General features: G+C 68.2%; 95 protein-coding genes and 1 tRNA gene (1 of these 96 running past the window's edge). 52 read left to right on the plus strand and 44 right to left on the minus strand.

Annotated elements, in window-relative coordinates; all coding sequences use genetic code 11:
- The first annotated feature begins 193 nt into the window (after positions 1 to 193).
- Positions 194 to 595, plus strand: a complete 402-nt coding sequence (locus FV560_RS09990; protein ID WP_159621396.1) for a DUF4351 domain-containing protein — start codon at positions 194 to 196, stop codon at positions 593 to 595.
- A gap of 9 nt (positions 596 to 604) precedes the next feature.
- On the opposite strand, the gene FV560_RS09995 is transcribed toward FV560_RS09990, so the two are convergent.
- Genes FV560_RS09995 through FV560_RS10015 form a run of 5 tightly spaced genes read right to left on the minus strand, consistent with a single transcriptional unit; the run spans position 605 to position 5,373 of the window.
- Positions 605 to 1,393 carry an SDR family NAD(P)-dependent oxidoreductase gene (locus FV560_RS09995; RefSeq protein WP_159621397.1) on the minus strand — a complete coding sequence of 263 codons (789 nt, stop codon included), beginning with the start codon at positions 1,391 to 1,393 and terminating at the stop codon, positions 605 to 607.
- A gap of 26 nt (positions 1,394 to 1,419) precedes the next feature.
- The gene (locus FV560_RS10000) at positions 1,420 to 2,652 is read right to left on the minus strand and encodes an alanine racemase (protein ID WP_159621398.1); all 1,233 of its coding nucleotides are present in this window, start codon (positions 2,650 to 2,652) and stop codon (positions 1,420 to 1,422) included.
- A complete protein-coding gene (locus tag FV560_RS10005) occupies positions 2,652 to 3,029 on the minus strand; it encodes a RidA family protein (RefSeq protein ID WP_159621399.1) in 378 nt (125 codons plus the stop codon). Before FV560_RS10005 ends, FV560_RS10000 begins: the two co-directional genes overlap by 1 nt.
- A gap of 35 nt (positions 3,030 to 3,064) precedes the next feature.
- Positions 3,065 to 4,618 (minus strand): N-acyl-D-amino-acid deacylase family protein, encoded by a 1,554-nt coding sequence (locus FV560_RS10010; protein ID WP_159621400.1) that lies wholly within the window; start codon positions 4,616 to 4,618, stop codon positions 3,065 to 3,067.
- A complete protein-coding gene (locus FV560_RS10015; protein WP_159621401.1) occupies positions 4,615 to 5,373 on the minus strand; it encodes an IclR family transcriptional regulator in 759 nt (252 codons plus the stop codon). Before FV560_RS10015 ends, FV560_RS10010 begins: the two co-directional genes overlap by 4 nt.
- 113 nt (positions 5,374 to 5,486) lie before the next feature.
- Here FV560_RS10015 and FV560_RS20535 point away from each other — a divergent pair, with 113 nt between their 5' ends.
- The 11 genes from FV560_RS20535 (at position 5,487) to FV560_RS10070 (ending at position 20,319) form a co-directional block, all read left to right on the plus strand.
- Positions 5,487 to 5,954 carry a lactonase family protein gene (locus FV560_RS20535; RefSeq protein ID WP_159621402.1) on the plus strand — a complete coding sequence of 156 codons (468 nt, stop codon included), beginning with the start codon at positions 5,487 to 5,489 and terminating at the stop codon, positions 5,952 to 5,954.
- Between the two features lie 40 nt (positions 5,955 to 5,994).
- Entirely contained in the window at positions 5,995 to 6,501 is a 507-nt protein-coding gene (locus tag FV560_RS20540; protein ID WP_159621403.1) for a beta-propeller fold lactonase family protein, read from the plus strand.
- Between the two features lie 56 nt (positions 6,502 to 6,557).
- A complete protein-coding gene (locus tag FV560_RS10030) occupies positions 6,558 to 7,373 on the plus strand; it encodes a ThuA domain-containing protein (protein WP_159621404.1) in 816 nt (271 codons plus the stop codon).
- Positions 7,370 to 8,452 (plus strand): Gfo/Idh/MocA family protein, encoded by a 1,083-nt coding sequence (locus FV560_RS10035; protein ID WP_159621405.1) that lies wholly within the window; start codon positions 7,370 to 7,372, stop codon positions 8,450 to 8,452. The genes FV560_RS10030 and FV560_RS10035 overlap by 4 nt, the downstream gene beginning before the upstream one ends.
- Before the next feature lie 235 nt (positions 8,453 to 8,687).
- On the plus strand, positions 8,688 to 9,764 hold the full coding sequence (locus tag FV560_RS10040) for a LacI family DNA-binding transcriptional regulator (protein WP_235020048.1): 1,077 nt from the start codon (positions 8,688 to 8,690) through the stop codon (positions 9,762 to 9,764).
- A gap of 60 nt (positions 9,765 to 9,824) precedes the next feature.
- Positions 9,825 to 11,198 carry an ABC transporter substrate-binding protein gene (locus tag FV560_RS10045; protein ID WP_159621406.1) on the plus strand — a complete coding sequence of 458 codons (1,374 nt, stop codon included), beginning with the start codon at positions 9,825 to 9,827 and terminating at the stop codon, positions 11,196 to 11,198.
- 76 nt (positions 11,199 to 11,274) lie between these two features.
- Complete coding sequence (locus FV560_RS10050) at positions 11,275 to 12,219, plus strand: carbohydrate ABC transporter permease (RefSeq protein WP_159621407.1); 945 nt, start codon at positions 11,275 to 11,277, stop codon at positions 12,217 to 12,219.
- Entirely contained in the window at positions 12,216 to 13,121 is a 906-nt protein-coding gene (locus FV560_RS10055; RefSeq protein WP_159621408.1) for a carbohydrate ABC transporter permease, read from the plus strand. Before FV560_RS10050 ends, FV560_RS10055 begins: the two co-directional genes overlap by 4 nt.
- A 68-nt stretch (positions 13,122 to 13,189) precedes the next feature.
- Positions 13,190 to 15,304, plus strand: a complete 2,115-nt coding sequence (locus FV560_RS10060) for a beta-galactosidase (RefSeq protein WP_235020049.1) — start codon at positions 13,190 to 13,192, stop codon at positions 15,302 to 15,304.
- A 638-nt stretch (positions 15,305 to 15,942) separates the two neighbouring features.
- Positions 15,943 to 19,131, plus strand: coding sequence for a right-handed parallel beta-helix repeat-containing protein (locus FV560_RS10065; protein ID WP_159621409.1), 3,189 nt, complete (start codon positions 15,943 to 15,945; stop codon positions 19,129 to 19,131).
- Positions 19,132 to 19,293: 162 nt separating this feature from the next.
- Positions 19,294 to 20,319, plus strand: a complete 1,026-nt coding sequence (locus FV560_RS10070; protein WP_159621410.1) for an Rpn family recombination-promoting nuclease/putative transposase — start codon at positions 19,294 to 19,296, stop codon at positions 20,317 to 20,319.
- Between the two features lie 155 nt (positions 20,320 to 20,474).
- Here the strand turns inward: FV560_RS10070 and FV560_RS10075 are convergent, their stop codons facing one another.
- The 13 genes from FV560_RS10075 to FV560_RS10135 form a co-directional block, all read right to left on the minus strand.
- Positions 20,475 to 21,239, minus strand: a complete 765-nt coding sequence (locus FV560_RS10075) for an SDR family oxidoreductase (protein WP_159621411.1) — start codon at positions 21,237 to 21,239, stop codon at positions 20,475 to 20,477.
- A complete protein-coding gene (locus tag FV560_RS10080) occupies positions 21,236 to 22,261 on the minus strand; it encodes a zinc-dependent alcohol dehydrogenase (RefSeq protein WP_200837601.1) in 1,026 nt (341 codons plus the stop codon). The genes FV560_RS10075 and FV560_RS10080 overlap by 4 nt, the downstream gene beginning before the upstream one ends.
- Positions 22,258 to 23,373 (minus strand): glycoside hydrolase family 88 protein, encoded by a 1,116-nt coding sequence (locus FV560_RS10085; RefSeq protein WP_159621412.1) that lies wholly within the window; start codon positions 23,371 to 23,373, stop codon positions 22,258 to 22,260. Before FV560_RS10085 ends, FV560_RS10080 begins: the two co-directional genes overlap by 4 nt.
- A gap of 8 nt (positions 23,374 to 23,381) precedes the next feature.
- Entirely contained in the window at positions 23,382 to 24,080 is a 699-nt protein-coding gene (locus FV560_RS10090) for an SDR family oxidoreductase (RefSeq protein ID WP_159621413.1), read from the minus strand.
- Positions 24,081 to 24,094: 14 nt separating this feature from the next.
- Positions 24,095 to 24,760, minus strand: a complete 666-nt coding sequence (locus FV560_RS10095; RefSeq protein ID WP_200837602.1) for an RraA family protein — start codon at positions 24,758 to 24,760, stop codon at positions 24,095 to 24,097.
- A gap of 106 nt (positions 24,761 to 24,866) precedes the next feature.
- Complete coding sequence (locus FV560_RS10100) at positions 24,867 to 25,712, minus strand: AraC family transcriptional regulator (RefSeq protein ID WP_159621415.1); 846 nt, start codon at positions 25,710 to 25,712, stop codon at positions 24,867 to 24,869.
- Entirely contained in the window at positions 25,709 to 27,937 is a 2,229-nt protein-coding gene (locus FV560_RS10105; protein WP_159621416.1) for an ABC transporter ATP-binding protein, read from the minus strand. Before FV560_RS10105 ends, FV560_RS10100 begins: the two co-directional genes overlap by 4 nt.
- Positions 27,938 to 27,941: 4 nt before the next feature.
- On the minus strand, positions 27,942 to 29,114 hold the full coding sequence (locus tag FV560_RS10110; RefSeq protein WP_159621417.1) for an ABC transporter permease: 1,173 nt from the start codon (positions 29,112 to 29,114) through the stop codon (positions 27,942 to 27,944).
- Complete coding sequence (locus FV560_RS10115) at positions 29,111 to 30,103, minus strand: ABC transporter permease (protein ID WP_159621418.1); 993 nt, start codon at positions 30,101 to 30,103, stop codon at positions 29,111 to 29,113. The genes FV560_RS10110 and FV560_RS10115 overlap by 4 nt, the downstream gene beginning before the upstream one ends.
- Positions 30,104 to 30,195: 92 nt before the next feature.
- Positions 30,196 to 32,208: an ABC transporter substrate-binding protein gene (locus FV560_RS10120; protein ID WP_159621419.1), complete on the minus strand. Its 2,013-nt coding sequence runs from the start codon at positions 32,206 to 32,208 to the stop codon at positions 30,196 to 30,198.
- Positions 32,209 to 32,452: 244 nt separating this feature from the next.
- Positions 32,453 to 33,034 (minus strand): DapH/DapD/GlmU-related protein, encoded by a 582-nt coding sequence (locus tag FV560_RS20610; protein WP_159621420.1) that lies wholly within the window; start codon positions 33,032 to 33,034, stop codon positions 32,453 to 32,455.
- Positions 33,031 to 34,257: a hypothetical protein gene (locus FV560_RS10130; RefSeq protein WP_200837603.1), complete on the minus strand. Its 1,227-nt coding sequence runs from the start codon at positions 34,255 to 34,257 to the stop codon at positions 33,031 to 33,033. Before FV560_RS10130 ends, FV560_RS20610 begins: the two co-directional genes overlap by 4 nt.
- 319 nt (positions 34,258 to 34,576) lie before the next feature.
- Complete coding sequence (locus FV560_RS10135) at positions 34,577 to 36,562, minus strand: heparinase II/III domain-containing protein (RefSeq protein WP_159621421.1); 1,986 nt, start codon at positions 36,560 to 36,562, stop codon at positions 34,577 to 34,579.
- A 268-nt stretch (positions 36,563 to 36,830) separates the two neighbouring features.
- On the opposite strand from FV560_RS10135, the gene FV560_RS10140 reads away from it, so the two are divergent.
- Positions 36,831 to 37,826, plus strand: coding sequence for an Rpn family recombination-promoting nuclease/putative transposase (locus FV560_RS10140; protein ID WP_159621422.1), 996 nt, complete (start codon positions 36,831 to 36,833; stop codon positions 37,824 to 37,826).
- 138 nt (positions 37,827 to 37,964) lie between these two features.
- Here the strand turns inward: FV560_RS10140 and FV560_RS10145 are convergent, their stop codons facing one another.
- Entirely contained in the window at positions 37,965 to 38,762 is a 798-nt protein-coding gene (locus FV560_RS10145) for a DUF4352 domain-containing protein (protein WP_159621423.1), read from the minus strand.
- A gap of 154 nt (positions 38,763 to 38,916) precedes the next feature.
- Here FV560_RS10145 and FV560_RS10150 point away from each other — a divergent pair, with 154 nt between their 5' ends.
- Both FV560_RS10150 and FV560_RS10155 read left to right on the plus strand, forming a co-directional pair.
- Positions 38,917 to 40,134, plus strand: coding sequence for a sensor histidine kinase (locus tag FV560_RS10150; protein WP_159621424.1), 1,218 nt, complete (start codon positions 38,917 to 38,919; stop codon positions 40,132 to 40,134).
- 160 nt (positions 40,135 to 40,294) lie between these two features.
- Positions 40,295 to 40,960, plus strand: coding sequence for a response regulator (locus FV560_RS10155; protein ID WP_159621425.1), 666 nt, complete (start codon positions 40,295 to 40,297; stop codon positions 40,958 to 40,960).
- Between the two features lie 95 nt (positions 40,961 to 41,055).
- Here the strand turns inward: FV560_RS10155 and FV560_RS10160 are convergent, their stop codons facing one another.
- The 3 genes from FV560_RS10160 to FV560_RS10170 form a co-directional block, all read right to left on the minus strand.
- Entirely contained in the window at positions 41,056 to 41,634 is a 579-nt protein-coding gene (locus tag FV560_RS10160) for an isochorismatase family protein (protein ID WP_159621426.1), read from the minus strand.
- A 202-nt stretch (positions 41,635 to 41,836) separates the two neighbouring features.
- The gene (locus tag FV560_RS10165) at positions 41,837 to 43,597 is read right to left on the minus strand and encodes an alpha/beta hydrolase (protein ID WP_159621427.1); all 1,761 of its coding nucleotides are present in this window, start codon (positions 43,595 to 43,597) and stop codon (positions 41,837 to 41,839) included.
- Positions 43,594 to 44,052 carry a hypothetical protein gene (locus FV560_RS10170; protein WP_159621428.1) on the minus strand — a complete coding sequence of 153 codons (459 nt, stop codon included), beginning with the start codon at positions 44,050 to 44,052 and terminating at the stop codon, positions 43,594 to 43,596. Before FV560_RS10170 ends, FV560_RS10165 begins: the two co-directional genes overlap by 4 nt.
- A 116-nt stretch (positions 44,053 to 44,168) precedes the next feature.
- On the opposite strand from FV560_RS10170, the gene FV560_RS10175 reads away from it, so the two are divergent.
- From FV560_RS10175 to FV560_RS10190, 4 genes are read left to right on the plus strand one after another with little or no spacing between them, the layout of a single operon-like run.
- Positions 44,169 to 45,359 carry an aminotransferase class I/II-fold pyridoxal phosphate-dependent enzyme gene (locus tag FV560_RS10175; RefSeq protein ID WP_159621429.1) on the plus strand — a complete coding sequence of 397 codons (1,191 nt, stop codon included), beginning with the start codon at positions 44,169 to 44,171 and terminating at the stop codon, positions 45,357 to 45,359.
- Between the two features lie 20 nt (positions 45,360 to 45,379).
- The gene (locus FV560_RS10180; protein WP_159621430.1) at positions 45,380 to 46,150 is read left to right on the plus strand and encodes an SDR family NAD(P)-dependent oxidoreductase; all 771 of its coding nucleotides are present in this window, start codon (positions 45,380 to 45,382) and stop codon (positions 46,148 to 46,150) included.
- Positions 46,150 to 47,121, plus strand: coding sequence for a dihydropteroate synthase (gene folP, locus FV560_RS10185; protein ID WP_159621431.1), 972 nt, complete (start codon positions 46,150 to 46,152; stop codon positions 47,119 to 47,121). Before FV560_RS10180 ends, folP begins: the two co-directional genes overlap by 1 nt.
- A gap of 8 nt (positions 47,122 to 47,129) precedes the next feature.
- Positions 47,130 to 47,837, plus strand: coding sequence for a pyrimidine reductase family protein (locus tag FV560_RS10190; protein WP_159621432.1), 708 nt, complete (start codon positions 47,130 to 47,132; stop codon positions 47,835 to 47,837).
- Positions 47,838 to 47,959: 122 nt separating this feature from the next.
- Here the strand turns inward: FV560_RS10190 and FV560_RS10195 are convergent, their stop codons facing one another.
- Both FV560_RS10195 and FV560_RS10200 read right to left on the minus strand, forming a co-directional pair.
- Positions 47,960 to 48,952 carry a hypothetical protein gene (locus tag FV560_RS10195; protein WP_159621433.1) on the minus strand — a complete coding sequence of 331 codons (993 nt, stop codon included), beginning with the start codon at positions 48,950 to 48,952 and terminating at the stop codon, positions 47,960 to 47,962.
- The gene (locus tag FV560_RS10200; RefSeq protein WP_159621434.1) at positions 48,949 to 49,602 is read right to left on the minus strand and encodes a Pr6Pr family membrane protein; all 654 of its coding nucleotides are present in this window, start codon (positions 49,600 to 49,602) and stop codon (positions 48,949 to 48,951) included. The genes FV560_RS10195 and FV560_RS10200 overlap by 4 nt, the downstream gene beginning before the upstream one ends.
- A gap of 212 nt (positions 49,603 to 49,814) precedes the next feature.
- Here FV560_RS10200 and FV560_RS10205 point away from each other — a divergent pair, with 212 nt between their 5' ends.
- The 8 genes from FV560_RS10205 to FV560_RS10240 all read left to right on the plus strand — a co-directional run bounded on the left by FV560_RS10205 (position 49,815) and on the right by FV560_RS10240 (position 58,054).
- Positions 49,815 to 50,063 carry a type II toxin-antitoxin system VapB family antitoxin gene (locus tag FV560_RS10205; RefSeq protein WP_159621435.1) on the plus strand — a complete coding sequence of 83 codons (249 nt, stop codon included), beginning with the start codon at positions 49,815 to 49,817 and terminating at the stop codon, positions 50,061 to 50,063.
- Positions 50,060 to 50,449 carry a type II toxin-antitoxin system VapC family toxin gene (locus FV560_RS10210; RefSeq protein WP_235020050.1) on the plus strand — a complete coding sequence of 130 codons (390 nt, stop codon included), beginning with the start codon at positions 50,060 to 50,062 and terminating at the stop codon, positions 50,447 to 50,449. The genes FV560_RS10205 and FV560_RS10210 overlap by 4 nt, the downstream gene beginning before the upstream one ends.
- A 134-nt stretch (positions 50,450 to 50,583) precedes the next feature.
- Entirely contained in the window at positions 50,584 to 52,380 is a 1,797-nt protein-coding gene (gene metG / locus FV560_RS10215) for a methionine--tRNA ligase (protein WP_159621436.1), read from the plus strand.
- On the plus strand, positions 52,370 to 53,278 hold the full coding sequence (locus tag FV560_RS10220; protein WP_159621437.1) for a TatD family hydrolase: 909 nt from the start codon (positions 52,370 to 52,372) through the stop codon (positions 53,276 to 53,278). Before metG ends, FV560_RS10220 begins: the two co-directional genes overlap by 11 nt.
- 142 nt (positions 53,279 to 53,420) lie before the next feature.
- Entirely contained in the window at positions 53,421 to 54,509 is a 1,089-nt protein-coding gene (locus FV560_RS10225) for an aggregation-promoting factor C-terminal-like domain-containing protein (protein WP_159621438.1), read from the plus strand.
- 216 nt (positions 54,510 to 54,725) lie between these two features.
- The gene (locus tag FV560_RS20550) at positions 54,726 to 55,988 is read left to right on the plus strand and encodes a resuscitation-promoting factor (protein WP_275401898.1); all 1,263 of its coding nucleotides are present in this window, start codon (positions 54,726 to 54,728) and stop codon (positions 55,986 to 55,988) included.
- A gap of 195 nt (positions 55,989 to 56,183) precedes the next feature.
- Positions 56,184 to 57,071, plus strand: coding sequence for a 16S rRNA (adenine(1518)-N(6)/adenine(1519)-N(6))-dimethyltransferase RsmA (gene rsmA / locus FV560_RS10235; RefSeq protein ID WP_159621439.1), 888 nt, complete (start codon positions 56,184 to 56,186; stop codon positions 57,069 to 57,071).
- Positions 57,068 to 58,054: a 4-(cytidine 5'-diphospho)-2-C-methyl-D-erythritol kinase gene (locus FV560_RS10240; protein WP_235020051.1), complete on the plus strand. Its 987-nt coding sequence runs from the start codon at positions 57,068 to 57,070 to the stop codon at positions 58,052 to 58,054. Before rsmA ends, FV560_RS10240 begins: the two co-directional genes overlap by 4 nt.
- Before the next feature lie 11 nt (positions 58,055 to 58,065).
- Here the strand turns inward: FV560_RS10240 and FV560_RS10245 are convergent, their stop codons facing one another.
- On the minus strand, positions 58,066 to 59,481 hold the full coding sequence (locus FV560_RS10245) for a hypothetical protein (RefSeq protein ID WP_159621440.1): 1,416 nt from the start codon (positions 59,479 to 59,481) through the stop codon (positions 58,066 to 58,068).
- Positions 59,474 to 61,282 (minus strand): ABC-F family ATP-binding cassette domain-containing protein, encoded by a 1,809-nt coding sequence (locus FV560_RS10250; RefSeq protein WP_159621441.1) that lies wholly within the window; start codon positions 61,280 to 61,282, stop codon positions 59,474 to 59,476. The genes FV560_RS10245 and FV560_RS10250 overlap by 8 nt, the downstream gene beginning before the upstream one ends.
- A 75-nt stretch (positions 61,283 to 61,357) precedes the next feature.
- Between FV560_RS10250 and FV560_RS10255 the strand changes: the two genes are divergently transcribed.
- Positions 61,358 to 62,071: an alpha/beta fold hydrolase gene (locus tag FV560_RS10255; RefSeq protein WP_235020052.1), complete on the plus strand. Its 714-nt coding sequence runs from the start codon at positions 61,358 to 61,360 to the stop codon at positions 62,069 to 62,071.
- Here FV560_RS10255 and FV560_RS10260 read toward each other — a convergent pair.
- The gene (locus FV560_RS10260; protein ID WP_159621442.1) at positions 62,052 to 62,546 is read right to left on the minus strand and encodes a MarR family winged helix-turn-helix transcriptional regulator; all 495 of its coding nucleotides are present in this window, start codon (positions 62,544 to 62,546) and stop codon (positions 62,052 to 62,054) included. The genes FV560_RS10255 and FV560_RS10260 overlap by 20 nt on opposite strands.
- A 143-nt stretch (positions 62,547 to 62,689) precedes the next feature.
- Positions 62,690 to 63,337: a TetR/AcrR family transcriptional regulator gene (locus FV560_RS10265; RefSeq protein WP_159621566.1), complete on the minus strand. Its 648-nt coding sequence runs from the start codon at positions 63,335 to 63,337 to the stop codon at positions 62,690 to 62,692.
- A 198-nt stretch (positions 63,338 to 63,535) separates the two neighbouring features.
- On the opposite strand from FV560_RS10265, the gene FV560_RS10270 reads away from it, so the two are divergent.
- From FV560_RS10270 to FV560_RS10320, 11 genes are all read left to right on the plus strand, one after another.
- Positions 63,536 to 63,607, plus strand: a tRNA-Gln gene (locus FV560_RS10270).
- Positions 63,608 to 63,750: 143 nt separating this feature from the next.
- Complete coding sequence (glmU, locus tag FV560_RS10275) at positions 63,751 to 65,313, plus strand: bifunctional UDP-N-acetylglucosamine diphosphorylase/glucosamine-1-phosphate N-acetyltransferase GlmU (protein WP_159621443.1); 1,563 nt, start codon at positions 63,751 to 63,753, stop codon at positions 65,311 to 65,313.
- A 29-nt stretch (positions 65,314 to 65,342) separates the two neighbouring features.
- Positions 65,343 to 66,323, plus strand: a complete 981-nt coding sequence (locus FV560_RS10280) for a ribose-phosphate diphosphokinase (protein WP_159621444.1) — start codon at positions 65,343 to 65,345, stop codon at positions 66,321 to 66,323.
- 228 nt (positions 66,324 to 66,551) lie between these two features.
- Positions 66,552 to 67,187 (plus strand): 50S ribosomal protein L25/general stress protein Ctc, encoded by a 636-nt coding sequence (locus FV560_RS10285; RefSeq protein WP_159621445.1) that lies wholly within the window; start codon positions 66,552 to 66,554, stop codon positions 67,185 to 67,187.
- 30 nt (positions 67,188 to 67,217) lie between these two features.
- Positions 67,218 to 67,826 carry an aminoacyl-tRNA hydrolase gene (pth, locus tag FV560_RS10290; RefSeq protein WP_159621446.1) on the plus strand — a complete coding sequence of 203 codons (609 nt, stop codon included), beginning with the start codon at positions 67,218 to 67,220 and terminating at the stop codon, positions 67,824 to 67,826.
- A 94-nt stretch (positions 67,827 to 67,920) separates the two neighbouring features.
- Entirely contained in the window at positions 67,921 to 68,289 is a 369-nt protein-coding gene (locus FV560_RS10295; RefSeq protein ID WP_159621447.1) for a YciI family protein, read from the plus strand.
- Between the two features lie 20 nt (positions 68,290 to 68,309).
- On the plus strand, positions 68,310 to 69,512 hold the full coding sequence (locus FV560_RS10300) for an RNA polymerase sigma factor (RefSeq protein WP_235020053.1): 1,203 nt from the start codon (positions 68,310 to 68,312) through the stop codon (positions 69,510 to 69,512).
- Positions 69,513 to 69,639: 127 nt separating this feature from the next.
- Positions 69,640 to 73,311 carry a transcription-repair coupling factor gene (gene mfd / locus FV560_RS10305; RefSeq protein WP_159621448.1) on the plus strand — a complete coding sequence of 1,224 codons (3,672 nt, stop codon included), beginning with the start codon at positions 69,640 to 69,642 and terminating at the stop codon, positions 73,309 to 73,311.
- A gap of 457 nt (positions 73,312 to 73,768) precedes the next feature.
- Positions 73,769 to 76,750 (plus strand): LPXTG cell wall anchor domain-containing protein, encoded by a 2,982-nt coding sequence (locus FV560_RS10310; protein ID WP_159621449.1) that lies wholly within the window; start codon positions 73,769 to 73,771, stop codon positions 76,748 to 76,750.
- Positions 76,751 to 76,830: 80 nt separating this feature from the next.
- Positions 76,831 to 78,267 (plus strand): SpaH/EbpB family LPXTG-anchored major pilin, encoded by a 1,437-nt coding sequence (locus FV560_RS10315; protein WP_159621450.1) that lies wholly within the window; start codon positions 76,831 to 76,833, stop codon positions 78,265 to 78,267.
- Between the two features lie 106 nt (positions 78,268 to 78,373).
- Complete coding sequence (locus FV560_RS10320) at positions 78,374 to 79,336, plus strand: class C sortase (protein WP_235020054.1); 963 nt, start codon at positions 78,374 to 78,376, stop codon at positions 79,334 to 79,336.
- A gap of 2 nt (positions 79,337 to 79,338) precedes the next feature.
- Here the strand turns inward: FV560_RS10320 and FV560_RS10325 are convergent, their stop codons facing one another.
- The 3 genes from FV560_RS10325 to FV560_RS10335 form a co-directional block, all read right to left on the minus strand.
- Complete coding sequence (locus FV560_RS10325; RefSeq protein ID WP_159621451.1) at positions 79,339 to 80,997, minus strand: ABC transporter permease; 1,659 nt, start codon at positions 80,995 to 80,997, stop codon at positions 79,339 to 79,341.
- The gene (locus FV560_RS10330) at positions 80,994 to 81,983 is read right to left on the minus strand and encodes an ABC transporter ATP-binding protein (protein ID WP_159621452.1); all 990 of its coding nucleotides are present in this window, start codon (positions 81,981 to 81,983) and stop codon (positions 80,994 to 80,996) included. Before FV560_RS10330 ends, FV560_RS10325 begins: the two co-directional genes overlap by 4 nt.
- Before the next feature lie 185 nt (positions 81,984 to 82,168).
- Entirely contained in the window at positions 82,169 to 82,873 is a 705-nt protein-coding gene (locus tag FV560_RS10335; RefSeq protein WP_159621453.1) for a TetR/AcrR family transcriptional regulator, read from the minus strand.
- A 509-nt stretch (positions 82,874 to 83,382) separates the two neighbouring features.
- Here FV560_RS10335 and FV560_RS10340 point away from each other — a divergent pair.
- Entirely contained in the window at positions 83,383 to 84,312 is a 930-nt protein-coding gene (locus FV560_RS10340) for a DUF559 domain-containing protein (RefSeq protein WP_159621454.1), read from the plus strand.
- Positions 84,313 to 84,561: 249 nt separating this feature from the next.
- Here the strand turns inward: FV560_RS10340 and FV560_RS10345 are convergent, their stop codons facing one another.
- The 7 genes from FV560_RS10345 to FV560_RS10375 all read right to left on the minus strand — a co-directional run bounded on the left by FV560_RS10345 (position 84,562) and on the right by FV560_RS10375 (position 92,598).
- Positions 84,562 to 85,866, minus strand: a complete 1,305-nt coding sequence (locus tag FV560_RS10345; RefSeq protein ID WP_159621455.1) for a cysteine desulfurase family protein — start codon at positions 85,864 to 85,866, stop codon at positions 84,562 to 84,564.
- An 18-nt stretch (positions 85,867 to 85,884) separates the two neighbouring features.
- Complete coding sequence (gene nadC, locus FV560_RS10350) at positions 85,885 to 86,751, minus strand: carboxylating nicotinate-nucleotide diphosphorylase (RefSeq protein ID WP_159621456.1); 867 nt, start codon at positions 86,749 to 86,751, stop codon at positions 85,885 to 85,887.
- Positions 86,748 to 88,319 carry an L-aspartate oxidase gene (locus tag FV560_RS10355; RefSeq protein WP_338049700.1) on the minus strand — a complete coding sequence of 524 codons (1,572 nt, stop codon included), beginning with the start codon at positions 88,317 to 88,319 and terminating at the stop codon, positions 86,748 to 86,750. The genes nadC and FV560_RS10355 overlap by 4 nt, the downstream gene beginning before the upstream one ends.
- Entirely contained in the window at positions 88,319 to 89,602 is a 1,284-nt protein-coding gene (nadA, locus tag FV560_RS10360) for a quinolinate synthase NadA (protein ID WP_159621457.1), read from the minus strand. Before nadA ends, FV560_RS10355 begins: the two co-directional genes overlap by 1 nt.
- Entirely contained in the window at positions 89,599 to 90,429 is an 831-nt protein-coding gene (locus FV560_RS10365; protein ID WP_159621458.1) for an NUDIX hydrolase, read from the minus strand. Before FV560_RS10365 ends, nadA begins: the two co-directional genes overlap by 4 nt.
- A 196-nt stretch (positions 90,430 to 90,625) precedes the next feature.
- Positions 90,626 to 91,339 (minus strand): response regulator, encoded by a 714-nt coding sequence (locus FV560_RS10370; RefSeq protein ID WP_235020055.1) that lies wholly within the window; start codon positions 91,337 to 91,339, stop codon positions 90,626 to 90,628.
- Complete coding sequence (locus FV560_RS10375; RefSeq protein ID WP_159621459.1) at positions 91,327 to 92,598, minus strand: sensor histidine kinase; 1,272 nt, start codon at positions 92,596 to 92,598, stop codon at positions 91,327 to 91,329. Before FV560_RS10375 ends, FV560_RS10370 begins: the two co-directional genes overlap by 13 nt.
- 119 nt (positions 92,599 to 92,717) lie before the next feature.
- On the opposite strand from FV560_RS10375, the gene FV560_RS10380 reads away from it, so the two are divergent.
- The 7 genes from FV560_RS10380 (at position 92,718) to FV560_RS10410 (ending at position 98,870) form a co-directional block, all read left to right on the plus strand.
- Positions 92,718 to 93,683, plus strand: coding sequence for a CPBP family intramembrane glutamic endopeptidase (locus FV560_RS10380; RefSeq protein ID WP_159621460.1), 966 nt, complete (start codon positions 92,718 to 92,720; stop codon positions 93,681 to 93,683).
- An 89-nt stretch (positions 93,684 to 93,772) separates the two neighbouring features.
- Entirely contained in the window at positions 93,773 to 94,327 is a 555-nt protein-coding gene (locus FV560_RS10385) for a hypothetical protein (protein ID WP_159621461.1), read from the plus strand.
- Positions 94,324 to 95,055, plus strand: a complete 732-nt coding sequence (locus FV560_RS10390; protein ID WP_159621462.1) for a MazG nucleotide pyrophosphohydrolase domain-containing protein — start codon at positions 94,324 to 94,326, stop codon at positions 95,053 to 95,055. The genes FV560_RS10385 and FV560_RS10390 overlap by 4 nt, the downstream gene beginning before the upstream one ends.
- An 89-nt stretch (positions 95,056 to 95,144) precedes the next feature.
- Entirely contained in the window at positions 95,145 to 96,434 is a 1,290-nt protein-coding gene (gene eno, locus FV560_RS10395) for a phosphopyruvate hydratase (RefSeq protein WP_159621463.1), read from the plus strand.
- A gap of 220 nt (positions 96,435 to 96,654) precedes the next feature.
- Complete coding sequence (locus FV560_RS20555) at positions 96,655 to 97,332, plus strand: FtsB family cell division protein (RefSeq protein ID WP_275401899.1); 678 nt, start codon at positions 96,655 to 96,657, stop codon at positions 97,330 to 97,332.
- A gap of 13 nt (positions 97,333 to 97,345) precedes the next feature.
- Entirely contained in the window at positions 97,346 to 97,840 is a 495-nt protein-coding gene (locus FV560_RS10405) for a DUF501 domain-containing protein (protein ID WP_159621465.1), read from the plus strand.
- Positions 97,841 to 97,922: 82 nt separating this feature from the next.
- Positions 97,923 to 98,870, plus strand: a complete 948-nt coding sequence (locus FV560_RS10410; protein WP_159621466.1) for a Ppx/GppA phosphatase family protein — start codon at positions 97,923 to 97,925, stop codon at positions 98,868 to 98,870.
- A gap of 52 nt (positions 98,871 to 98,922) precedes the next feature.
- Here FV560_RS10410 and FV560_RS10415 read toward each other — a convergent pair whose 3' ends face one another.
- Positions 98,923 to 99,288: a VOC family protein gene (locus tag FV560_RS10415; protein ID WP_159621467.1), complete on the minus strand. Its 366-nt coding sequence runs from the start codon at positions 99,286 to 99,288 to the stop codon at positions 98,923 to 98,925.
- A gap of 155 nt (positions 99,289 to 99,443) precedes the next feature.
- Here FV560_RS10415 and FV560_RS10420 point away from each other — a divergent pair, with 155 nt between their 5' ends.
- Positions 99,444 to 100,568 (plus strand): GuaB3 family IMP dehydrogenase-related protein, encoded by a 1,125-nt coding sequence (locus FV560_RS10420; protein ID WP_159621468.1) that lies wholly within the window; start codon positions 99,444 to 99,446, stop codon positions 100,566 to 100,568.
- Positions 100,569 to 100,726: 158 nt separating this feature from the next.
- On the opposite strand, the gene FV560_RS10425 is transcribed toward FV560_RS10420, so the two are convergent.
- Positions 100,727 to 101,122 carry a DUF1304 domain-containing protein gene (locus FV560_RS10425; protein ID WP_159621469.1) on the minus strand — a complete coding sequence of 132 codons (396 nt, stop codon included), beginning with the start codon at positions 101,120 to 101,122 and terminating at the stop codon, positions 100,727 to 100,729.
- A 92-nt stretch (positions 101,123 to 101,214) separates the two neighbouring features.
- Here FV560_RS10425 and FV560_RS10430 point away from each other — a divergent pair, with 92 nt between their 5' ends.
- Positions 101,215 to 102,606: a class II fumarate hydratase gene (locus FV560_RS10430; RefSeq protein ID WP_159621470.1), complete on the plus strand. Its 1,392-nt coding sequence runs from the start codon at positions 101,215 to 101,217 to the stop codon at positions 102,604 to 102,606.
- Positions 102,607 to 102,709: 103 nt separating this feature from the next.
- Here the strand turns inward: FV560_RS10430 and pepN are convergent, their stop codons facing one another.
- Positions 102,710 to 105,250: an aminopeptidase N gene (gene pepN / locus FV560_RS10435; RefSeq protein WP_159621471.1), complete on the minus strand. Its 2,541-nt coding sequence runs from the start codon at positions 105,248 to 105,250 to the stop codon at positions 102,710 to 102,712.
- Between the two features lie 202 nt (positions 105,251 to 105,452).
- On the opposite strand from pepN, the gene FV560_RS10440 reads away from it, so the two are divergent.
- Positions 105,453 to 107,168 (plus strand): HNH endonuclease, encoded by a 1,716-nt coding sequence (locus tag FV560_RS10440; RefSeq protein WP_159621472.1) that lies wholly within the window; start codon positions 105,453 to 105,455, stop codon positions 107,166 to 107,168.
- 99 nt (positions 107,169 to 107,267) lie between these two features.
- On the opposite strand, the gene FV560_RS10445 is transcribed toward FV560_RS10440, so the two are convergent.
- From FV560_RS10445 to pta, 3 genes are all read right to left on the minus strand, one after another.
- A complete protein-coding gene (locus FV560_RS10445) occupies positions 107,268 to 107,765 on the minus strand; it encodes a GNAT family N-acetyltransferase (RefSeq protein WP_200837604.1) in 498 nt (165 codons plus the stop codon).
- Positions 107,766 to 107,869: 104 nt separating this feature from the next.
- Positions 107,870 to 109,099 (minus strand): acetate kinase, encoded by a 1,230-nt coding sequence (locus FV560_RS10450; RefSeq protein WP_159621473.1) that lies wholly within the window; start codon positions 109,097 to 109,099, stop codon positions 107,870 to 107,872.
- Between the two features lie 8 nt (positions 109,100 to 109,107).
- On the minus strand, positions 109,108 to 111,174 hold the full coding sequence (gene pta / locus FV560_RS10455) for a phosphate acetyltransferase (RefSeq protein ID WP_159621474.1): 2,067 nt from the start codon (positions 111,172 to 111,174) through the stop codon (positions 109,108 to 109,110).
- A gap of 132 nt (positions 111,175 to 111,306) precedes the next feature.
- On the opposite strand from pta, the gene FV560_RS10460 reads away from it, so the two are divergent.
- Together FV560_RS10460 and FV560_RS10465 are read left to right on the plus strand one after the other, a co-directional pair.
- Entirely contained in the window at positions 111,307 to 112,107 is an 801-nt protein-coding gene (locus FV560_RS10460; RefSeq protein WP_159621475.1) for an SURF1 family protein, read from the plus strand.
- A gap of 332 nt (positions 112,108 to 112,439) precedes the next feature.
- Positions 112,440 to 115,343: the 5' portion of an HNH endonuclease gene (locus tag FV560_RS10465; RefSeq protein ID WP_159621476.1), read on the plus strand. Its footprint extends 549 nt past the window's final position; the window shows 2,904 of its 3,453 coding nt (coding positions 1–2,904); the start codon lies at positions 112,440 to 112,442; the stop codon falls past the right edge of the window.

The raw sequence follows: 115,343 nt of genomic DNA on the forward strand, positions 1-115,343 counted from the left end.
CCCGCCCAAGCCCTCAACCAACTCCTCACTGTCGCAACGACCACTTGACATTGGGGGCAAGATTTCGACACTCAAGCCACCCTCGTCGCGGGTGGTTGCGCATTCGCGTCGGTGAGACGCGGTCCCGATGACTGGTTGTCCACAGCCTCTGAGGTGAGTCCGGGTCACTCCTCGCCAGCAGCACCTGGCAGAGGTGCTGGACGAGTTCACTGCCGACGTGCTGGACCTGGTTCGCCGAGCCCAGGCGGATCAGACGTTCGCAATTGTCATGAAGTACGCCTACCAGGTCAGTGACACAGAACGAGACGAGTTGAAGTCGTTCTTCGATCAGCTCGGGCCGGAAGCACAGGAGGCTTATATGTCCACCACACTCGAACGAGGCGTCGCGCAGGGCCGGGCCGAAGGACGTTCCGAAGGGCGGGCCGAAGGACGTTCCGAAGGGGTCGCGCGTACGTTGACCCGTCTGCTGGTCAAGCGATTCGGCCCCCTAACCCCCGAGCAGACCGCGCGGATCCAGGCCGCGGCACCCGATCGGCTTGACGCCTGGGTCGACCGCTTCACCGACGCCACCAGCATCGACGACGTCCTCCGCTGACCCGAAACCTCAGTTCTCGCCGGAGAGGACGTCGGCAGCGAGTAGGTTGTTCCCTGCGGTCAGCCCGCCGTCGATCATGAGGGTGGTTCCGGTGATCCAGGATGCGTCCTCGGAGCTGAGGAAGGCTGCGGCGTTGGCAATGTCTTCGGGGGTGCCGAGGCGGCCGGCCGGGTACCAGCGGGTGACGCGGTCGATGATGCCGGGGTCTCTGCGGCGTCGTTCGTCCCAGGCGCCGGGGGTGATGACGGTGCCGACGCCGAGGCCGAAGGCGCGGATCCCGTCGCGGCCGTAGCGCACGGCGGTGCTGCGGGTGAGGGAGTTGAGGCCCGACTTCGCGGCGCTGTAGGCGGCGTTGCCGTAGTACTGGTAGGCGTTGACGGAGGAGATGTTGCAGACGACCCCGTGGCCTCGTTCGCGCATGGTGGGCAGGGCGGCCCTGGTGCACAGGTAGGGGGCGCGCAGGGCGATGGCGACCTGTTCGTCCCATCGGTCGGGCGTGGTCTCATGCAGGTCCTCGTCGTAGGCGTAGGCCGCGTTGTTGATGAGCACATCGACGCCGCGCGTCCGGTCGTTGATCTCGGCGAAGAGAGCATCGACGGCGGTTTCGTCGGTGATGTCGGCGGTGTGGGTGTGCACAGCCACACCGTGCTTCACGAGCCCTGCGGCCACGTCCGCGAGTCCGTCGGGGCGGACGTCGACGAGTTCGAGGGCGGCGCCGTCGGCGGCGAATCGGCGCGCCATCGCCGATCCGATGCCTCCGGCGGCACCGGTGATGAGGACGACTGGTGTCGTGGCCATGGTGGTCCTTGTGGTCGGTGAGCGGGTCAGAAGATGGTGCGCACGGAGCTGCGAACGCGGTACTGGTCGTCGATGACCGGGATGGCTCGCCATCGGTCGAGGGTGGTGCACGGGTGGGAGATACCGAGTTGGACGAGATCACCGACGCGCAGGTGGCTGGTCTCGACGATGGTGTGCTGGTCGTTGAAGGTGCGGATACGTGCGGCACCATCGGGGATGGGTTCGGTGTGTCCGTCGCGGAAGCGGGCCCGCAGCGGCGGCATCCCGGCGTCGGAGGAGATGTCCCGGCGGCCGGCGTCCAGGATGGCCAGGCCCGCCTCGGGGGTGGAGAGCACGCGAGCCCAGACCTCCAGCGCGGGTTGCAGACCGTCAGGGCCGCCGAGCGGGGTGGCATCGGCGTAGAGGCCGTGATCGTGAATCAGGTAGCAGCCGGAGCGCAGCACGACCTCGGTACCCGGAACACCCGTGAGCTCCTCGGCGACGAGGTCGAAGTACATACTGCCGCCGGCGGTCAGGATCGCCCCGGGCGAGAGCAGACCCTGGTCGAGCAGGTCCACGGCGAGGGTGCGCATCCGCGTCAGGAACGCTCGGGCGGCAGCCTCGGTCGCGTCCGTCCGTGAACTACCGACCACACCCTCGAAACCCGCGACCCCAGCCAGCCGCAGCCCCGCGGTCCCGGCGATCGCTTCGGCGACTGCGATACCGGTATCGTGGTCTCGTAGGCCCGCCCGTCCGTCCGGCTCGCCTACCTCCACGAGCACCGGAAGCGGTCGCGTGGCGCCTGCCACGATCTGGCCCATCTGATCGACCGCGTCCGTGCTGTCGGCGAAGACCAGCACCTCGAGCCCGGCATCGGCTGCCATCCGCTCGACCAACCAGCACAACCCCACGGGGTCGAGGCATTCGTTGGCGATCATCACCCGCGTCGCGCCCATGGTGATCATGGCCCGGGCCTGCCAGGCGGTCGCCGCCGTCATGCCCCAGGCGCCGCCGGCGAGCTGCCGGCCGATGAGTTCGGGCGACATGGTGGTCTTGCCGTGCGGGGCGAGCGCTACGCCGTGACGGGAGCAGAAGTCGCTCATCACCCGTTGGTTGTGCTCGAGCGCGTCCTCATGGAGCACCGCCAGTGGGGTGGAGAAGTCGGTGAGTGCATGCCAGCCCTGATCCCCGATCGAGTCGGCGCGCACGCCCTCTCCGGACGGCGGGAAGCTCTTGTGCGTCCAGTCGATCGCCCAGTCGCCGGTCGATCCGATCGTCATCAGTGGGACCTGGCGGCGACCACGTCGATCTCGACCAGGATGTTCATCAGGGTCGAACCGACGGTGGTGCGCACCGGGCGGGTACCGGTGAAGCGCCGTCCGTAGACCTCGTTGAACGCGGCGAAGTGCTCGTGCAGGTGCTCCAGGTGCACGGTGACCTTCACGACATCGGCGAGCGTGAGACCGGCGGCGGCCAGGGCGCGTTCGACGTTGTCGATGACCGCATCGGTCTGCGCTTCGATGCCCTCGGGGACGTCCCCGGTGGCCGGATCCATCGGGCCGAATCCGGCCGTCCACACGGTGTCGCCATGGCTGGCCACGTGCGAGTACGGGCCGGCTGGGGTGGGCAGGTCGTCGCTGATGATGAACTCAGGCATGCTCGTTTTCTCCTTGGTGATTCATCGGGTGGTGGTCAGTAGTCCCAGGTCAAGGCTCGGCCCGGGAGCGTGGCGGTCAGGTTGCCTTCGTGGAGGACTTGCTCTCCGCCCACCCACACGTCCTCGATGCCCTCGCTGAGCAGGGTCGGTTCGGCGTAGGTTGCCCGGTCGGTGACCCGGCTGGGGTCGATGAGTAGTACGTCCGCCGTCGCGCCCTCACGCAGAATGCCGCGGTTGCCCAGTCCGAACCGTTCAGCGGGGCGGGCGGCGAGGTGCTCCGCGGCCTGCGCCCAGGTCCAATCGCCGAGCTCGCGCACGTGGTGGCCGAGGAAGCGCGAGAACGTGCCCCGCGCACGGGGGTGCGGGTGCCCGCCGACGAAGATGCCATCCGAACCGCCGAGCTGACCGTCGTGCCGCAGCAGGGCACGCATATCGGCCTCGCTGTTCGTGGGCGGCTGCTCGAACACCGCCGTGACCGCACCTCCAGTGGCTCGCAGCAACTCGATGGCAAACGAGTCCAGCTCGCTGCCGGCCCGCTCGGCCGCTGCCCTCAGCGTGAGCCCTTCCGCGACCTCGAAGCCCGGGGCGTGGGCGATCGTGGCTTTGTCGAAAGCTGCGTAGTCCGAGGCTTCCCAGTGCCGCCGCACGTCGCCCGCGGTACCGGGTGAACTGAGCGCGTCTACCAGGTCGCCAGGGGCCAGTGCGAGCAACTCCGGGGGTAGCAGGGGGATCGTCAGCAGCGAGAAGCCGCGCAGGTAGGGGTAGGAGTCGAAGGTCAGATCGACGCCGTCATCAGCGGCATCGTCCAGCAGGCGGGTGAGGAGACTGGCCGGGCCGTGCAGATGGGAGACGTGCACGGCCACGCCACTGGCGGCAGCGATCTGGTGCACCTCGCCCAGGCCGACGACAGACTCGTCCTCGTACCCGCGCATGTGTGTCACATACGGTCGCCCGGCCTCGGCCAGCAGTCCCCCGATCTGGGACAGCTCGTCGACGTCCGCGTACAGGCCGGGCACGTAGTGCAGCCCAGTCGACAGACCCACGGCGCCGTCGGCGAGACCCTGCGCCACCAACTCCAACAGGCCGTGCCGTTGAGACCGATCCAGCTCGGGCGACAGCCCGGCCACCTGGTAGCGCAGCGTTCCGTGCGGGAGCAGGTGAGCGGTGTTCACTCGCACTGAACCGGTCAGTGACCGGCGCAGCTCTGCCCACGTGACGCCGTCGGACCACGCCTGGGGGAGCCGGCCGTTGATCCCGGCGAAGTACGACGCCGACCACGCGGCCGCTGAGTCGTGCGCGGGACCGTAAGAGACGCCGTCCTGCCCCGTGACGATCGTGGTGACTCCCTGGCGCAGCAGCGCCAGCTGCACCTCAGGGGCGAACACCTGCCCGTCGGCATGGGAGTGGGCGTCGATGAACCCCGGCATGATGAGCCGTCCGGTGGCGTCCACCTCCACCTCGCCCGGGCGCTGCGGGAGCGTCCCGATCCCGGTGACGGCGGCTCCTTCTATCCGTAGGTCCGCAAGCCTGGGTGGGGCGCCGGTGCCGTCGACGATCGTGCCCCCGCGCAGAATGATCGGTGCGGTCATCGCGGCGTCCCCACGATCTCCTGGATCTCGGCCACCGCGTTCACGAGTGAGTCCAGCGAGGTCCGGTAGGTCAGTGCGCTCACGCTGACGGCGCCCGAGGGAAGGGTGGGCGAGCCGAGCCAGACCGGAACCGCGAGGCAGCTGATCCCGGTCTCGTTCTCCTCGGCCTCGGTGGCATAGCCGCGCTTGCGGATCTGGGCGAGCTCGGCGGCGAACCGGTCCGGATCGGTGATCGTGCGGGGCGTGCGGGAGACCAGCTCGGCCTTGCGCGCCCAGGCGCGGACGCCATCATCACTGGTGAGGGCGAAGGAGAGCAGCAACTTCCCGCAGGCTGTGCTGTGCACCGGGTTGCGGCCGCCGATCGTCGAGGTGAGCCGGACGCTGCCCTCGGCGGGGTCGACCTTCGCGCGGTAGACGATGGAGGAACCATCGAGCACGGCGTAGTGCACCGTCTCGCCGAACCGGTGCGCCAAGGACTGCAGTGCCGGCTGGATCCTCAGGTATTCCGGGCGTTCCTCGTGGTTGGCGAACGCGAGCCGGATGAACTCATCCCCGAGGAGGTAGGAGCCTCGCTCGTCCTGCCGGGCGAATCCCATCTTGCGCAACGACGCCAGGGCCCGGTGGATGGTCGGTTTCGATCCGCCGACGGCCTGGCTCAGCTCGTCCAGGCTCGCCCCATTGCTGCGCTGGGCGAGTTCGCGCAGCACCGTCAGCACGCGTTCCGCGCCTACGACGCGCGGACCGTCGTCCGTCATCGGGCCTCCTGGTGACCGCCGCGAATGCTCTGTCCCGACGACTCTACGGTATTCTGTTTGTTTGAAGCAACGATCAATAGTTTGAATCTTCTGACCAATGATGGACGGGATGTATGGAACTGCTGGTGGGAAGCGCCGCGCTTCATGACGGGATCGTGGGAGAAGGGATTGCCACGGTGGCAGTCGCGGACGGGGATATCGTCGACGTCACGCCGGTCGAGAGGGCGTCTGGGAGCGATCAGTCGGCGGGTGCGATGTACCTGGCCTACGACGCGCAGCGTCAGGTGGCCTACAGCGTTCTCGGATCGACGCTGACAGCATGGCAACGAGCCGGCGACGGGTGGCGACGACTGGCAACTCAGCCGACCGGCGGTGAGGTGGCCTGCCATCTCAGCCTGCACCCGAGCGGGCGGTTTGTCCTGGTCGCGAACTACGAAGGTGGGAACGTCAGCGTGTTCCCGTTGCGGGCGGACGGCACCCCCGAACGGGCCTCGCATACGGAGCGGCTGGTAGGCAGCGGCCCATGCAGTCCTCGGCAGGACGCCGCGCACCCGCACATGATCACCACCGCCGGGACCTGAGGGTGATGTCTACGTCGTTGAGCTGGGTGGGGATCAGATCGTGCGGTACGAGCTGACGGCTGCGGGAGGCTTGGTCCGGCGCGGTGAGCTCAGGGTTCCTCCCGGGACCGGGCCGCGGCACATGGTCGCCCGCGGTTCCCGCGCCTACGTCGTCGGAGAACTTGCCGCGACGTTGATTCCGGTCGATCTGGCGACCGGCGCGGTGGGTGAGCCGGTGTCCACGCGACCGCCTGGCGAGGCGGGGGAGTGCTACCCCTCGGCTGTGGTGCTCGATCCGCAGGGGCGGTACTGCTACGTGCTCAACCGGGGTCCGAACACCATCGCGACCTTCGACATCACTGGGAAGCCACGACTGGTGGAGACCACTCCCAGTGGTGGGGACTACCCATGGGACGCCGTGATCTCGGATGGGTTCCTGTATGTCGCGAACCAGCGATCGGGAACGCTTGCGAGTTTCAGCCTGGACGCGCTTACGGGTATGCCGGATCCCGTCACGACTGCCTCGATTCGGTACTCGATCTGTATCGCGCCGGGGTCGGTGACATGAACAGTTCAGGCGCTCACTGGTCATGGTGGCAGCCTTCACCCTGATAGGTTGATTCGATGCGCGAATCAACTTCCTCGAGTCCGCTGAACGTCACCGTGTGGGGCGAGAACTTGCACGAGTTCCACGACGCCGAGCACATGACTGCTCTCTACCCGGACGGCATGCACACCACGATCGCCGATGCGATTTCTTCGCTCCTGGGCGAGCAGGTCAACGTGCGCACAGCGACCCTTGACCAACCCGAGCATGGCCTCACCGACGAGGTGCTGGACACCACGGATGTGCTCACGTGGTGGGGCCACATGGGTCATGACAAGGTCGATGACGCCGTGGTGCGCAAGGTGCACGATCGCGTGCTCGCCGGGATGGGCCTGCTGGTCCTCCACTCGGCGCACTTCTCCAAGATCTTCAAGTCGCTGATGGGGACCACCTGCTCGCTCCAGTGGCGGGACAGCAACGACACCGAGCTGGTCTGGACAGTGAAGCCCGACCACCCGATTGCCGACGGCGTCCCGCACCCGATCCGGATCGAGGGTCAGGAGATGTATGGGGAGCTGTTCGACATTCCCGAGCCGGACGAGCTGGTCTTCATCTCCTCCTTCACCGGTGGCGAGGTGTTCCGATCCGGCTGCACCTGGCGCCGTGGCAAGGGCAAGGTCTTCTACTTCTCCCCGGGCGACCAGGGCTATCCCGTCTATCACCACCCCGACGTGCAGCGCGTCATCGCCAACGGAGTGCTGTGGGCGGCACCCTCGCCGCGGGCGACGTTCGAGCGGCCCGATGTGGTGAGCCAGCCCGCGCCGCGATTCAGCGCGGATGACTTTGCGCGCGTTGCTCCGGGTATGCAGGCAGGGCAGGAGGGTCGCCGATGAGTCAGGTGACGGCGAACGCACCACTGCGCGCCGGCGTGGTCGGCCTCGGTTGGGCCGGGCAGCAGCACATGGCTGGGTATGACGCGCTCGGCGGCGTGGAGCTGGTTGGCCTGGCTGGCATGGAAGAGCACCTGCTCGCCGAACTCGGGAGCCGCTACGACGTCCCAGGTCGGTACACCAGCCTGGAGGCGATGCTCGCCGAGGCGAACCTCGACGTGCTGAGCATCGCCACACCCACCGCCCTGCACGCGCCGATGGCGATCGCCGCGCTGGGCGCCGGGGTGCACGTGCTGTGCGAGAAGCCGATGGCGCCCACTGCTGCCGACGCCGAGCGGATGGCCGAGGCGGCGCAGGCCGCGGACCGGGCGCTGGAGATCACCTTCAACAAGCGCCACCGCGCGCCGGCACGAACGCTGCACAGGTTGGTGGCCGACGGTGTGCTCGGCCGGGTCTATTACGCCAAGGCCGGCTGGGTGCGGCGCAAGGGCATCCCCGGGCTGGGTACGTGGTTCACCCGCAAGGAGTCCGCCGGTGGCGGGCCGATGATGGACATCGGGATCCACGCACTCGACCTGGCGCTGCACGTGCTCGGTGAACCGGGTGTGCGGACTGTTTCAGCCTCGACCTACGCCGAGTTCGGTCCGCGCGGCCTGGGTGGTGGCAGCTATGGCGTGGGCGCCCGGACTGCCGGGGACACCGCGGTTTACGAGGTGGAGGACTTGGGCACAGCCCTGCTCCGCCTGGACAACGACGCCACCCTGATGCTCGAGGCCAGCTGGGCGCAGTTCGTCGACCACGACCGGTTCTACCTGGAGCTGTTCGGCACCGAGGGTGGTGCGCGGATCGAGGTCGAGGGCCCCGACGCCCCGCAGATCCACGTGACCACCGATGTGGACGGGATTCCCGCGAATCTCGTCCCGGACATGCTCCCCGACGCCGGGCATGAGGCCAACGTGGCCGACTTCGTCGAGCTGGTACGCGGTGGGTCTGGCTCGCACGGTGAGGTGGGGCTGCTGCGCACCCACGTGATCGATGCGTGCTATGCCTCGGCCGATCAGGGGCGCGAAGTCACCCTGTAGTGGCCCGGCCCGGCCCGGCCCGGCCCGGACCATCGCCCAGTCCGCCCGTCGCCCCGGTCCGCCCGTCGTCGAGTCGGGCTGACGCCCTCTTGTCGGAATCAAACGTCGATTCGGCTGGTCAGGCCAGCCAGATCGACGTTTGATTCCGGGGAGTGGGGCGGGTGAACAGCCAATTCGACGTTTGATTCCGGTGGGGGGTTGACGGGGCGCGCCACACGATGTTGACTACGTAGTCATGACCAAGATGACTGCGCAGTCAACGAGGGGCGATGATGCCACCGGCAGCGCACCGCGACCTGTCATGACCGACGTCGCCCAGCGCGCAGGGGTCTCCCAGAAGACCGTCTCCCGCGTGGTGCGCGGCGAGGCGAACGTGAGCAACGCCGTCCGGGAGCGTGTGAACGCTGCCATCGCCGAGCTGGGCTTCCGGCCCAACGCCGCAGCCCGCGCCTTGGTCAGCAAGCGCAGCAACGCCGTCGGGATCCTTACCCCTGCTACGCCCCTGTATGGGCCCTCGGCGGAGTTGCTGGGCCTGGAGCGCGCCGCCGGCCGCGCCGGTCTGGCCGTGCTGATCGCCTCCGCCGAAGGTGGGGACGCCCAGACGGTCACTGCCGCGATCCGCCGGCTCGTCGACAGCGGCGTGGACGGCCTGCTCATGGGCAGCCTGCTCACCTCCGACGGCGTGGACGAGACCGAGCTGCACGGCAAGCCGGCCGTCGTCGTCGGCGATCCGCCCGAGGGGATGCATCTGCCCGCAGCCGTCACCGATCAGAAAGCAGGAGCGCGTGCGGCGATCGAGCACCTGCTCACACTCGGCCACCGGACTGTGCACCACCTCGCCGGTCCAGCCGCCTGGCACTCCGCCGCCGCCCGCACCGAAGCCTGGCAGCAGGCGCTCCGATCGGCGGGCCGTCCGCTCACGACGCCCGCGATGGGCGACTGGACGTCCCGCTCCGGCTACGAGCTCGGCCGCCGGCTCGCCGCCGATCCTGACGTCACTGCCGTGTTCGTCGGCAACGATCAGATGGCGATCGGACTGCTGCGCGCGCTGGCAGAAGCGGGCCGCCGGGTGCCCGAGGACGTCTCGGTGGTCGGCTTCGATGACATCCCCGACGCCGAATACCTCCCCGTCCCACTGACCACCGTGAAACAGGACTTCCAAGAGCTGGCCGACCGCGCCGTCGAGATGTTCACCTCCCTGGTGGACGAAGGCGCCACCAACCACGCCGACCACCATGACGATCGCCTGATCGTCACCCCCGAGCTCGTCGTCCGGCGGAGCACCGCCCCGCCGCCGGCGCCTGGTCGCTGAGGCGACCACCCAGGCCCATCCGGGCCGACCACCCCTGATGTCTACGAGGAAGTAGCACTCATGAAACCGCACCCCTTCCGCCGAACCGCAGCCCCGGTGGTGGCTTCCCTGAGCGCCCTGGCGCTCGTGGCCTGCACCGGCGGGTCCGAGGACGGCTCCGACTCCGGCAACGGTGGCGGCGAGACCGAGGCGATCACCGCCGAACAGTTCGAAGAGGCGATGAGCACTCCCACCGAACTCACCTTCTGGTCCTGGGTGCCCGACATCCAGAACCAGGTGGACATGTTCGAAGAGGCCTACCCCGAGATCGATGTCGACTACGTCAACGTCGGTCAGGGCGCCGAGCACTACCAGCAGATGCGCACAGCGATCCAGGCCGGTTCGGGTGCCCCCGACGTAGCCCAGGTGGAGTACCAGCACCTGGCCTCCTTCCGCCTTGGCGGCGACCTGCTCGACCTCACCCCGTACCTGCAGGAGGACCTCTCCGCCGCCTACCCGGACTGGGTGTGGAGTCAGGTGTCGGCCGACAGCGGCCTGTGGGGCATCCCGCAGGACACCGGCCCGCTCGGCAGCCTCTACCGCACCGACCTGTTCGCCGACGCCGGCATCGAGGTGCCCACCACCTGGGACGAGTTCGCGCAGGCCGCCGCCGACTACCGCGAGGCGATGCCGGACAGCTACCTCACGAACATGCCCGGCAACGATCCGGGCCAGTTCGTCGGGCTGCTCTGGCAGGCCGGGGCCCGCCCCTTCGCTTTCGACGGCGCAGAGACCGTGACCATCGACCTCGACTCTCCCGAGGTGCTTCAGGTGGTCGAGTACTGGCAGGGTCTGATCGCCGACGACCTGGTCTCGGTCGATCCGGACTTCAACGACCAGTGGTACCAGGCGCTCGCCAACGGCAAATACGCCAGTTGGCAGGTGGCCGCCTGGGGGCCGGTGTTCCTGCAGGGAACCGCCGGCAACACCAGTGGCCTGTGGGCCGCCTCCACGCTGCCGCAGTGGGAGGAAGGCCAGAACATCTCCGGCAACTGGGGTGGGTCCACCGACGCGGTCCTCTCCTCGACCGACAACCCGATCGCGGCGACCGAACTGGCCCGGTGGATCAACGTCGACGAAGAGCCCGCCACAGCTTTCGCCGAGGAACAGTTCCTGTTCCCGCCATCGCTCAGCATCCTCGAGTCCGAGGAGTTCCTCGCCGAGGAATCCGAGTTCTACGGCGGCCAGCAGGTGAACGCCACCTTCGCGGAGATCTCCGAGACGGTGCCCACCGATGACTTCGGGTGGCTGCCGTTCATGGACTTCGCCTACTCCGCCTACAACGAGACTCTCGGCAGCGCTATCGCCGACCGGGGTGATCTCGTGGCCGGGCTGCAGGCGTGGGAGGCCGAGCTGGTCGAGTACGCCGAGTCCCAGGGCTTCACGGTCGAGTGAGCGCGGTGGTGGGCGGCCGGTTGCCGGCCGCCCACCGCAGCTCCCGCCCCGGTCACCCATGCCCAAGGAGACGACGATGACCTCCACCGCACCCCCTGCCCCGGCCCAGCCACGTCCGCAGCGCACCGCGAACACGCTCAGTACGCTCCGCCGTCGGGAAGCCCGCGCCGGCTACCTGTTCGTGCTGCCCTTCATGATCGTGTTCGTCGCGATGCTGATCGTGCCGCTCGGCTACTCCGGCTACCTGTCGGTGTTCCGCGAGCAGCTCATCGGCGGAACCTCGTTCGTGGGCCTGGAGAACTATGCTCGCGCCCTCAGCGATGCCACCTTCACCGGCGGCGTGGCCCGGATGGCGTTGTTCCTGGTGATGCAGGTACCGATCATGCTCGGCCTGGCGCTGTTGTTCGCGCTGGTGCTGGACTCGGGTCGCTTGCGACTGCAGAAGTTCGTGCGCCTGGCGATCTTCATCCCCTACGCCGTTCCCGGTGTGATCTCGGCGCTCATGTGGGGGTATCTCTACGGTCCCGACTTCGGCCCTTTCGCCCAACTCGGCGAGGCGACCGGGCTCGGCAGCCCGGACTTCCTCTCCGCCGACTTCATGTTGTTCTCGATCATGAACATCGTCACCTGGGGGTTCATCGGCTACAACATGATCATCATGTACTCGGCACTGCGGTCGATCCCCACCGAGATCTACGAGGCGGCGCGGGTCGACGGTGCCGGTGAGGTGCGCATCGCCACCGCCATCAAGATCCCGGCACTGCGCCCGGCACTGGTGCTGACCACCATCTTCTCGGTGATCGGAACCTTCCAGCTGTTCAACGAACCGAACATCCTACGCACCATCGCCCCGAATGTGATCGGCAACGGCTACACCCCGAACCTGTACGCCTACAACCTGGCCTTCGTGGGCCAGGAGGTGAACTACGCGGCCGCGATCGCCTTCCTGCTCGGCTTCGTGATCATGGTCGTCTCCTACATCTTCCAGCTCACCACCTCCCGGAAGGAGGCCACCCGATGACGGCGACCGCTTCCACATCCTCGACGCCCACCTCGCGTGGTCGTCGCCCCGGCGCGAAGGCCCGGCCGAGCATGCTGCTCACCGTGGTGATGCTCGCCGTCGTGGCCTACTTCCTGCTCCCGCTGTGGTGGCTCTCGGTGGCCTCCACCAAGTCCAACGCCGACCTGTTCTCCTCCTTCGGGCTGTGGTTCGCCGACTCTTTCAGTCTGCTCGGCAACCTCGGCGACGTGTTCACCTTCCAGAACGGGATCTTTCTCGCCTGGGCCCGTAACACCGTCGTCTACGCCGGAGTCAGCGCCCTCGGTGCCGCCGTGCTCGCCACCGCAGCCGGATATGCGTTCGCCACGTTGCGATTCAAGGGCAGCACCGCACTGTTCGCGATCATCCTCGGCTCGATCATGGTGCCCCTGACGGCGCTCGCGATCCCCACCTACCTGCTGTTCGCCAAGGTGGGACTGACCGATACCCCGTGGGCGGTGATCCTGCCGTCGTTGGTGAGCCCGTTCGGGGTGTATTTGATGCGGGTGTATGCCGATGGGGCTGTCCCGCCCTCCTTGCAGGAGGCCGCGAGGGTTGACGGCGCAGGTGAGTTGCGCATCTTCGTCACCATCGTCTCGCGGTTGCTGGCGCCGGGATTCGTGACCGTGCTGCTGTTCGCACTCGTGAGTACCTGGAACAACTACTTCCTGCCGCTGATCATGCTCAACAGCCCCGAGTGGTACCCGCTCACCGTGGGCCTGGCGCAGTGGCAGTCCACGTCGCAGGCAGGCTCGGGATCGCAGGCGTTGTTCTCGATGGTGATCACGGGTTCGCTGGTCTCCATCGTGCCGCTGGTGATCGCGTTCCTGTTCCTGCAGCGGTACTGGCAGTCCGGCCTGGGGACCGGTGGTGTGAAGCAGTAGCTACCCGTTCGCGCCGTCCGGCCACCCGCACGCACAACCCAGCACACACCTGCCGAAGGAGTTCTTCCTTGTCTGACCTGCCCGCCACCGACGTCAACGACCGCGTGCGTTTCGGTGCTGCCTACTACGTCGAGTACCACCCCACCGACGGCGACCGCGACCTGGAGCGTGACCTGGACCTGATGGCCGAGGCCGGCTTCAGCGTGATCCGGGTGGGGGAGTCCACCTGGTCCACCTGGGAGCCGGAGGACGGCCGTTTCGAGCTCGACTGGCTCCAGCCGGTGCTCGACGGTGCGCAGGCGCGGGGGATCGACGTCATCCTCGGCACCCCCACCTATGCGGTGCCGCCGTGGCTGGCGCGCACGTACCCGGAGATCGCGGGGGAGCGGCGCACCGGTCAGCGCAATCACTGGGGCGCGCGGCAGGAGATGGATCTGACGCACGCCGCGTACAAGTTCTACAGCGAACGGGTGATCCGGGCCGTCGTCGGGCGCTATGCCGACCACCCGGCCGTGATCGGCTTCCAGGTGGACAACGAACCCGGCCTACAGCTGCTGCACAACGAGAACGTCTTCCAGGCGTTCGTGGACCACCTGCGGCATCAGTATGGCGATGTGGAGACGCTGAACCGCGAGTGGGGGCTGACCTACTGGTCGCACCGGCTCAGCACGTGGGCGGATCTGTGGCGGCCCGACGGCAACGCGCAGCCGCAGTACGACCTCGCGTGGCGCCGCTTCCAGACGCAGCTGGTCACCGACTTCATCGCCTGGCAGGCCGGCATCGTTCGCGAGATCGCTCCCGAGGGCAAGTTCGTGACGACCTGTATCGCCTACTCCCGCCCGGGTGTGGACGACCCGGAGCTGACGTGGGCACTGGACGTGACGGCGGGAAACCCGTACTACACGATGCAGGACGGATTGGCCCTGCCGTCGCCGGAGAACGTGCCGCAGGGGTGGACGACCACAGGCACCTGGACGATCTTCCACAGCGCCGACCGGATGTACTCCTCCAAGCAGGCGCCGTTCCTGGTGACCGAGACGAATGCTGGCGCCATCGGGGGACCGGCCACGAATGTGCCCGCCTTCGACGGGCAGTGGCGGCAGGTCGCCTGGGCGATGATCGCTCGCGGTGCGCGGATGATCGAGTACTGGCACTGGCACACGTTGCACTACGGCACCGAGACCTACTGGATCGGGGTGCTGCCGCATGACCAGCAGCCGGGCCGAGTGTATGAGCAGTTGGCCGTGCTCGGTGGTGAGATCAAGACGGCTGAGGCTCACCTGCATGGACTGGTGCCGGATGCCGAGGTGGGACTGTTGTGGTCGAACGAGTCCAAGCGTGGCCTGATGGGGCAGCCCTCGTTGGCTCAGCCGGATGGCTCGGGTGACGCCGGCAGTTACGAGCGGATTGTCGGTGCCTTCTACCGCGGGGCGTTCGAGGCCGGCGCGCCCGTGCGGATTGTGCACGACGGGCAGCTGGCGGCGCGCGAGCCGGGGGAGGTGGCTGGTGAACTGCCGGTGTTGCTGGTGCCGGCGCTGTATGTCGCTACTGATGAGCTGCTCGACTGGCTGCGGGCCTATGCCGAGGCAGGGGGGCACCTGGTGCTTGGCCCGCGCACTGGCTATGCCGATGCTGAGGCGAGGGCCCGGTTGGAAGCCAAGCCCGGGCGCCTCGCCGAGCTGGCAGGCGTGGACTACCAGGAGTTCTCGAACCTCTCTGTGCCGGTGCCTGTGCGGGGGAGTGGGCTGGAGGTTCCCGAGGGTGCCGCCGCGACGGCCTGGGCGGACTACCTGCGGGTGTCCGGCAGTGTTGAGGTGCTGGTCGAGTACGACCACCCGGCTTTGGGCGCCTACCCGGCGGTGACGACTGCGTCCGCGGGAGCGGGGCGGGTGACGACGGTGGGGACCGTGCCGGACCCAGCGCTCGCGGCTGCCGTGCTGCGGTGGGTGGCGCCAGGTGAGGGCGATGCCTGGCGCGGGTTCACGGGTGGCTCAGTCACGGTGACCTCGGCGACCAACGGTGAGGGCCGCCGTCTGCGGGTGGTCCACAACTGGTCGTGGGAACCGGCGGAGGTCACGCTGCCGGCTGCCGTCACGGATCTGCTGGGTGACGGCATCAGTCTCGCCGCGGGCGAGAGGCTCGACCTGGGGCCGTGGGACGTGCGGGTGCTGCTGGAGGACTGAGGCACGGCATCGCCCTCACATCAGAAATCCCTCGTCGATCTGGCTGGACAAGTGTCCAGCCAGATCGACGAGGGATTCTGTGAATGGGGTGGACCGGCCTGTGTCAGCGTCATACGGATCTGTTGTTCAGTACCCGGTCGGTGTAGGCGATGCTGCGGAATGCGCCTTGTCAGGAGGGCCGCGCTCGGTGGCCACGTGAGAGATTCCTGGCAGCGGTCGCCGTCCGTCTGATCCACAGCGATCGTGAGAATCGCTCAGGCCTCTGATGGCGTGAACCGCAGTAGCAGAGCAGTGCAGATTATCGATCTACCCCGACGCGATCGGAATCCAGCGATTACGATAAAAGATCGCCGCTGGGGCCATTGATACTTGGGACCCATTCCAGTGCACTGGAGTGAAGGCGTGCTTCCGCTTGGTGTGCGTCGATCTGTCGTCGATCATGGATCGGGGTATCAATGATGATGTCCATGCGCTCTCGGAGGAGCAGTACTCGTCAGGAAGGTGGTGAGCGAGGCATCTCCGACGGGCCTTTCGGTGCACGACGTGCGATCAGGCGACTGGTCGTTGCCGCAGTGGCGTCCGCGTTGGCCGTGCCCGCCGCTGTCGCTGGAGCGACAAGCGCAACAGGCGATGAGGCATTGGCGACTGCTGGAGCCATCGAGATCGTCCGTGACGATGTCGTGGTGGCAAGCTATCCGACGATTCAAGATGCCGTCGACGCAGCCCAAGCCGGTGATGTCGTTCAACTCTCCGAAGGCACCTACTTCGAGAACGTGGTGATCGATGAGGTTCACGGCACGGCCAACGACCCGATCGTGATCCAGGCAGCACCAGGCGAGGAGGTCATCGTCAACGGAGCCGACCCGCGGCTGCTCGAACCGAACGACCTCTGGGAGCACCACGGTGACGGTGTCTACTCGGTCGACGTTCCGTGGACTGGCGATGCCGACAAGAGCCTGGTCAGCTGGGTGACTCGCGACTCCGACACGCTGCTTGCCGCGCACTACGACTTGGACATCTTCGACGAGGGGCCGCGAGGGGAGGACAAGAGCCATCGAGACGGCTCGACCCTGTGGGTCTCCTTGGACGGAGGGCAGGACCCCGGGGACGTGCCGATCAGCGTGGGAACGTCCGACGGGGTATTCCGGGTCGAGAACAGCACCCACATCGCGATCAGTGGACTGACGATCCGTGGCGGTGGCTTCGCCGGCATCTACCTCAAGGGCGACGGGTACCAGCACGTCACCATCGACGACATCGACGTCAGGAACGTCTTCCGGGGAGTCAGCACCGACGACGAGCAGGACGCCGGCACTCATGTGGAGGTTCGCGACAGTTCCATCACCAACGCCTGGCCCTCCGACTGGCTCTGGGACGGCTACTACGACTCCGGCTCATCCTCCGATGAACTGCTCGCTCCCATGCGCGCCCACGCGATCGTGATGAAGGCCTCCGACTCCTCGGTCCACGGCAACGTCCTCGACGGTGGTTGGGACGGGATGCAGGTGCAAGGCCACGATATCCAGGTCTACGGCAACTCGGTCAGCAACATGAAGGACGACGGAATCGAACTAGAGAGCAACAACTCGGCCCGAATCGAAGTCTTCGAGAACACGTTCTGGGACACCTACGTCGGGTTCAGCATCGTCTCAGACTCACCCGGCCCCATCTACATCTACCGAAATACGTTCTCCACCAACAAACTCAGTTACTTCAAGCCCCGTGAAGGTCAGGACTGGCGCTACGGCTACTCGATCAAGAACGGTCGCGACTGGGGTGCAGGTGCCGAGAACGTCCGGGTCTACCAGAACTCGTTCTTCGATATGCGAATGTCGCTCTTCGATACGCAGCGTGCCTACGAGTGGTCGAACTTCGAGTACTACAACAACGTCTTCTACACGGTGGGTGAGCGCGATGAGGTCGGCACGCGCGAGCGCGCGCAGTTCACCAACACCGAACTGGCCGCAGACGGGAACAACTGGAACGGCAACCTGTACTACAGCGAACGCTCCCCGGTACTGTTCAATGACTGGGACGGCGAAGGCTCCTGCTCGACGATCCATGAATGTCGCCTGCTCAGTCCAGCGTTCGAATCGCTGGGAATCCAGGCCGATCCCATGTTCGAAGATCTCGACACCACTCCGGGTGCCTACAACGAGCTCCGGACCATGCCCGGCAGTCCGGTTCGCGATGCCGGCACGACGACCCCGCAGGACAATGGCTGGCCCGACACGGTGACCGTCGCGGACGGCTCACCCGACATCGGGCGGTACGAGCTCGCGAGCCCCCCGCCGACCGGGGCTGCGCCTCCTGCGCCGGATGGGCTGGAGGTCGATGAGGTCACTCCCTACCGCGTCACGCTAGATTGGGAAGGGGGCCCAGGGGAGGACATCCGCGGCTACAACGTGTACCGATCGACCGATGCCTCGTTCACCCCCGCTGCCGGGAACAGGATCGCGACCTGGGTGCCGGAGTCGACGTACCCCGACCGTGACGGTCTCGTCGCTGAGTCCACCTACACCTATGTGGTCTCGGCCGTCAGTGACGAGGGCGTGGAGAGCTACTCGAGCCCTGTTTCGGCCCAGGTCCCGGAGGACGTCGTCCCACCTGCGACGCCGGGCGCACTGCTCGGGGCGTGGCAACCAGATGGCAGCATCGTTCTCGACTGGGCTGACAGCCCGGAGGAGGATTTCGCTGAGTACCGGATCTACCGGTCATCCTCGGAGGAGTTCACTGGGGCGGGCACTGAGCAGATCGCCACCGTGGATGCCGTCAGCCACCTCACTGACGATCAGCCATTGAGCTCGTCGGTGCATACGTACTGGGTCACGGCGGCCGACCAGGTTGGACTCGAGTCTGACCCTGTCCGGCTCCGGCTCGGCACCTCGCCCAGCGAGTACTCAGAGGTACTGCTGCTCGTGCAGAACACGACGCTCTCGGCAGCAGACGCCGAGCATGTCGCCAGGTTGCGAGCCCTGGGCGCAAAGGTGACGATCCTCGACCACAACGGCCTGACAGGCGACGAGGCTGATGGCTACGACCTGCTGGTTATATCTCCGACGGTCTACGTCAGCAGGATCACCGATCGGTTCAACGATGCCGACGTTCCCGTGGTGCTCTCCGACTACGGCCTGCTGGACGAGATGGCATTCACCACAATAAGCGGTGTCAATCAGGAGCGAGGGACCTCGATGACTGTCGACTCGCAGGCCGGGGATCTCGCTGCCGGGTTGGCGGGCTCAGTCGACGTGACTGTGCGGCCCACGTCGCTCGGCAGCGGAGAGCCGCTGCCAGGGGCGCAGGTGGCAGCCACGTTCGCCGATGGGACATCTGGACAGTTCGCATACGAGACGGGCGTTCCGCTCGCGGACGGGGTGCCTGCGCCGGAGCGACGGGCGTTCACATTCCTCATGGATCGTACGGCGCAGGTAGTGACCTCCGATGGGTGGGCACTCTTCGACGCAGCAGTCCGGTGGGCAGGTGAGCTACCCGTGGCGCCGGAGCCGCCTGTGGAACCCGCCGGCCCGGCGACGGACGTGCCGCGCGAGGGGCGTCTGTTCGCCAATCCCGCCGACGCCCGGGACGGCGACTTCACACTGACGATGTCGATCCCACACGGGCAGAACGCCCACACGGTGCGGCTCTTCGAGAACGGTGAACTGATCGCCGGTCGAGAGCTTGTGGATGACACCCCGTGGTCGCAGCGGGCCTCGTTCCCGGTAACTGGCCGCGAGAACGGGCGCTACACCTACACCTGCGAGCTGGAGAACCAGCACGGCGTGCGCGAGTGCCGTGACTGGGACGTGCGCGTCACGTCCGCCGGGTAGGTGATCGGCATGGACGGCCGCTGACGGGGGTCTCGGTGGAATCCGGCAGTGCGATGTCTATCCATGGGCCTTGGGCGGGGTGAGATGTGTCCGATGTCGGTCTATCCACAGCCCCCTCGGGTTGTCCGGCAGGGTTGGGGTGGCCAGATCTACGGTGCACGAATGGCGAACAGAAGTGAGCATCCCAACCCGCATGATGCGATGTTCCGGGCAGTCGTGCAGGAGCCGGTGCATGCGGCCTCGGTACTGGCTGCGGCCCTGCCTGAGCAGGTCACCGGTCGGTTGGACCTAGACGCGTTGCGGCTGGAACCGGGCAGCTTCGTGGACGAGGACATGCGGGAACGGCACACCGACTTGTTGTTCAGCACCCGCCTCAACGGCAACCCCGCACTGGTGTATGTCCTGGTCGAACATCAGTCCAGTCCGGACCAGTGGATGGCGTTTCGGATGCTGGACTACGTCACCCGCATCTGGCGGCGCCACCTCGACCAGAGATGCAACTCAAGTCGTGGCTGGTCGCCGGCGCTGCTGCCACCGGTGGTGCCGGTGGTGATCTACCGGGGCACGCGGCGGTGGAATGCACCGACCAGTCTGGACGGGCTGTATGAACCCGTCCTCGAGGAAGTGTTGGGTGATCTCTTGCCGCGGCTTCGGTATGTGTTGCACGACCTGACCGGGGTGGACGTGCGGGATTTGCTAGCGGCGCCGTTGACCCCGGCGGCCCGGGTGGCGTTCGCGATGCTGTGCTACGCCCCGCGTCAGCAGCGCCTGGACCGGGTGCTGGCGGACTTCACCCCGGATGTGCTGGAGCTGATAAGAACCCGGGCGGATCGGATGTTCGCAACTATTATGGGGTACGCCTACCAGGTCAGCGATACCCCACCGGCGCTGGTGCGCCGGTTCTTCGAAGACCTGGGATCACACGCACAGGAGGCCTACATGTCCACCACGCTCGAACGAGGCATCGCAGAAGGGCGTGCCGAAGGCGCCGCCAAGGGCCGAGCCGAAGGTCGCGCCGAAGGTCGCGCCGAAGGAGTCGCGGAAACCCTCGCCCGTCTCCTGGTCAAGCGGTTCGGACCCCTCACCCCCGAGCAGACCACCAAGATCGAGTCCGCGACCCCCGACCAACTCGACACCTGGGTCGACCGGGTCTTCGACGCCACCAGCATTGAGGGCGTCCTCAACTGACTCGCTCATGGGCGAGGTCGTCACCGCACGATAAGGGCGGGCAAGCCTACAGCGGTGCTCTCGGCGGAATGTTCCTGGTCACGGCGGTGCCTGCACCGGTCATGAGCGTCAGCATCGCGTGTGGGGTGATGCTGACGCAGTTGCCCGCACCGTCTTCAGCGCCCCAGCCAGCCGCCATCGACCGGCAGCACCGTCCCGTGCACATAGTCCGACGCCGCGGAGGCGAGGAACACCGCAGTCCCGCCGATATCGCCGCCCTGACCCCACCGGCCCGCCGGGATCCGCTCCAAGATCGCTCGACTCCGGTCCGGATCGTCCTGCAATGGCTGGGTGTTGTCTGTGGCGATATAGCCGGGTGCGATCGCATTCACGTTCACCCCGTGCGGCGCCCACTCGTTCGCCAGCGCCTTGGTCAGACCGGCAAGCCCGGACTTGGACGCGGTATAGCTCGGCACGTTCAGCCCGCCCTGGAAGCTGAGCAGGGAGGCGGTGAAGATGATCTTCCCCCGGCCTGCATCGACCATCTGGGCACCGAACGCCTGGGCGAGGTGGAACTGGCTGGTGAGGTTGACTTCGAGCACCTCGTCCCACATCTGCTCGCTGTGCTCGAGGCTGGGCGCCCGGCCGATCATTCCCGCGTTGTTCACCAGGATGTCCACTGGGCCGTCGCCCTGGACCTGCTCGACGAAGCCACCGACCGAGGCCCGGTCGGCGAGATCCACCTGGACGGCGGTGAAGGTCCGCCCGAGCGAGCGGACAGACGCACCGACCGCTCCGCCGTCGGGCTCCATCTGGGCTGAAGCGCCGACAATGTCGGCCCCCGACCCGGCCAGGGCCTCGACGATCGCGCGACCGATGCCGCGGCGGGCGCCGGTGACGACCGCCCGCTGACCGGTCAGGTCGAACAAGTTCGTACTCATCCCTCTCCTCGGCAGTCCACCAGGACCTTCATCGCTCCGCCGGCAGCCAGCGCCTCGAACGCCTGTGGTGCACGCGCCAGCGGGATCACCTGACTGATCAACGGGCGCACCGGGACTGAGCCGTCGGCGATCAGCGCGACCGCCTCCGCCATGTCTTCGCGGCGATACAACCGTGCGCCGACCAGGGTCAACTCGCGCCAGAAGAACCGGTGCAGGTTCACTGGCTTCGGCTGCGGATGGATGGCCACGAGGCCCAGTCGCCCGCGCACGGCGAGCACGTCCACAGCGGTGTTGATGCCGGCGTCAGCACCGGAGACCTCGAAGGCCACGGCCGCTCCCGCACCTGCGGTCGCTGCTTCCACCCGGCTCACCACGTCCTCTGCTGTGGGGTCGATGACGTCGAGGGCAAGGCTCTCCGCGACTGCCCGGCGACCGCCGTCGACCTCCACCACCAGCACCCGCGCGCCCCGGGTGCGGGCGACCATGGCGATCAGTAGCCCGACAGGGCCGCCGCCGACGACCACCACGTACTCACCGGCCGCCACTTCTGCCCGCGTGACGTCGTGCACGGCGACCGCCGTGGGTTCCACCAGGGCGGCGGCATCGAGCGGCAGGTCATCGGGAAGGGGAACGAGTAGCTCTGCGGGCACGATCCAGCTCGACTGCATCGCCCCTTCGGCGTCGACGCCCAGGAAGTTCATCCGGTGGCACACGTGATCGTGCCCTGCGGTGCAGGCTGGGCAGGTGCCGCACCGGTCCGTGGGCATGACCGTCGCGGGCTGCCCGACCGCCCAGGACACGCCGGCGCCCACTGCGACGATCCGCCCGGCAGTCTCGTGACCGATCACGGCAGGCGGGTTCACGCGGGCATCCATCGACCCGTGCACGACATGCAGATCGGTGCCGCAGATGCCGGTGTAGGCGATGTCGAGACGTACCTGTCCCGGACCGGGAACTGGGGGAGTGCGCGGCGCCGTGGACACCACGCCGTCACCTTCGTATACGGCGGCGAGCGCGCTCACAGTTCTCCCATCTCGGTGCTCGGGTGCACAGCAGTCACGCCACGTCGGTGTGCTTCGGCCAGCGCCAGGATCAACGGCCCGAAGCTGTGCGGTTCGTCGGTGTGCGGGCGCTTCAGCCGGACGTAGGCCGCGGGTGTGCCCTTCTCCTCTCCTTCGCCTGGGCACAGGCACCCGGGGCAGGATCCGTCGGTGGAGTAGTCCGGGTTGACCCCGTACCGCACCACACCGTGCAAACCGCGCTCGAACGGCTCCGCGAAGGTGGCCTCGTCGAGGATCCCCAACCGCATCCCGACTCCCATGCCGTAGACGACGAGCGCCGAGCCGGACGTCTCTTCGTAGGCCGTCGGATCGGGGATCTCCTGACGCCACAGCCCGTGCTCGGACTGGTGCGGCAGCAAAGCATGGGAGAGAGCGACGAACCGGTCCACCAGTCCCTCATGGTGCTCACTGCGCGTGGGGTGGAACTCGAGCAACTCGGTCAACGCCACGTACCCCCACCCGTTTCCCCGGCTCCAGTGATCGGTGGAGCGCACGCCAGGTCCCACGAAGTTCTTGCACTGGTGCAGCAGCCCGTTCGACGCGTCGAGGAACTCGTCGTACTGTGCGATGGTCTGGTGCACCGCCTCGTCGAGGTAGTTCTGCTCGCCGAGCGCCCGACCGGCGTGGACGAGGAACATCGACGTCGCCATGGCAGCGTCGATCCAGATCCGTTGCCGTGCGGGTTCGCGCGGCATCACGACGATGCCCTGCTCGTCACGCGGAGCGCGCATCATCTCCTCGGCGTAGTCGCGCACCAGCTCGCGCCGGTCCGCCATCCGCCCCGTCGCCACGAGAAACGCCTGCGGGATCCCGCCGATCCGGTACGAGGGAAAGTTGTACCGGGGATGGTCGACCTCGTCCGGGAAGCGACGCAGGATCGTTTCCACCCGCTCCCAGAGTGCGGCGTCGTCGGTGGCATCGGCCACGCGGGCGAGCCCATGGATCGCGAGCAGTCCGTAGTAGTGCTTCACCTCGGCGATCGACTCGTAGTGGTCGTACAGGCCGACGGCGAGCTCGGCCGGGGAGTGGGAGGTCACCAGATCTGTGGTCGAGGTGGGGTTCGGGGCTGTCACAGTGCGCCTCACGGGTAGAAGGGGGCGAGCTCGATCGAGCCGACCTGCACGCCGGGGCCGGCGCTGAGCACGAACATCAGGGCGTCGGTCACCTCCTCGGCGGACAGGAGCTTCGAGCGGTCGATGGGGCGGTCTCCCCAGAAGCCGGTGTCCGCGCCGCCCGGGGAGATGGCGCTGACGCGGATCCGCTGCTCCTTGGCCTGCATCGCGAAGGCGCGTGTGAACATCTCCAGTGCCGCCTTGGCCGTGCAGTAGAGCGGAGCCACCGGATTCGGGTTCAGGCCTGCCACCGAACTCACGTTCACGATCTGCGGCGCCTCGCCGGCGGTGAGCAAACCGACGGCGTGCTTGGAGCACAGGAACGCCGTCGTGACGTTGGCGTTCCACACCGCCTGATAGTCCTCCAGCGACGTCTCGGCGACCGGCCCGGGGATGGAGAGCCCGGCCACGTTGACCAGGGCATCCACCCGTCCGAACCGTTCCCCGACGGCGGAGAACAGGTCCCGTACCTGGTCCTCATCCGTGAGGTCAGCGGCCCGGGCGAGAACCCGGTCCTGGTCGAGCAGGGCGGCCGCAGCGTCCAACTTCTCCTGAGACCGGGAGGTGAGCGCCAGCTGCGCTCCCTGACCGGCCAACCGGGTCGCAAGAGCGGCACCGATCCCACCACCGGCGCCGGTGACGACGACGACACGTTCGTTCATGTCCATGAGCTCTTCCCTTCTCAGAAGTAGCCGCCGCGCGCGACGACCTCCCCGGGGGATGCGCCCCCGGAGACCATGTCCTTGATCTCAACCTCGCTCCGGGCGATCTGCTCCGCCTCGACCAGAACGTCCTGGGCGAGGTCGCCGGGCACGACGATCACGCCGTCGACATCCGCGAAGATCAGATCACCGGGCCGCACATGCACGCCGCCGATCTCGATCGGCTCTTGCCACCCCGTGATGGCGAACCGACCCATCATCCCGTTCGAGGTGCGGTAGCGGCCGAACACCGGGAAGTCCTGCGCGAGAACCTTGTCCGTATCGCGGATCCCACCGTCGATGACGGCGCCCCGGCATCCCTGCCGCATGGCGGCCATGGTCATCACCTCGCCCCACTGCGCCGACTCCTCGTCGCCGTCGGTCGCCCACACGCAGACCGTTCCGGGTGTGATCGCTTCCAGCATGGCGGCGCGTTCGGGCATGTCGTTGTGACCGTCGCGGCTCGGGCGACCGGCGATGGTGAACGCGAATCCGGCCACCCGCATGGTCTCCCGCAGCGGGACGATCGAGTGCGGGAGCGTCTGGTCGATGAGCCCCTTCGATCGGAGCACATCGTTGACCATCGCCGTGGTCACCTGCTCGTACCGTGTGCAGAGCTCGGTCGCGGTGTCCGCGGTCGCTGTCACGTGACTCTCCTGTCGTGATGGCACTGGTGCCGGTGTGGCCTTCATGCTTCCCCCTCCTGGGTCTGCCGGACCATGACCGGCATCTCGATCTTTTGCACGGATCGCTTCATCGCTTCGTGTACTCGGATGGGTTCGTACCGGTGACCTTCTTGAAGAGCCGGCTGAAGTAGTAGATGTCGGAGAAGCCCGTGCGCATGGCGGCCTCGGTGACGTTGCATTCCCCGCTGAGCAGCAGTTCCTTGGCACGGCTGATCTTGATCTTGTGGTGGTACTCCTTGACCGTCAGCCCGGTGAACTCTTTGAACAGAGCCCGGAAGTGAGACGGACTGAGCCCTGCCTGATCAGCGAGGGCGCCCACCGAGTAGGTCTGGTCGAAGTGCCGGCGCATCATCGCGATGATGCGCACGATCTTCTGCGAGTGCGGGCTGTACAGGTGAGGCTGTGTCTGTTCCCGGATCAGCGCATACAGGGCTGACATCACCAGCGCGCGGCAACGCACCCGGTAGCCGGGCTTCTGGTCCGCCCAGGCGACGTGCAGTTCCGGAAAGATCGCTGCGATCGAGTCGGTGAAGGCACCTCGCCAGTGATGGTTCATCGCGGCGATCTGTGCATCGATGTCACCGTGCAGGGCCACAGCATCGAAGCCGATGCCGATGAAGCTCCACGGGTCCTCGGGCACGCTGGCGCCGGTATGTGCGAGCCCCTTCGGGAAGAGCATGATGTCGCCCTGGCGTACCCGGTAGCGGCGACCGTCGAACTCGTAGTCGGCGGAGCCCTCCAGGGCGTAGACGAGAATGTGCGAGATCGGGTCCACATAGTTCCGGGCGGGCGTGTGCCAGCTCGGGATCCGGTCCCTCCGGGTCACGAAGTGGATGTCGGAGACGACGAAGTCGTAGAAGTCGGAGTAGATGTCGTCGGTGACCCGCCGGGGATCCGGTGCGAGCATCGTCATCGGTCTGCCTCCTGAGTTCCGGCGATCCCGGTCAGCTCGAGTTCGGAGTGCCGCAGGCACGCGGTCCGGTGCCTGCCGAAGTCGTCCTGGCCGTCGACCACGTCGGCCGTCGGCACCAGCGCAGGTGGGGCCCCGTCACACAGGCCGGCGACGGCGTGGCGACAGCGGGTGTGGAAGAAGCACCCGGCCGGGCGGTCGATCGGGTCGGGGAGATCGTCGGAGAGCCGGATGCGGCGGCCCTCGCCGCGGCGCGCAGGATCGGCGATCGGGACGGCGGAGAGCAGGGCCTCGGTGTAGGGGTGCTGTGGGTCGTCGAAGACCTGCTGGGTGTCGGCGACCTCCACCACCTTCCCGAGGTACATGACGGCCACCCGATCGCAGACGGACTGCACGACCGACAAGTCGTGGGAGATGAAGAGATAGGTGAGGTCCAGCTCGTCCTGCAGGTCCTGCAGCAGGTTGAGGATCTGCGCCCGGACGGAGACGTCGAGCGCGGAGACTGCTTCGTCGGCGACGACGAGCTTCGGCTCGAGGATCAGCGCGCGCGCGATGTTTACCCGCTGGCGCTGGCCTCCGGAGAAGGCGTGCGGGTAGCGGTCCATGTAGTCCGGTGACAACCCCACACGCCGCAGCATCTGAGCGACGCGATCCTGCAGTTCCGAGCCGGTGGCCACGCGATGGGTCACGAGTGGCTCACCGATGATCTGCCCCAGCGTCATCCGGGGATTGAGCGAGGAGAACGGGTCCTGGAAGATCATCCGTACCTCACGCTGGTGAGATCGCAGGTCCCCGCCGTGCAGTCCAGCCAGGTCGACGGCGTCGTCGGAGCCGCTGTAGAGGATCTGCCCCTCGGTAGGGTCCTCGGCCCGTACGATGCACCGGCCGAGCGTCGTCTTCCCGCATCCCGACTCGCCGACCAAGCCGAGCGTCTCGCCAGGGCGGATGCTGAGGGACACGCCGTCGAGGGCATGCACGTCGGCGCGGTGGCGGTTGAGGAAGCCCGAACGCACGGGGAAACGCATGGAGACCTCGCGCACTTCCAGTAGCGGCGCGGACTCCGTCAGATTGTTCCCCGTGGCACTGGTGACGTTCTCCGCATGGGCGCGCTCCGCCGTCGTGGGGGTGGCTTCCCGGCGGAGGGTGGGAAGCCCCAGCTCGACCTCGGATCCGAGCGCCTCGGGGTCCCACCGGTGACACTCGATCAGGCTGGCGCCGTCATCAAGGGTGCGTGGCGCCGTCACCTCGCACAGGCCGGCCACGGCCACATCGCACCGTGGGTGGAAGCTGCAGCCGGTCGGCCGGTGCGCGCCGTGGGGGACGGTGCCGCGGATCGTGCTCAGGCGTCCGGCGCTGCGCCGAGTGTGTCCCAGGGTCGGGATGGAGCCCATCAATGCGCGCGTGTAGGGGTGGCGCGGATTCTCGAAGATCTCCTCCACGGTCCCCTGTTCGACCACGCGTCCCAGGTACATCACAGCCACCTCATCAGCGATCTCCGCCACGACGCCCAGGTCGTGGGTGATGAACAGCACCGACATCCCGGTCTCGTCCTGGAGCTCACGGAACAGGTCGAGGATGCGGGCCTGGATGGTGACGTCGAGCGCCGTGGTCGGCTCGTCCGCGATGAGCAGCGTGGGATCGCCGGCGAGCGCCATCGCGATCATCACTCTCTGGCACATGCCGCCCGACATCTGCCACGGGTAGGCATCGACCCGTGTGTGGGCTTTCGGGATGCCGACTCGGGTCAGCAGCTCGACGGCGCGCTCGCGGGCCTGCTGCTTGGTCATGCCCTGGTGCAGGCGCAGCATCTCCCCGAGCTGGGCTCCGACGGTGTACATCGGGGAGAGCGAGGCGATCGGTTCCTGGAACACCATGCCGATCTCCTGTGCCCGCACGTGGCGGATGTCGGCGCCCTTGGGGTCCATTGCGGCCAGGTCCACGTGCCCCAGAGTGGGGCTGTTCCACCAGACGTGGCCGGCGTTGACGTGCCCGGGATGGTCCACCAGGCCGAGCACGGACCGGGCGGTGACGGACTTGCCGCAGCCGGACTCGCCGACGATGCATACGGTCTTGCCGGCCGGGACGGTCAGATCGACGCCGTGCACGGCCTGCACCATGCCGTCCCGGGTGGCGAACTGCGTGTGCAGCCCGCTGAGCTCGAGCAGTGGGTGCCCGGCGTGATCTCCGACGGCGTCCGTCGCCATGGTCGTGGCACTTTCAGTGGTCATGGGGTCAGCTCCGGTAGGGGTCGGCGGCGTCGCGCAGACCGTCGCCGACGAAGTTGAGGGACAGGACGGCGAGCACCACGGCCAGGCCGGGCAGGAGCAGCCAGGGAGCGTCCTGGAGGACCCGGAAGTTCTGTGCCTGTTCCAGCAGCACGCCCCAGGAGATGGTCGGGGCCCGCAGCCCGAGCCCGAGGAAGGACAGCGAGGTCTCGGCAAGGATCATCGCGGGGATGGACAGGGTGAGTGAGGCGATCAGGTGGCTGGAGAAGGAGGGCAGCATGTGCCGGAAGATCACTCGCCTGCCGCGTGCGCCGTCGAGCCGGGCGGAGACCACGAACTCCTCGGTGCGTAGCGAGAGGAATCGGCCGCGGACGACCCGGGCCAGGTCGGTCCAGGCCACCAGCGCCAGGATGATGGTGATCGCAAAGTAGCGCTGTGTCGTTCCCCAGTCGCGGGGGAGCGCAGCTGCCAGGCCGAGCCAGAGCGGGAGGGTCGGCAGGGACATGAAGAACTCCACCGCCCGCTGGATCAGGGTATCGGTGCGGCCTCCGACGTAGCCGGAGATACCGCCGAGCGTCACGCCCAGGCCGAACGCGAGGGCGACACCTACCAGCCCGATGGTCATGGAGATGCGGGTGCCGTGGATGATCATGGAGAACAGGTCGCGCCCGAGCCGGTCCGCGCCGAGCAGGTAGACCGGGTCCTCCGCATCGGTGGGGCCGATGAGGTGGCGGTCCCAGGTGACCGGCCCGATCACCGTGTATGGATCCCCCTGGACGAAGAAGCCCAAGTCGATGCGATCGTCCGGGTTCTCTGTATGGGTCAGGGCGAAGGTGTCGGGATCCTGCTCGAGCTCGTAGCCGTAGACGTGCAGGCCCCAGTCGCCGTCACTGACCAGGTGGAGCTGCTGTGGCGGTGCGTAGATGTAGTCCGAGTCGAATGTGCTGGAGGAGTAGGGCGCCAGGAACGGTGCGAACAGGGCGACCGAGTAGAAGATGATCAGACCTGCCAGGCCGATCATGGCGAGCCGGTGGGAGCGGAACCGCCACCACACCAGGCGCCACTGGCTGGCGCGATCCTTGTCCCGCACCGGCGGCTGGTCGATGTCCTCATGCGTCGTGAGCGCTTCGGGCGCGGCGGTGGCGGGGTTGCCGGCTTCGGGGATCGTGTGGTGTGTCATCGGGCACCGAGCCTCACTCGCGGGTCGAGCCGCGCCAGAAGGATGTCGGACAGGAGGGTGCCGACCACGGTCAGCACGCTGACGATGAGGATGATCGCGCCGGCGAGGTACATGTCCTGGCTGCGCAGGGCGCGCAGTAGCAGCGGCCCGGTGGTGGGCAGGGACAGCACCTGGGAGACGATGATCTCTCCGGAGACGAGGGCGGGCAGGACCCAGCCGATCGTGGACAGGAACGGGTTGACCGCGACCCGGAGCGGGTACTTGAGCAGGATCCGCCGTTCGGTCAGGCCATGGGCACGGGCGGCGACCACGTACGGCTTGCGCAGCTCGTCCAGGAGGTTGGCCCGCAGGACCCGGACGAGGCCGGCCGTCCCGGCCGTGCCGAGCACCACCATCGGGATCCATAGGTGACCCAGTAGGTCGAGGAACTTCCCGAAGCTCCAGGGAGCAGAGGCGTACTCATCGGAGAACAGGCCACCCACCGGCTGCCCGAACACCGTCAGCGCGATGTACATCAGCGCCAGCGCGAGCAGGAAGTTCGGAATCGCGACGCCGAGGAAGGCGATCGTGGTGGCCACGTAGTCGCCGATGGAGTACTGCTTCACGGCGGAGAAGATGCCGATCGGGAAGGCGATCGCCCAGGTGAACAGCAGGGTGGAGAACGTCAGCAGCATGGTGAACGGGAGCGTGCTGCCGAGCAGGTAACCGACCGGCCGGTTCCACTGGAAAGAGTGACCGAAGTCGCCGTGGAAGACGATGTTGGAGATCCAGGTCCAGTACTGCACGTAGAAGGGCTGGTCCAGACCGTAGCGGTCCCGGAGCGCTTCGATCGTGGCGGCGTCCATGGACTGACCGTCCGCCTCCATCTGGGCGATCATCGTGGTGATGTAGTCGCCCGGCGGAAGCTGGATGATCGCGAACGCGACGATCGAGATCAAGATCAGCGTCGGCACCATGTACAGGAGCCTGCGGCCGATGAAGGTCAGCATCGAGAGGACCTCTTTCGTGTGGCGTGGTCGCCGACTAGGGAGGGCATCCGGTCGGACGCCGCCTCGCGGGCGACGTCCGACCGGATCGGGTTCTACTGAGCGAGGTAGTACTGCTCAGGGTTGGACAGTGCTGGCGTCTTGACGCGGTAGCTGTCCGGGATGGTGGTCGGCACGTTGTGGAAGTCATTGCTGACGATCCCGTAGCCGGCCCCGGGACGGACCGTGCCGATGTGGTAGAACTCCTCGGCCGTGATCTGCAGGAGCTGCTCCATCAGGTCCTGCTGCCCCTCGGCGTCGGCGGTGCGGAGTAGCTCGTCATACAGTTCGAACTGTTCCTGCGTGGCCGCCGGAGGCTCTTCACCGTCTTCTCCGCCGGTGGTGTACCACTGCGCCCAGAGAGAGGCGAAGTCCGAACGGTCGGAGAGTGGTGCGTACCAGTACGGGTTCTGCGTCACGTCAGTACCGCCACCGGCCAGCCAGACCACGGCGTCGAAGTTGTTGCTGCGACGACGCTCCTCGAAGAGCGAACGGTCCATGGGATCGGGTGTCATCGTGATGCCGACATCGGCCCAGTCGTCCGAGATCAGTGCCAGGGCGTCCTCGAAACCGGGTAGGCCTGCGTGCTCGACCGAGAACGTGATCGGTTCCCCATCGGGGCCCAGCCGCCGTCCCTCGGAGTCACGCTCGGCGTAGCCGGCGTCGTCGAGGTACTGGTTCGCCAAGTCGACGTCGAACTCGGTGTATTGGGTGGCCATCTCCTCGTCGTAGAAGGGTGAGGTCGGCTGTGGGGACACCTGCGACGGCGTGCCCTGTCGTTGGTACACCGTGTTGACCAGTTCGTCGCGGTCGATGGCGTGGGAGAGACCGACGCGGAAATCGCGATTCGTGAAGATCTCGCGCATCTGGTCGTCCTCGTGGGTGAGGTTGAACATCACGACGAGTTCGTTGGCCAGCCCAGGAGCCAGCTCGAAGAAGTCGTAGTTGCCCTCGGCGCGCGCCTCGGCCAGTACTGGCTTGTTCGCCGGCTCGTTGAAGTGCCGTGAATGCATATCGATGTCACCCTGCATTGCTGCGGCCAGCATGACCTCGGGCTCGTTCATCACGGTGTAGCGCACCGCGTCGAGGTAGGGCAGCTGGTTCCCCGCAGTATCGACCTTGAAGTAGTACGGGTTGCGCTCGGCCTCCACGCGGGACCCCGTACCGAGCGGCTCGGTGATCACCCACGGATTCATCACCGGGTAGTCGGTGTTGGTGTTGTAGTCGAACTTGGCGGCGAGCAGATCCTGCCAGCTGTCGTAGCCCTCGGACTCGACGAGGTCATCGAGATCGTCGTTGTACTGCGGGAGGTACTCCTCGAGGTAGTGACGCGGCGCGATCAGGGTGTTTGCCCCGGCGCCGCCGCTCGCCATCGAGGAAAGGAACATCCCGTTGGGCTGGTCGAAGGCGATGGTGAAGGTGTAGTCGTCCTCGACCTGCAGAGTGGCGAGCTCGCCGTCATGCATCAGAGGTCCGGCGCCCAGGCCGCGAATCGAGGCCAGGTCCTCATCCGTCCACAGGTCGTTGAAGGCGAACTCGATGTCTGCCGTGGTGAACGGCTCACCGTCGGACCAGCGCATGCCCTCGCGCAGGGTGAAGGTGAACTCCTGGCTGTCCTCGCTCACCTCGTATCCAGCGGCGATGTTGGGGATCACTTCCGCGTCGCCGGGCGCCCCGGTCCAGTCCGAGGCCCAGCGGACCAGGCCCTCGTAGCCGATCGTCAGGTCCAGCCACACCTCGTCGCCGGGACCCGTGGTGGCGGTGCGCCACGTGCCCCCGTACTGGCCGACCTGCTCCGTGGGCTCGACGACCAGCGGATCCTCCGGGAGTCGTTCCTCCACCGGTGGGAGTTCGCCCGATTCCACGAGTTCCGCAAGCATCGGGGCCTCGCCACTGCTGGCTGGTTCGCCAGCTGAGCTCTCGCTCGGATCGTCCACAGGTTCACCGGTGCAGGCAGCGAGCAGCGCTGCAGTCGCGGTCAGTGCGGTGGCTGCGACAACGCGCCGGCGGCCCACCAGACCACGGGGGCGTGCGGCCGGTTGGCCGCCAGATGGTCGAAGTCGTGTCATGTCGGGCCTCTCTCCTCGTCGAGTTCGGGTCGAACAGCCGCCGCCGGAATCGCTGACCGATCGTCGTGATCGTCGCGATCGTCGTGATCGCTGGACGCGGTTGGGCACGGCGGCCTTGGTGACCTTCACTATGCCGAGCGCATTCGGCGTGACTCCATAGACTCGTTACCGCCTATTTGCACAAATCGCTGACGGCGTTCGGCCATCGAAGCAGCGTGCTGTGGTCCGGTGCAAGCTCTGGATGTCAGCGGGAACGGATGACGCGAGCCGGTACCCCGACGGCGAGACTGTTCGGCGGAATGTCCGAAGTCACCACGGCTCCCGCGCCGATGACGCTGCCGTGACCGATGCGGACGCCAGCCATCACGCTGACGCGTCCAGCCAGCCAGACGTCGTCCTCGATCGTGATCGGGGCCGGTTCGACACCCTGGGTATGGATCGGTGCCCCGGGCGCGAAGCGATGGTTTGCCGCGATGAGCATCACGTGCGGGGCGATCCGGACGCCGTCGCCGATCCAGATCTGCCCGCTTGGGTCTGCCCGGGTGCCGTAGCCCACGAGCACGGCGTAGGCCTGCACGGAGCAGTCCTCACCCAGCCGGACGTTGCCTTGCACGACGGCGCCGGGTGCCACCGCGGCCCGCTCGCCCAGCACGATCTCGCCCCCTCGCGGGTGGATCCGCGCCTCGGGGTGGATCCGTACTGAGCCGGGTGCCGTGATGTGCTTGTGCCGGCGCATGCCTTGTCGACCGAGCCAGAGGAGGGCGCTCTGTCGCAGGCCGCGCGGTGGCAGCGAACTGTGTCCGCCGTCCAGGAGTCTCCAGCTCATTGCGGAACCGCGATCTCGATCAGTGCTGCGTCGGGTCCGGGCAGGCTGTTGCAGAGGACTGTGCCCCCGCTGGGATGGAACACCGGGTGAGCGTCGATCCGATGGGGCGATCGGCCTGGCGGATAGTCGCTGCCGCTGCTGAGCGGGAGGGGTGTGGTGGCGAGCACCTGCCCGTTCTCGCGAGAGATGAAGCAGACGCGGCCGTCGGGTGGGTAGTGGTCGGTGACGATCAGGTCGGGGTCGGTGGGGCTCACGCTCGGGTGGCCGCCTGAGCTGTGCGGGCTGATTCGCCGGTACCCACTCCCGTCGTAGCGCACCTCGGCCAGACACATCGCATCGGGATCGTCCGGGTCTGGGCCGTATCCGATGAGGCGCTCGTTGTCGGGCTGCCAGGACCAGTGCACCCCACGCCGTCCGTGGGACAGGTTGACGGGTACATGCAGGTCGGTCAGGTCGCTTCGCAGCGTGACGACGTCCTTGATGCGTGGCTCGCCGCGGTCAGCGGGAACGCCGTTGTTGCCGTAGAAGAACAGCAGCCGCGAGCCGTCCGGGCTCCACCGAACACAGAAGACGAGCAGGGTGAGTCCGTCGTCGGCGCCCAAGCGGGCACGTGCTTCTTCGTCGGCTTCGCGGATCCGGTCGCCGTCCGGGTGCTGCGCGAGTACCTCAGCCGCGCTCAGGCGCAGCCGGGCGGATGGTGGGTCGAGGCTGTATTCGAACAGCCCGTGGGCGTCACGCTCCTGGATCGGGACCGGCGAGAGGTCCGGGTGGTAGGAGCCGTGGTGATTGGAGGCCTGGAGCATCCCGAGCAGTCCTGATAGCAGCGGACCGTCGTTCGGGGTGCCGCCATCCATCGACCCCTCGACCACGTCCTCGGCGCCAGTGTGCAGGTCGCGGCGGAAGAATCGCGGTGAGTCCGGCGTGGCCGAGCCGTAGAAGACCGCTGAGCCGTCTGCGCTCCATGTCTGCCACCGCCCCGTGTGGAAGAAGGAGTTGTCTGTCGGGCCGGTCCCGAACCGGTCCACCTCGTGGCCGTCGGAGTCCAGCACCACGACATGGCTTTCTCCGCGCTCCAGGTCCGCGCAGGCTGCCAGGATCATTCCGCTGCCGTCCGGGCGGTACGGGCTCACGGTGTAGTAGGCATGGACCAGCCACAGCCCAGGAACGGAGATCCGGCGCATGATGTCCGCGGGCGGGGCGTTGTGCAGATCGGCTGTGTTCACCTCAGTGATCATGCGTTCCTGGCTGTGCGATGTCCATGGATGGATCCGGGAGCGTTTGCCACTTCTGCTACTGGTGTGAGTGCCGGGTACGTCCTGTCCTGTCGGCAGCGTTTCATACAAACTGCCCGGAGCTGCTCAGTGATCAGCATCCATGCTGGCGGGCGGGCGCAGGCCGCAACGGCCGTACTGGACAGCGAACCAGGCTGTTCGAGTAGTTGTCCCAATCGATGACGACGTCCACTCGCCGGGGCGTTGCATTCACACCTGGCTGGCATTCACACCTGGCTGGCATTCGCGCTTGGTTGATATGCGGCCGACGTCAGTACGACCTGATCTTTCCCGAGCTGACGTCCGTGAGCGTTGGTGCACCGTCGTCGGTCAGCTGGAGGCGCCACAGCGACGAGCCGGCGTTGCTCATCTCGATGCCATCGCCGAATGAGCCAGTCGCATGCCACGCCCGGATGGAGTTCTCCTCGTCCATCAAGACGGCGTACACCGCCAGATGGGACGTCGCGGGTCGGGCGGTCGTCAGCGTGTATCGAGCTCCCGCGCCTTCCCGGGACTGCCCGCGCTGATTGGGCTCCGGGTGGTAGACGTCGTGCATGGAGGTCCAGCCTCGTTGCAGATCGCCGGCGTTCGGGCCCTCTGGCGACTGTGAGGCGACCTGAAGGAGCTTCAGCGCAACGTCTCCTCGCCGGAACACGAGGCGGGTGTGCGAAGCGATGTTCGTTTGTAGTGCGTTGTCCCGGTTATTGGCGATGAAATGAGAACGCACGTGCACCGGTTCGCTCGCCTCGATCCGGTCGATGATCAGAACGATGTTTGGGAGGATCGCCAGCCAGGTGCGCTCGGCACGAGTGATCGGCTCACCGTATGCCGACGCGGCGTCGGCACGTACCGCTGTCACCTGACCGTCGTCGGTGAGTAATGTTCGCCTGTTCGAGGGGCTGTGCGCTGTAGTCGGCTTCGTCTGCTCGAAAGGGTGACCGTCCGCCGTCGTGAATGTCCACGTACTGTGCGAATCGGTGGCAGCAGACGCGCGATTGGCTGCGAGCCGGTACGTGCAGTGGCCGGGGTCGGCCAGCATTCGCTCACCGCGGTGGACCACGATGAAACTGTTCTCGTCGCAATGGCGATGCGAGGCTGTGCGGAGCTGCTCGTGACCGGCTTGCATGCCGAGCACGGTGCCATTGTCACGCCAGTCGTCACGGGTGATGACCGGCCCGGAGGCGAACCCGCGGGTGCGCGGCAGGCCTGCATCCTCCGGTCCTATCGCCCCGGCGGCTTCGCCCAGTAGTACGAGACTGCGCCAGCGATAGTTGTTGAAGAAGCCGAAGGTGTCGCCGCCGACCGAGGCCAGCGCGGGATCGGCATAGGTCGTGTCGAAGAGCCACCGGGCGAGGCCCGCCTCGGTCGGGTGTGATGCTCGCGATCGTGAGGCGATGTGCAGCAGGAGGTCACCGGACGGGCGGAACATCGCGGCTGAGTCACCGAAGTTGAGCGCCCTCGGGTAGGCGCCCGGACCCCAGCCGGGCGTCGGTTTCATGGCGAGGTGGGAGTAGACAGCCCAGGGAACGACTCGTGTGTACGCGGCGACGTCGAGCCGTCCGGCCAGGCGCGGATCATGAGCGAGGAGAACATCGCGCGTGTGTGCCAGGTGAACGCTGGCGTAGTTCCAGTACTGCAGCGATTCGTCATAGGAATCCTGCTGGTACAAGGAGAGGGCATGCTGGTAGTGCTCGACTGACGCTTTGATGGCCTCGGCGTCATCCACGAGGACCGCCGTGGTCGCAAACCCGGCGAGCAGCACCATGAACCAGTTGTTCCCGGATCGATGTGGCAGGGCCGTGCGGCATGGTTCGTGGCACTTGGATCGCAACGCCACGCGGATCCGCTCCTGCTCGGCCTGGTCGAAGAGGTCGGGGCAGAGCCACAGCGCTGTGGCGAGGGCGACACCGATGTGTGCCGTCTCGAGCATGCCCTGGGGAGGGTTCTCACGGCGCCGGAAGAACGGCCCGATCCAGTCGTCCGCTGGGCGATCGCAGATCGCGAGGACTTCGTTTCGGAGCCACTCGGCCCGCTCGGCCGCGGGGTCCATCCGCTGGATGAATGCGACGTCGGTGAGCCGTTCCCACACCACATGACGCCAGTCCATCGCGCCGCCGTCATCGGCCGGAGTGGCGACTCCCGGTGCCGCCGACCACCGGTCTGCTCGCCTGAGGAGGTTGGCGTAGAGGTCGGCGGCCTGCCCTGGCGTTGCGATGGCGGCGTGCACGCGCGCCTCGTCCTCGGTTGAGAGCATCATCGGCTCGAAGGCACCCTTCACATTGATGTGAGTGTCGTAGCCAAGTATCTATACGGGCCAGCGGCAACCGCCATTGACGGGCTGATTCTTCTTTGTCCGAACGGACGACGTGGACGGCTCGGCCAGCGTGACCATCAGCGCATTCGGTGGCATCGCGGTCTGTGCGCCATGGACGAACCAGGGAACGGACGTGGGTCCGTCGCCGGGTTCTCCACAACCCCCTCGAGCGATGTCGGTGGGTGGGGGTGGCGAGTTCTACGGTGCCCGGATGGTGAACCGAGGAGAGCGGCCGGGCCCGCATGATGCGATGTTCCGCAAAGTCGTGGGCGTGCCGGCGAATGCGGCCTCCGTCCTGGCCGCGGTGTTGCCACCGGAGGTCGCGACCGGGTTGGACCTGGAGGGTCTGCGGCTTGAGTCGGGTAGCTTCGTGGACGAAGAGATGCGTCAGCGCCACACCGACCTGCTCTTCAGTACGCGGCTGAACAAGAATCCGGCGCACGTGCTGGTTCTGGTGGAGCACCAATCGAGGCCGGATCGGTGGATGGCGTCGCGGGTGCTGGAGTACGTCACGCGCATCTGGGACCAGCACCGCGCCCAGCACCCTGGCGAGCGAACCTTGCCGGCGGTCCTACCTGTGGTGGTCTACCAGGGTCGGCGCCGATGGAACGCGCCCACTGCCCTGGAGGATCTGTACGAACCGGACACCGAGCAGCTGCTGGGCGAGTTTCTACCTCGGCACCGGTTCGTGCTGCAGAACCTGACCGGGGTGGACGCCGAGAACCTGCTGGCCGCCCCGTTGACGCCGGCGGCCCGGCTGGCGTTGGCGATGCTGCGGTTCGCTCCCAGGCAGGAGCACCTGGCCCATGTACTGGAGGAGTTCACCACAGACGTCGTGGAGTTGGTGCGAACCCGGGCGGATCGGATGTTCACGATTATCATGGAGTACGCCTATCAGGTCAGCGATACCGAACCGGAAGAGCTGCAGGCGTTCTTCCACCGGCTCGGACCAGATGCACAGGAGGCCTACATGTCCACCACACTCGAACGAGGCGTCGCACAAGGCGTTGCCAAGGGCCGAGCCGAAGGCGTTGCCAAGGGCCGAGTTGAAGGCGTCGCGGAGACCCTCGCCCGTCTCCTGGTCAAGCGGTTCGGTCCCCTCACCCCCGAGCAGACCACCAAGATCGAGTCCGCGACCACCGACCAACTCGACGCCTGGGTCGACCGGGTCATCGACGCCACCAGCATTGATGACGTCCTGCGCTGACACGGTCCGTCAGGAAAGCAGGGTCGTTTGAGCATATCGGCGGCGACTCGCCCCTGACCGCCTTCCCCAGGTCCGGATTGGCGCCTGGTGGGGACCCACCAGGCGCCGCTCCTCCATGGGCGCATCGACCAGTCGTGTCTACTGCAGTGCGATGGTGACCCCACCGGAGAACGCGGAGTCGTGCAACTCGAGCTCAGCCGGCGTGGCGTCGGCAGGGATGTCGAACACGATCACGCCTTCGAGGGTGTTGCCCGGGTTGATCTCGTTGAGGAGCGTGTCGTTGTCCTCCAGGTAGATCCCCGCCTCGGAGTCGGCCGAGTGCTCGCGCCCCTCGGTGTCCAGCATCGTCTGGTCGCTGTCGAAGAAGTGCTGCGCCTCATTGCCGATGTTGGTGACGCTCAGGTGGACGAGCACGAACTGCCCCTGCGCTTCGGTGTTGAGGAACTCGCTGCCGATCTGCTCCACGCCGGTCTCGATCTCGCTCACCACGAACTCGAACTGGCCGTCGCGGGCAGGATCTCCGATCCCGGGCGCGTCCGGCTCCGGTTCGGCGTCGGCGGGTTCGGCATCGGTCTCGCCCTGCGCTGGTGACTCATCCTCACCGGCGGTGGAGTCAGCGCCTTCCGAGTTCTCGTTCTGGCCCTGGTCGTCCGCGGTTCCGCCGGCATCCGGATCGTCGGATCCGCCGCCACCGAGCACGTTCGCCAGGATGATCACCAGCACGATCGCACCCAGCACGGTGAGGATCTTGTGCCGGGCGAACCACGACTTCTTCTTCACCGGGGGAACTGGTGGCTGCGGGGGATACCCGTCGGGCTGTGGCGGGTATGTGCCTCCGGGGCCCTGCCCGGGAGGGCTCTGGTAGGAGCCGGGCCCCTCCGGAACGTACGGCTGGGACGGGTACTGGCCATCGGGACCAGGGTGCTGCTGTGACATGGTGCCTCCTCGGATCGGGAACGTCCCTAGCCAACGGCCACGGCCGCCGTCGTGGCTTCCCCCGATCGGCTACGGGTGGCTGTCCGATCGGGGGAGTGGCAGCGAACCACTCGGGCGGTACCGCATGTCAGTGCCCAGCTCTACGGTGCTGTGTATGACCGCAGCCGATGCCGTTCCTCAGCGCCCGCCATGGTGGCGGACGGGGTTGCTGGTGCTCGGGTGCTCCTTCTTCACTGTCTCCAGCGGCGTCTTCTCCGAGACCGGGCAGAACACTGAGGGCGCGGCGGCCATCCTGCTACTACCGCTGATGCTCGGGATGCTGGTGCTCCCGATGAGCCTCCTGTGGCGCCATCGTGCCCCACTGGTGGTCACCTGGATCGCCGTGGCTGCCGGCGTCGTGCTGCCGCTGGGTGCGTCGACTGCGCTGGTCGCCCTCGCCTGCCTCATTGCCCGCCGGCGCGGACCGGCCGTGTGGTGGGCCGCCGGTGGCGTCGCCGTGACGACTGCCGTCGCGATGGTGCGCGACGTGCTCGCCTCTTCGGCCGCGGCTTCGCTCCTGCAGACCCTCGCGCGGCCGCCTGACGCCTCGCCCAACCTCTCGGTGGAGCTCGGCTGGCAGGTTCCGACGATCTTGGCGATCGTTCTGATGGGCCTGTCGGGCGGTAGCGGGCTGCTGATGCGGGCCCGACGGGCCAGCAAGACGGCCGAGCATCTCGCCCAGGCTGCAGGTCGTGAGCAGAACCGGCTCGGAGATGCGCTGGCCCGGCAGGTCGAACGGGAACGGATCGCGCGGGAGGTGCACGACTCCCTCGGGCACCGGCTGTCCTTACTCTCCTTGCACGCGGGAGCCTTGCAGGCGAATACGCCCGCAGGCACTGAGTTGCGAGAGAGCGCCGAGCTGGTACGTGACGGCGCCGGGCATGCGATGGATGACCTGCGTTCGCTGCTGGCAGTGTTGCGGCAGAATCCGGACGAGGCGGCACCGGAACTCTCGCTGGTGGACCTTCGCGGCGTGCTCGATGACGTGGTCGCCACGGGCGAGCCCGTGAGTTCCACGGTCTATCTGGAGCAGCCGGAGACGGCGGACCCTGCCTTGGCGCGAGCGGTCTACCGCATCGTGCAGGAGGTTCTGACCAACGCACGTAAGCACGCGCCGGGGGCGCCGGTCCGCCTCAGTGTCACGGGCGGCCCGATGGAGGGGATCTGCATCGACGCCAGGAACCCCTATCGAGGAGCCAGTGCATCGGCTGGCTCGCGCAACGGCTTGCAGGGTGTGGCCGAGCGGGCCGAGTTGTTGGATGGGCAGATTGCCTACGGCCTCGACGAGCAGGGCCGGACGTTCCGAGTCACGGTGACGTTGCCGTGGCGCTGACGGCCACGATCTGAATGCCGGTCTCCACCAACGAGGTGGCGCTCCCCTCGCGTCAGGAACTGGCGGACCTGAGGTGCCGGACCCGGGCCACGTGGACCCCGTGGGTCCTCCTGGGCTCCGCATTCCGCCCGTGTCACTGGCCACCCGTACGATCGCGCCTATGACCAGACCGCACCGGGTGCTCCTCGTCGACGACGATCCGCTGGCACGATCGGGACTACGGCTGCTGCTGCGCAGCGCCGCGAACATCGAGGTCGTGGCCGAGGCGACCGACGGTGCCGAGGTCATCACTGCTGTCCAGGCTCACTACCCTGATGTCATCCTCATGGACCTCGGCATGCCGCGCATGGACGGGATCGACGCCACGGCGGCAGTGCGTGGGTTGCCGAACCCACCGCATGTGATCGCGCTGACCACGTGGGATGTCAGCGACGCTGTCGTGCGCTGCATCGAGGCAGGGGCGGCTGGCTACCTGCTCAAGTCCGACCATCCGGACGCCATCGTCAAGGCGGTGGAGGACGTGATCGCGGGCGACGCCGTCCTGTCGCCGCGTAGCACCCGGCAGCTGCTCGACCGGTTCCGCGACGAACCCGGCGGCGATGCCAGAGCGAAGGCCCGGGACCTGGTGGCCACGCTGTCGGCGCGTGAAGTCGAGGTGGCGCGAGGAGTGGGACGCGGGCTGTCGAATGCGACAGTCGCCGGCGAACTCTATGTCTCCGAGGCCACCGTGAAGACGCACTTGAGTGCTGTCCAGGCCAAACTCGGAGCGCGCAACCGGGTGGATGTGGCCGTACTGGCCGAGCGGGCTGGCCTGCTCGCAGGATGACACCCGGCGCCACGACGCTCGTCTGACATATCCTGCGCGGTCCGACTCACCGCAGCCGGTCGGTCACGCTGCCGCACCTATGTCGCACGCGGACGTCAGCCGCGCGACGCCTCGAGCACGACTCCCGCAGCGGCCATCGCTTCCCGCGCTGCTTCACCGAGTTCCTCGCTCACGGGCGCCGTCAGGTCGGTCAGCACCCGGGTGGCGAGGTGATGCTTGACCGCATCCAGCGCCGTTTCCTTCACGCAGTGCGACTCGGCCAACCCGACCACATCGACCTCGGTGATCCTTGCCTCGGCGAGGATGGTGGCGAGCGGATGCCCCTCGGCATCGGTGCCTTCGAACCCCGAGTATGCGGCCGCGTACGCGCCCTTCTTCACCGACGTATCCGGGGCCAGGTCCGCCAGAGCTGGGTGCAGCTCGGCCTCGGCCGTGCCGGCCACGCCGTGCGGTGGCCAGGTGTCCACGAAGTCCGGAGTGTCCGAGAAGTGCTCGCCTGGGTCGATGTGCCAGTCCTGTGTGGTCACCACGAGGTCGTAGTCGTCCCGGTGGCCCGCGGCGTACGCGGCGACACGCTCGGCGACGGTGTTGCCCCCCTCGACCGGGAGGGCGCCGCCCTCGCAGAACGTCGGTTGGACGTCCACCACCAGGAGGCCTCGACGAGTCGGGTTCATCACTCCACTGTGCCTCGTCGATCGGAGTACCTCAACCCCGGCGTAGTCGCTCCCGTTGAGTCCAGTAGGTGTCACCACTCGGTGCTCTGGTGTCGGCCGAGCGACAACGAGTGGCACCTATCGCTTGGCCGGCGACGGCGAGTGGCACCCACGAGGCGGCCAGCGACAACGAGTGGCACCTACTGAGCGGGGCGCACCGCCATCATCGGCCACCGAAGCCACCGAAGCCGCCGTCCGTATCCGAGCGCCCCGGCACATCGCTGGTCGGCTCGCGCCCGAACTCCGGGTCCTTCGCCGTGCGCCACCACGGGTCGTAGCTGTGCTCCGCCCCCACCACGGACTTCGGGTCGCCGTCGACGATCCGCCCCAGGTTGTACAGCGACTCGCTGTCGTGGTCGTAGTAGTTGCTGTGCTGGCCGAAGGTGTACGTCCACCCGCGGTCGGCGGACTCCGCCTCGAAGCGAGTGGCGCCGAAGTCCTCGGAGGAGGGGTCGATCCCCAGGCCGCCGGGGTTGTGGTACCAGCCCTCGTCGCCGAAGAGCGCCACCGGGTCGCGGCTGTTGCGCCCCACGTATACGTTGTCGGCGCCGACGCTGAAGTCGTCTGCGGTCTCGGCCGGTCCTGCGCCCGGGCTGCCGATCAGGGCCACATTGTCGGCGGCCAACCCATGATCGGTTGCCGCATAGGAGGTGGTGGTCGAGCCGTAGCTGTGCCCGATCACGGTCAGGTGCGCCTTGTCCTCGCGTGAGGCGCGCAGGCCGTCGATCGCATCGGCGAGGCGAGTTCCGCCGTCCTCGGCCCGCCCGTGGGTGACAGTGTCGATGTCGACGGCGCCCTCCGGGGTGTCGTAGCCGAGCCAGAACATGCTCGCCACGCTGGAGCCGTCGCCGCCGTAGCGGGCCGATTCGTAGAGGTTCGCTGCCTTCGTCGCATAGCCGGGGGCGTCGTCCATCTCCGTGGTGATGCCCGGAACCTGCACGGCCACGTCATCCGCGGTGTCCAGATCGCCCACGGCGACGGCGACCCGTCCGTCTCCCGAGAACGCGTCCGGGTCGTAGAGCCACAGCGTGCCACCGGGCTTGTCCCCGGTGAGGGGGTCGGTGAAGTCGTCCAGTTGGCTCAGCGCCTTGCGGGCAGCGCGGGCGTTCGCGAGTGTCTTCGCCTCGGTCTCGGTGAGGGTGCCCAGCCGCTCCTTCTGCGACAACTCGCCGAGGTCTCGCTCCAGCAGGATACGGTTCGCGGCGTCGCGTGCTGAGGCGGGCAGCCCGTCCCCGTCGCCAACCAGCTCAGGCAGCGCCTCGATCGCGGCCTGACGCTCGGCCGGGGAGAGATTCTTCCACCACGCAGCCCGGTCCTGCGGGCTCACCGGTTCCGGTATCGCGAGGGCAAGCACCTGGGTGAGGAAGGACAGACCCGCCCAGTGCGCGTCGTCGAACTCGGCCGCCTCCAGTGCTGCGGCGAGATCCTCTTCACTCTCGGTCACCCGCTGCTCGAACGCGAGTTGCGCCGTAGCGAGCGCTGCGTAGCTGACGCTGAGCGTGCTCGCCCGCAACACCAGCTCGTCCTGCTCGTCCTCACCCGCCTGATCCGCCCCTGCTGCGCCCTCCAGGAGCTGCGCGCGCAGCGCGTCGAGACTCGCGCTGGTCTCCGACAGTTCCTGCCAGTCGGCCAGGTGGCCACGGCGCTGTTCGGCGAAGGCCTCGACGGCGCCGGCCACCCCGCGTAGCACCTGCGCCGCGGCCGCATGCTCGGCCGCAGCGTTGGTGATGCGCTGCTGGTAGGTCAGGAACGCCAGCCCGATCCAGGAATCGCCCAGATCGGATAGACGCGAAGCCGTCTCAGCGGCCGACTCACACTGGTCCGCCTGGGTGCCCAGGTCCAGGGCGACCTGTTCGCACTGGCTGGGGTCGCCGTCGGGCTCGGGCAGGAGAACCACGGCCTCCGGAACCATGACCGTGCTCACGAGATCGGGGTCCGCATCCGCAGCACCGTCCGGCCTGGCGACGCCTGCACGAGTGCCAGCGTGGCGCCCTCCCGGTCGGCCAGTACCCGGGGCAGGCCGGCCGGGGGGAGGAGCACCTGCCAGCCATCCGTGCGCAAAGTCGCCGCCGCGGAGGCGAGTGCCTCCGCACTGACCCCGGTGGTGGCAGTCAGCGTGCTCTCCCGTTGCTCATCGCGACCATCGCCCACCCACCGGTGCTGCGCCTGCGCTGGTACGCCCGGCAGGAGCGCCTCCCACAGTGCCTGGACGTCACGATCGATCGCCTCGGCGGATCTGGCAGGCACGGCGGTCGACACAGCGCCTGCACGAGGCAGTTCCGGCGCGTCCACGATCGCGAGGTCGACATCCCGGTGGCGCTGACGTACCACCGACCAGAACGGGTCCCCGGAGATCGGTGTCGATGAAGTCCCAGTCACGAGCCCTAGCCTGTCAGCCAGGAGCCTGCGATGGCATGGTGCGAACTCCCCATTTCCTTCACGGTGCCTCCCCATTCACCCTGCTCGCCCTCACACTCACCCAGTAGCGTTGATCTATGGACTTCCGCCGCATCGAGGGGCTTCCCCCGTACGTCTTCACGATCATCGACTCCCTCAAGCTCGAGGCACGTCGAGCAGGTCGGGACGTGGTGGACCTCGGCTTCGGGAACCCGGACCTGCCCAGCCCGGAGATCGCCGTCGAGAAACTCGCCGAGGCGGCGCGCAACACCCGCAACCACCGCTACTCCTCCTCACGCGGTATCCCGAACCTGCGGCTGGCGGTCGCGAACCACTACAACCGCCGGTTCGGTGTCACCCTCGACCCGGAGCGTGAGGTGCTGACGACGATCGGCGCCAAGGAAGGTTTCAGCCACCTCATGTGGGTGCTGCTGCAGGCCGGAGATGCCGCGATCGTGCCCACCCCCAGCTACCCGATCCACATCTGGGGACCGTACTTCGCCGGGGCGGACGCCCGGCAGGTGCCCATCGGGGATGGCACCGACGGCGCCGGATACATCGACCGGGTGATGGAAGCCTGGGAACTCGGTTGGCCCAAGCCGCGCGTGATCGTGCTGTCCTTCCCGCACAACCCCACCACCTCCACGGTGGAGCTGGCGGACCTGCAACGCCTCGTGGACTGGGCCCGCGAACGGGACGTGGTGCTCGTACACGACCTCGCCTACGCCGACATGTGCTTCGACGGGTGGCAGCCTCCTTCGCTCATGCAGTGCGAGGGCGGCAAGGAGGTCGGAGTCGAGCTGTACTCGATGACCAAGTCGTACTCGATGGCCGGCTGGCGGGTGGCGTTCCTCGTCGGCCGCAAGGACGTCATCAAGGCCCTTGTGCAGCTCAAGAGCTACCTCGACTACGGCACGTTCCAGCCGATCCAGATCGCGGCGACCGTCACCCTGAATGAGGCCACCGAGTACCCGGCCGAGCTCAGCGGCATCTACCAGTCCCGGCGCGACTGCCTCTACGACGGGCTGCAGCGCGTGGGCTGGGACATCCTCAAGCCCAAGGGCACCATGTTCGCCTGGGCGCGCATCCCCGAGCCCTATCAGGAGATGGACTCGATCGAGTTCGCTCGCCATCTGGTCACCGAGTGCGACGTGGCGGTCTCGCCCGGGGTCGGGTTCGGACCGGGCGGGGAGGGGTACGTGCGGTTCGCTCTCATCGAGAACGAGCAGCGCATTGGGCAGGCAGTGCGCAACATCCGGCGGGGGCTGACGCGGCTGACCACCGGGTAGGTGCCGCGTACGCTCGTGCCATGCCTACCGCGCTCGTCACCGGAGCCTCCTCCGGGATCGGACTGACCTTCGCCCGACACCTCGCCCAGCGCGGCCTGCACCTCGTGCTGGTGGCCCGCAGCGCCGACCGGCTGGAGGTGGTGGCCACCGAGTGCCGGGCCCTCGGGGCGCCCGACGTGGAGGTGCTCCCGGCCGACCTGGGGAGCGAGGCCGGAATCGCCGCCGTGTGCGAGCGGTTGCGCGGCGAGGACGTGCACACCCTCGTCAACAATGCCGGTCTATCCATCGGGGCGCCGTTCGCCGACGCCACCGAGGAAGCACTGAGCCACCAGCTCACCGTCAACGTCGAGGCCGTGCTGCGGCTGACCCGCGCCGCCGTGCCCGGGATGACCGAGCGCGGCAGCGGCGCGATCATCAACGTCGCCTCCATCGCAGCCCTGTTGCCCGGCCGGGGGAGTACGTACTCGGCGTCGAAGGCGTGGGTGCTGCAGTTCACCGAAGGTCTGGCGATGAACCTCGCCGGCACCGGGGTGCGGGTACAGGCGCTCTGCCCGGGCTTCGTGCGCACCGAGTTCCACGACGCCGCCGGCATCGACATGAGCCGCACCCCCGACTGGATGTACATCGACGCCGACCACCTGGTGGCCACCTCCCTGCGCGACCTCGGCCGCGGCAAGGTCGTCAGCGTGCCCGGTGTGCTCTACGCGGGTATCGCGGTGGTGGCCAAGCTCGTGCCACGCAGCGTGATCCGCCGGCTCGCCGCCGGGATCAAGTCCCGGGGGAGGGACTGATGGCCGACGGCGCAGCCTCAGCAGGCGTGGACGTCGCCTTGGGAGGCCGCGCCCATGACCTACGGGAGGCGCCAGGTCCGGGCCACGCACCGGACGCCGTCGGGGATCTTGCTCCGCGCCAGATCGGGGCGCGCACCTTCGACTTCGCCGGCCGAACGGCCGTGATGGCGATCGTGAACCGGACCCCGGACTCCTTCTACGACGGCGGACGCACCTTTGCACTGCAGGCTGCGGTGGACGCGTGCCTGGCCGCCGTTGCCGACGGCGCGGACTGGGTGGACATCGGCGGGATGGCCTTCTCCCCGGACACCCCCGAGGTGAGCGCAGCGGAGGAACTGGACCGGGTGCTCGGCGTGATCGAGGCGGTGCGCGCCGCCAGCGATGTGGTGATCTCGGTGGACACCCAGCGGCCCGAGGTGGCACGGGCCTGCGTGCTCGCCGGGGCGGACGTGGTCAACGACACCACCGGGCTGCGAACCGACGGCATGGCGCAGGCTGTGGCCGAGACCGGCGCGAGCGTGGTGATCGCACACTCGATCGCGCAGCCACACCGCCACCATCAGCGTCCGGAGTATGGCGACGTGGTCAGCGAGGTGGCGGCGTTCCTCAGCTCCCAGGTGCAGGTGGCGCTCGCAGCCGGAGTGCCGGCCGAGCGGATCATCATCGACCCGGGGCACGACCTGAACAAGAACACCCGGCACTCCCTGGAACTGGTGCGCCGGCTCGCGGAGATCACCGCACTCGGGTATCCGACACTGGTGGCCCTGTCGAACAAGGACTTCGTGGGGGAGACACTGAACCGGGAGCGTCCGGAGCGGTTGGCCGGAACCCTCGCCGCCACGGTCATGTGCATCGAACGCGGGGCGCGGATCGTGCGCGCTCACGAGGTGGCGGCCACTGTGGACGCGGTGCGGATGGCCGAGGCCGTGCTCGGGCTGCGGGAGCCCGCCTACCTGCGGCACAACGTGTAGGAGGCTGAATGAGCGCATTCACGGAGGAGGAACTGCTCGCCGCCTACTCGGTGGCCGATCGGGACGAGGCGCACCTGCGGGCGAACATGATCGCCAGTATCGATGGCGCTGCCACCCATGCGGGACTCTCCGGCGGCCTCAACAGCCCCGCCGACAAGCAGGTGTTCGACCTGCTGCGACGGCTCGCGGACGTGGTGATCGTCGGGGCAGGGACGCTGCGCGCCGAGGGTTACGGGGGACTGCACGTGGGCGAGGCCGACGTGGCCTGGCGCCGCGAGCACGGGCTGGCCGAGCACCCGGTGCTGGCGATCGTCTCCTCCCGGCTCGCGCTGGACCCTGGTTCAGCGCTGTTCGCGGAGGCACCGCGGCGCCCGCTCGTGCTGACACACGCGCAGAGTCCGCAGCGGCAGCGCGCGGCCCTGGCGGAGGTCGCGGACGTGGTGCTGTGCGGGCAGGACGCCGTGGACCCGGTACGGATGCGGGCCGCGCTCGTTGATCGCGGACTGACGCAGATGCTGTGCGAGGGCGGACCGCACCTGCTGGGAACTCTGGCGGCCGCCGATGTGGTGGACGAACTGTGCTTGACGCTCAGCCCACTGCTGGAAGGCGGGGACGGCCTGCGTCTGATGCGGGACGCCCCGCTCGTGCACCGGCCGATGCGCCTGGCCGGGCTGCTGCGAGCCGAGGACATGCTGTTCCTGCGGTACCGGTGCTGAGCGCCATGTGCGGTCAGCAGCATCCCGCGCGAGGGTGGCCTCAGTGTCGTTGCGAATGCGCTGTTCGACACTCAGACCGCCCTCGTGGCGGGTTTCGCATGCACTCGCCTGGCCGCGACCGATCACGCGAGCGGCAGCCCAGATCCTGACTGAGCCCGCTCGTCGTGGAGATCGATGACCTGCTGCTCGACCGCGTCCGGGGCGGGCCCGCCGGTGGAGACGAGCGCGCAGGTGGCGTAGCCCTCGCTGGCGGAGGCATATTTCTGTAGCCACGGGTTCACGATGTGCCCGAACCGCTCGTACGGATACGTCACGGTCAGCGCCCGGTGCCCCACGCGCCAGGGCTTCGGCGTCAGACGCGCCCGGTAGGTCTCATGGGTGGCGCACAGGGTGACGTACAGCGGGTCCGAGTCAAGTTCGCGCAGGAGCTGCTCGGCCTCCGGACTGCCGGGTTGCAACCGGGACCCGGTGACGATCACCCGCAGACCCGCGGCGGTCCGGTAGGTCCGGAAACCCCATTGTGGATGCCGGGCCGCCACCGCCTCGATCGTCGCCACGGCCGCCGCACCTGCTCCCGTGGCGCCTGCGGGTGCCGTGTGCGGGGCAGTGCGGGACGGCGTGCCGTGCTGGTGAGGTGCTGGAGTGGCGATCAGATCGGATGTGGACCGTCGTCCGAACAGCCGGGCGAAGAAGCCACGCTTCGGCTCCGCGGGGCGACCGCCCTGCCGAGGCGTACGGTCGCGTCGGGGCCGTCGGTGCTCCCGTATGCCCCGGCCGGAGGGAAGATCGACGTCGGCGATCAGCACCGCATCGGTGTTGAGTACCTCGGCTCCGTACCGGTTCCGGGTGATCGCGGCGATCAGCTCACCGTCACTCCCGGTGACCTCCGTCAGGATCTCCTCCCGCAAGGGAACCCGGGGGTAGTACCCGCCACGGGCCAGCTCCCGCCCGGCGCGAACCGCCGCGGCCGCCTCCTCCAGGCGCCGCCGGGCAACCTGCGCCGCCTCGGCGAGCGACGAGGTGGACCACCCGTGGAGGGTGAGGAAGAACTCCTTGCCGTCCGGGGAGTGCACCTCGCCGGTGGCGTCGGTCCAGAACCGAGGCAGGGGCTTCATGCCTGCACCCCACGGTCGCGAACGCCCCGCAACCAGCGGTCTGCGAACCAGACGGCCACAAACAGCACCGCGAAGAGCAGGAGGATCCCCAGGCAGGTGATCGCCACCGCGGGCCACCCCTCGGCCCGGAAGTTGACGAACGGGTAGGGGAACCAGTCCGTGATCCCGCCGACGATGAGGGTCGCCGCGAGCCAGAGGACTGGCCACACCGTCGCCCCGACCACGGCGGGGACGTCGACCCGTGACCGCGGACCCACCAGCAGCCACCCCGCCACGCACAGCACCGGCACGACCATGTGCAACATCGTGTCCGCCACGAATGACCAGCCGCTCAGGTCCAGCAGCGGCCGGAGCAGGAAGAAGTGCACCAACCCGGTCACCGTAATCCCGACCAAGCCGGCCAGTCGCACGATCCGGAACACCCGGCCGTCGCGCTGCGGATCCAGCGCGAGCATGACCGCCGAGGCAGCGACCAGCACATTGCTCTGAATGGTGAAGTAGGAGATCAATCGCCACAGCCGGGTTCCCAGCGGCGGCACCTCCGTCGCGAGCAGCACCGCCGAACCGGAGGCGGAGAGCACCAGCTGCAGGGTCAGCGCGCTCAGGGCCACCACAGCGGTCACCACATGAACGCAGCGAGCGAGGGACACGAGCCGATCTCCTCTCCGGGCGACCACCCAGCTGGATGCTGCCCCCATCGGGCCACATGCGCGTGGCGACAGCGCCACGCTCGATCCTAGACCGACCCGGGCGCACTGATGCGGAAGGTCCTGCGTGCGCAGGACACCCCGTGCCCGAGGCGCTCGCCTGGACTGCGCCAAGGAAGATGTCATGGAAGAAAGAAAGATAGTAGTCTTCCTTCATGGCGCTCAACATCAAAGATCCGGAAACGGACCGGCTTGCCCGAGAGCTGGCCGACCGGATGGGCGTGTCCATCACGGCCGCCCTCAAGGCTGCGCTCGCGGACAGGCTCGCGCGCACGGCTCCGAGGGTGGACGTGGTCTACACCAGCCTCGTCGACGTCGGTGAGCGAGGGAGGGCGCGAGCGGTGCTGGACGATCGCCCTGTCGACCAGATCATCGACTACGACGACCACGGTCTGCCGGCGTGATCGCCGTCGACACCTCGGCACTGGTCGCCATCGTTCTGGGTGAGCCCGAGCTCGAACGATTCGCCGCGATCATGGCCAGCAGACCGTGCGTGGTGAGTGCTGCCAGCATCACCGAGGCAGCACTGGTGGTCCAGACGCGCCAGGGACCGGACGCCGTCGAGGATCTGCGGCGCGTGCTTCAGCAGGCGAAGGTCGCGATCGCCCCGGTGGACGACGAGCAGGCGTGGTCGGCCCACGCTGCCTGGCAGCGGTTCGGCAAGGGAAGGCATCCTGCCGGGCTCAACTTCGGTGACTGCTTCTCCTACGCTCTGGCGAAGTCTCGCGCGGTACCGCTGCTCTACAAGGGGGACGACTTCACGCAGACCGACATCGAGCCGGCGCGCTGACGCCGGACCGTACGCGCAGCAGACCGTACGGGCAGCAGACATTGCTGACACCTGAGCAGTCCGGTTGCGGCAGCGGGGATGACGGCCGCCGCCGCGCGGCTGGGGTAGAGCCCATGACCATTAGGATCGAGTCCATGACCCACATCCTCTCGGCCGTGGCGTGGCCCTACGCCAACGGCCCCCGGCACATCGGTCACGTCGCAGGTTTCGGCGTCCCCTCGGACGTCTTCAGCCGGCACATGCGGATGGCGGGTCACGACGTGCTGATGATCTCCGGCACCGATGAGCATGGCACCCCGATCCTGGTGCAGGCCGAGCAGGAGGGCGTCTCCCCGCAGGAGCTGGCCGACCGCTACAACCGGGTCATCGTGGAAGACCTCACCTCCCTGGGTCTGTCCTACGACCTGTTCACCCGCACCACCACGCGCAACCACTACGCCGTCGTGCAGGAGATGTTCCGCACGGTGCACAAGAACGGGTACATGGTGGAGAAGACCACCATGGGTGCCATCTCGCCCTCGACGGGGCGCACCCTGCCGGACCGCTTCATCGAGGGCACCTGCCCGATCTGCGGCTACGACGGCGCCCGGGGCGACCAATGCGACAACTGCGGCAACCAGCTTGACCCGATCGACCTGAAGAACCCGCGCAGCCGCATCAACGGCGAGACGCCCAAGTTCGTCGAGTCCAATCACTTCTTCCTCGACCTGCCGGCCTTCGTGGACGCCCTCGCCTCCTGGCTGGAGACCCGCGACGGGTGGCGCCCGAACGTGCTCAACTTCAGCCGCAACCTGCTCGACGACGTGCGCCCTCGAGCCATGACCCGCGACATCGACTGGGGCATCCCGGTGCCGCTGGACGGCTGGGAGAACAACCCCAGCAAGCGGCTGTACGTGTGGTTCGACGCCGTCATCGGCTACCTGTCCTCCTCGATCGAGTGGGCCCGGCGCCAGGGCACCCCGGAGGCCTGGCGCGACTGGTGGACCAACCCCGACGCGCGCTCGTACTACTTCATGGGTAAGGACAACATCACCTTCCACTCCCAGATCTGGCCGGCCGAACTGCTGGCCTACGACGGCGGAGGCTCGCGTGGGGGAGAACCAGGCGCTTTCGGTTCGCTCCAACTACCGACCGAGGTGGTCAGCTCGGAGTTCCTGAATGTGGAGGGGCAGAAGTTCTCCTCCTCCCGTGGTGTGGTCATCTACGTGCGGGACATGCTCGCCCGCTACCAGCCGGACGCCTTCCGTTACTACGTGGCCGCCGCAGGTCCGGAGAACCAAGACGTCGACTTCACCTGGGAGTCCTTCCTGAGCCGCACCAACGATGAGCTCGTCGCCGGCTGGGGCAATCTGGTCAACCGGACCGCGAGCATGGTGGCGAAGAACTTCGGTGAGATCCCGAGTCCGGGCGATGTCGCGGATGTTGACAGAAACATCCTCGCCACCACGAACAAGGCCTTCACGACGGTGGGTTCGGCGATCGAGGCGAACCGGCAACGGCACGCGATCTCGGAGGCGATGCGGACCGTCGCCGAGGTGAACCGGTACGTCTCCGAGACTCAGCCCTGGAAACTGAAGACGGACCCGGAGCGTCTGGCCACCGTGCTGCACACCACGACCCAGGCCGTGAGTGACTGCAATACGTTGCTTGCCCCGTTCCTGCCGCACTCCGCCCAGGACGTGCACACCACATTGGGAGGTAGCGGAACCTTCGCTCCGCAGCCACGGATCGAGGAGGTCACCGACCTCGACGACGACTCCCGCGAGTACCCGGTGATTACCGGCGACTACAGCCAGATGCCCTCCTGGGAGTCCCGCCCCGTCGTGCCCGGAACCTCGATTGCGAAACCGACCCCGGTGTTCACTAAGCTGGACGACTCGATCGTCACCGAGGAACTGGAGCGGCTGCGCGAGAAGGCCGATGGCGCGTAAGCGCGAGAAGGGCTTCCCGCCCGCCCCCGAGCCACTTCCGGTCGCCGTGGTGGACAACCACACGCATCTGGAGTCCATCGCCGGTGTCCTTCCCGACGACGTGCCCGACCCTGGTCTGAGTGGTCACCTCGAGCAGGCCCGCGCGGTAGGGGTGACGGCGATGGTGCAGATCGGTTGCGATCTGGACTCTGCCCGTTGGAGCGTGCACGCAGCCCAGCAGTATCCCGAGCTCGTTGCCGGGGTGGCGATCCACCCGAACGAGGCCGTGCTGCACGCAGGCGTCCGGGAGGTGGCCCCCGATGGTCTGGATCCAGATCCGCGGGCCCGGCACGAGAAGAATTTGGATGAGGCGATCGCGGAGATCGCCGAGCTGGCCCGGGCAGATCGAGTACGCACGGTGGGTGAGAGCGGGCTGGACTACTTCCGCGCCGGTGAGCAGGGACGCGCAGCGCAGCGGGACGCGTTCCGCGCGCACATCGCACTCGCCAAGGAGTTGGACCTGCCGCTGCAGATCCACGACCGTGAGGCTCATGAGGATGTGCTCGAGGTGTTGAAGCAGGACGGTGCGCCGCGGCGCACCGTGTTCCACTGCTTCTCGGGGGACGCCGAGATGGCAGCCGAGTGCGTGCGGCGCGGCTACTACCTCTCCTTCTCCGGCACCGTCACGTTCAAGGCTGCGGATGAGATCCGCTCGGCAGCGATGCTCGCGCCGGCTGAGCAGCTGCTCGTGGAGACGGACGCGCCCTACCTGACCCCGCACCCCTACCGCGGACGGCCGAATGCCCCCTACCTGGCAGCGCACACGCTACGCGTGCTCGCCGAGGTGCGTCAGGAGCGACTGGAGACGCTCTGCGACATGGTCCGGACGACGTCGGAGGAAATCTACGGACCCTGGTGAAGCACGTGCGCCGGTCGTGACACATCCCACGATGCGGGCAAGATTCGACCCGGAATCTGGCACATCAGGTCACGAATCGGTTACGGTCAGGGGGCGGCCCATCCCTCCTGGGTCGCTCAAGGCAAGAACAGGACCCCTCCCCGTGCCCCAGAGCAACACCACGTCCCGCCACCGTGCGGACGCCCCAGTCGCCACTACTCTCCCCCGTCCGATCCGTCGCGCGATCGGCGCCGCCGGTCTTGCCGTCGTCCTCGCCGGCTCGCTTGCCTTTGCGGCTACGCAGTCCTCGGGCGGTGACAACATGGCCGAGCAGGCGACTCTCGCCGGCGCCGGGCAGTACAGCGTCGACCGGACCGACTACTGGAACCAGGTCTCCCGCGGCGGGGACAGTGCGCGCGAGGCGCTGAACGAGGCAGGGGAGTCCGTCTCGTTCTCCGTGACTGTCGATGATCGTGAGGTGGAGATCACCTCCAACGCGCAGACCCTGGCTGACGCTCTCATCGAGAACGGCATCGTCGTCGGTCTGGATGACAACGTCTCGGTCCCGATGAACAGCCTTCCCACTGAGGGTGCGGACGTCCAGATCGAACGCGTGGGTACCGTGTTCGGCACGGAGACCGAGACCCTCGAATACGAGACCATCGAACGCGAGACCTCCGCTCTGGAGCGGGGGGAGACGCGCACCGAGACCGAGGGCCGTGAGGGGTCACGGGTTCTCGCGTACACCGCCGTGTACGAGGGCGGTGAGGAGGTCTCCCGGACCACGACCGCCGAGATCCTGGTGTCGGCACCGGTGGATGAGGTCATCCTCGTCGGCACGGCTGCGCCGCAGCCTGCCGCGACTTCCAGCTCGTCGAGTTCGTCGCAGTCGGACTCCAGCGAGTCATCAGCCTCCAGTGAGTCGTCAGCCCCCAGCGGCAGTTACTCCGGGAGCGACCCGCGCTCCATCGCCCGCCAGATGGTCGAGGCACGTGGCTGGGGCAGCGATCAGTGGAGTTGCCTGGATTCTCTCTGGCAGCGCGAGAGCAACTGGAACCCCTACGCACAGAACCCGACGTCGGGTGCCTACGGGATCCCCCAGTCGCTGCCTGGTTCGAAGATGGGCTCGGTTGCCTCGGACTGGCGAACCAATCCGGTCACCCAGATCACGTGGGGCCTGAACTACATCTCCGGCCGGTACGGCACCCCGTGCGGCGCCTGGGGCCACTCCCAGTCCGTCGGCTGGTACTGAGCCGGGAGTGACCGCGTCCGAACGACCGAGCGTGGCGCGCGGCAGCACCACGTGCGCAGGCTCACAGCCGCCCGCCTCGACCACCGCATAACGATTGGGTTACATTCGACAGGTCGCGGGCCCTGTTGAGGGTGCTGATCTGCGCCTCCCGCCCGAACAGCGGCGCCTGTGCGCCGCTGAACTCCTGAAACCCCCTCCCCCTCCAGAGGATGTCCTGTGTCTTTCTTCCGCCGCACCGCCGAGCCCAGCCCCGCCGATCCCGGGGAGTCCTGGGACGTGCCTGAGACCGAGGCACAGCCATCGTCCCCCGCTCACGGCCGTCGCCGACGGGTGATCGTGGGAAGCGTCGCTGCGGTCGCGCTCGTGCTCGGCGGCTCCACCGCCGCGATCGCCGCCGCGCACAAGTCCGTCGAGATCGACCTCAACGGCCAGACCTACAGCCACAGCACCTTCGCCGGGGACGTCGACGGACTGCTCGAGGAAGCCGGTATCGACCTCGGACCCCACGATGAGGTCGTGCCCGGCGTCGACGAGCGCCTGACCGACAACGCCGAGATCGTCGTCCGTACCGCCCAGCAGTTGACGATCACCGAGGGAGGCCAGGAACGAACCATCTGGACCACTGCCCTCTCCGCAGCCGGTGCGCTTCAGGATCTGGCCGCCACGGGGCGCGAGGCATCGGTGGTGGCGTCCCGGTCCTCCGACGGACGCGCCGACCTCGACCTTCCGCTGGCGGTCGATGGCGAGATCGTCATCGCCGTCGACGGGGAGGAACGCACCGTGAACACTGACGGCGCCGTCTCCCTCGCCGAGGTGCTCCTACGCGCTGAGGTCGAGCTCGGAGCGCAGGACGACGCCACGGTCACGAGCGCCGACGGTGAGGTCCTCGTCACGGTGACCCGCCGGTCGACCGAGACCGAGACGCAGACCGAGGTCATCGAGTACGAGTCCTCCGAACGTGGAACCGATGAGCTCTACGTCGGCCAGTCCCGGGTGGTGCAGGACGGTCAGGACGGCGAACGCACGCTGGAGGTCGTCAACCAACTCGTCAACGGTGAGGTGGTGAGTACGAAGGTCACCTCCGACGAGGTCACGACGGAACCGGTCACCGAGGTCACCGAGGTCGGGACTGCCGAGCGGCCCGCGCCGGAGCCCACCACGTCCAGCAGCTCGGGCAGCTCCAGCTCCTCGGGTTCCTCCAGCTCCTCGAGCTCTTCCGGTGGGTCGAGTTCGGCCGGCAGTGGCGTGTGGGCAGCTCTCGCACAGTGCGAGTCCGGTGGCAACCCGCAGATCGTCAGCTCCAACGGCCTCTACTACGGCCTGTACCAGTTCACAGTGAGCACTTGGCAGTCGGTGGGCGGGTCGGGCCTTCCGACCGAGGCTTCCGCCGCCGAGCAGACTCAGCGTGCCCAGGCGCTGCAGGCACGCTCCGGCTGGGGGCAGTGGCCCCACTGCGCCGCGCAGCTCGGTCTCCTCTGAGCCCGGTCCGCTCCAGAAATCGCTCGTCGATCTGGCTGCTCACGAGCAGCCAGATCGACGAGCGATTTCAGGTTTCGGTGACACACGAGTGAGGGTGGCAGCCAGATCGACGAGCGATTTCTGGGGGAGCGGGCACGAGGGTCGCAGCCGACCTTCACGCGACCGACCTCTCACGCGGCCGACTAGGCTCGCCCCGTGACCACACCCGACCCGGCCGGTGAGACCGTCCACCTGCTGACAGCCTCCGACATCCGGGCCCTGGCTTCGCTCCTGGGAATCCGTCCCACCAAGACGCTCGGCCAGAACTTCGTCACCGACGGTGGCACGGTTCGCCGCATCGTGCGCGCGGCTGGTGTGACGCCGTCGGACACCGTGCTCGAAGTGGGCCCGGGGCTTGGCTCGCTGACACTGGGACTGCTGGAGACCGGGGCGCGGGTGATCGCCGTCGAGATCGACCCCACTCTCGCCCGGGCCCTTCCCGGTACTGTCGCCGAGCACGCTCCGGCCGCCTCAGAACGGCTCACCGTCGTGACCGGTGATGCCATGCAGGTGACTGAGCTCCCGGCCGTTCCGACCCGTCTCGTGGCCAATCTGCCCTACAACGTGGCTGTGCCGGTGCTGCTACACCTGCTGGAACGGTTCGACTCCCTGACCGAGGTGCTCGTCATGGTGCAGGCCGAGGTGGCCGACCGGCTGGTCGCCGGCCCCGGGTCGCGCACGTACGGCATTCCTTCTGCCAAGGCCGCCTGGTATGCGGCCGCCACGCGCGCCGGCTCGATCGGCCGCACCGTGTTCTGGCCGGTGCCGAATGTGGACTCCGCGCTGGTCCGGATGGTCCGCCGGACCCCACCGGCAACGGCCGGGAGCCGGGAGGCGACTTTCGCCTGTATCGATGCTGCCTTCTCCCAGCGTCGCAAGACGCTACGCTCGGCGCTGTCCGGGTGGGCCGGATCGGCGACACTCGCCGAGCAGACGTTGCGGGAGGCAGGGGTGGACCCCACGACCCGAGGTGAGCGCCTCGACATCGCCCAGTTCGCTGCGGTGGCCGCTGCCCGTGGTGCCGTGCGTGAGGCAGAACAGTGAGCGAGCCCATCGGTGAGGCTGCGGCCGCTGGTGCGGTGCATGTGCGTGCCCCCGGCAAGATCAACCTGGTCCTGAAGGTCGGTCCGCTCGGCGACGACGGGTACCACCCCCTGGCCACCGTCTTCCAGGCGGTCTCGCTGTACGAGGACGTGATCGCGACCCCGGCCGACGAGATCGAGATCTCCGTGACCGGACGTCATGCCGAGCAGGTGCCCACGGATGAGTCCAACCTCGCCCACCGGGCCGCGGCGCTGCTCGCCGAGGCGACGGGGACTACCGAGGGTGTGCACCTGCGCATCACCAAGAATGTCCCCACCGCGGGCGGGATGGCCGGTGGATCGGCCGACGCTGCCGCCGCGCTGCTCGCCTGTGACCTGCTCTGGGAGACCGGGCTGGCACGCGAGGAGCTGGGGCACCTGGCCGCCGAGCTGGGCGCCGACGTGCCGTTTGCTCTCACCGGCCAGACCGCACTCGGCCGCGGCCGCGGGGACGAGCTCACTCCGGCACTGGCACGGGGGCGCTTTCACTGGGTGCTGGCACTCTTCGATGAGGGGCTGTCCACGCCGGAGGTCTTCGCCACCTGGGACCGGCTCGCTGCTGAGCAGGACTCCGCGCAGCCCGCCGCAACGCCCTCGTCGGACTCAGTGGCGGAGCCACTGGACGTGGGTGAGGAAGTCATGCAGGCGCTCGTCTCCGGCCAACCTCACCGCCTCGCCGAGGTTCTGGTCAACGACCTCACTCTCGCGGCCACCGAGCTGCGACCCGCCGTCGGCGTCGTGCAGGAGCAGGCGCTCGCCGCCGGCGGGCTGGCCGCTGTGGTCTCCGGTTCCGGGCCCACCGTGGCCACACTCGCCGCAGATCACGCCAGCGCGCTGGAACTGGCCTCGCAGCTGCGGAGCAAGCAGGTGGCGGATGAGGTGCTCGTCGTCACCAGTCCTGCCCCCGGGGCCAGGCTCGTCGAACCGGTCCGCGACAACGTGTAGGACGAGGCCACTCAGGCGGCGTCGGTGCTGTCGCCCGACAACGCTGGTCCTACGCGTGCGGCCCGCACATTGCCGTCGGAGTCCTTCGTGTCCTGAGGGAGCACCGGCCACCGTCGCAGCAGCAGGTTGCGTAGCTCCGCCTCAGCCTGGTTGACCATCGAGGTCCATATGAACGCGATCGTCAGCATGGCCACCGCTGCGGCCGTGATCAGCACGGCCGGCCACCGCAGGCCGGAGAACAGCGTGGTCGCGTCGGCGAAGACGTGTATCTCCACGGTCGAGAGGATCATCCACACCGGGCCGAGCACCAGGCCGATCCCGGCGAGTGCGGCGAGGACCTGTGCCATCGTGACCGACCGCTGATCCGCATAGGCGGCGAGCATCGACGGCACCGGTTGCTCCGCCTGCGGGTCTGCCACGGTCTCGTGCAGGTACTCGCGCTCGGCGGCCAGCCCGGCGCCGGTGATCAGGCTCCCGATGAGTGCGGCGACCAGCACCAGCGCGATCAGGGCGGCGAATCCCCACATCCCGAGCTCGGCCAGTCGTGCGGTCTCGGGCTCCAGCGAGGCGCGGGGCCCTGCCGATCCACCGGTCCACCGCTCGGCGTCCGGATAGGCCACCACCTGCAGCGCCTGGAGCAACAGCACCGCTATACCGGCGAGCACCCCCGCGAAGCCCGTGATACGGGTCCCGATCCGTATGCGTAGGTCCCGCCCGGCGTTGCCGCGCGCGGGCTCCAGTCCGAGGGCGCGTGCGCGGGCCCAGGCGGCCTCCTCGTCCTCGGTGCTCCAGTGTGCGGCGATCTCCCGGCGACGCTCCCGCTGTGCCGGAAGAATCACGCGCCGGATGTGCCGGAGGCCCATGATCGCCGCACCCGTCAGAGCCCCGCAGGCAAGGCCCACGAGCATGCCCTCGCCCCAGCCCTCGACCACGGCGACGCCGATGAGCGCGAGCGCGAAGAGGCCGGCCACGCCGACCGTCATGATGAGGAATCCCCCGATCGGCATATCCTCTGTCACCACCTGTTCGACCTGCGGCGGCGCGGGTACCGCCTCGCGCGGTGCGCCCTGTCGGGCGGCATCGGCGAGTGCTCGCGAAGTTGCCACTCGCCGCACGGCCAGGGCAAGGCAAATCAGCAGCCCCACCACGTAGGCGAGGATGAGGAGTACCAGGATGCTCATCCGGGTGGTCTGGTCCACGGCATCCACGACGGCGCTACTCACCTCCCCTCCCATGCCCAGGTCGTAGAGCGCGTCCCAGAGGAGTCCTTCCTGGGTGAGGATCGCAGCGGCGAAGACCGCGCCGAAGGCCGCCAACAACCCCGCTGCCATCGGGACCAACGTGCGGCGCGCATCCCGCGCGATCGTGCCGGCCAGGCCGAGGGGGTATTCGCGCCAGTGGTGAGTGCTCTCTGGGGTCTCAGACATGCTCACTCAACTCCAGCCACTGCTCTTCCAGCTCCTCCTGTTCGCGCTGTAGCACCCGGATCCCCTCCATCTCCTTCGCCAGTCCCTCGTAGTCGGACTGGTCGTGGTCGGCCAGGGCGGTCTGCCGCTTGCCGATCTCGGCGGACACCTTCTCCATCCGCCGCTCCACTGAGGTGAGCTTCTTCTGCGCGGCTCGCAGTTCTGCCCCGCTCAGACCCGGCTGTGTCTCAGTCGAGGAGTCCGCGAGCGCGGCAGACCTCGTTCCCGAACCGGAGCTGTGACGCTGTTGCTCACGCCGCAGCCGCAAGTACTCGTCCACCCCACCGGGTAGGTGACGCAGGCGCCGGTCGAAGATCCCGTACTGCTGATCGGTGACGCGCTCGAGGAAGTAGCGGTCGTGGGAGACCACGATGAGTGTGCCCGCCCATGAGTCGAGCAGGTCCTCCATCGCCGCGAGCATATCGGTGTCAAGGTCGTTCGTGGGCTCGTCCAGGATCAGCACATTCGGTTGATCGAGGAGGATGAGCAACAGCTGCAGCCGGCGCTGCTGCCCACCGGAGAGGTCCTTGACCGGTGTCGACAACTGCGCGGAGGCGAAGCCCATCCGTTCCAGCAGCTGACCCGGCGTCAGCTCTGCCGCCTTCGAGCCCGTGCCGAGGGTGTAGCTGGTGCGCAGCCGTCCGATCACAGTGCGCACGGGCTCGTCCAGGTGCGGATCCAGTTCATCCATACGCTGGGTCAGCGTGGCCACCTTGACCGTCTTGCCGCGCTTGACCCGGCCGGTGCTGGCCTCCACGGTCCCGGAGATCAGTCCCAGCAGCGTGGACTTGCCGGCTCCGTTCACCCCGAGGATGCCGGTGCGTTCGCCCGGGGCGATCCGCCACTCCACGTCGCGCAGCACCTCATGATCGCCGTAGGCCACCGAGACGTCGAGCAGGTCCACCACATCTTTGCCGAGCCGTGCGACGGCGAGCGACTGCAGCGTGGTCGGATCACGGATCTCGGGAACATCGGCGATGAGTGCGTTGGCCGCGTCGATGCGGAACTTCGGCTTCGACGTCCGCGCCGGCGCCCCACGCCGCAGCCAGGCCAGTTCCTTGCGGGCGAGGTTCTGCCGCTTGGCCTCCATGGCGGCGGACTGCCGGTCCCGCTCCACGCGCTGCAGGATGTAGGCCGCGTAGCCACCGTCGAAGGGCTCGACGATCCGGTCGTGCACCTCCCAGGTGAGGGTGCACACCTCGTCGAGGAACCAGCGATCGTGCGTCACGACCATCAAGCCACCGGAACTGGCCGACCACCGGCGCTTCAGATGCTCGGCCAGCCAGGTGATCGCCTCCACGTCCAGATGGTTGGTGGGTTCGTCCAGCGCGAGTACGTCGTACTCACCGGCCAGCAGCCGCGCCAACGCCACTCGACGGCGCTGCCCGCCCGAGAGTGAGCCCACGCGTCCGTTCCAGGGCACGTCCGTCAGCAGCCCGTTGACGACGTCGCGCACCTTGGCATCGCGGGCCCACTCGTGCTCGGGGCCGTCGCCGACGACGGTGTGGGAGACCGTGTCTTCGTGGTCGAGGGTGTCGGCCTGGTCGAGCACGCCGACGGTGACCCCGCCGCGCACGGTCACCCGCCCGGAGTCGGGGACGAGGCGGCCGGCGAGCATCGCCATCAGCGACGACTTGCCGTCGCCGTTGCGGCCGACGATTCCGATACGGTCTCCTTCGTTGATACCGAGGGAGACCGAGTCGAAGACGGTCTTGGTGGGGAAGTCGAGGTGCAGGGCTTCAGCCCCGAGAAGATGCGCCATATCACCTCTCAGGTTACCGGCGTCGAGCGCGCCGGGTCCCGCACCGAGCGGATGTCAGGGGGTGGAGCTAGCGTGATGACCACGATGACGACGGAGGTTGTGATGGACATCATTCTGCTGCCGGGACTCTGGTTGCCTGGTGCGATCTGGGACGAGACCGCAGCACGGCTGCGAGAGGTCGGGCATCAGCCGATCACCCCCGCACTTCCGGGTGTGGACGATGGTGACCCGCACGCCACGCTCGAGGACCAGGTCTCCGAAGTGGTCGCTGCCGTGGACGCGGCGACGAGCCCGGTGGTGGTGGGGCACTCCGCAGCAGCGACGCTGGCATGGCTGGCGGCGGATCGCCGCCCCGACGCGGTCTCCCAGGTGGTGATGATCGGAGGATTTCCCGCCGCACAGGAATCGGCCTATGCGGACTTCTTCCCGGTAGCCGATGGTGGGATGCCCTTCCCGGGGTGGGAGCCCTTCGAAGGCCCGGACGCTGCCGATCTGGATGATGATGCTCGCGCCCGATTGGAAGCGATGGCGGTCCCGGTACCGGCGGCCGTCGCTCAGGCCGAGGTGCGGTGGCACGACAAGCGCCGGTTCGACGTTCCCGTGATCGAGATCTGCCCGGAGTTCAGCCCGGAGGAGATGCGCGGATGGATCGACTCCGGCGATATCCCTGAGCTGGCGAACGCCCATCACCTGGAGGCCGTCGACATCACGTCCGGTCATTGGCCGATGGTGACCAAGCCGGTGGATCTGGCCGAGTTGCTCGCCGGCGTCAGTCCTCGAACTGGGTGAGCAGGCTGCGCAGGATGCGCGCCAGATCCTCGTCCTCGCCGGTGGCCAGCACGCCGAGAAGTTCGGCTTCCCGCCGCAGCAGGTCCTCCATCGCGGCGTCGACGACGTCCCGTCCTTGCGTGGTCAGCCGCACCCGGACCACGCGCCGGTCGGTCGCGTCCGCGGTGCGGACCACCAATCCGTGCAGCACCAGCCGGTCGATGCGGTTGGTCATGGTGCCCGAGGAGACCAGCATCTGGGCGATGAGATTCCCCGGTGTCAGCTCATACGGCTCACCAGCGCGCCGCAGTGCGGAGAGCACGTCGAACTCCCACACCTCCAGGCCATGCCTGCTGAATGCCGAGCGCCGGGCCAGGTCCAGGAGCCGGGACAGCCGGGAAATGCGCGAGAAGATCCGCAATGGCGCGACGTCGAGGTCGGGGCGCTCACGGACCCACGCCTCGACGATCCGGTCGACTTCATCCACCGCGGCCATGGACCGAGATTACTCGATATCGAGAGATCTGCTGGGATGCATGGTGGAAGCCGGTGTCTGCCGCGGGTCGATGCCGCTGGCCGGCGCGACCATTCGTCGTCCGGTATCGCCGCACCTCGTGTCAGGTACCGCCGCCGCTCGTGTCAGGCGTGGCCGCCGTCGGCCCGGTTCCCGGTGCGTCCACGGGGTCGCATTGCCGCGCGAGTGAGCCGAGGTTCGGCCTCCAGCGACTGCAGCCCGTTCCACGAGAGGTTGACCAGGTGGGCGGCCACCTCATGCTTCCCGGGTGCGCGAGCGTCGAGCCACCACTGGCCCGTCAGCGCGATCATCCCGACCAGCATCTGTGCATACATGGGCGCGGTTGCCGGATCGAGACCCTGGCGCTCGAACTGCGGTGCGAGCACCTCCTCCACCTGGGTGGCGACGTCGCCGATCAGGGAGGAGAACGTCCCAGTGGCCTGAGCAACGGGTGAGTCCCGGACGAGGATCCGGAACCCATCGGTGTTGGTCTCGATGTAGTCCAGCAGTGCCAGGGCGGTCCGTTCCACGATGACCCGTGGGTGGCCGCCCTCGCGCAGCGATCCGGTCAACGCGGTGAGCAGGATCGCGACCTCGCGGTCAACGATCACCGCATAGATGCCTTCCTTACCCCCGAAGTGCTCATAGACGACAGGTTTCGAGACCCCGGCCCGGGCAGCGATCTCCTCCACGCTGGTGCCCTCGAAGCCCTTGTCAGCGAACAGCGGCCGGGAGACTTCCAGCAGCTGCTCGCGGCGCTCATGGCCAGTCATCCGGGTGCGGGTGACGCGTCGTGTGGGTTCGCTCACGCCTCCATCATGCCGTGCGTTGGCAACGAGGTGACCGGCCGTACCCATGCGCGGCCGGCTGTCATACCTGGTCCGTCGTGCCTTATCCGGTACTCCGGTGCCAGCCGCCCGCGCGTCGCAGGTATGCTCGCATGCGTCCCGCGCACCGGCGTGCGCGGGCAGTCCGCCCTGGTGTAATGGCAGCACGCCGGCCTTTGGTGCCGTGTGGTCCGGGTTCGAATCCTGGGGGCGGAGCCGACCTCGAGCGGGTTCAATCACCCGTCCGGTGATCCAATCCCGCCTGAGGCGCCCGCCAGGGATTCCAGCGCCGCAGCAGGATCGAGCCGTGAGTGTGGACGCGGGCTACGGCTCCCGGTTCAGCAGTTACAGTGGCCTGTGTGAGCCTGACGCCACCCGCTGCCGTGATCGTTCTTGCCGCAGGCCAGGGCACCCGGATGAAGTCCGCGACGCCGAAGGTCCTGCACCGTCTCGCCGGCCGCTCCTTGCTGGGGCACGTGCTCCGGACGGCGACCTCGCTACGTCCGGAGAGGGTCGCCGTCGTGGTTCGCCATGAGCGCGATCTGGTGGCCGCGCACGCACGTGAGCTGGAGCCCTCCGTGCTCATCGCCGACCAGGACGAGGTACCCGGTACCGGCCGCGCCGTCGAGTGCGCTCTCCTGGCGCTGGACGCTGCCGTGCAGTCCGAAAACCTCGCGGAGAGGGACGAGCGCGCTCCGCTTGCGACGGCCGATGGCGGGATCACGGGGCCCGTGGTGATCCTCTCCGGGGACGTGCCGCTGCTGGACGGCCCGACCGTCAGTTCGCTGGTGCAGTCCCACCAGGACGAGGGCAACGCCATCACGGTGCTCACCACCGTCCTCGACGACGCCACGGGGTATGGCCGGGTCATACGCGACGAGAATGACCAGATCGCGAAGATCGTCGAGCACCGGGACGCCACCGAGGACGAGCGGGCGATCAAGGAGATGAACTCCGGTGTCTACGTGATGGACTCCAGCGTCCTGCGCTCGGCGTTGGCCGAGGTCGACCGTGCCAACGATCAGGGCGAGGTCTACCTCACGGACGTCATTGCTCTCGCCCGCCGCCGGGGTGGCGACGTGCGAGCGGTCGTCACCGATGACCCGATGCTCGTCGAAGGTGTCAACGACCGGGTGCAGCTCGCCACGCTCGGGGCTGAGCTGAATCGCCGCATCGTCACCGACTGGATGCGCGCCGGGGTGACGGTCGTCGATCCGGCGACCACCTGGATCGACGGCGATGTCCGGCTCTCCCCGGACGTGACCATCCTGCCCGGCACCCAGTTGCACGGAACGACCACTGTGGACACCGGCAGCGTCATCGGTCCTGACACCACGCTCACCGACGTCGAGATCGGCGAGAACTCGACCGTCATCCGCACCCATGGCACCGGCGGACGCATCGGGGACGATGCCACTGTGGGGCCGTTCACGTTCTTCCGGCCCGGGCTCGAGCTCGGAGAGCGGGGCAAGCTCGGGGCGTTCGTGGAGGTCAAGAACTCCCAGATCGGTGCCGGGACGAAGGTGCCGCACCTGTCCTATATCGGTGACGCCACCATCGGCGAGGAGACCAACATCGGTGCGGCCAGCATCACCGTCAACTATGACGGCGTGAACAAGCACCGCACGGTGATCGGCTCCTACGCCCGTACGGGCGCCGACAACATGTTCGTGGCACCGGTCCGGGTGGGGGACGGGGCCTATACCGGGGCCGGGACTGTCGTCAGGCGGGACGTCCCGCCGGGGGCGCTGGGCGTGACGACCGGCAATCAGCGCAACATCGAGGGGTGGACGGCCAGTCGCCGTCCTGGCACACCTGCTGCCGAGGCGGCCGGACGCGCCCTCGGTGACCAGTTCTCTGCACAGGCGCAGGCCGAGGCCAGTCGCCGTCAGACCGACTCCCACACCCCCGACCCGAGCTGAGACACCGCCCCATGAGGAGTACCCAGACCATGACAGGTATCACGAGCCACGGCGAGAAGCGCTTGGTGCTGGTCTCCGGCCGTGCCCACCCCGAGCTCGCTCAGGCCGTGGCCGACGAGCTGGGCATCGAGGTGGTCCCGACCACGCTGTACGACTTCGCCAACGGTGAGATCTACGTGCGATTCGCCGAGAGCGTGCGTGGCGCCGACGCATTCGTGCTGCAGTCGCACACTGCTCCGATCAACGAGTGGATCATGGAGCAACTGCTCATGACCGATGCGCTCAAGCGCGCGTCCGTGAAGCAGGTGACGGCGGTCATGCCGTTCTACGGGTACGCCCGCCAGGACAAGAAGCACCGCGGGCGTGAGCCCATCTCGGCCCGGCTGATGGCCGATATGTTCGCCACCGCGGGAGCCGACCGGCTGATGAGCGTGGACCTGCACGCGGCGCAAACTCAGGGATTCTTCAACGGTCCGGTCGACCACCTGTGGGCGATGCCGATCCTCACCGACTATGTGCGTACCCGGGTCGATCTGGCCAACGCCGCTGTCGTCTCGCCGGATGCCGGCCGGATCCGCGTGGCCGAGCAGTGGGCGGCCAAGCTCGGCGGGGTTCCGCTGGCCTTCGTGCACAAGACCCGTGACATCACGCGCCCGAACCAGGCCGTGGCCAACCGGGTGGTCGGCGATGTGGAGGGCCGCGACTGCGTGCTCGTGGACGACCTGATCGACACCGGCGGCACGATCGCCGAGGCCGCGAAGGTGCTGATGGCAGCCGGTGCCAAGAGCGTGATCGTCGCCGCCACCCACGGCGTGCTCTCGGACCCGGCCGTGCGCCGGCTCACCGAATCCGGCGCCCGTGAGGTGGTCATCACCGACACCCTGCCCATCTCCGCGGACAAGCACTTCGAGCAGCTCACCGTGCTCTCGATCGCTCCGCTGCTGGCCCGCGCGATCCGGGAAGTGTTCGACGACGGTTCGGTGACCAGCCTGTTCGACGGGAACGTCTGAGCCGAACCGCCGACGGGTTCCTCACAGGCGCCCGCCGATCGGAGGTCAACTGTGGTTCCGGCTGCGGCGTTGCTCGGGTAGACTGCACCGGTTGCCTCGGCGAGGGGTGGGAGATCTCCCACCCGTGATCGACGCGGCGGATCCCCGACGGGCCTGGTCCGTGCGGTGTGTTCGCTCGCTGTCGCCCGCCTGGCGTGCCCACCACCACACCGTCTGCGAGAGAGATCCATGGCTAGCAACGAGAACCGCGTCTCCGCCTCCGTCCGCTCCGACTTCGGTAAGGGTGCCGCGCGACGCACCCGCCGTCAGGGCCTGACCCCGGCCGTCCTCTACGGCCACGGCACCGACCCGGTGCACCTGTCCCTGCCGACGCACGAGACGTGGCTGATCCTCAAGGACAACCCGAACGCGCTGCTGACCCTGGACATCGACGGCAAGACCGAACTCGCGCTGCCGCGTGACATCCAGCGTCACCCGGTGCGTTGGACGCTCGAGCACGTCGACCTCATCCTGGTCCGCAAGGGCGAGAAGGTCGTCGTCGACGTCCCGGTCCACGTCGAGGGCGAGACGGCCTCCGGCACCAGCTACACGCTCGAGGCGTCGAGCATCAGCCTCGAGGCCGAGGCCACGCACCTGCCGGAGTACATCGAGGTTTCGGTCGAGGGCCTCGAGGACGGCGACATCATCCGCGCCGGCGCCCTGACCCTGCCCGAGGGCAGTGCCCTGGAGACCGACCCGGAGACCGCCGTCGTGGTCGTCTACGTGCCGCGTGAGGAGCCCTCCGAGGACGAGGCCGAGGACACCGAGGCGAGCGCTGCTGAGGCCCCGGCCGAGGCATCCGCCGAGTCCTCGGACGAGTCCTGATCCGAGCCAGTCTGATCTGAACCGAGCGCGATGACCGATGTGAACGGGCCGTGGCTGGTGGTGGGCCTGGGGAATCCTGGGCCCACCTACGCCGCGAATCGCCACAACGTCGGTCACATGGTGCTCGACACCCTTGCCCGGGATGTTCCGGGCAGCTTCGCCACGCACAAGTCCCGGGCCGCCGTCCTCGACGGCCGGCTCGGGACTGTGGCGTCCGGTGCTCCTGGGCCCCGGGTGGTGCTGGCCAAACCTGCCAGCTACATGAATCTCTCCGGCAAGCCTGTGGCGGCACTGATGCGGTTCTACGACGTGACCGCCGACCGGCTGCTGGTCGTCCATGACGAGCTCGACCTGCCGCTATCGACTCTCCGCCTGAAGCAGGGTGGCGGAGAAGGCGGCCACAACGGGCTCAAATCGATCTCCCAGGCGCTCGGCACCCGGGACTACCTCAGGCTGCGCGTCGGTATCGGCAGACCGCCCGGACGGATGGACGCAGCCGACTATGTGCTGCGCGACTTCGCCGCCACTGAGCGAGACGAACTCGCCGTGACGTTGGTCGACGCGGCGGATGCCGTCACGGACCTCATCAACGAGGGACTGCTCCGGGCCCAGACCCGCTGGCACGCCGCCCGTCCGTGAGTGGGACAGAACTTCTCACGCCCAACTGTCGATTTCCACGACCGTCGCACGTCATCGTCATGACAGATGTCGCTACGGAGAGGAAACTCTGACCATGTCCACGTATGTCGTCCTGTTGACTGGAGACGAGACAGTTTGGGAGAAGGTGGACGCCGAGCAACAGGCCTCCGTCTTCGCCAAACACGAGGAGTTCGCACGCTTGCTCGCGGCGAGAGGCCATCAGCTCGCCGGTGGCGAGGAACTGAAGCCGTCGCAAGGGACCAAGAAGATCACCCCAGGCGCCGATGGCAAACTCACGGTCACTGACGGGCCGTATGCCGAGACCGTCGAGCAGCTCGGCGGTTTCTACCTCGTCGAGAGCGACGATCTGGAGGATCTGATCGAGATCTGCGGGGTGCTGGCCGAGTCCCACGGGGCGATCGAAGTGCGGGCAGCGGTGGACCACAGCGGCAACGGGGGCTGACACTGCTCACGATCGAGCGGGTGCTGCGCGATGAGTGGGGCCGATTGCTGGCCCTGCTCGTCGCGCGGTACCGCCGGCTCGATGTGGCGGAAGATGGTCTGGCCGATGCTTTCGAGGCGGCTGCCCGCACGTGGCCGGCCGACGGCGAGCCTGACAATCCTGCCGCGTGGCTGCTGACGGCTGCGCGTCGTAGGATCTCCGATCAGCTGCGTTCCGAAGCTGTGCTGGTCCGCCGCATGCCACACCTGGTGGTTGACGCGGAGCTCGCCGCCGGATCGCAGCGTGTGATGGCGGACCCCGGTGACGAACTGAGTGACGAACGGTTGCGCCTGGTGCTCTTGTGCGCGCACCCGCGACTGACGTCTGAGGCGGCTGCCGCGCTCACACTACGGCTTGTACTCGGCGTGTCCACGGCGGACATTGCTCGGCTATTCCTGCTGCCGACATCGACGATGGCAGCTCGATTGACCAGGGCTCGACGCAAGCTCGCTGGAGCGGACTTCACGATTCCTACCCCTGCGGAACTACCGAGCAGGGTCGCAGTCAGCGCCGAGGTGGCCTACCTCGCGTTCGCTGCCGGTTACGCACCTGGCTCAGGTGCAGACGTGCTGCGCACAGACACTGCCGGAGAGGCGATCCGCCTGGTGCGTGTGATCCGGTCCCTGGTCCGTGGCGCCGACGCCGAACTCGATGCACTCCTAGCGCTCATGTTGCTTCAGCACTCGCGTCGTGACGCTCGGGTCCGTGATGGCAAACTGGTCGTGCTACCCGACCAGGACCGTGCCTTGTGGCGCTACGACGAGATCGGCGAAGCTCTCGAGCTTCTGAAACCACTGGCCGCCGCCCCACCGGCCTCCTTCCTGTTGCAGGCGATGATCGCAGCGGAGCACGCCATCGCGCCTTCGCCAGATCAGACGGCGTGGAACCGGATCGTCGCGAGATACGACGAGTTGCTCACCCTGGTGGACTCACCGGTCGTTCGGCTCAACCGTGCAGTGGCACTCGCGGAGCTGGCCGGGCCAGACGCCGGCCTGGCAGCCCTGGAAGGCATCGCGATTCCCGGGCACCGGCTGCCTGCCGCGCGGGCTGAGCTGCTGGTACGTGTCGGCAGGATCGACGACGCCCGGCGTTCATTCGACACCGCCCTCGCCCTGTGTATGAACGAAGCCGAACGCGCACACCTGATCGCCCGACGGTTGCGGCTCGAGAGCAGGGCCGACTGACGACGGTGGGCCCCCGGAGCCCGTTCCGTGCCCGACCCATCGGAGTACAGTAGAGCCCTGCCTGGTGCCCCGCCTGTGGGAGTGCATCGGGCTCGTTGTGCTGCCCGCCTGCTGGACGAACGGATCCATGACTCTCACCGGTGTACTCTCCGCCTTCCGCGCCGACCCCGGCCTGCGCGCGCTGGTCGAGGCGATCCCTGCCCGTGGCACGCTCGACATCTCCGCCTCCGCCGGTGCGCGGGCGCCGATGCTCGCCGAACTGGCGATGCAGGGGAGCCGTCCGCTCGTCGTGACCGTGGCCACCGGGCGAGAGGCCGATGAGCTCGCTGCCGCGCTGGGGGCCTACCTGGACCCGGCAGGAATCGCCGTCTTCCCGGCTTGGGAGACGCTGCCGCACGAACGCCTCTCCCCGCGCAGCGACACGGTCGCCCGGCGGATCGCGGTACTTCGCCGACTCGCTCACCCCGATCCTGCTGATGACGGCGCCGGGGCCGAGCCGGCCAGTGGGGCCGGTGGGTCGAGTGCGCCGATCCAGGTGCTCGTCCTGCCCGTGCGGGCGATGCTGCAGCCGGTCGTGGCCGGCCTGGGGGACCTGGCACCGGTGGCGCTACGTGCGGGGGACAATGCGCCGATGGAGCAGGTGGTCGCCCAACTCGTCGCCGCCGCCTACACCCGCGTCGACATGGTCGAACGCCGCGGTGAGTTCGCCGTCCGCGGTGGCCTGCTGGACGTCTTCGCCCCCACCGAGGCACACCCGCAGCGCATCGAGTTCTGGGGTGACGAGGTGGAGGAGATCCGCTGGTTCTCCGCGGCCGACCAGCGCTCCCTAGAGATCAGTGACGACGGCATGTGGGCGCCCCCCACCCGGGAGATCCTGCTCACCGACGATGTGCGCCAGCGCGCCACCGATCTGATGCCCACGCTGCCGGGGGCGGCGGAGATGCTCGAGAAGCTCAGCCAGGGCATCGCCGTCGACGGGATGGAGTCCCTCGCGCCGGTCCTGGTGGACGAGATGGTCCCGTTCCTCGAACTCGTCCCGGACGACGCCCTGCTGGTGCTGCACGACCCCGAGCGGATCCGCCGGCGGGCGCACGACCTGGTGGCGACCACGGAGGAGTTCCTTGCCGCCGCTTGGACTTCGGCCGCCGCGGGAGCCAACACACCCATCGACCTCTCCCAGGCCAGCTTCGCCACCCTGGACGCCACCCGCGACATCGCTCGCCGGCGCGGATTGGGCTGGTGGGCCGTGGGTGGCTTCACCGGTGACACCGAGCTGGAAGAGTTCGCCGAGCACCCCGGCGATGGTGCCTCTCCCGGCGTGAGCTTGGCGACGCGGGACGTTGCGGGCTACCGCGGAGAGACCGCCCGCGCGGTGGCCGACCTGAAAGAGCTGACGGCGCACGGCTGGCGGCTCGTGCTCGTCACCGAGGGAGCGGGTCCGGCCAGGCGCATGGTCGAGCAGCTGCTGGAGGCTGAGGTGCCCGCCCGGCTGGTCTCCGAGATCGCTCCCGCTGGGCCCGAGGCGAGGGACGGTGAAGACCCGGACCTTCCGCCGTCGGGAGTGGTGCTGGTGACCACGGCCAGTATCGGCCGCGGCTTCGTGGCGGAAGACCTCCGCCTGGCCGTCTTCACCGAGGCGGACCTGACAGGGCGGGCCGGAAGTTCCACCCGGGACATGCGCACGCTTCCCTCGCGGCGCCGTAACGTGGTCGATCCACTCGCACTGCGGCCCGGTGACCATGTGGTCCATGAGCAGCACGGTGTGGGGCGCTTCGTGGAGCTCATCCAACGCACCGTGGGGGTGGGCAAGTCCGCGGTCACGCGCGAGTACATGGTGATCGAGTACGCCGCTTCCAAACGTGGGCACCCCGGGGACCGGCTGTTCGTGCCCACCGACTCCCTCGACCAGGTGACCAAGTACACCGGTGGGGAGTCGCCGAGCCTGAACAAGATGGGCGGTTCGGACTGGGCCAAGACCAAGGGCCGGGCCCGCCGGGCGATCAAGGAGATCGCGGGCGAACTGATCCGGCTCTACTCGGCCCGGATGGCCACCGAGGGCCACGCCTTCGGCCCGGACACGCCGTGGCAGCGTGAACTCGAGGACGCGTTCGCCTTCGTGGAGACCCCCGACCAGCTCTCCAGCATCGACGAGGTCAAGTCCGATATGGAGAAGCCGGTCCCGATGGACCGCCTCATCTCCGGTGACGTGGGCTACGGCAAGACCGAGATTGCCGTCCGGGCGGCGTTCAAGGCGGTGCAGGACGGTAAGCAGGTGGCCGTGCTGGTGCCCACCACGCTGCTCGTGCAGCAGCACCTGGACACCTTCAGTGAGCGCTACACCGGCTTCCCGGTGACCGTGAAGTCGCTCTCGCGATTCCAGACCGCGGCCGAGGCCGAGGCAGTGCGCGAGGGGGTGCGTACAGGGGCCGTGGACGTGGTGATCGGCACCCACCGGCTCATCACCGGGGAAGTTCGCTTCAAGAACCTGGGCCTGGTGGTGGTCGACGAGGAGCAGCGGTTCGGGGTCGAGCACAAGGAGACCCTCAAGCAGCTGCGCACCAACGTGGACGTGCTCGCCATGTCGGCCACTCCCATCCCGCGCACCCTGGAGATGGCCGTGACCGGCATCCGCGAGATGTCGACGCTCGCCACCCCGCCGGAGGAACGCCACCCCGTCCTGACGTACGTGGGGGCCTACGCGGAGAAGCAGATCACCGCCGCGATCCGCCGCGAGCTCCTGCGCGAGGGGCAGGTGTTCTACGTGCACAACCGGGTGGAGTCCATCGACCGCGCCGCCGCCCGGCTCCGTGAGCTCGTGCCCGACGCCCGGATCGCTGTCGCCCACGGGAAGATGAACGAGCACGAGCTCGAGCGCGTGATCGTGGACTTCTGGGAGCGGCGGTTCGACGTGCTCGTGTGCACCACGATCGTCGAGACCGGACTCGACATCTCCAACGCCAACACCCTCATCGTGGAGCGGGCGGACGTCTTCGGCCTCTCCCAGCTGCATCAGCTACGTGGCCGTGTGGGGCGCGGCCGGGAGCGTGCCTACGCCTACTTCCTCTATCCGCCCGAGAAGCCGCTCACCGAGACCGCGCACGAGCGGCTGCAGACCATCGCTGCTCACACCGACCTCGGTGCGGGGATCCAGGTGGCCATGAAGGACCTGGAGATCCGGGGCGCCGGAAACCTGCTCGGTGGAGAGCAATCCGGGCACATCGCCGGTGTCGGGTTCGATCTGTATGTGCGGATGGTCTCCGAAGCCGTTGCAGCTTTCAAGGGGGAGCAGACGCACGAACTCTCCGAGCTCAAGGTCGAGCTGCCGATCGACGCGCACGTGCCGCACGACTATATCGGCCACGAGCGGCTTCGCCTGGAGGCCTACACCAAGCTTTCCCAGGCGGCCGACGCGCAGGCGATCGACGCCGTCCGGGAAGAGCTCGTGGACCGCTACGGGCCGGTACCCGAACCTGTCGAGCGGTTGTTCGCCGTCGCGGGACTTCGTGTGAAGGCACGTGCCGCGGGACTGGCCGACATCACCTCCCAGGGCAAGTACATCCGATTCGCCCCGGTCGAGCTGGCCGAGTCCGCTCAGCTGCGCCTCAAGCGACTCTTCCCGGGTACCGTGCTCAAGCCCGCCGTCCGCACGATCCTGGTACCTGCACCGATGACCTCGCGCGTGGGCGGGCAGCCGTTGCGGGACGAGGCACTGCTCGCGTGGGTGGGGGAGCTCGTTGACGCAGTCATCGCTCCCGATGCAAGCGTCGCAGCAGCAGCCGCGGTCGCGGCACGTTCCTGAACGAGGAGCATCCCGCTCGACGCGGAATGCGATGTGCGCCTACCGTGCAGATTTCATAGGTCACGAAATCCTGCGCGGTCGTTCTTGGTCACTATTTGCACCGGTGCATATGGATGATTTTTGAATGACCGTTCAGGGTGATGACGGGGTGACGACAGGGTGATGGTGAGGGTGATGCTCTCGTTCCATCGGTCGTCAAACAGTTGGGATTGCAACGTTTCTGAAGGGTGAGTCGAGCGTGTTCGTGCGTACCGTACGAACACGGGCCATTTCGCCCCGGATTCCCGTGCCGTAGGCAGTCCGAAGGTCCGGTGCTAGCGTGCGGCACAGCGATGTTAAAGCCGTCAGCTCTCCGTAGCATCCGGACGCGGCTTCCATTTCGCCTACCTTTTCGAGCCCCTGCGCGGGGTCGAATTGATGTGCGTTCATGCAGGATCAGGGAGGAACCGTGCGAGGCGTGACTTCACAAGCGGGGTTGGTGCGGCACGCGGCAGGGATGCCCAATGCTGGTGCCGGCCGGAGACGCAGGATCGTTCTGGGGTGGGTCGTGGCGGTGGCGCTCGGCCTCGGAGCTCCAGCGTCGATCGCGGCGTCCGCCATGGCGGATGAACTGGCCGGTGAGACCGACAGCAGCACGACCGAGTCAGAGACGACGAGTGCGAGTGAGTCGGAGACGACCGAGTCCACTGCGGAGTCGAGCGACGAGTCCACCGATGGCTCCGGCGAGGAAGCCACCGAGGGTGACGAGTCGACCGGTTCCACCGAGGACGCCACGGGCACCGAGGAGTCCGACGGCGAGACCGATGATGGTCAGGACGCCGGCGGCGACTCGGCGACCAGCGAGGATGATTCCTCGGGAGGTGACTCCTCGGGTGAGGGCAGCACCGGCGAGGAGACCTCGACCGACGGATCCGATGGTTCCACCGAGGATGCCAGCGGTACGGCTGAGGGTGGATCCGAGGGGACCAGCGACTCGGAGTCGACTGACGAGCGCACGACCGAGGAGCAGGGCTCCGAGGAGGGCGCAGCATCCGAACCGGAGCTCGCAGCCGCCAACGAGATCACGCCTCTGGCCCTTGAGCCGGACTGCCCCGCGTGGCCGGTAGGGACGCCGGCAGGATTCGAGATCGACGGGAACCTGTGCACCAATGGCGCTTCGGACTGGTCGACCGTGGGCGGACAGCCAGTGGCCGCCGACGGCATCAACGACGGCACGCAGTTCACGCAGGGCGCGAAGGAAGACAACTGGCCGTGGAGTGCGGGCCAGACGAGTGGCACAGGCTCTGCCCCTGCGAAGGACGACATCGACAACGTGTATGCCCACTCCAGCACCGCTGGTGGCGACGTGTTCGCGTTCTTCGGGTTCGAGCGCGCAGTGAACACCGGCTCGGTCGCCTACCGGGTCGAGCTCAATCAGCTGCCGAACAGTTTCGGCCCCGTCCCGGACCGATCCGAGGGGGATCTCCGGTTGACGATCGAGCAAACAGGGAACGCCACCCCGTCTCTCGTCGGGGCTGACACGTGGGACGGTGCCGGGTGGGTCTCCTTGGGGTCGCTCGGAGGATTTATCGGTCAGGTCAACCAGGACACCACCTTCAACCTGGCCGATGAGGAACTGGACAGTGGGATCTTCGCCGAAGTCGCCATCAACCTGACAGCGCTCTTCGGGGAAGTCGGTTGCAGTGGTGAATACGGAACTTTGAACGTGCGCTCCAGTACGTCGACGAGCCTGAACTCGGCCGTCAAGGACTGGATCGTTCCCATCTCCCTCAACGTCCCCAGCACCTGCGCCTCGGTGCAGGTCGACAAGACCTGGGTGATCGACGGACAGAGCTATGACGACGGTGCCCAGCCGTTCGGTGACGCCACCCTCGAGCTCACCGGGCAGGACGCTCCCGAGTTCGGCGAGACGTACACCGAGCACAGCGACACCACCGATTACGAGGCCGGAGACGTCATCACCATCGGCGAACAGGTCACCGATCTCCCGCCCGGGTGCACCAATGTGCCCTCCGGGGATCTCGGCGACCACAGCCTCTCCGCAGGCCTGAACAGCTACACGGTCACCAACACCGTCACGTGCACCTACCTCACTCTGGTCAAGGAGGTTGTGGGCGAGGCAGATCCGACCGAGTGGACGCTCACCGCGGACGGCCCCACGCCCCTGAGCGGCGTGAGCGGCTCGGATGCCGTCACCCAGGCGCACGTCGCACCGGGTGAGTACACCATCGGTGAGACCGGCGGTCCCGAGGGCTACCAGCAGACCGACCTCGTGTGTACCCCCAACGAGGTCGACGGTGAGGCCGTGATGGTGAACGCAGGGGACGCCGTCACGTGCACCATCACCAACACCGCCGAGGTCGGTCTGCAGGTTCTCAAGACCTGGGTTGTGGACGGGGAGCAGTTCGCCGACGGCGACCAGCCGGTCGGGGATGCCCAGCTCACCCTGGACGGCGCCGATTCCGACTTCGGCACCGTCTATGACGGATATGTCGTGGGGTCTCAGGTCGTCGTGGCTGAGGAGGTCACCGGCCTCCCCGAGGCGTGCGACCTCGTCACCACGATCGACGGCGACGAGACGGCGAGCGTCGACCACACCATCACCCTCACCCCCGATCCGAACGTCCTCGAGGTCGTCAACACCGTCACGTGCACCCAGACGATCACTCTCGTCAAAGAGGTCGAATTCGGCAGCGCGCTGCCGAGCGAGTGGACCCTGACGGCGGTGGGCCCCGAGGACCACACGGTCACCGGGGCGAGCGGATCGCCGGAGGTCACCGATCAGGCCGTGGTCGCCGATGAGCCCTACGCGCTGAGCGAGTCCGACGGTCCGGTCACCTACGTCCAGAACGGCGACTGGGTGTGCGTGGATGTGCAGGACGATCCGGTCGACGTGATCAACGGCGAGGTGACTGTCGCCTACGGAGCGAGCGTGACGTGCACTGTCACGAACACCACCGCGATGATCACCATCCTCAAGCACATCGACGACGGCTCGACCGAGGTCCTCTCGCCCGAAGACTGGACTCTGGTCGCCACCCCCGACTGCGACGTCGCCGAGCTGCCCGTCATCGAGGTGACCGGTGCCGAGACCGAGAGCGCTGACAACACCGCCGAGATCCTGCCGGACTGCAGTTACCTGCTCACCGAGGAACTTGCTGAGGGGAGTCCCATCGCCTACCGCGAGGTCGCCCTGCAGGTGTGGGACCCCGATGCCGCGGAGTGGGTGACGGTCGCCGACAACGCGGTGAGCGTGGAGCAGGGGGAGCACGCGGTCTACCGGTTCGTCAACGACGCACCACCGGCGGTCAGCTTGCCGCTCACCGGCGGCACCAGTACCGACGCCGTGACCTTCGCCGGGCTGACGTTCCTGGTGATGGCTGCAGGGCTCGTCTTCTACCAGTGGCACCGCCGCCGGGAAGTCGGGGTGAGGTCATGACCCGCTTCAGATCCACCGGCAGTCCGAATCGTATGTCGCCAGGCACCAGCATCCGCAGCACCATCACCCAGGAGGAAAGAATGTCCCGTAGTCACCGGCCGCTGAGGCGGCTCGCAGCGGCGGTGAGCACGGCCGCACTGGGCGTGCTCGGCATCGTCGCCCTGTCCGCCCCCGCGGGGGCTGCGCCAGGTCCCAACCTTGACCCCGAGGTCACCGGATCGCTGACGATCCACAAGTACGAGAGCCCCGAGACTGACCCCGAACTGCCGAACGACGGCACCGAGATCACCCCGGATCCGACTCTCAACCCCCTGGAAGGGGTGGAGTTCACCCTCACTGAGGTGACCGACATCGACCTCACCACCAACGCCGGTTGGGACGAGGCCGAGGCCCTTTCGGCCACCGTGGCAGGCGGAGGCGGCCTCGGCGGGCACAGCACTGCCGTCGTCGGATCCCAGAGCACCATCGCGGACGGCACGACGACGTTCGCCGGCCTAGGCCTAGGCGTCTACTACGTCGAGGAGACGAACCCGGGACCGAACCAGATCGTCGGTCCGGTGGAACCGTTCATCGTCACCATCCCGATGCCGACGGCCGACGGCGAGAGCACGTCGTGGAACTACGATGTGCACGTCTACCCGAAGAACGCCCTCGGTGAGAACGAGAAGAGTCTGGACGACTCCGACGCCTACGGTCTCGGCGACACCGTTTCCTACAGCATCGACTCGGCCATCCCCAGCTTCTTCGGCACCGAGGACCTGAGCAGCTACACGGTCGTGGACGAGCTCGACACCCGGCTGGCGTTCACCGCGGGCAGCACGGTCGTGACCGCCGTCGACAGCGGCGCCGTGGACCTCGGGCTCGTCGCGGGCGACTACACGATCACCGAGCCCGCCAGCGCTACCGGCGGCACCCTCACGGTCGACTTCACCGCCTCCGGTCTGGCCAAACTGGCGGCCGCACCCGGAGGAACGGTCACCGTTTCCTTCGACACCACCGTGGACTCCATCGGGGACGGCACCATCCCCAACGACGCGACGACGTTCATCAATGAGAACGCGATCGAGTCGAACACGGTGGAGACGCTCTGGGGCGCGATCGAGATCTACAAGTTCGACAACGAGACGGACCAGCCGCTCGAAGGGGCCGTCTTCGAGGTCTATCTCGCCGCTGAGGGCGGAGACCCGATCGCCGTGGACGGCGAGACCCAGTTCACCACCGGCGCTGACGGCCTGGTGGTCATCCCGGGCTTGAAGGTGGGCGACTACTACCTCGAGGAGGTCACGGCACCGGAGGGCTACTACGGCATCGAAGACCGCATCGGCCCGGTCACGGTGGTCGTCGGTTCCGTCGAGGAGGCGCTCCAGGTCGAGGTGCCGAACACCCCGATCCCGCCCGTCGAGCTCCCCCTGACTGGTAGCCAGGGTGTGGCGCTGTTCACCATCCTCGGGATCGGTCTGATCCTCGTCGGCGGCGGCACCGCCATCCTGCTGGCACGTCGCGGAGCGCGCCGCTGAGTCTCGATGGCTAGGTGAGGGAGGCGGACCAACTCCATCCCCCCGGGGTTCCGCCTCCCTCACCTCTCTCATGCAGGCGACCGGCTGACAGCGGAAGGAGCGTCCGGTGAGTGCGATCTGGGAGCTGGAACGCACCGAGCCCGATGAGGAGCCGCCACGCTCACCCAAGAGCCGCGCCGATCGTCATCGTGCCCGACGCGGCGGCTGGCGGCTGCGTCCACTCTCCGTCGTCGTGGCGCTGGTGTGCGTGCTGGGTGTGGTGTTGCTGCTCGTCCCCACGGCCGCGAACTGGTTCGCGACATCCGATCATGCTGAACGGATCGTGGCGCTCAACGACGACGTCGAGGTGATCGGTCCGCAGCAGCAGACCGCCCAGCTGGACGCGGCCCGGGTGTACAACGACTCCCTGACCGGGGGAGCGGCCACGGTGGGAGCCGGTCAGAACGTGCCGTTCGCCGATCGCGGTGACGGCGCCGAGTATGAGCAGATCCTGGCAGCGGCCGGCGGGGGCACGATGGCCCGCCTGGTCATCCCCTCGATCGGCGTCGACCTTCCGATCTACCACGGCACCAGCGACGAGGTGCTGCTGCGCGGGGTCGGCCACCTGGAGGGCACATCGCTGCCGGTCGGCGGTTCGAGTACCCATGCCGTCCTGACGGCGCACCGTGGGCTCGCCTCGGCCGAACTGTTCACCCACCTCGACCAGGTCGAGGTGGGTGAGACGTTCACGATCCAGATCTACGGTGAGGTCCTCACCTACCAGGTGATCGAGCGCCAGGTCGTCGAGCCGGACGAGACGCAGACCCTGTACCCACGGCAGGGGGAGGACCTCGTCACGCTCGTCACGTGCACACCCCTCGGCATCAACAGTCACCGCATCCTCGTGACCGCCGAGCGCGTGCTGCCCACCCCGCTCGACTCGCTGGAGCTCGCCTCCCAGCCTCCGGCTCCGGCCCCGTTCCCGTGGTGGGCGCTCGCGATCGCAGGCACGGTGCTCGCCGCCGGGACCTACGTCTACCTCACAGGCCGGCCGCGCCCCTCCGAGCGCAGCCGGCCCGATACAGTCTGAGGTCAGGTAGCCACCAGATCCCGACGGCGGAACGCCAGCAGTCCGACCGCTGCCAGAACCAGTGCCACCAGGGTCTGCACCAGGAGCGGGGCTGCCGTGATCGCCTCACCCGGGACGGCGGGTGTGTAGTGCCACGGCGAGATCGCCAGGAGAGCCTCGGGAAGCTCGAGCAACTCGCCGAAGAAGGCTGCCAGACCGCTGAAGGTGACGACCACCGTGGCGATAGGCAGCAGCCGGGGGGAGAGGCCGTACAACGCGCATGCCAGGCCGACGATCACGAGGACGGCGGGCGCTCCCACCAGGCCCGCGACGGTCAGCTCGCCGACCAATGACCAGTCGCCCGTGCTCGACGCGGCCGTCAAGCCCATCGCAGCACAGGCCAGCACCAGCAGCACGATCGAGGCGAGCGCCGTGACGAGAACGTGGCCGGCCAGCCATGCCTGCTTGCTGACCGCGGTCGCCAGCACCGGCTCAGCGCGACCGTCGAGCTCCTCCGCACGTACCCGCATCACGGCGAGCAGCGCGTAGACGGCGACGGCGATCACCATCATCACCATCAAGGTGTTGAGGTACCCGAGCACGGGGTCCGGGCCCGTGGTGAACATCTCACCCATCGTGCCGGTCATGTCCGCGAACGAGTCCACGAACGGGCCGGTGGTGCTCCCGTAGACCAGCCCGGCCACGACGAGTCCGAACACCCAGCCTCGGATCCCGCCCCGGTGCAGCCTCAGTGCCAGCGCGATCGGGTTCGTCACCCATGGCGCGGCAGATGCCCGACCCCGCCGGGAAGCGCGCAGCCCGGCTCCGAGGTCCCGGCGGTCGGAGAGCCGGTAGGCGAGCACGATCAGGGCGATCGAGACCACCGCCGAGATTCCCAGCGGCCACCACCGCTCGTCCACGAATGCCCGCGTCTGCTGCGACCAGGCGTACGGGGTCAGCCAGGACAGCAGGTTGCCGTGTTCGCTCGACATGTCCCCGGCGGCGCGCAGCACGTAGGTGCCGCCGAGGACAGCCCCGGCGAGCGCACTGCCCACCCGCGAGTACTCGCTCACCTGGGCGCAGACGAACGCGACTGCGGCGAAGACCATCCCGAAGGCGCCGACGCCCACAGCCACCAGGAGCGATCCGGACGTGGGGGCGTCGAAGGCGAGCAGCCCACCGAGCACGAGTAGCGTCACCGCGGCGTTGCTGATCACGGCCATGATCAGGGTCGCGGTGAGTGCTGCGTACCGGCCCACCACATTCGCGCGGATCAACTCGGCGCGGCCCGTTTGCTCCTCCACTCGCGTGTGCCGCGAGACGAGCAGGATGTTCATCAGTGCGGCTGCCAGCATGAAGTACACGACATAGAGCGCTGTGAAGAATGTGACGTAGCTGAGCCCCTCGCCGAGACCGTAGCCCGGGCCGCCGAGCAGCCCGATCATCGGACCCGAGGTGAACGCGCTGAGCTCGGCCAACTCGGCCTCGCTCGGGAACAACGTCTCGAAGGCGGTGAAGAAGTACGGCACGAAGATGCCGATGCCGATCACCCATGCCGGCAGCCGGATCCGGTCGCGGCGGACCATGAAGCGCAGCAGCTTCCCAGTCCCGGTGAACGGGCCCGATGGGCGGCCGTTGCTCGCCTGCGGGCTGGTCGGCCGGGCTCCCACGACGGCGCTCATCGTCCGCTCCTGGACGTGGCGCCGCTCGTGTGGCCGGGCCGTGCGGGCTCTGCCGGACGTGCTCGGCCAGCCGGACGTGGTGCACTTGCTGAGGGGACGCCGTCACCGGTGCCGTAGTGCCGCAGCAGCAGCTGCTCGAGCGTGGGCGGGTGCGCCACGATCGACCGCACGCCCAGCGGTGCGAGGTGCTGCAACACGATCGGGACGTGCTCGCCGTCGACCTCGAAGCGCGTCTGACCGTCCTCGACGGCCAGGCCGTGCACCCCGGGCAGATCGGCCAGGGCATCGGCGGGCTGCTCGGTGGTCACGGTCACGGACGTGCGCGTCAAGTGCCTGAGCTCGGCGAGGGTTCCGGTCTCGATGGTCTGACCGGCACGCACGATGGACACACGGTCGGCGAGCACCTCGACCTGGGCGAGGATGTGGCTGGAGAGCAGCACGGACGTTCCGGCGGCCTTCGCCTCGCTGATGCACTCCTGGAAGACGGCCTCCATGAGTGGGTCGAGCCCCGCCGTCGGCTCGTCCAGGACGAGCAGATCCACCTCGCTCGCGAGCGCGGCCACCAACGCCACCTTCTGGCGGTTGCCCTTGGAGTAGGTGCGTCCCTTCTTGCGCAGATCCAGGTCGAAGCGCTCCGCGAGTGATTCCACCAGCGAGCGATCGGCCCCGCCGCGCAGCCGGGTGAAGACGTCGATCGCTTCCCCGCCGGTGAGGTTCGGCCAGAGTTCGACATCGCCGGGCACATAGGCCAGACGCCGGTGCAGCGCGACGGCCTCGGCCGCCGGATCCTCACCGAAGAGCCGGACCGTTCCCGAGGTGGGGCGTAGCAGCCCGAGCAGGATGCGGATCGTGGTGGTCTTGCCCGCGCCATTGGGCCCGAGCAGGCCGTGGACTTCTCCGGGGGCGATGGACAGGTTCAAGCCGTCGAGGGCGCGGACCCGGCCGTAGTCCTTGACGAGGTTCTCGATGGTGATGACGTCGGTCATCGGATGCCTCCTGGTGGGAAGGGTGGAGCGACAGGGCCAGCAGGTGTCGCCGGATGTCGCTGAATGTGGATGGATGTGGCCGGAGCGCGGCACTCCGGGAGAGCGGGCGCCGGGATACGGCGTTGTCGGGACCGACCCGCAGGCGGAGCCGGCCGGTGCGTTGTCGAACCGGGCGCTGATGCGCCTCAGGTGCGCTCGGGCGGATCGGTGGCGACATCGTGCGGAGCGGGGGCGGAGCCGCCCTGCTGGTCGCCGTAGCCCGCGTCCAGGACGGCGTCGAGGATCCGCCTGTCGGTGAAGACCCCGTCGGTGTAGATCTCGAGGCTGGGCAGCATGGACTGCTGCATGAAGGTGCGCATCATGGCGGCGGGGTCGCGTGGCCCGTCGCTGCTGGCTAGCCGGATCTGCAGCAGCAGACCGCCCAACCCTGCGTAGGTGAGGTAGCGGGCCCGTGCTTCCGGGTCGCGGCTGGGTGTGATCATTCCCGTCCGTTCACCTTCGGCCAGGTAGTCGACGGCGTCGGCGACCATGTGCTCGATCAGGTCCCGCGCCAGATCGCCACCGTCGATGAGGCTGGCGATCACGTAGCCGGTCAGTGGCGCGTACTCCTCCATATGGGCGAGTCGCTCGAGCAGGCTCCGCGTATCGCTGGTCACCGATTCCATCTTGACCCGGCGTACCTGCGCGAGCACGTGCTCGTCGCAGGCGGCACGCAGGCCGTCCTTGGACCGGTAGTGCCGGATCACCAGCGCGGCGCTGACCCCGGCATCGGCGGCGATCTCACGGAGCCCGACACCGAAGCCGTCAATCCCGAATCGGTGCACCGCGGCAGTGAGGATCCGCTCGGGCGTGCTGCCCGAGCCGCTCTCCCGTCCTGCCGCATCTGTCATGTGACCAGTGTAAACGTTCGTTTACACCTCGAGCAAGTGGGCATGTCGCGGTGCCGCGGGGTGTGCGGTGGGTCCGCCGTCGCTGGGTGCCACTTCTCGTCGGCTCGGTCGCGGGATTCTGACAGAGAGTGGCACGTATCGACTGCATGGTTCCGCGGGAGGTGTCACCCGTCGTCGGTTGGCTGACGCAGGAGCGACATCGGGTGGCACCGAGCGTGAGCGAGTCGCGGTGGGTGCCATGGCTTGTCGCTCTGGTCAGGTGCGAGCGACATCGGGTGGCACCCAGAGCTGTCGCAACCTGCGGTAGGTGCCAGTCGATGTGGGTATGTGGTGTCGATACCGACATCACGTGGCACCTACCCTGGGCGCGTTTCGGGAAGCGCGGGCGTGTACCCCGCTGGTGCGGCGACAAGTCGGTCGGGTCCGGAGCGCGCTCCCGATGCACATTCGTCCACAACCCGGGGTCGCCGTGCGCGCGCTGGTGCCGGCGGGAGCACCAGGCTCGATCCGTGAGACGACCGCGCCGCTTGCCCGAGAATCTGGCCCATCGGCCCTTCGCCGTCCGGACTGCACTCGACCAGGGGGTCGATCCGGAGCGGCTGCGCCGTGGTGACATCACAGCACCATTCGTCGGCACACGCGTGCCAGCAGATCGTGAGCCCACGCTCCTCGATCTGTGCGCCGTGCTCACGGAGCGGCGACCCGAGTGCTTCATCTCCCATGCCACTGCGGCTCGGCTGCACGGTCTCCCGCTTCCTGCGCGGTTCCGCGATGATGACGCGATCGACCTGGCACTGTTCGATCCGGGTCGATCGCCGCGGATCACTGGTGTGCGCGGGCATCATCTCGATCGCCGCTACACCTCGCTCGTGACGGTCGAGGGTGTGCGAACGTGCTCACCGGTCTCCACCTGGCGCCAGCTGGCCTGGATGCTGAGCCGAGTCGAGTTGGTTGCCGTCGGCGATTCGTTGTTGCGCCGGCAACATCCCCTGGCCACGATCGACCAGATGAGGTCCGCCGTCGACTCGCTTGTCGGGGTTCCTGGTCACGGACGGCTGTATCGGGCCTTCCTCGACGTGCGACCGGGTACGGACTCGGGGCAGGAGTCGCAGTTGCGGATCGACCTGCGTTCGGCTGGTCTGCCGGAGCCGGAGATCAATCCTGCGATCCGCGATGCACGAGGAGAGTTCATCGGGTATGCGGACATGGTCTTCCGAGAGCAGCGCGTCATCGTCGAGTATGACGGTGACCATCATCGAACTGACCTCGACCAGTACCGCAAGGACGTCAATCGGCTCAACGCCTTCGGGCGCGCGGGATGGTTGGTGATCCGTGTCAACATGACGCATCGTGGCCCCGATCGCGCCGTGATCATCCAAGAGATTCGCGATGCGCTGATCGAGCGTGGCTGGCGCGCGGGCCTGCGCATATCGGGGTAGACGTCGAAACCCTGGACGGTGCCGGGGGCGTCGTGGCCCGACAGTGGTCGGTGGAAGTCGGCCGACAGCAGCTGGCACCTACCTGCGCCCGCCAGGCGCCAGAATCCGTCGGTCCGGGAGATCGATGCCGACGTCAAACGGCACCTACCGGGTTGTGTAGCTCGGGTAGGTGCCATGTGTCGTCGCGAGAGTGGCGATATACCGACGAGCAGTGGCACCTACCGGGGCGGTACTGACGAGAGGTGGCACCTACCCGCTGACAGCGGCGACCGCCTCGGCCACCAGCGGTGCGGCTTGGTGGGTGATAGCTGCCAGCTGGTCGCCGCTGACCTCGCCACCGGCCGTGAACCGGACCGACGTCTGCGCCACCTCCGGCTCGATCCCGCAGGCCAGTAGCACGTGCGAGGGCTCATCCGATCCGGCCGCGCATGCGGAACCGCTGGAACTGATCACCCCCCGCCGCTCCAGTTCCAGTAGCACCGCCTCGCCTGAGACGCCGGGGAAGCAGAAGGAGGCGTGATTCGGTAGCCTGCCTACCCTCCCGACGGCGGAGCCACCCACTCGCGCCGACGTCGCCTCAGCCTGGGAGTGGGGAGGCGGGGTGGTCTCGTCAGCCTGGGCATCCGGGCGAGCCGCTGCCTGATCGGCCGGGATGTGCGGTGCAGCGGCAGGACCCGCGTCGTCCCGCACGTGCGATGGGCCGGTGAGCCGCGCCGTCGGGACCTGCGTGAGCACATCGGCGGTGAAGGCAGCCATCGCAGCCCCGACCTGGGCCACGCGCTCCTCGCGCCCGGACTCGGCCAACGCCAGCGCCACCCCCATCGCCACCGCCCCGGCGACGTTCTCGGTCCCCGACCGGCGATCGCGCTCCTGGCCGCCGCCGTGCAGCACTGGCTCCACCGCCAGCCGCCCCCGCAGGAACACCACCCCGATTCCCTTCCCGGCGCCCACCTTGTGCCCGGAGAGGGACAGGGCGTCGACCCCGAGTGCCCGCACGTCCAGGCTGAGCCAGCCGGCTGCCTGGACCGCGTCGGTGTGCATCAGCGCGCCGGCGTCGTGGGCCACGGCCGAGAGCGCCGCGATATCCTGCACGGTCCCGATCTCGTTGTTCGCCAGCGCCACACTCACGAGCGTGGTGTCCTCACGCAGCACCGCGCGTAGCGAGTCGGGCGTCACCACCCCCTCGCGGGTGACAGGCACCATCGACACCTCGAACCCGTGCACCCGCCGCAGGTAGTCCACCGACTCCAGGACGGCTTCGTGCTCGATCGCGGCCGTCACCAGATGCCGGCCGCGCGGATTGGCCAGGGCGAGGCCCTTGATGGCGAGGTTGGCGCCCTCGGTGCCGCCGGAGGTGAAGGTCACCTCGCTCGCCCGCCCGCCCAGCACCGCTGCCACCGACCTCCGAGCCCCGGACAGCCCGGCCGCCGCCCGTTCCCCCACACCGTGGTGGCTGGAGGGGTTGCCGAACTCACCGGTCAGGTAGGGCCACATCGCCTCCAGTGCCTCCCGGCGCATCGGCGTTGTGGCGGCGGCATCGAGGTACAGGTTCATCACCGGATCACCTGCACCTCATCGTGGGTCCACCCGCACGTCCAGACCCAGATCCAGAGCCGGTGCCGAGTGTGTGAGCGCCCCGACGCTGATCACGTCGACGCCCGTCTCGGCGATCGCGCGCACCGTGTCCAGGCGCACAGTCCCCGAGGCCTCCACGATCGCGCGACCGGCCACCATGTCCACCCCGGTTCGCAGATCGGCGAGGGAGAAGTTGTCGAGCATGATCGTGTCCACCCCGGCGGCAAGCACAGGTTCGATCTGATCGACGCGATCGACCTCCACCTCCACGTGCACGGTGTGTCCCAGGCGGGCCTTCGCGGCACGGATTGCCTCGGTCAGACCGAGCCCCGCCGCCCGCGCCACGGCGAGGTGGTTGTCCTTGACCATGACCGCGTCGGAGAGCGAGAACCGGTGATTCGACCCGCCGCCGGCCAGCACGGCGTGCTTCTCCAGTGCCCGCAGCCCGGGCGTGGTCTTGCGGGTGTCGGCGATCCGAACGCCGGTTCCGGCCACGGCGTCCACGAACGCCGCTGTGAGCGTGGCGGTACCGGAGAGGCGTTGCAGGAAGTTCAGGGCGATCCGTTCGGCCCGCAGCACCGCCGTGGCCGGACCGCTCACCTCGGCGAGGACCTCGCCTGCCTGGAAGCGTGTCCCGTCGCCGATCCGCCAGCTGAGGGTGGCGCCCGCCTGTGTGAAGGCCTCGGTCGCCAGGGCTGCCCCCGCGAGGGTGCCGTCGACGCGAGCGGTGAGCTGCGCCGTCGCGAGGGCCGACGGCGGAACGAACGCCGCGCAGGTCACATCGCCCCACGGTGCATCCTCAGCGAGGGCGGCGTGCACCACCTGCTCCACATGAGCGGGGTCGAGCGCCGGCAGCCAGGTCATGAGGCGGTCTCCAGCATGTGGGCGTCGTCGGTGCGGAAGTGGGCCCCGGCAGAGCCGGTGCGTGCGCGTGCGGCTCGGGCCATGAGCCGGGCGACGAGGAGCAGGTTCGCGGTCTCATGTTCGGCGGAAGTGCGGGACCTGACGCCGGCTGCGGCCCACCCGGCGAGGGTCTCCTCGGCCTGTGCGAGCCCGTCGTCGTCGCGTCCCAGCCCGACGGCGTCCCACATCACCCGCTGCAGGTCCGCCCGGGCGCCGCTCACCGTGGCGCCTGCCGGGTGCTCGGTGGTGATCGCAGGGTCGTTCTGGTCGGCGACGTCCAGCGCCGGTGTGTGACTGAGAGAGATGGAGTCGGTGAGCGAGAGCGCCGCCCTGTGTCCGAACACCGCCCCCTCGAGCAGTGAGTTGGAGGCGAGCCGGTTCGCGCCGTGCACGCCCGTGCGGGCCACCTCCCCGACGGCGTACAGCCCTGGGATCGAGGTGCGCCCGGCCAGATCGGTGGCCACCCCGCCCATCCAGTAGTGCGCGGCCGGGGTGATCGGCACCGGTTCACGTGCCCAGTCCAGGCCGGCCGACCGCACGGCGGCGTCGATACTGGGGAACCGCCTGGCGAGCCGGTCGCCGAGCCGGGTGGCGTCGAGCACCACCGGAGCACCGGTCTCGCGCATCCGATCGGCCACGCCGCGTGCCACCACATCCCGCGGTGCGAGCTCGGCGTCGGGGTGCACGCCGATCATGAACCTGCTCCCGGCACTGTCCCGCAGCACGGCGCCCTCCCCGCGGACGGCTTCGGAAACCAGGAAGTTCCCCGGCAGGGCGAGGGTGGTGGGGTGGAACTGGTAGAACTCCAGATCGGTGAGCACGGCGCCGGCGCGGGCCGCGAGCGCCACCCCGTCGGCCGTGGCAACGTCGGGGTTGGAGGTGTACGGGTACAGCTGCCCGGCGCCGCCGGTGGCCAGCACGACGGCGTCGGCCTGGATCTCCTGGACCACACCGGCCCCTATGGCCCCGTGTGACTCTGACCCGTCCGACCCAGCTCCGTCCGACCCAGCCCCGCCCGAGGTGAGCACCCGTACGCCACGCACGTGTCCGCCGTCGGTGATCAGCTCGGTGACCAGGGTGTGCCCGCGCACCTCGATACCCCGCTCGGCCACCGCGCGAAGCAAGGCCTCGGCGATCCCGGCACCCGTGGCGTCCCCACCGGCGTGCAGGATGCGCGCGACCGAGTGCGCGGCCTCCAGGCCGCGGGAGAGGTCCCCGTCCGGGGTGCGGTCGAACGGGACGCCGGCGGCGATGAGGTCGGCGATCCGGTCCGGCCCGTCGCCGCACAGGGTCTGCACGGCCTCGGCCTCGCACAGGCCCGCACCGGCGGTGAGGGTGTCCGCGACGTGGCTGGCAATACTGTCCCCAGGGGCCGGAGGGTTGGTGACCGCCGCGATGCCGCCCTGGGCGGCAAAGGTGTTGGACGCGCTCGGATCGGCCTTGGTGAGCACCAGGACGTCCTCGGGATCGGGGTGGGCGAGAGCGCACACCAGGCCGGCGATCCCGGTGCCGACGATGACGGTGGTCATCAGGACGCCTGCGGCTTGGCGGCGAGCATCCGTTCCAGCGCGACACGTGCGGGTTCGGCGACGTCGCTCGGCACCTGGATCCGGTTGACGACCTCACCGGCCACCAGCGACTCCAGCACCCAGGCGAGGTAGCCCGGGTGGATCCGGTACATCGTCGAGCACGGGCACACCACCGGGTCGAGGCAGAAGATGGTGTGCTGGGGGTACTCGGCGGCCAGGCGCTGCACAAGGTTGATCTCGGTGCCGATGGCGAAGGTGGTGGGTTCGTCGGCTGCCGCGATGGCCTTCGTGATGTAGTCGGTGGACCCTGATTCGTCAGCTGCATCCACCACGGGCATCGGGCATTCGGGGTGCACGATCACCCGGACGCCGGGGTGCTCCGCGCGGGCCTGCTCCACCTGCGCCACCGTGAAGCGGCGGTGCACCGAGCAGAATCCGTGCCAGAGCACCACCTGAGCGTCGAGGAGAGCCTGCTCGTCATTGCCGCCCAGGGGCTTGTTCGGGTTCCACATCGGCATCCGGTCCAACGAGATGCCCATCGCCTTGGCGGTGTTGCGACCCAGGTGCTGGTCGGGGAAGAAGAGCACGCGCTGACCGCGCTCGAACGCCCACTCGAGCACGGTGGCGGCGTTGGAGGAGGTGCACACGATGCCCCCGTTGCGCCCGCAGAATCCCTTGAGGGCGGCGGAGGAGTTCATGTAGGTGACGGGGATGATCGACTGGCGGCCGCCGGTGGCGGTGGGCCCGTACACCTCCATCAGCTGCTCCCAGCACTCCTCCACCTGGTCGATGTCGGCCATGTCGGCCATGGAGCAGCCGGCGGCGAGGTTGGGCAGGATCACGGCCTGCTCGGGCTGGGAGAGCATGTCGGCGGTCTCGGCCATGAAGTGCACGCCGCAGAACACGATCGCCTCCGCGTCCGGGCGAGTCAGCGAGGCGTTCGCGAGCTGGAAGGAGTCGCCCACGAAGTCGGCGTGGGCGATGATCTCGTCGCGCTGGTAGAAGTGGCCGAGGATCACGAGCTTCTCGCCGAGGGTCGCTTTCGCGGCACGGATGCGCTCGTGCAGGTCCTCGGTGGTGGCCTGCTTGTACTCCTCGGGCAGTTCGCCCTGCCGCGGTGCGGTGGTGGGGATGTCGTCCGCCATGGAGGCGCCGGGGCCGTACCCGGGCTGTGGGTCGAACTCCCACGGGCCCTGGGCCAGATCGGGGGAGCAGGTGCTGCCGGGGGCCTGCTGGGTGGTGATCAGCTGGATCCGGGTGTCGACGGAGGCGGTCTGGCTCATCGGGAGCTCCTCATGGCCGGGGTGGTCGGTTCGGGTGTGGTCGGTGCTGTGGTGGTCGTGGCCAGCGGACCCAGGTCCACCGGTGCGATCGCGGTGTTGTAGCGGTACAGGCGGGCAGGGCGATGCCGCCCGCCCGTGCGGAAGGAGTCGGTGGGCACGACGGCGTCGCTCGCCTCCACCTGGCGGCGGAAGTTGGCAGGGTCCAGGGTGCGGTCCAACACCAGTTCGTGGACCTCGCGCAGTTCCCTCAGAGTGAAGGTCTCGCCGAGGAAGGCGTGGGCGATTCGGGAGTACTCGACCTTGGTGCGCAGTCGCCAGAGGGCGTAGTCGACGATGAGGTTGTGATCGAATGCCAGCGTCGGCAGCGTGTCGGCCGCCAGCCAGCGCACGTTCTGACTGACGCGGGCGCGGGCGGCTTCCTCCTGGCCGACGAGCGCCCAGTAGACGATCGAGACGACACGTTCGCGATCGGAGGCAGTGCCGGCGGGGATGCCGGAGTCTCGCGGGCCGCCGGCTTCCGGTGCCTCTGTTGTGTCCGTTGGGTCGAGCATCGACCGATCCGGATCGCCGAAGGCGTAGAGCTGCTCCAGGTAGGCCGGGCGCAGGCCGGTGGTCTCTTCCAGCGTGCGGGCCGCGGCCTCGGTGAGGCCCTCGTCCTCGCGCAACGGGCCGCCCGGTAGGGCCCAGTACCCGTCATAGGGATCGCGGACCCGGCACACCAGGGGAAGGGAGAGGATCGGCCGGGAGTCCTCCGGTGAAGCGCGCCGGACGGCGCGCCGGTCCGGCTCGCGCAGGGCGAAGATCACCGTGGAGACAGCGAGTTGCACGGTGCCTCCTTCCGGGCCGCCTGATCGCCGTGATGAGTTAAGAGTACACGTGACCTGTACTCCGCGTCGATGTAAAGGTCGATGCGACCATAATTAAGTCTGGGCGTGGGCGTGGGCGTGGGCGTGGGCGTGGGCGTGGGCGTGGGCGTGGGCACGGATGATGGCCAGCCACCGCGCGTCGACGGGTTGGCTGCCCTCAGGCGCTGTGCTCGAGGACGCGGATCGCGAGCTGCACGCGGTTCGTCACGTGCAGCTTGTCGAACAGGCGACCGAGGTGTGTCTTGACCGTGGCGGTGCTCAGGTACATCGCCTCGGCGATCTCGGAGTTGGTGAGGCCTTGGGCCACGAGTTCGCCGACCTCCCACTCCCGTGGTGTGATCCCGACGGGCACTGACGGCACTGACGGCACTGAGGGCACTGAGGAGTCCGGCGGCAGCCGCCGATCGGCTTCGATCGCCCACGTGACCAGACGCGTGAGCACCGGTGCTGAGAACTGGGGGTTCCCATCGACGGCGCCCTGGATCGCCGCGATCACCTCTGCCGGTTTGGCGTCCTTGAGTAGGAACGACACAGCGCCCGACCGCAAGGCCTCGAGGACGTATCCGTCGGTGTCGAACGCCGTCAGCACGATGACCCGGGCACGAATGCCCTCGGCCTGAAGGCGGCGGGTCGCTTCCAGGCCGTCGCAACCGGGCATGCGTACGTCCATGAGCACCACGTCGGGATCGAGTGCTCGTGCCTGATCGATCGCCGTGGCACCGTCGGCAGCCTCACCGACCACGCGGATCTGATCCACGCCGTCAGTAAGCAGGCGTAGCCCCGCCCGCATCAGCGATTCGTCGTCGGCGATGAGGACGCGGATCGGTGACAGCGCCTCGGTCGAGGACTCCTCGGTTCTCACGAGTGCCACGGGATCCTCACCTCCACCTCGAACTGGTCGTGCGGGGTGTGGCCCCAGCGAGCCGTTCCGCCGACGAGGCGGGCGCGCTCGGCGACACCCACGAGGCCGAATCCCGTCCCGAGCGTGTGCGGCTGCGATCCTCGGGCTGGGTTCTGCGCATGCAGCACGAACTCAGTGCCGGTCAGTTCCAGTTGCAGCGCAACGGCGGCGCCCGGGGCGTGCTTGCGCGCGTTCGTGATCAGCTCCGAGCAGATGCGCACCAGCGAGGTGCCCGTCGTCGGTGACCACTCCTGGAGGGCTTGCGCCGTCGCCCCCCGCCAGGAAACAGTGACCTGCTGACCTGTAGTGCGTGCCTGGTCGGCGAGCGCATCGATGGTCGTTGCCACAGGCAGGGGCTCGGTGACTCGTTCGCGCTCCTCGGAGCCTCGGTGCCTCGCGTGCCGCAGAGTCGAGAGCACCTCCCGAAGCACCGCATTGGCCTCGCCGGCGCACGTGTGGATCGTCCGGGCAGCCTCTCGTATCCGCACTGGCGGAAGGTCGTCCCGATGAGCGAGAGCGCCGGCATGGACCGAGATGAGAGAGAGCTGGTGCGAGAGCGAGTCGTGCATATCACGCGCGATGGCGCTGCGCTCTTCGGCACGTGCGCGAGCGATGTCAGCCTCGCGCTCGCGGCGGGTGGCTTCACGGGCGCGTTCGGCGGCTGCTGCCTGGTGGCGTAACGAGGTGATCAGTGCGGCTCGGGTTCCGCGAGCGCGGCCCCACATCAGGGCGGCGATCGCCACTGCGGCTACCGTCACCGCTCCGATCAGCCGCCATGCCAGCGATTCGCCGCCGGAGAGTGGATGGACCCATGCCATGGCGAACGTCCCGGCAACCATGATTGCCACCACTGCGCCGTCCCACACAGGCGAGCGGCGGCCTCCGATCCGCACCATCGCGACCATGCTCGCGGGCACGCTCCAGGCGCTGAGGCTGCCCGCGACCACGAGCAACAGATTGCCGGAGCGCGACCCACGGACCGGACCAGACGCGATTCCTGCAACGAGGCCCACCAGCAGGTCCAGGGCCATCAGTGCGACGATCGATGCGGTCGGCTCGGGCTCGTTCTCCTCGAGCGCCAGCCCGTATGTCGCGACGAAGACGAGCGCTCCCGTCACGCAACAGCAGGCCGAGATCAACACGGCCCGCGCGGTGCGACGGGCTCGCGGTCCGAACCGCTCCACGGGCCCGTTGGGTGTGGTGACCGGCGTGGCGACGGAGATGGTCATCGCGCCAGCATAGGAACCGATGGGTGCCGCGAGATCGTCCGAACGGAGGAGTTCGCAGGCGGGGCATCGAACCCTTTCGGAGGATCCACCTGGTGTGAGGACTGCGCCATGGTGACCGGATGACGCATCACCTCCCCGGTCAGGTCACGACTGCCGTCCCGGCGCTACGCCCGCAGCGGGAAGCGCCACCCACTCCGGTGCCGTACCACCGGCTGGCGCACCTGCATCGGCGAACGTCGCAGCGGTGGCGCCCGCTCCTGACGCTGCTGCTCACCGCGGCGCTGTGGTGCGGATTCCTGATCGCCGCAGGTCTGCTCGGGCTGCTGCTCTGGTGGCTGGTGCCGGGTCTGCCGCAGCCGACTCCGGGGCTCGACGACCCACGCAATCCGAGCGACATGCTCATCGCCTTCGGCATGATCGCCCTGCTGCTGCCGTCCGTGGTGCTCGGCAGCAGGTGGGGCGGTGGTGCTCCGCGCATCGTCCACTCGGTGCTCGGGTGCGTGCGGTGGCGACTGCTGCTGCGCGCAGGCGTGGTTGTCCTGCCGCTCTACGCGATCGTCTGGTGGACCTCCTTCCTGCTCGACCCGCCCGCGGATGCCTCGATGCCGCGCCTCGACGTCTCGCTGGTGGCACTCCTCGTGATCGTTGTGGTGGTGGTGCCCTTGCAGAGCGCTGCGGAGGAGTATGCGTTCCGCGGCTTGCCGCAACTGGCCCTGGGGACCTGGCTACGTTCTCCGGTGTGGGGCATCGTGCTGCCTGTGCCGCTGTTCATCGTCGGGCATGGGTACGACGTGGTGGGCCAGGTGAGCGTGGGGATGTTCGCTCTCTGCGCGGGGTTTCTTGTCTGGAAGACCGGCGGTCTGGAACTGGCGGTCGTCATGCACGTGGCCAACAATCTGCCGCTGGCCGTGATCGCTCCGCTCAGTCCCTCCTCGATGCATCAGGGCGCCGTTGATCCGGTGTATCTCCTGATCGATCTGCCGCTGACGATTGGCGTGACCGTAAGTCTGACACTGTGGGTCTCGCGGATCCACGGCCTCAGGGTGCTCGAACCGCTCCGTGGTCCAGGTGCCTCGGCGTGGTGATGCATCGCTTCGCCGGCGATGCATCGTCTCGCCGCCTCCGGGCTCTACGATGGGAGCAGCCGAACCACACCGCTGAAAGGTCCGTGTCAATGACGTCCCGCTTGCGCCGTATCGCCGCACCCGCCGTGGCCGTGATCACCGCCGCCCTGCTCGCTGCCGGGTGCGCCGGTCAGCCGGGCGCAGCAGCCGTGGTGAACGGCGAACCGATCGCCGAGGCCGACCTGACCGACGCTTCGACCACGCTCGCCCCGTTCCTGCAGGAAGGTGTGGCCCCCGCGGCCCTGCTCGCGGCCATGATCCAGGCCCCCGTACTGATGGACATCGCCGCCGAGCACGGGATCGCCGTCTCCGCCGATCAGGCGCAGGAGCAGCTGGCCGCGAACGCCGAAGCGGGTGGTATCGAGGTGCCGGAGGAGTACTCGCCGGAGACGATGGAGCTCGCGCGGTACCTCTTCCTCGTGAACATGGTGAACCAGAGCCCGGATGCCCAGAGCATCAACGAGGAGTTCGCCGCTCGGCTGGCCGAGCTCGATGTCGAGGTGAGCCCCCGCTACGGAACCTGGAACCCGGATCTCTCCCAGGGATCGACCATCCAGGCCACCGCGCCAGAATGGATCGCGCCCGTCGCACCCGAGCAGGCATGACCGGGTCCAGCGGGGCCCACTCCACGGACGTTCCGCGCGAGGACGGCCTGCCGTCGGACCCCCTGCGAGCCGCTGTTGCGGTGATGGACCGTCTCCGGTCCCCGGGCGGCTGCCCGTGGGATGCCGAGCAGACGCACGCCTCACTCGCTCCGTACGCGATCGAAGAGGCGCATGAGGTGGCCGAGGCCGCCGAGAACAGCGACCGGGAGCACCTGCTCGAAGAACTCGGCGACCTGCTGCTGCAGGTGCTGTTCCACGCCCGGATCGCTGCGGAGGGGAGTCTGGGCGAACCGTTCGATGTGGACGACGTTGCTCGCGGACTGGTCGGGAAACTCACTTCCCGCCACCCGCACGTGTTCGGAACCGGTGCGAGCGGCGTCTCCGGTCAGGGCGAGACCGGCACCGTGACAGCCTCGGATGTCAACGAACGCTGGGAGCAGCTCAAGGCGGCGGAGAAGCAGCGCACCTCGCTCCTGGACGGCATCCCCACCTCCATGCCCGCCTTGGCGCGCACGCAGAAAGTGGTGCGCCGCGCTCAGCGTGCTCAGGTGCCCCTTCCCGAACCCGGTGAGGACCTGGCAGGGCGACTGGACGCCGTCGTGCGGGATGCGGTGGCTGCCGGCGTGGATGCTGAAGCGCTCCTACGGAAACGGCTACGCGTACTCGAGGACGCGGTGCGCGAGGCCGAGCGCCCGGGTGTGCCATCTGCCGAGACTCGCGCGCCCTAGCAACCCTCGCGCTATTACAGTAGTCCGTGGACACCGCCGACCTCGCGTGACGCGGGGCCGGTCCCAGAAATCCATGTGAAGGAGTCACTGTGGCCAGTATCGAGGCCGTCGGAGCACGCGAGATCCTCGACTCTCGTGGGAACCCGACCGTTGAGGTGGAGATCGCCCTGGAGGACGGTTCGTTCGCGCGCGCCGCTGTTCCCTCCGGTGCCTCCACCGGTGCGTTCGAAGCCGTGGAGCGCCGGGACGGCGACAAGGGTCGCTACCTGGGCAAGGGCGTGGAGAACGCCGTCGCCGCGATCACCGAGACCATCGCCCCGGAGATCCTCGGCCTCGACGCCGCGGACCAGCGTCACCTCGACCAGACCCTGATCGACCTCGACGGCAGCCCGAACAAGGGCAAGCTCGGCGCCAACGCCATCCTGGGCGTCTCCCTCGCAGCGGCGCGCGCCGCTGCCGAGAGTGCGGACCTCTCCCTGTTCCGTTACGTCGGCGGGCCAAACGCACACGTGCTGCCGGTGCCGATGATGAACATCCTCAACGGTGGGTCGCACGCCGACTCCAACGTCGACATCCAGGAGTTCATGATCGCTCCGATCGGTGCGAGCTCCTTCAAGGAGGCGCTGCGCTGGGGCGCGGAGGTCTACCACGCGCTCAAGGGTGTGCTCAAGGAGCGTGGCCTGGCCACCGGCCTGGGCGACGAGGGCGGTTTCGCGCCGAACCTGGAGAGCAACCACGCCGCGCTGGATCTGATTGTCGAGTCCATCGAGAAGGCCGGCTACACCCCGGGTGAGCAGATCGCGCTCGCCCTGGATGTGGCCTCCACCGAGTTCTTCTCCGACGGCACCTACCAGTTCGAGGGGAAGTCCATCACCCCGGCCGAGCTGATCAGCTACTACGAGGACCTCGTGGCCAAGTACCCGCTGGTCTCCATCGAGGACCCGCTGAGCGAGGACGAGTGGGACTCCTGGTCCGAGCTCGTCGCCAAGATCGGCGACAAGGTGCAGATCGTTGGCGACGACCTGTTCGTGACCAACCCGGAGCGCCTTGCCAAGGGCATCGAGACCAAGGCGGCGAACTCGCTGCTGGTCAAGCTGAACCAGATCGGTTCCCTCACCGAGACCCTGGACGCTGTGGAGCTCGCCCAGCGCAACGGCTTCACCGCGATGGTCTCCCACCGCAGTGGCGAGACCGAGGACACCACCATCGCCGACCTCTCGGTGGCGGTGAACGCCGGCCAGATCAAGACCGGTGCTCCGGCGCGCGGTGAGCGGATCAACAAGTACAACCAGCTCCTGCGCATTGAGGACGAGCTGGACGCGGCCGGCCGCTACGCCGGCAAGAGCGCCTTCCCGCGGTGGAAGGGCGCCAGCGCCTGAGCATGACGCTGCGGTAGTCACGCGGCGGCCGGCTACGGCACGCGCTGACGGCGGGTACCCACACGGGTGCCCGCCGTCAGTGGTGTCCGGGCGCATGCGACGTAGACCGGCGCATTCCAACGCCGGTGGCGGCAGGGATCGAGGCGGCGTCGAACGTGCCTCAGCGACTCGCGCCCAGGCGATACCCCGGATCGGCGGGCGGGTGGGCGACCATAGGGACATGCCTGCCCGCCGTCCGCCCGCGCCGCGTACTCGCGCGTCCGCAGGATCGGGCACCGGTACGGCCACCACATCGCGCACACCCCCGGCGCGCACCACACCACCCCGTGCGAGTACGACGCGCTCCGGCAGTGCGGGGCGTGGGCGCGGGTCGGGCTCCGCCCGCTCGAGCACGCGCTCGACCCCCAGCCAAGCGCCGGATCGCCCGCGCGGCAAACCGGGACCCACGTCCTCGACAGCGCGACGCGGCTCCCGCGGGAGCGCCGCTCGCGAGGAGGTCGATGAACCTCGCCAGATCACCGTCCGTGGCCTGGTGCTGTTCGTGGTGATCCTGATGGCATTCATCGTGCTGGCCCCCACCTTGCGTGCCTACGTCTCGGTGCAGGAGGAGAGCCGGGACCTGGCAGCGCAGATAGCGGCCACGCAGGAGCGCAACGCTCAGCTGCAGGCCCAGATCGACCAGTGGAACGATCCGGTCTATATCCAGTCCCAGGCCCGGGACCGACTAGGATTCGTGATGCCGGGGGAGACGCCGTACCGTGTGGTCGACCCCGAGACAGTGACCGGGGAGGAGCCGGCCGGTGCCGATGACCAGGGCCCGGTCTCGGTGCCACCGACCGGCCCGTGGTATCTGACCGTGTGGGATTCGGTGCAGGTGGCCGGTGAGGTCGAGGACTGACGAGCGGAGCACAGTGACGGACGAACAGTTGCTGCCCGGCGACCTGGACGTGGTGGCCGAGCAACTCGGGCGCGAGCCGCGGGGAGTGGTCGCGGTGGCGGCACGGTGCGTCTGCACTCGCCCACTGGTGGTGCGGACGCGACCCCGCCTGGACGACGGCACGCCCTTTCCGACGTCGTTCTATCTCACCTCACCAGGAGCTGTGGGCGCGGTCAGCACCCTCGAGGCGAACGGCGTGATGCGTGAGATGACCGACCGGCTCGGCGAGGACGACGAGCTGGCGACGGCCTACGGGCGCGCGCACGAGGACTACCTGCGCCGTCGGTCCGAGCTCGGTGAGGTTCCCGAGATCGACGGCATCTCCGCCGGTGGCATGCCCACCCGCGTCAAGTGCCTGCACGTGCTGGTCGCGCACTCGCTCGCCGTGGGGCCCGGAATCAATCCGCTCGGGGACGAGGCTCTGGCGATGATCGCCCAGACCTGGCGTCCTGACCGCTGCACCTGCTGAGAGGTTCGGAGGCACGACGGCGTCCCTTGTGTTGCTGAGGGACGGGTCCGTCGTCGGTCGGCGGGCATGGCAGGCTTGGTCTGTGACTCGAGTGGCTGCCATTGACTGCGGGACGAACTCCATCCGACTGCTGATCGCGGATCGATCTGACGGCGTGCTCAGCGACGTGCTGCGGCGGATGGAGGTGGTCCGGCTCGGTCAGGGCGTCGACCGGACCGGCGAGTTCGATCCGGTGGCGTTGCAGCGGACGCTGCAAGCCACCCGCCGGTATGCCGAGCTGTGCGAGGAGCACGGCGTGGAGGCGGTCCGCTTCGTCGCCACCTCCGCCACCCGGGATGCCCGCAACCGGGATGTCTTCATCGACGGGGTCCGGGATGCACTCGGCGTCCAGGTGGAGGTCATCTCCGGGACGGAGGAGGCCGCGTTGTCCTTCGCCGGTGCGGTCAGCATCCTTGACGAGAGTGCTGCTTCGGACCGGCTCGTGGTCGATATCGGTGGGGGCTCGACCGAGCTCGTCCTCGGAGGTGGACAGGCGCCCGATTCCTCAATCTCTCTCGACATCGGGTGCGTCCGGATGACCGAGCGCCACCTGCACGACGACCCGCCGACGGACGCCCAGATCACCTCGGCCATCGCCGATGTGAGGGCTGCCCTGGACGAGGCGGCCGCGGTGGTGCCCCTGGAGCGGGTGGGCACGATCGTGGGTGTGGCGGGTTCGGTGACCACGGTGACGGCGCATGCCCTCGGGCTGCCCAGCTACGAGCCGGAGCGGATCAATGCCTCCCGTCTGCCCATCGACGACGTCCGCGTGGCCTGTGCGGATCTGCTCGCCATGCCCCGCGCCCGGCGCGAGGCGCTCGGCTTCATGCATCCGGGACGAGTGGACGTGATCGGCGGTGGAGCGCTCATCTGGTCCGAGGTGCTGGCCCGGGTCGCCGCTGAGGTTCGGGGCGCCGGGGGAGTGCTCACCGAGGCGATCACGAGCGAACACGACATCCTGGACGGGATTGCGTTGTCGGCGTCCCGCTGACGTGGCCTCCGTGCCCGTGAGCCGCCCGTGAGCCGTCCGGGCAGGGTGGCTCTCAGCCTGCCTCGGTGATCCCCTCGTACAGCCCGATGGTGTTGCCGTCGGTGTCGGTGAAGATCGCCCACCAGCTGGTCTCGCTGATCGGCTGCTTGTCCATCACGACCGAGCCGCCGAGAGCGGTGACCTTCGCCAACGTCTCCTCGATCGAGTCGACCTCCACGTAGGAGCGGGGCTGGGTGAAGCCCTCCTCCCGCGGAGCCAGCCCGCCGCCACTGATCTTGTTGGGCGCCTGCCACATTGGATAGCCCTCGAAGCCGGGCAGCTCGGCGATCTGCCAGCCGAACAGTTCACCGTAGAAGCGGGACGCGGCACCGGTGTCGCTGACCGGGATGTCGATGTGGGTGATATCGCCGTGTGCCATGGCACTCTCCTTGCCGGAACGGGTCGCCACCGTTGCGGTGACGCCATCATGGCCGAGTCTGGCACCGGGTACTGACACCACGCCAGAGGCCGGATGTTGGAAGACCGGTGCGTGGACGTCCATGGCTGTGGGTGCCGGACGGTAGCCTGCTGGGTGTGAGCAACGAGATCGAGATCGGCCGCGGCAAGCGCGGCCGCCGCGCCTACTCCTTCGACGACATCGCCGTCGTCCCCTCCCGTCGGACGCGGGATCCCGAAGAAGTCTCCGTGGCCTGGCAGATCGACGCCTATCAGGTGGAGCTGCCCGTCCTGGCCGCACCGATGGACTCGGTGATGAGCCCGGAGACCGCGATCCAGCTGGGCGAGCTGGGCGGGATCGGGGTGCTCGATCTCGAGGGTCTGTGGACGCGGTATGAGAACCCCACCGCGCTGCTGGAGGAGATCGCCGAGCTCCCTCCCGAGGGTGCGACGGCGCGGATGCAGGAGATCTACGCGGCACCGATCATGCCCGAGCTCATCACCGCCCGCCTGCAGGAGATCCGCGCAGCTGGAGTCACGGTGGCCGGGGCACTCTCCCCGCAGCGCACCCAGGAGCACTGGCGCACCGTCGTCGACGCGGGCGTCGACCTGTTCGTCATCCGCGGTACCACCGTCTCGGCCGAGCACGTCTCCGGCCAGGCCGAGCCGCTGAACCTCAAGCGGTTCATCTACGAACTCGACGTCCCCGTGATCGTCGGCGGAGCGGCCACCTACACCGCAGCCCTGCATCTGATGCGCACCGGTGCCGCCGGTGTGCTCGTCGGATTCGGCGGCGGGGCCGCGCACACCACCCGGCAGACCCTGGGCATCCACGCCCCACTGGCCAGTGCCGTTGCCGATGTCGCCGCGGCGCGCCGTGACTACCTGGACGAGTCCGGTGGCCGGTACGTGCACGTGATCGCCGACGGTGGCGTGGGCCGCAGCGGCGACCTGGTCAAGGCGATCGGATGCGGGGCGGACGCCGTCATGCTCGGCGCCGCCCTCGCACGGGCCGCGGAAGCTCCGGGGCGTGGGTGGCACTGGGGCCCGGAGGCGCACCACCCGCAGCTACCTCGCGGCGAGCGGGTGCACGTGGGAAGCGTCGGGAGCCTCGAGGAGATCCTGCTCGGTCCCGGCAACCGCGCTGACGGGACGTTGAACATGTTCGGTGCGCTCCGCCGCGCCATGGCCACCACCGGCTACTCCGACCTCAAGGAGTTCCAGCGCGTGGAAGTTGTGGTCTCGCCCTACTCGCCCCGGTGACCACAGCGGTACGTGAGGCACGCATCGAGGTCGCCTCCGCCGTCGTGGGCTGGTGGCGGGCCGCGGGCCTGACCAGGCCGTGGAGCGGTGCTGGGGGAGTGTGACGCCTCGCTCGGCTATGAGCCGCAGGACGTCACCGTGCGGGGGCGATGGCTGGGCTAGCCCGTCAAGAGCACGAGGGTGAGGAGGGCCAGGGCGAGTGCGGGCAGGGCGCCCTGCATCGTCGCCGCCCGGGCCATCGCACGATTCTTCGTCACCAGCACCACTGCGGCCAAGAGCATCGACCCGGCACCCGCATAGATCAGTGCCGGCCCTGCTCCCGCGGGACCGGTGCCCGTCGCCACCAGGATCACCCCGATCGCGGTCGCCAGTGCCAGGAACAGGTTGTAGAAGCCCTGGTTGTAGGCAAGCTCCTTCGTGGCGTCGGCGCCCTCGCGGGTGGTGCCGAATGTCGCTCGTCCGCGCGGAGTGTCCCAGGCGAACGATTCCAGAACGAAGATGTAGACGTGCAGCAGGGCGGCGAGTGAGGCAAGCAGGAGCGCGACCGTGAGCATGGTAGGTAGCCTACGGCGCCGCGCGGCACATACGGCGAATCGCAGGTGGAATACTGACGCGTGGCAGCGACAGGTCCGACCACGGAGCAGTGATGACGCAGGAGATCGAGTACCGCATCGAGCACGACACGATGGGTGAGGTGAAGGTCCCGAAGAACGCCACCTATCGAGCGCAGACCCAGCGGGCGGTGGAGAACTTCCAGATCTCCGGCAGTGGGATCTCCCGGCACCACATTGCTGCCCTCGCGCACATCAAGCGCGCCGCCGCGCAGGCGAACGCCGAGTTGGACGTGCTCGACCAGGCGCGGGCCGACGCGATCGGTGCCGCCGCGGACCGGGTGATCGCCGGTGAGTTCGACCACGACTTCCCGATCGACGTCTTCCAGACCGGCTCGGGCACGTCCTCGAACATGAACACCAACGAGGTGATCGCCACGCTCGCGAGCACCGACGCTCTCGACGTGCACCCGAATGACCACGTGAACGCCTCACAGTCCTCCAACGACACCTTCCCGGCATCGATCCACATCGCGGCCACCCAGGCCGTGATCGAGGAACTGATCCCGGGCCTGGAGACGCTCGCCGCCTCCCTGGAGGCGAAGGCCACGGAGTTCGCCGACGTCGTCAAATCGGGCCGTACGCACCTGATGGACGCCACCCCGGTGACCCTCGGTCAGGAATTCGCCGGGTACGCCCAGCAGATCCGCAACGGCATCGATCGGGTGAACGCGGCCCTGCCGCGACTGGCCGAGCTGCCGTTGGGCGGCACCGCTGTCGGTACCGGGATCAACACCCCGCCCGGGTTCGCGCCGCGGGTGATCGAGCTGATCGCCGAGCGCACCGGCTTGCCGCTGACCGAGGCGCCGAACCACTTCGAGGCCCAGGGCGCCCAGGACTCTCTCGTGGAGACCTCGGGACAGTTGCGGACCATCGCGGTCTCGCTGGTGAAGATCTGCAACGACATCCGCTGGATGGGCTCCGGTCCGCGCACCGGCCTCGGCGAGATCGCGCTGCCGGACCTGCAGCCGGGCTCGTCGATCATGCCGGGCAAGGTGAACCCGGTGATCCCGGAGGCAACGCTGATGGTCTCCGCCCAGGTAATCGGCAACGACGCCGCCATCGCGTTCGCCGGCGCCTCCGGGTCCTTCGAGCTGAACGTGATGCTTCCGGTGCTCGCTCGGAACATCCTGGAGTCGATCACCCTGCTCGCCAACGCCTCTCGGCATCTGGCCACCAAGTGCGTGGACGGGATCGCCGCCAACGAAGAGCGTGCGCTACAGCTGGCCGAGTCCTCACCCTCCATCGTGACGCCGCTGAACCGACACATCGGGTACGAGGCGGCCGCGAAGATCGCCAAGCACTCGGTGGCCGAAGGGATCACCATCCGGCAGGCCGTCGAGGACCTCGGGTATGTCGAGCGAGGTGAGATCACCGCCGAGGTGCTCGATCAGGCGCTCGACGTCTCGACGATGACGCATCCCTGACCAGCCACGACGGGTGGCGCCCGCCGTCCAGGGTTGGCACCTACCGGCCGGTGAGTGACCTGTGACGGGCACCCACCGGCCGTGGATCAGCGTGAGGAACCGCTCAGTGCTGCGCCTCGCGAGCCCTGAGCGCCCGCTGCATATCGTCCAGCCCTTCGCGCACGTACCGCTTCGCGGCCGGGTTCGCTGAGGATGTCGCCAGCCACTGGCTCACGCGGTCCACAGCCTCAGCGGAGACGAGCGGGAGCGGGAACATGGACGTCAGCGCCGTGGAGGCACGCTGCACGCCCTTGTCCTCCCAGATGGTCTCGGCCGCTGTGAGGTACTTCTCCAGGTAGGGCGCGAGCAGGTCGGCCTGCCCGAGCGTGGCGAAGCCCAGGGCGATCTGGCGCTGGGTCTCGTTGGCCACGTCGTCCCGCTCGACGGCATCCCGCCATGCCTGCGCCTTGGCCTCAGCGTCGGGGCGGACGGCGCGGGCCATGCCGGCACGCTCCTGACCGGAGATGGTGTTGTCCCGCTCCAGCTCGGCGGCGATCTGCGGTTCCCCGGCGCGGCCGGTACGCGTCAGGGCGGTCAGCAGTGCCCAGCGCAGGTCCGTGTCCACGGTCAGCCCCTCGAGCACGGCCGACCCGTCCAGTAGGCCGGCGATGAGGTCCAGGCTCGCTCCGGTCTCGGCACTGCCGGCCAGGGCGCGTGCGAGGGCCAGCTGATGGTCGCTGCCCGGCGCTGCCTGCGCGAGGAGGTCACGCAGTCCAGACTCCCAGACCTCCCGCAGCCCGTCCCGGTCGGCCGGGTCGGTGTAGAGCTCGATGGCTGTTCGCGCGAAGACGGGCAACCGGGAGACCGCTGTCAGATCGGACTCGGTGCCGATACCGGTGAGCACCAGTTCGACGAAGGTGGCCGCGGGCATCTGAGCATCGCGGGTCATGTCCCATGCCGCACCCCATAGCAGCGCCCGGGTGAGGGAGTCCGGGGAATCCTGGATGTGTGCCACCGCCGTGGCCAGGGAGCGCTCGTCGAGGCGGATCTTGGCGTAGGTGAGGTCGCCGTCGTTGAGCAGCAGCAGGTCCGGCTGAGTCTTGCCCACCAGCTCCTCGATCTCGGTCAACTCGCCGCGTACGTCCACCTCAAGCCGTTCCCGCAGGGTGAGGGCGCCGTCGGCCAGGTCGTACAGGCCGATCCCGATCCGGTGACGGCGCAGCGTGGGGAAGTCCGATGACGCCCCCTGGCGCACGGCAAAGGTCTCGTACGCTCCGCCGTCGGAAATCGTGAACTCGGGAGTGAGGACGTTCACGCCCGAGGTCTTCAGCCACTCATCCGCCCAGGACGCGAGCTCACGGCCGGAGGCGGCTTCGAGCGCCCGCAGCAGGTCCGCGAACTCGGTGTTGCCGAACGCGTGCTCGGTGAAGTAGGCGCGTAGGCCGGCGAGGAACTCCTCCAGACCCACCCAGGCCACCAGCTGCTTCAGCGTCGAAGCGCCCTTGGCGTAAGTGATCCCGTCGAAGTTGACCTCCACGGCCTCCAGGTCGTGGTTGTCCGCGGCGATCGGGTGTGTGGAGGGCAACTGGTCCTGCCGGTAGGCCCAGTTCTTGCGGGCATTGGTGAAGGCGGTCCACACCTCGGTGTATTCGGTGGCGCTGGCCATCGCGTGATGGGAGGCCCACTCGGCGAAGGACTCGTTCAGCCACAGGTCGTCCCACCACTTCATGGTGACCAGATCGCCGAACCACATGTGCGCCATCTCGTGCAGGATGGTGTTCGCGCGCTGCTGGTAGAAGGAGTGGGTCTGCCGCGAGCGGGGCAGGTACTCGTCGCGGAAGGTGACCGCGCCGGCGTTTTCCATCGCGCCCATGTTGTACTCCGGCACATACAGCTGGTCGTACTTGCCGAAGGCGTAGGGGACGCCGAAGGTCTCCTCGAAGAAGGCGAAGCCCTGCTTGGTGACGTGCAGCAACGTCTCGACGTCGAGGTGTTCGGCCAGGGACTGGCGGCAGTAGTGGCCGAGCGCTATTGACCCGTTGGTGCCGTTGTAGACGTCGAGTACCTCGTGGTACTCGCCCGCCACCAGCGCGGTGATGTAGGTGGACATCCGCTCGGTGGTGGGGAAGGACCAGGTGGCGGTGCCCTCGCCGGCGGGGGCAGGCTCAGGGGTGGGTGCGTTGGAGATCACCCGCCACTGCTCCGGCGCAGTGATCGTGAAGGTGAACACCGACTTCAGGTCGGGCTGCTCGAAGGTGGTGTACACGCGACGGGCGTCCGGCACCTCGAACTGGGTGTAGGTGTAGACGCGATCGTCGGCGGGGTCGACGAAGCGGTGCAGTCCCTCGCCCGTACGGGAGTAGGGGAGCGTGGCGATCACGCGCAGCTCGTTCTGCTCCGCCAGGTCGCGCAGCAGGATCCGGGAGTCGGAGTAGACCTCGGCGGGGTCCAAGGAAGCACCGTTCAGGCTGATCTCGTGGACCTCGGCGCCCACCAGGTCGGCGAAGGTTGCGGCGCCGGGTTGCGAGCAGGAGAACCGGATCACGGTGGTGCTCGCGAAATGGGTGTCCGAACCGGTCAGGTTCAGATCGATCGTGTAACTGTCAACGGAGAGGAGTGCGGCGCGGGTAGCGGCCTCGTCCCGGGTGAGGTTGGTTCCAGGCATGGGATCGATCTTGTCATGCGGGTGGGACAGTTGGGTGCTCATCGGGGATGCGGAACGTCGGTACTGACCGGTGCTGACAAGGGCGTGGTCGGTGTTCTGGCTCGATGCTCGGGGCTGGTGGCTGCACGGGAACGAGGTCGTCACTGTGTGCCGTTCCCGCAGGTCAGCGCGAATGTCAGTGGTCGGTGTCAGGGTGTGAACCATGAGATCGACGGCTGTGGCAGGGGAGGCGGGCGAGGCGCCCGGTGCGTCTGTGGTGCTGGCTGCGGTTCGGTCGACTCGGTCGGGGCTGAGGTCTGCGGCCACCAGCACCGATCTCGCTGCTCTGGGTAACACCGAGCGCGTGGATCTCCTGCGGGAGCTGGAGGAGCTGGCCGGGTCGGTCGCGGCGGTGCAGGCGCGGCTGTCGGCAGATCTGGATGCCTCGATCCGTGCGGAGCGGGCAGGGGTGGGAATCCCACCCGAGCAGCAGGGTGCCGCGGTGGCGGCGCAGGTGGCGCTGGCCCGCCGGGTCTCGCCGGTGCGCGGCAGCCAGTACCTCGGAATGGGCAAGGCGCTCGTGAACGAGATGCCGCACACGATGGCGGCGCTGGCAGGCGGTGCGCTGAGCGAGTGGCGTGCCACCCTGCTGGTGCGTGAGTCCGCATGTCTGAGTGTCGAGGACCGGGCGGCATTCGACGCGGAACTGTGTGCTGATCCCGAGCGGTTCGCCGGGTGGGGAGACAAGCGGTTCGTTGCCGAGGCGCGTGCCCTCACGAATCAGCTGGACCAGGCGGCGTTGGTGCGAAGGGCGGCCAAAGCTGAGGCGGACCGGCGGGTGACGATCCGGCCGGCGCCGGACGTCATGGCTCAGGTCACTGCCATGGTCCCGGTGGCCCAGGGGGTGGCGGTGCACGCGGCCTTGACCCGCCGTGCCCAGGCGCTCCGTGCTCAGGGCGATGAGCGCAGCACTGCCCAGCTCATGGCTGACACGCTGGTGGAACGGGTGACGGGTCAGTCCCGGGCAGACGGGGTACCGATCCAGGTCCACGTGGTGATGAGTGACCGGGCTCTGCTCGATCAGGCCGATGAGGCCTCGTATGTGAATGGGTACGGCACGGTGCCCTCCCGCTGGGCCCGGGACCTCATCGCGCGGGCGAGTGAGCAGGCGGGAGAAGAGCAGACGGGGGACGCTGGGGGGAACCAGCCTGCGACAGGGCCGGGGAGCGTGGATCCGGTGGAGGACAGCGGCGATGAACACCAGGGGAGCCGGCTCGGTGCGTGGATCCGGCGCCTCTTCATCCGGCCCGAGAGTGGAGAACTCGTCGCCATGCAGTCGCGGGCGCGCCGGGCGCCGGCTGGACTGGCGGCATTCATCAGAGCCCGCGACCGCACCTGCCGGATGCCATGGTGCGACGCGCCGATCCGCCACATCGACCACGTCACCGAGCACGCGGCCGGCGGGTCGACAAGCGAGTCGAACCTTCAGGGTCTGTGCGAAGCGTGCAACTACGCCAAATCAGCACGCGGGTGGTCAGCGCGGGCCGAGCACGAACGACGGGACAGCCGCTCAGAGCGGCCGGATGACGGCGATCTGCCAGCGGTTGCGGCGTGCCGCAGCCATCGGGTGCGCACCACCACGCCGACCGGCCATGTCTACTCCTCCCAACCACCCAGGGTGCTGGGACCGCCCCATCCGGCGGGTCATCCGTGGTGGCGGCGCGAGCGGGACGTGCGTGGACCGTTCACGGCCCGTGAGCGTGGACCGACCACGCAGGGAGGAATCGACGACGCACGAGTTGTCGACACCGCCATCTGGACCTCGACGGACCGGCACGCTGCCGCGTACGCGCGCGAGCTCGAGGAGGCGTACGCCGATGCCGGAGATTCAACGGCTATGGGTGCCGGGCGGATCCGACGAGCGCCCCTGGTGGCGTGAAGGAACGCCGGCGGACGAGGCCGAGCGGCGAACCGGCGTGTCGAGCGGGTCACTCTCCGAGCGGGCACACGTCGTGCGGAGTGCGTGGCTTCCCAGACCTCAGTTGTGCCGTAGTACGAGTTCGTCCACCACCCGGCCCCGGTCCGGGGCATAGCCGGTCTCGTCGCCCACGAGGTGGAACCCGTTCCGGCGCAGCACCACCACCGCCGCCTCGTTGTGCCGCGGCACCCGGGCGATCACGGGGCGGTGCGGGATTTCCTGCAGGAAGGCGCCGAGGGCTCGCGTGGTGATCCCGCGCCCCCAGTAGGCCCGGTCGATCCAGAAGGAGACGCGGTGCTCATCCGACTCCGGGCGGCCGCGGATATGACCCACCACGCGGCGCTCGTCATCGTCGTCGATCTCGATCGTGCGCACATCGGCGGTCTCGTCCGCGCGCAGGTGGCGCCAGTGAGCGTTGAACGCTTGCCGTTCGTTCGGGTCCTCGAAGGTGTCGCCGGCGAGGGAGGCTGCCTCGGGGTCGCGGAGCTGGGTGAAGAACGCGTCGAGGTCTGCGTCTTCGACCGGACGCACGTTCACCGTGATCTGGCCCTCACTCATCGGGTCACCTCCCGGGCTCCATGGTAGGCGGGTGTGATCTCTGTCACCAGGGCAAGTCCGCGGGCGGCACGCGACGGGCGCTCGGCCTCCGGCGTGCCGGAACGTCACTGCTCGGAGATCGCCCGGACGACGCTCACGGCTTCTCGTGCGATCTCCCACTCCTCGTTGGTCGGCACCACGAGTACGGTCACGGGCGAGTCGAGTGCGGAGATGGGCGTGATGACGCCTCGCTCGAGCGAGGCGTTGGCCACCGGGTCGAGCACGATTCCCAGGTTCTCCAGATCGCGCAGCGCGCCGGCGCGCACGGGGGCGCTGTTCTCGCCGACACCTGCCGTGAACACCACCGCGTCCACCCGGCCCAGCACGGCCGTGTACGCGCCGATGTACTTACGCAGCCGGTAGCAATAGACGTCGAGTGCGAGCTGGGCGTCGTCGTCGCCGCTCTCGGCAGCGTCCACGACATCGCGCATGTCGTTGCTGCCGGCGAGCCCCAGCAGTCCCGAGCGCCGGTTCATCACCGTGTCGATCTCGTCGATGCTCATCCCCGCGGTGCGGGCGAGGTGGAACACCACCGCAGGATCGATGTCCCCGGTGCGGGTGCCCATCACCAGGCCTTCCAGCGGTGTCAGCCCCATCGAGGTGTCGACCGACCGTCCGTTCGCCACCGCCGTGACCGAGGCGCCGTTGCCGAGGTGGAAGATGATCAGGTTCGCCGCCTCCGGCGCCAACCCGAGCTCACGGGCAGCGGTGCGCGCCACGTACTGATGTGAGGTGCCGTGCGCCCCGTACCGGCGCACGCGGTGAGCCTGGGCGATCTCCCGGTCGAGGGCGTAGGTGGCGGCGTGGGCGGGCATGGTGCGGTGGAAGGCGGTGTCGAAGACCGCCACCTGGGGAAGGTCGCCGAAAGTGGCCTGCGCAGCCCGGATCCCGGCCAGGTTGGGAGGGTTGTGCAGCGGTGCCAGGTCCGAGACGTCCTCGATCGCCGCGACCACCTCGGCGTCGATGCGCACCGAGGCGCTGAACTCCGGTCCTCCCTGCACCACACGGTGCCCGACGGCCATCAGATTGGCGCTCGCGAGCTCGGGGCCGAACGCCTCGAACGATTCCCGCATGGCCGCCATCGCCGCACCATGATCGGGTAGCGGCAACTCGCGTTCGTGCACGTCCTCGCCCACCTCATGGCGCAGGTGCCCCTCGGCACCGGCTTGCCCCACCCGCTCCGCCAACCCTGAGGCGAGCGCCTCACCGGAGGCGGCATCCACCACCTGGTACTTGAGCGAGGAGGAGCCGGCGTTGATGACCAGGACGTGCTGCGCCGTCCTGGGCTCGCCCACGGCCCCCCTCACCCTTCCTCGCCCTGTGCCTGGACGGCGGTGATCGCCACCGTGTTCACGATGTCCTGCACGAGTGCGCCCCGGGAGAGGTCGTTGACCGGCTTGCGCAGACCTTGCAGCACCGGCCCGACGGCAACCGCACCGGCACTGCGCTGAACCGCCTTGTAGGTGTTGTTGCCGGTGTTCAGATCCGGGAAGATCAGCACCGTGGCGCGCCCGGCCACGTCCGAGCCGGGCATCTTCGTGCTCGCCGTGGTGGGGTCCACGGCGGCGTCGTACTGGATCGGTCCCTCGACCACCAGGTCGGGCCGTCGCCGGCGCACCTCGGCCGTCGCGGCCCGCACCTTGTCCACATCGGCGCCGCTTCCGGACTCGCCCGTGGAGTAGGAGAGCATCGCGATCCGCGGCTCCACCCCGAACTGTGCCGCGGTCGCCGCCGAGGAGATCGCGATATCGGCCAGCTGCCCGGCGTCGGGATCCGGGTTCACGGCGCAGTCGCCGTACACGAGCACCCTGTCGGTCAGGCACATGAAGAACACCGAGCTGACGATCGAGACCCCCTCAGCGGTCTTGATCGTCTCGAAGGACGGCTTGATCGTGTGCGCCGTGGTGTGGCGGGCGCCGGAGACCATGCCATCGGCGAGGCCCTCGTAGACCATGAGGGTGCCGAAATAGGACACGTCGGTGACGATCTCGCGGGCGCGTTCGACCGTCATGCCCTTGTGCTCGCGCAGCCCGGCGTAGGTGCGGGCGAACCGTTCCCGCAGCTCGGGATCCTTCGGGGAGAGCACACGAGCCGCCGTCAGGTCCAGGCCCAGCTCACTGGCCCGGGCGCGGATGGTGGCCTCGTCGCCGAGCAGAGTGAGGGCCGCCACCTCGCGCGCCAGCAGCGTGCTCGCCGCCCGCAGGATCCGGTCGTCCTCTCCCTCGGGCAGCACCACGTGCTTGCGGCCGGCGCGGGCGCGTTCGAGCAGCTCATGCTCGAACATCAGGGGCGTCACCACCGTGCTGCGGGGGATGTCGACGGCGTCCATCAGCCGCTCTGAGTCGATCGCTTGCTCGAACGTGGACCGGGCGAGGTCGAGCTTGCGCTGGGAACCGGTAGAGAGCAGCCCCGGTGTCCGGGCGGCGCGGCTGGCGGCTTCGAACGTGCCCAGATCGGTGGTGATGATCGGCAGCCGTTGACGCAGACCGTCCATCAACCGGGTGGTCTGTTCCGACGGAGCGAAGCCGCCATTGAGGATCAGCGCCGCCAGCGACGGGAAGTTCTCGGCGGCGTGTGCCGCGACGAGCGCGAGGATCACCTCGGACCGGTCACCTGGCACGATCACCACGGCACCGTCGGAGAGGCGCTGGAGGATGTGCTCCATCGTCATGCCGCCGACGATCAGTTCCTCGGCCTCGCGGTCGAGCAGTTCATCGTCTCCTGTGATGAGCGTGCCGCCGGTCGCCTGCATCAGATCCCGCACACTCGGCGCTGCCAGCAGCGGCACGTCCGGCATGACCCACGCCGGCACCGGCAGGTCAGCCAGGTCCGCCCTGATCTCCGCGCTGTTCTCCGGCCGGGCTCGGTTCGCGACCACCGCCACCAGCGAGGCGTGCGCTCCGGCCAGCTCAGCCGCCGAGACGTCCACCATCTGGCGCACATCGCTGGCCTCGCGATCGACTGCGGAGACCACGAGGACGACCGCCGAACCGAGGTTCGCGGCCACGCGGGCGTTGAACGCCAGCTCGGTCGGCCCGGCGACATCGGTGTAGTCCGAGCCCACGATCACGACGGCGTCACACCGGTCGGCCACGTGGTGGTAGCGCTGCACGATGGTCGCCAGGGCGCCGTCGGGGTCGGCGTGCACGTCGTCGTAGGAGACGCCGACGCAGTCGTCGTAGCTGAGGTCGACCCCGTCGTGGGCGAGGAGGAGCTCGACGACTGAGTCCTTGTCGGCATCGCCCCGGGTGATCGGACGGAACACCCCGACCCGGCCGACTCGCCGGACGAAGGACTCCAGCAGCCCGAGAGCGACCGAGGACTTCCCGGTATGTCCCTCGGGCGACGTCACGTAGACACTGGTCACCATGAGCCGCTCGTCTCCTGTCTGCTGAACCCCGCTCGTCCCCGCACACGCTACCGGCGCGGGCGGCCTGCGGGGCAGGGCCTTTTGTCCCGGGTGCACACCGGGGCACCGTGCCCCGGTGCGTATTCTGGACAGGTGAGTGGGAGTGAACGCGCCGGTGGGCTGGCGGACTGGATCCGGGCAGCGACCCGTCCGCGACTGTTGGGGATCCTGCTGATCCTGCTCGCCGGGGCCGCGCTGTGCATCCGCCTGGGTGCCTGGCAGTTGGACCGCGCTCAGATCCGGGGCAACCAGGAAGCCGAGGTGGCCGCCTCGGCCCGCGAGAACGGACCGGCGCTGCCGCTGGCGGACGTCCTGGGGCCGGGGGAGGGGCTGACGCAGGAACAGCTCGGCCAGCGGGTCGAGGTTGCCGGCGAGTGGGAGCCGGACCTGCAGGTCTTCGTGGAGGGCCGCGGGTACGAAGGCGAGCTCGGCTACTACGTGCTTTCGGCGCTTCGCGTGAGCGAGGACGACGCGCTGCTGCCGGTGGTGCGCGGATGGGTGCCCAGCACCGACGAGGCGGCGCTCGCGGTTTCCCCGGGTGAAGTCGAGGTGATCGGCTTCCTCGCCGGTCCGGAACATGCTGAACGGGGTATCGACCCTTCAGCCGGCACCGGCGCGATGGTGGAGTCGGTGAGCCCGGCTCAGCTGGTGAACTTCTGGAACGAGCCCACCTACGCGGTGCCGGTGCGGCTCGCGGAGATGCAGCCGGCCGGGCCTGCGGCCGCGACCGTGCCGACCCCGATCGGCCCGCCCGAGATTCCCGACGGCGGCCTGAACGTCCGCAATCTGGCGTATGCGGCGGAGTGGTGGATCTTCGGGGGGTTCGCGCTGGTGCTGTGGTGGCGGATGGTGCGGGATGAGGTGCGTCACCTGCGGCAGGAGCGGGTGGGGTGAGGGTGCTCTAGTGACGCCACAGAACGCTCCCTCACCGGTGAGTGTTGCGGACAGGTCGTGCGGGACGATGGCGTCCTTGCCCGGGGCCGGTTACTGGTCTGGTGCGCCAGTCGTGGTCAGGGTTCGGCTTACGAGACGGTTCGGTGGGGTGCGGGCTCAATTCCTCCGTACTTGCGGATCCGGAGCGTGGCCGGACCGTCTGTCCCGCTGGAGTCGAACGCACCGGATATGGTCGAGCACCAGGCTCGGTGGCGGCAGCAGGCCATCGCCGTGAGTGGCCGCGCTTGATCTGGAATCGAAGGGTGTGGCGTGACAGGAACAGGTTCGTAGACGTGGCAATCACTCCGCAGACCAGCAAGGTCCTGTTCTCCCGCGCGCGTGACCTGTGCGCCTATCCGGCTTGCCATGTCCGGCTCACGTCGGATCAGGTCAATGTCGCTACTGGTGAGTCCAACGCCATCGTCCTGGGAGAACAGGCGCATATTCGGTCGCCCCGGCCGGATGGCCCTAGGTACGACGTGGATTACCCCTCGGAGAAGCTCGACAGCCCTGAGAACGTGATCCTCTTGTGCCCGACCCATCACCGGATGATCGATAAGGATGGTGGCTCGGGATACTCGGTCGACGAGCTCGTGGAGATGAAGCGCCACCACGAGGGGCAACAGCAGCGGCGCTCACGTCTTGAGCAAGTGGTCATGGCGTATCTGGGCGACCGGTACGCCGCAGACGACGCGATCCAGTTCCAGCAGGTCGATCTCAACGCACCGTCCGTCGACGCGCTGTTCGTCGACGTCCCCTTCTCCTGCCGACGAGACTCTCCGCGGGCGGACTTCATTGGCCTGGTGGTGGCCGAGGCTCCGCCTGATCAGGAGGCTCTCGAAGGTGCGGCAGACCTCGCGGTTGCCGGTGCAGCGCAGGCGCTGCTGCACCCGCAGTGGGCTGGGAATGCTCTCATCGTTGGCGGACCAGGCCAGGGAAAGTCGACGCTGCTGCAGTATCTCTGCCAGTTCCATCGAGCCAAGCGCCTCGGGCACGACACCTACACGGGTGAGGCGCAGTCGTTGGTGCGAGTGACCGCGACTCCCAGAGTCCCAATCCGGATCGACCTGAGGAAGTACGCGCAGTGGGCGTACTCGGCACGCGGGGAGAGTAACGGCCGGACCAAGAAGAAGAGGAAGCGGGGAACGGCCAAGACCGACCCGCGTACCCTTGAGCAGTACATTGCTGCCGATATCGCTATGAGGAGCGGCGGCCATGAGTTCAGCGTGGCGGACCTAGCCGTCCTTGTCGCCACCGACGCTGTCTTGATCGCCTTCGATGGTCTCGACGAGGTTGCCAACCCGTCCCACAGGGATCTCGTGGGAGCCGAGATCGTGCAGGCTGAGGCCCGGCTCCGGTCGGATGCAGCTGACCTCGTCGTCCTGGTCGCCACGCGACCTGGTGGCACGACCTCTCGTCTGTGGTCCGCCGCTGAGTTCCCCAGATTTGACCTGCGCAGGCTGTCCCAAGGGCTCAGGCTGCAGTACCTGCAGCGGTGGTGCGCGGTGAGTCAGCTGAGCCCCGACCAGACGGATCGGCTCCAGCGGACGTTCCTCGAGCACCAGCACGTGGTCCACATCCGCGAGCTTGCCTCACAACCGATGCAGCTGGCGATCCTTCTCCATCTTCTCTACCGACGGCAGCTCCTCCCGCAACAGCGCACCGAGCTGTACCGGGAGTACCTGATGACGTTCCTCGACCGTGAGCAGACCGAAGGCAAGGAGCCGTTGCTCGCCGAGCGGCGCCCCGTCATCGAGGAGGTGCACGCATACCTCGGATGGCTGCTCCAGAGCCTTGCCGAAAGCCGAACGACCGCCGGGTCGATCGCACGCGATGCCCTGAGGACAGAACTGCGGGCGCACTTCGAGGACGACGAGGACGGACAAAGGCTCGCTCGGGAGCTGTTCTCGGCGTTCGTGTCCCGCGTCCTCTGTCTCGTCGAGCGCGATCCAGGTTACTTCCAGTTCGAGGTCCAGTCCCTCAGGGAGTATTTCGCCGCGCTGCACATCTTCGACAACGCCCCGCCGAGGGGCGTCGGGAACACGCGCGACGACTGCCTCAACGAACTCCTCATCCGGCCGTACTGGTCCAACGTCTGCAGGTTCTTTGTCGGCATGCTTTCCAAGGGCGAGGTCCGCGCTCTTGTGGCGAACCTGCGCAATGCGCAGCAGCGCGTCCCCGGGCTGCCTATGGTGCGCTCTGCTGCAGCGCTCTTTCTCGACGACCGCATCTATGAGGTCCAGCCGTCGTCGACTATCCGTGAGGTCGTCGACCTCATCCTCGAGGGACCCGGTGTTGTGCTGGCCGAGGACGGCCTTCTTGACACCAGCGGCGCGGCCCTTGCCCTGAGTGAGAAGGCCGGCAGATCGCAGGCGGTCGATCACCTCATGGAACGCATGATGGTCGAGACCGACCCTGGTGTTCGACGTTCGGCTGCGGCCAGCTTGCTCCGGCACGTAGGCGACGAGGTCGACCTCGCTGGCTGGTGGTGGGGTGAACACCGGAGCGATGCAACGTGGATCGAGAGCGCCGCAGACCTCTTCCTGTTCGCTGAGGTTCGCACTGACCAACGTCGGCCGCTCTGCGACGCGATCCGCGGGTACACCTCGGACACCACGTGGGCGACTGAACTTCTTGTGCGCGGAGGGTATGTCGATGGCGACGACCGCCTGCTCGCCGTTGTCGTGGACGAGTTGAACGACGGGGCTTGGGGTGCCGTTCACGACCTGGGTGACGGCGACCTTGGCAAGATCATCAGCGCCGCGGCTGGTGCGCTCGCTCGGGTGCGACGCAAGCCCGCTCTGGGCGAGCGCACCCGACGGGCCCGGACCCGCCAGCGGACAGGCAGCAACGTTTCGGTCGTTTTGGGAGCCGGCGACACCGTTCCTGCCGTGCCGCCTGACGCGTCGTCGTCAGGCGAATGGAGCGAGAGGCTGGCACGCATCTCGTCGGCCTGGGGCGACGGATGGGTGCTCTGGCAGGCGGTTGCGACGACACCGCGCGAGATCGACTTGAACGCGATGGCAGTCGTCATTTCCGCGCGAGACGCCGTCCTCGCACGGGTGCTCAACCGGGTCGCGGACCTCCGTCAACATCTTGACGACCCCGGGTGGTGGACTGACTGGCACGGCTCCTGCTCGTCCGAGAAGGAGCGCCGCTTCTGGGGCGCCTGCATGATCGCCTCAGCGCGCAGCTCC

The sequence above is a fragment of the Ruania rhizosphaerae genome (assembly GCF_009805705.1).
Lineage (GTDB): Bacteria > Actinomycetota > Actinomycetes > Actinomycetales > Beutenbergiaceae > Ruania > Ruania rhizosphaerae.

What these genes read in the sequence shown, in the direction of transcription:
- FV560_RS09995 (WP_159621397.1), bottom strand. Translation starts at nt 1,393, where the DNA reads ATGGCCACGACACCAGTCGTCCTCATCACCGGTGCCGCCGGAGGCATC.
- FV560_RS10000 (WP_159621398.1), bottom strand. Translation starts at nt 2,652, where the DNA reads ATGACGATCGGATCGACCGGCGACTGGGCGATCGACTGGACGCACAAG.
- FV560_RS10005 (WP_159621399.1), bottom strand. Translation starts at nt 3,029, where the DNA reads ATGCCTGAGTTCATCATCAGCGACGACCTGCCCACCCCAGCCGGCCCG.
- FV560_RS10010 (WP_159621400.1), bottom strand. Translation starts at nt 4,618, where the DNA reads ATGACCGCACCGATCATTCTGCGCGGGGGCACGATCGTCGACGGCACC.
- FV560_RS10015 (WP_159621401.1), bottom strand. Translation starts at nt 5,373, where the DNA reads ATGACGGACGACGGTCCGCGCGTCGTAGGCGCGGAACGCGTGCTGACG.
- FV560_RS20535 (WP_159621402.1), top strand. Translation starts at nt 5,487, where the DNA reads ATGGAACTGCTGGTGGGAAGCGCCGCGCTTCATGACGGGATCGTGGGA.
- FV560_RS10030 (WP_159621404.1), top strand. Translation starts at nt 6,558, where the DNA reads ATGCGCGAATCAACTTCCTCGAGTCCGCTGAACGTCACCGTGTGGGGC.
- FV560_RS10035 (WP_159621405.1), top strand. Translation starts at nt 7,370, where the DNA reads ATGAGTCAGGTGACGGCGAACGCACCACTGCGCGCCGGCGTGGTCGGC.
- FV560_RS10040 (WP_235020048.1), top strand. Translation starts at nt 8,688, where the DNA reads ATGACCAAGATGACTGCGCAGTCAACGAGGGGCGATGATGCCACCGGC.
- FV560_RS10045 (WP_159621406.1), top strand. Translation starts at nt 9,825, where the DNA reads ATGAAACCGCACCCCTTCCGCCGAACCGCAGCCCCGGTGGTGGCTTCC.
- FV560_RS10050 (WP_159621407.1), top strand. Translation starts at nt 11,275, where the DNA reads ATGACCTCCACCGCACCCCCTGCCCCGGCCCAGCCACGTCCGCAGCGC.
- FV560_RS10055 (WP_159621408.1), top strand. Translation starts at nt 12,216, where the DNA reads ATGACGGCGACCGCTTCCACATCCTCGACGCCCACCTCGCGTGGTCGT.
- FV560_RS10070 (WP_159621410.1), top strand. Translation starts at nt 19,294, where the DNA reads ATGGCGAACAGAAGTGAGCATCCCAACCCGCATGATGCGATGTTCCGG.
- FV560_RS10075 (WP_159621411.1), bottom strand. Translation starts at nt 21,239, where the DNA reads ATGAGTACGAACTTGTTCGACCTGACCGGTCAGCGGGCGGTCGTCACC.
- FV560_RS10090 (WP_159621413.1), bottom strand. Translation starts at nt 24,080, where the DNA reads ATGGACATGAACGAACGTGTCGTCGTCGTCACCGGCGCCGGTGGTGGG.
- FV560_RS10100 (WP_159621415.1), bottom strand. Translation starts at nt 25,712, where the DNA reads ATGACGATGCTCGCACCGGATCCCCGGCGGGTCACCGACGACATCTAC.
- FV560_RS10105 (WP_159621416.1), bottom strand. Translation starts at nt 27,937, where the DNA reads ATGACCACTGAAAGTGCCACGACCATGGCGACGGACGCCGTCGGAGAT.
- FV560_RS10110 (WP_159621417.1), bottom strand. Translation starts at nt 29,114, where the DNA reads ATGACACACCACACGATCCCCGAAGCCGGCAACCCCGCCACCGCCGCG.
- FV560_RS10115 (WP_159621418.1), bottom strand. Translation starts at nt 30,103, where the DNA reads ATGCTGACCTTCATCGGCCGCAGGCTCCTGTACATGGTGCCGACGCTG.
- FV560_RS10120 (WP_159621419.1), bottom strand. Translation starts at nt 32,208, where the DNA reads ATGACACGACTTCGACCATCTGGCGGCCAACCGGCCGCACGCCCCCGT.
- FV560_RS20610 (WP_159621420.1), bottom strand. Translation starts at nt 33,034, where the DNA reads ATGAGCTGGAGACTCCTGGACGGCGGACACAGTTCGCTGCCACCGCGC.
- FV560_RS10135 (WP_159621421.1), bottom strand. Translation starts at nt 36,562, where the DNA reads ATGATGCTCTCAACCGAGGACGAGGCGCGCGTGCACGCCGCCATCGCA.
- FV560_RS10140 (WP_159621422.1), top strand. Translation starts at nt 36,831, where the DNA reads ATGGTGAACCGAGGAGAGCGGCCGGGCCCGCATGATGCGATGTTCCGC.
- FV560_RS10145 (WP_159621423.1), bottom strand. Translation starts at nt 38,762, where the DNA reads ATGTCACAGCAGCACCCTGGTCCCGATGGCCAGTACCCGTCCCAGCCG.
- FV560_RS10150 (WP_159621424.1), top strand. Translation starts at nt 38,917, where the DNA reads ATGACCGCAGCCGATGCCGTTCCTCAGCGCCCGCCATGGTGGCGGACG.
- FV560_RS10155 (WP_159621425.1), top strand. Translation starts at nt 40,295, where the DNA reads ATGACCAGACCGCACCGGGTGCTCCTCGTCGACGACGATCCGCTGGCA.
- FV560_RS10160 (WP_159621426.1), bottom strand. Translation starts at nt 41,634, where the DNA reads ATGAACCCGACTCGTCGAGGCCTCCTGGTGGTGGACGTCCAACCGACG.
- FV560_RS10175 (WP_159621429.1), top strand. Translation starts at nt 44,169, where the DNA reads ATGGACTTCCGCCGCATCGAGGGGCTTCCCCCGTACGTCTTCACGATC.
- FV560_RS10180 (WP_159621430.1), top strand. Translation starts at nt 45,380, where the DNA reads ATGCCTACCGCGCTCGTCACCGGAGCCTCCTCCGGGATCGGACTGACC.
- folP (WP_159621431.1), top strand. Translation starts at nt 46,150, where the DNA reads ATGGCCGACGGCGCAGCCTCAGCAGGCGTGGACGTCGCCTTGGGAGGC.
- FV560_RS10190 (WP_159621432.1), top strand. Translation starts at nt 47,130, where the DNA reads ATGAGCGCATTCACGGAGGAGGAACTGCTCGCCGCCTACTCGGTGGCC.
- FV560_RS10195 (WP_159621433.1), bottom strand. Translation starts at nt 48,952, where the DNA reads ATGAAGCCCCTGCCTCGGTTCTGGACCGACGCCACCGGCGAGGTGCAC.
- FV560_RS10205 (WP_159621435.1), top strand. Translation starts at nt 49,815, where the DNA reads ATGGCGCTCAACATCAAAGATCCGGAAACGGACCGGCTTGCCCGAGAG.
- metG (WP_159621436.1), top strand. Translation starts at nt 50,584, where the DNA reads ATGACCCACATCCTCTCGGCCGTGGCGTGGCCCTACGCCAACGGCCCC.
- FV560_RS10220 (WP_159621437.1), top strand. Translation starts at nt 52,370, where the DNA reads ATGGCGCGTAAGCGCGAGAAGGGCTTCCCGCCCGCCCCCGAGCCACTT.
- FV560_RS10245 (WP_159621440.1), bottom strand. Translation starts at nt 59,481, where the DNA reads ATGTCTGAGACCCCAGAGAGCACTCACCACTGGCGCGAATACCCCCTC.
- FV560_RS10250 (WP_159621441.1), bottom strand. Translation starts at nt 61,282, where the DNA reads ATGGCGCATCTTCTCGGGGCTGAAGCCCTGCACCTCGACTTCCCCACC.
- FV560_RS10255 (WP_235020052.1), top strand. Translation starts at nt 61,358, where the DNA reads ATGACCACGATGACGACGGAGGTTGTGATGGACATCATTCTGCTGCCG.
- FV560_RS10260 (WP_159621442.1), bottom strand. Translation starts at nt 62,546, where the DNA reads ATGGCCGCGGTGGATGAAGTCGACCGGATCGTCGAGGCGTGGGTCCGT.
- FV560_RS10265 (WP_159621566.1), bottom strand. Translation starts at nt 63,337, where the DNA reads ATGACTGGCCATGAGCGCCGCGAGCAGCTGCTGGAAGTCTCCCGGCCG.
- FV560_RS10280 (WP_159621444.1), top strand. Translation starts at nt 65,343, where the DNA reads ATGACAGGTATCACGAGCCACGGCGAGAAGCGCTTGGTGCTGGTCTCC.
- FV560_RS10285 (WP_159621445.1), top strand. Translation starts at nt 66,552, where the DNA reads ATGGCTAGCAACGAGAACCGCGTCTCCGCCTCCGTCCGCTCCGACTTC.
- pth (WP_159621446.1), top strand. Translation starts at nt 67,218, where the DNA reads ATGACCGATGTGAACGGGCCGTGGCTGGTGGTGGGCCTGGGGAATCCT.
- FV560_RS10295 (WP_159621447.1), top strand. Translation starts at nt 67,921, where the DNA reads ATGTCCACGTATGTCGTCCTGTTGACTGGAGACGAGACAGTTTGGGAG.
- mfd (WP_159621448.1), top strand. Translation starts at nt 69,640, where the DNA reads ATGACTCTCACCGGTGTACTCTCCGCCTTCCGCGCCGACCCCGGCCTG.
- FV560_RS10315 (WP_159621450.1), top strand. Translation starts at nt 76,831, where the DNA reads ATGTCCCGTAGTCACCGGCCGCTGAGGCGGCTCGCAGCGGCGGTGAGC.
- FV560_RS10325 (WP_159621451.1), bottom strand. Translation starts at nt 80,997, where the DNA reads ATGAGCGCCGTCGTGGGAGCCCGGCCGACCAGCCCGCAGGCGAGCAAC.
- FV560_RS10330 (WP_159621452.1), bottom strand. Translation starts at nt 81,983, where the DNA reads ATGACCGACGTCATCACCATCGAGAACCTCGTCAAGGACTACGGCCGG.
- FV560_RS10335 (WP_159621453.1), bottom strand. Translation starts at nt 82,873, where the DNA reads ATGACAGATGCGGCAGGACGGGAGAGCGGCTCGGGCAGCACGCCCGAG.
- FV560_RS10345 (WP_159621455.1), bottom strand. Translation starts at nt 85,866, where the DNA reads ATGAACCTGTACCTCGATGCCGCCGCCACAACGCCGATGCGCCGGGAG.
- nadC (WP_159621456.1), bottom strand. Translation starts at nt 86,751, where the DNA reads ATGACCTGGCTGCCGGCGCTCGACCCCGCTCATGTGGAGCAGGTGGTG.
- FV560_RS10355 (WP_338049700.1), bottom strand. Translation starts at nt 88,319, where the DNA reads ATGACCACCGTCATCGTCGGCACCGGGATCGCCGGCCTGGTGTGCGCT.
- nadA (WP_159621457.1), bottom strand. Translation starts at nt 89,602, where the DNA reads ATGAGCCAGACCGCCTCCGTCGACACCCGGATCCAGCTGATCACCACC.
- FV560_RS10375 (WP_159621459.1), bottom strand. Translation starts at nt 92,598, where the DNA reads ATGACCATCTCCGTCGCCACGCCGGTCACCACACCCAACGGGCCCGTG.
- FV560_RS10380 (WP_159621460.1), top strand. Translation starts at nt 92,718, where the DNA reads ATGACGCATCACCTCCCCGGTCAGGTCACGACTGCCGTCCCGGCGCTA.
- FV560_RS10385 (WP_159621461.1), top strand. Translation starts at nt 93,773, where the DNA reads ATGACGTCCCGCTTGCGCCGTATCGCCGCACCCGCCGTGGCCGTGATC.
- FV560_RS10390 (WP_159621462.1), top strand. Translation starts at nt 94,324, where the DNA reads ATGACCGGGTCCAGCGGGGCCCACTCCACGGACGTTCCGCGCGAGGAC.
- FV560_RS20555 (WP_275401899.1), top strand. Translation starts at nt 96,655, where the DNA reads ATGCCTGCCCGCCGTCCGCCCGCGCCGCGTACTCGCGCGTCCGCAGGA.
- FV560_RS10415 (WP_159621467.1), bottom strand. Translation starts at nt 99,288, where the DNA reads ATGGCACACGGCGATATCACCCACATCGACATCCCGGTCAGCGACACC.
- FV560_RS10425 (WP_159621469.1), bottom strand. Translation starts at nt 101,122, where the DNA reads ATGCTCACGGTCGCGCTCCTGCTTGCCTCACTCGCCGCCCTGCTGCAC.
- FV560_RS10430 (WP_159621470.1), top strand. Translation starts at nt 101,215, where the DNA reads ATGACGCAGGAGATCGAGTACCGCATCGAGCACGACACGATGGGTGAG.
- pepN (WP_159621471.1), bottom strand. Translation starts at nt 105,250, where the DNA reads ATGCCTGGAACCAACCTCACCCGGGACGAGGCCGCTACCCGCGCCGCA.
- FV560_RS10440 (WP_159621472.1), top strand. Translation starts at nt 105,453, where the DNA reads ATGAGATCGACGGCTGTGGCAGGGGAGGCGGGCGAGGCGCCCGGTGCG.
- FV560_RS10445 (WP_200837604.1), bottom strand. Translation starts at nt 107,765, where the DNA reads ATGAGTGAGGGCCAGATCACGGTGAACGTGCGTCCGGTCGAAGACGCA.
- pta (WP_159621474.1), bottom strand. Translation starts at nt 111,174, where the DNA reads ATGGTGACCAGTGTCTACGTGACGTCGCCCGAGGGACATACCGGGAAG.